Source organism: Pseudomonas sp. A39, assembly GCF_058145955.1.
Map to the genome: position 1 here is coordinate 1 of NZ_JBYVMD010000006.1, position 114,604 is coordinate 114,604.

The 114,604-nt window shown below is 60.6% G+C and carries 102 protein-coding genes, 1 tRNA gene, 1 rRNA gene and 1 pseudogene (1 of these 105 cut by a window edge); 73 read left to right on the forward strand and 32 right to left on the reverse strand.

Annotated features, from left to right (window positions below):
* The first annotated feature begins 177 nt into the window (after positions 1–177).
* From rrf to AC3ZU9_RS06150, 3 genes and pseudogenes are all read left to right on the forward strand, one after another.
* Positions 178–293: ribosomal RNA gene (gene rrf / locus AC3ZU9_RS06140) — 5S ribosomal RNA — on the forward strand.
* A gap of 465 nt (positions 294–758) precedes the next feature.
* Positions 759–1,736: pseudogene (locus AC3ZU9_RS06145) on the forward strand (cache domain-containing protein); the annotation flags it as partial.
* Between the two features lie 117 nt (positions 1,737–1,853).
* On the forward strand, positions 1,854–2,639 hold the full coding sequence (locus AC3ZU9_RS06150; RefSeq protein WP_370636097.1) for a methyl-accepting chemotaxis protein: 786 nt from the start codon (positions 1,854–1,856) through the stop codon (positions 2,637–2,639).
* Between the two features lie 39 nt (positions 2,640–2,678).
* Here the strand turns inward: AC3ZU9_RS06150 and AC3ZU9_RS06155 are convergent, their stop codons facing one another.
* The 5 genes from AC3ZU9_RS06155 to AC3ZU9_RS06175 form a co-directional block, all read right to left on the reverse strand.
* The gene (locus AC3ZU9_RS06155; RefSeq protein ID WP_102059865.1) at positions 2,679–3,137 is read right to left on the reverse strand and encodes an SRPBCC family protein; all 459 of its coding nucleotides are present in this window, start codon (positions 3,135–3,137) and stop codon (positions 2,679–2,681) included.
* Positions 3,138–3,156: 19 nt separating this feature from the next.
* Positions 3,157–6,528 carry an amino acid adenylation domain-containing protein gene (locus tag AC3ZU9_RS06160; protein ID WP_490090423.1) on the reverse strand — a complete coding sequence of 1,124 codons (3,372 nt, stop codon included), beginning with the start codon at positions 6,526–6,528 and terminating at the stop codon, positions 3,157–3,159.
* Complete coding sequence (locus AC3ZU9_RS06165) at positions 6,525–7,472, reverse strand: diiron oxygenase (protein ID WP_490090424.1); 948 nt, start codon at positions 7,470–7,472, stop codon at positions 6,525–6,527. Before AC3ZU9_RS06165 ends, AC3ZU9_RS06160 begins: the two co-directional genes overlap by 4 nt.
* Complete coding sequence (locus AC3ZU9_RS06170; protein ID WP_093546182.1) at positions 7,459–8,226, reverse strand: DUF3050 domain-containing protein; 768 nt, start codon at positions 8,224–8,226, stop codon at positions 7,459–7,461. The genes AC3ZU9_RS06165 and AC3ZU9_RS06170 overlap by 14 nt, the downstream gene beginning before the upstream one ends.
* Before the next feature lie 372 nt (positions 8,227–8,598).
* A complete protein-coding gene (locus tag AC3ZU9_RS06175; protein WP_012721561.1) occupies positions 8,599–9,297 on the reverse strand; it encodes a GntR family transcriptional regulator in 699 nt (232 codons plus the stop codon).
* 311 nt (positions 9,298–9,608) lie between these two features.
* Here AC3ZU9_RS06175 and AC3ZU9_RS06180 point away from each other — a divergent pair, with 311 nt between their 5' ends.
* The 9 genes from AC3ZU9_RS06180 (at position 9,609) to AC3ZU9_RS06220 (ending at position 19,230) form a co-directional block, all read left to right on the forward strand.
* Complete coding sequence (locus tag AC3ZU9_RS06180) at positions 9,609–10,502, forward strand: TauD/TfdA dioxygenase family protein (protein WP_012721562.1); 894 nt, start codon at positions 9,609–9,611, stop codon at positions 10,500–10,502.
* Between the two features lie 14 nt (positions 10,503–10,516).
* Entirely contained in the window at positions 10,517–11,542 is a 1,026-nt protein-coding gene (locus AC3ZU9_RS06185; protein ID WP_122811358.1) for an ABC transporter substrate-binding protein, read from the forward strand.
* A 1-nt stretch (position 11,543) separates the two neighbouring features.
* A complete protein-coding gene (locus AC3ZU9_RS06190) occupies positions 11,544–12,395 on the forward strand; it encodes an ABC transporter ATP-binding protein (protein WP_012721564.1) in 852 nt (283 codons plus the stop codon).
* Positions 12,396–12,406: 11 nt separating this feature from the next.
* Positions 12,407–13,255: an ABC transporter permease gene (locus AC3ZU9_RS06195; protein ID WP_012721565.1), complete on the forward strand. Its 849-nt coding sequence runs from the start codon at positions 12,407–12,409 to the stop codon at positions 13,253–13,255.
* A 132-nt stretch (positions 13,256–13,387) separates the two neighbouring features.
* Positions 13,388–13,981, forward strand: a complete 594-nt coding sequence (locus tag AC3ZU9_RS06200; protein ID WP_490090425.1) for a TonB family protein — start codon at positions 13,388–13,390, stop codon at positions 13,979–13,981.
* Positions 13,982–14,033: 52 nt separating this feature from the next.
* Positions 14,034–14,954, forward strand: a complete 921-nt coding sequence (locus AC3ZU9_RS06205) for a LysR family transcriptional regulator (protein WP_012721567.1) — start codon at positions 14,034–14,036, stop codon at positions 14,952–14,954.
* Between the two features lie 224 nt (positions 14,955–15,178).
* A complete protein-coding gene (locus AC3ZU9_RS06210; RefSeq protein ID WP_046034549.1) occupies positions 15,179–16,714 on the forward strand; it encodes an MFS transporter in 1,536 nt (511 codons plus the stop codon).
* 15 nt (positions 16,715–16,729) lie between these two features.
* Positions 16,730–17,788, forward strand: coding sequence for an HlyD family secretion protein (locus AC3ZU9_RS06215; protein WP_102059872.1), 1,059 nt, complete (start codon positions 16,730–16,732; stop codon positions 17,786–17,788).
* Positions 17,785–19,230, forward strand: coding sequence for an efflux transporter outer membrane subunit (locus AC3ZU9_RS06220; RefSeq protein WP_490090426.1), 1,446 nt, complete (start codon positions 17,785–17,787; stop codon positions 19,228–19,230). The genes AC3ZU9_RS06215 and AC3ZU9_RS06220 overlap by 4 nt, the downstream gene beginning before the upstream one ends.
* 25 nt (positions 19,231–19,255) lie before the next feature.
* On the opposite strand, the gene AC3ZU9_RS06225 is transcribed toward AC3ZU9_RS06220, so the two are convergent.
* Both AC3ZU9_RS06225 and AC3ZU9_RS06230 read right to left on the reverse strand, forming a co-directional pair.
* Positions 19,256–19,960: a DUF3142 domain-containing protein gene (locus AC3ZU9_RS06225; protein WP_490090427.1), complete on the reverse strand. Its 705-nt coding sequence runs from the start codon at positions 19,958–19,960 to the stop codon at positions 19,256–19,258.
* Positions 19,957–22,125 carry a PA5441 family protein gene (locus AC3ZU9_RS06230; protein WP_490090428.1) on the reverse strand — a complete coding sequence of 723 codons (2,169 nt, stop codon included), beginning with the start codon at positions 22,123–22,125 and terminating at the stop codon, positions 19,957–19,959. Before AC3ZU9_RS06230 ends, AC3ZU9_RS06225 begins: the two co-directional genes overlap by 4 nt.
* Positions 22,126–22,304: 179 nt before the next feature.
* Here AC3ZU9_RS06230 and AC3ZU9_RS06235 point away from each other — a divergent pair, with 179 nt between their 5' ends.
* The 27 genes from AC3ZU9_RS06235 (at position 22,305) to AC3ZU9_RS06365 (ending at position 55,967) form a co-directional block, all read left to right on the forward strand.
* Complete coding sequence (locus AC3ZU9_RS06235) at positions 22,305–23,909, forward strand: glycosyltransferase family 39 protein (RefSeq protein WP_490090429.1); 1,605 nt, start codon at positions 22,305–22,307, stop codon at positions 23,907–23,909.
* Between the two features lie 33 nt (positions 23,910–23,942).
* A complete protein-coding gene (locus AC3ZU9_RS06240; protein ID WP_012721574.1) occupies positions 23,943–24,197 on the forward strand; it encodes a DUF2789 domain-containing protein in 255 nt (84 codons plus the stop codon).
* A gap of 378 nt (positions 24,198–24,575) precedes the next feature.
* A complete protein-coding gene (locus tag AC3ZU9_RS06245) occupies positions 24,576–24,986 on the forward strand; it encodes a MarR family winged helix-turn-helix transcriptional regulator (protein WP_043204616.1) in 411 nt (136 codons plus the stop codon).
* Complete coding sequence (locus AC3ZU9_RS06250) at positions 24,983–27,061, forward strand: FUSC family protein (RefSeq protein WP_046034556.1); 2,079 nt, start codon at positions 24,983–24,985, stop codon at positions 27,059–27,061. The genes AC3ZU9_RS06245 and AC3ZU9_RS06250 overlap by 4 nt, the downstream gene beginning before the upstream one ends.
* Positions 27,058–27,267, forward strand: coding sequence for a DUF1656 domain-containing protein (locus AC3ZU9_RS06255; RefSeq protein WP_012721577.1), 210 nt, complete (start codon positions 27,058–27,060; stop codon positions 27,265–27,267). Before AC3ZU9_RS06250 ends, AC3ZU9_RS06255 begins: the two co-directional genes overlap by 4 nt.
* On the forward strand, positions 27,264–28,154 hold the full coding sequence (locus AC3ZU9_RS06260; RefSeq protein ID WP_490090430.1) for an efflux RND transporter periplasmic adaptor subunit: 891 nt from the start codon (positions 27,264–27,266) through the stop codon (positions 28,152–28,154). The genes AC3ZU9_RS06255 and AC3ZU9_RS06260 overlap by 4 nt, the downstream gene beginning before the upstream one ends.
* A complete protein-coding gene (locus AC3ZU9_RS06265; protein WP_490090431.1) occupies positions 28,151–29,593 on the forward strand; it encodes an efflux transporter outer membrane subunit in 1,443 nt (480 codons plus the stop codon). Before AC3ZU9_RS06260 ends, AC3ZU9_RS06265 begins: the two co-directional genes overlap by 4 nt.
* A gap of 81 nt (positions 29,594–29,674) precedes the next feature.
* Complete coding sequence (locus AC3ZU9_RS06270; protein ID WP_028615228.1) at positions 29,675–30,307, forward strand: hypothetical protein; 633 nt, start codon at positions 29,675–29,677, stop codon at positions 30,305–30,307.
* 146 nt (positions 30,308–30,453) lie between these two features.
* A complete protein-coding gene (locus tag AC3ZU9_RS06275; protein WP_102059878.1) occupies positions 30,454–31,950 on the forward strand; it encodes a YdgA family protein in 1,497 nt (498 codons plus the stop codon).
* Between the two features lie 301 nt (positions 31,951–32,251).
* A complete protein-coding gene (gene pgaA / locus AC3ZU9_RS06280; protein ID WP_490090432.1) occupies positions 32,252–34,732 on the forward strand; it encodes a poly-beta-1,6 N-acetyl-D-glucosamine export porin PgaA in 2,481 nt (826 codons plus the stop codon).
* Between the two features lie 12 nt (positions 34,733–34,744).
* Positions 34,745–36,742 (forward strand): poly-beta-1,6-N-acetyl-D-glucosamine N-deacetylase PgaB, encoded by a 1,998-nt coding sequence (gene pgaB, locus AC3ZU9_RS06285; protein WP_490090433.1) that lies wholly within the window; start codon positions 34,745–34,747, stop codon positions 36,740–36,742.
* A 2-nt stretch (positions 36,743–36,744) separates the two neighbouring features.
* Positions 36,745–38,085, forward strand: a complete 1,341-nt coding sequence (gene pgaC / locus AC3ZU9_RS06290; protein ID WP_012721584.1) for a poly-beta-1,6-N-acetyl-D-glucosamine synthase — start codon at positions 36,745–36,747, stop codon at positions 38,083–38,085.
* Positions 38,086–38,087: 2 nt separating this feature from the next.
* Positions 38,088–38,570 carry a poly-beta-1,6-N-acetyl-D-glucosamine biosynthesis protein PgaD gene (pgaD, locus tag AC3ZU9_RS06295; protein WP_043204617.1) on the forward strand — a complete coding sequence of 161 codons (483 nt, stop codon included), beginning with the start codon at positions 38,088–38,090 and terminating at the stop codon, positions 38,568–38,570.
* A gap of 376 nt (positions 38,571–38,946) precedes the next feature.
* Positions 38,947–40,671: a ShlB/FhaC/HecB family hemolysin secretion/activation protein gene (locus AC3ZU9_RS06300; RefSeq protein WP_490090434.1), complete on the forward strand. Its 1,725-nt coding sequence runs from the start codon at positions 38,947–38,949 to the stop codon at positions 40,669–40,671.
* Positions 40,672–40,701: 30 nt separating this feature from the next.
* Positions 40,702–48,891 carry a two-partner secretion domain-containing protein gene (locus tag AC3ZU9_RS06305; protein ID WP_490090435.1) on the forward strand — a complete coding sequence of 2,730 codons (8,190 nt, stop codon included), beginning with the start codon at positions 40,702–40,704 and terminating at the stop codon, positions 48,889–48,891.
* Position 48,892: 1 nt separating this feature from the next.
* Complete coding sequence (locus AC3ZU9_RS06310; RefSeq protein WP_080598116.1) at positions 48,893–49,186, forward strand: hypothetical protein; 294 nt, start codon at positions 48,893–48,895, stop codon at positions 49,184–49,186.
* A 375-nt stretch (positions 49,187–49,561) separates the two neighbouring features.
* A complete protein-coding gene (locus AC3ZU9_RS06315) occupies positions 49,562–50,251 on the forward strand; it encodes a transposase (RefSeq protein WP_490090436.1) in 690 nt (229 codons plus the stop codon).
* Between the two features lie 124 nt (positions 50,252–50,375).
* The gene (locus AC3ZU9_RS06320) at positions 50,376–50,549 is read left to right on the forward strand and encodes a hypothetical protein (RefSeq protein ID WP_156521574.1); all 174 of its coding nucleotides are present in this window, start codon (positions 50,376–50,378) and stop codon (positions 50,547–50,549) included.
* On the forward strand, positions 50,546–50,806 hold the full coding sequence (locus AC3ZU9_RS06325; RefSeq protein WP_490090437.1) for a hypothetical protein: 261 nt from the start codon (positions 50,546–50,548) through the stop codon (positions 50,804–50,806). Before AC3ZU9_RS06320 ends, AC3ZU9_RS06325 begins: the two co-directional genes overlap by 4 nt.
* A gap of 500 nt (positions 50,807–51,306) precedes the next feature.
* Positions 51,307–51,981 carry a hypothetical protein gene (locus AC3ZU9_RS06330; RefSeq protein ID WP_102059885.1) on the forward strand — a complete coding sequence of 225 codons (675 nt, stop codon included), beginning with the start codon at positions 51,307–51,309 and terminating at the stop codon, positions 51,979–51,981.
* A 132-nt stretch (positions 51,982–52,113) separates the two neighbouring features.
* On the forward strand, positions 52,114–52,572 hold the full coding sequence (locus tag AC3ZU9_RS06335) for an SMI1/KNR4 family protein (protein ID WP_490090438.1): 459 nt from the start codon (positions 52,114–52,116) through the stop codon (positions 52,570–52,572).
* Between the two features lie 42 nt (positions 52,573–52,614).
* On the forward strand, positions 52,615–52,884 hold the full coding sequence (locus AC3ZU9_RS06340) for a hypothetical protein (RefSeq protein ID WP_490090439.1): 270 nt from the start codon (positions 52,615–52,617) through the stop codon (positions 52,882–52,884).
* 52 nt (positions 52,885–52,936) lie between these two features.
* A complete protein-coding gene (gene lepB / locus AC3ZU9_RS06345; protein WP_490090440.1) occupies positions 52,937–53,722 on the forward strand; it encodes a signal peptidase I in 786 nt (261 codons plus the stop codon).
* Positions 53,719–54,129, forward strand: a complete 411-nt coding sequence (locus tag AC3ZU9_RS06350) for a hypothetical protein (protein WP_490090441.1) — start codon at positions 53,719–53,721, stop codon at positions 54,127–54,129. Before lepB ends, AC3ZU9_RS06350 begins: the two co-directional genes overlap by 4 nt.
* Positions 54,130–54,198: 69 nt before the next feature.
* Entirely contained in the window at positions 54,199–54,507 is a 309-nt protein-coding gene (locus AC3ZU9_RS06355; RefSeq protein ID WP_102059893.1) for a hypothetical protein, read from the forward strand.
* 17 nt (positions 54,508–54,524) lie between these two features.
* Positions 54,525–54,998: an RDD family protein gene (locus AC3ZU9_RS06360; protein WP_490090442.1), complete on the forward strand. Its 474-nt coding sequence runs from the start codon at positions 54,525–54,527 to the stop codon at positions 54,996–54,998.
* 453 nt (positions 54,999–55,451) lie between these two features.
* Entirely contained in the window at positions 55,452–55,967 is a 516-nt protein-coding gene (locus AC3ZU9_RS06365; RefSeq protein WP_147467504.1) for a hypothetical protein, read from the forward strand.
* A gap of 193 nt (positions 55,968–56,160) precedes the next feature.
* Here the strand turns inward: AC3ZU9_RS06365 and AC3ZU9_RS06370 are convergent, their stop codons facing one another.
* Positions 56,161–56,418 carry a hypothetical protein gene (locus AC3ZU9_RS06370; protein WP_490090443.1) on the reverse strand — a complete coding sequence of 86 codons (258 nt, stop codon included), beginning with the start codon at positions 56,416–56,418 and terminating at the stop codon, positions 56,161–56,163.
* 592 nt (positions 56,419–57,010) lie between these two features.
* Between AC3ZU9_RS06370 and AC3ZU9_RS06375 the strand changes: the two genes are divergently transcribed.
* Complete coding sequence (locus AC3ZU9_RS06375) at positions 57,011–57,631, forward strand: hypothetical protein (RefSeq protein ID WP_490090444.1); 621 nt, start codon at positions 57,011–57,013, stop codon at positions 57,629–57,631.
* A gap of 91 nt (positions 57,632–57,722) precedes the next feature.
* On the opposite strand, the gene AC3ZU9_RS06380 is transcribed toward AC3ZU9_RS06375, so the two are convergent.
* Positions 57,723–58,310, reverse strand: a complete 588-nt coding sequence (locus tag AC3ZU9_RS06380; RefSeq protein ID WP_090401186.1) for a hypothetical protein — start codon at positions 58,308–58,310, stop codon at positions 57,723–57,725.
* Between the two features lie 16 nt (positions 58,311–58,326).
* Positions 58,327–58,938: a hypothetical protein gene (locus AC3ZU9_RS06385; protein ID WP_490090445.1), complete on the reverse strand. Its 612-nt coding sequence runs from the start codon at positions 58,936–58,938 to the stop codon at positions 58,327–58,329.
* Positions 58,939–59,111: 173 nt separating this feature from the next.
* On the opposite strand from AC3ZU9_RS06385, the gene AC3ZU9_RS06390 reads away from it, so the two are divergent.
* From AC3ZU9_RS06390 to AC3ZU9_RS06420, 7 genes are all read left to right on the forward strand, one after another.
* Entirely contained in the window at positions 59,112–59,693 is a 582-nt protein-coding gene (locus AC3ZU9_RS06390) for a hypothetical protein (protein ID WP_102059899.1), read from the forward strand.
* 43 nt (positions 59,694–59,736) lie between these two features.
* On the forward strand, positions 59,737–60,417 hold the full coding sequence (locus tag AC3ZU9_RS06395) for a CsgG/HfaB family protein (RefSeq protein WP_012721602.1): 681 nt from the start codon (positions 59,737–59,739) through the stop codon (positions 60,415–60,417).
* Positions 60,418–60,446: 29 nt separating this feature from the next.
* A complete protein-coding gene (locus AC3ZU9_RS06400; RefSeq protein WP_012721603.1) occupies positions 60,447–60,809 on the forward strand; it encodes a DUF4810 domain-containing protein in 363 nt (120 codons plus the stop codon).
* Positions 60,806–61,456: a DUF799 domain-containing protein gene (locus tag AC3ZU9_RS06405; protein ID WP_012721604.1), complete on the forward strand. Its 651-nt coding sequence runs from the start codon at positions 60,806–60,808 to the stop codon at positions 61,454–61,456. The genes AC3ZU9_RS06400 and AC3ZU9_RS06405 overlap by 4 nt, the downstream gene beginning before the upstream one ends.
* Positions 61,457–61,577: 121 nt before the next feature.
* Entirely contained in the window at positions 61,578–63,200 is a 1,623-nt protein-coding gene (locus AC3ZU9_RS06410) for a vWA domain-containing protein (protein ID WP_490090446.1), read from the forward strand.
* A 77-nt stretch (positions 63,201–63,277) separates the two neighbouring features.
* Positions 63,278–63,850 (forward strand): RNA polymerase sigma factor, encoded by a 573-nt coding sequence (locus AC3ZU9_RS06415; protein WP_012721606.1) that lies wholly within the window; start codon positions 63,278–63,280, stop codon positions 63,848–63,850.
* Positions 63,847–64,440 carry a hypothetical protein gene (locus AC3ZU9_RS06420; RefSeq protein ID WP_490090447.1) on the forward strand — a complete coding sequence of 198 codons (594 nt, stop codon included), beginning with the start codon at positions 63,847–63,849 and terminating at the stop codon, positions 64,438–64,440. Before AC3ZU9_RS06415 ends, AC3ZU9_RS06420 begins: the two co-directional genes overlap by 4 nt.
* 55 nt (positions 64,441–64,495) lie before the next feature.
* On the opposite strand, the gene AC3ZU9_RS06425 is transcribed toward AC3ZU9_RS06420, so the two are convergent.
* Positions 64,496–64,572: transfer RNA gene (locus AC3ZU9_RS06425), tRNA-Arg, on the reverse strand.
* Between the two features lie 370 nt (positions 64,573–64,942).
* Here AC3ZU9_RS06425 and gabD point away from each other — a divergent pair.
* From gabD to AC3ZU9_RS06440, 3 genes are all read left to right on the forward strand, one after another.
* On the forward strand, positions 64,943–66,385 hold the full coding sequence (gene gabD / locus AC3ZU9_RS06430; RefSeq protein WP_490090448.1) for an NADP-dependent succinate-semialdehyde dehydrogenase: 1,443 nt from the start codon (positions 64,943–64,945) through the stop codon (positions 66,383–66,385).
* Between the two features lie 185 nt (positions 66,386–66,570).
* On the forward strand, positions 66,571–67,848 hold the full coding sequence (gene gabT, locus AC3ZU9_RS06435; protein ID WP_012721619.1) for a 4-aminobutyrate--2-oxoglutarate transaminase: 1,278 nt from the start codon (positions 66,571–66,573) through the stop codon (positions 67,846–67,848).
* A gap of 139 nt (positions 67,849–67,987) precedes the next feature.
* Entirely contained in the window at positions 67,988–69,196 is a 1,209-nt protein-coding gene (locus AC3ZU9_RS06440) for an HDOD domain-containing protein (RefSeq protein WP_490090449.1), read from the forward strand.
* 62 nt (positions 69,197–69,258) lie between these two features.
* On the opposite strand, the gene AC3ZU9_RS06445 is transcribed toward AC3ZU9_RS06440, so the two are convergent.
* Both AC3ZU9_RS06445 and desA read right to left on the reverse strand, forming a co-directional pair.
* Positions 69,259–70,260: a sensor domain-containing diguanylate cyclase gene (locus tag AC3ZU9_RS06445; protein WP_043204629.1), complete on the reverse strand. Its 1,002-nt coding sequence runs from the start codon at positions 70,258–70,260 to the stop codon at positions 69,259–69,261.
* Positions 70,261–70,448: 188 nt separating this feature from the next.
* Positions 70,449–71,633 carry a delta-9 fatty acid desaturase DesA gene (desA, locus tag AC3ZU9_RS06450; protein WP_012721622.1) on the reverse strand — a complete coding sequence of 395 codons (1,185 nt, stop codon included), beginning with the start codon at positions 71,631–71,633 and terminating at the stop codon, positions 70,449–70,451.
* Positions 71,634–71,799: 166 nt separating this feature from the next.
* Here desA and dibA point away from each other — a divergent pair, with 166 nt between their 5' ends.
* From dibA to AC3ZU9_RS06480, 6 genes are all read left to right on the forward strand, one after another.
* Positions 71,800–73,713, forward strand: a complete 1,914-nt coding sequence (gene dibA, locus AC3ZU9_RS06455; RefSeq protein ID WP_154845689.1) for a phosphodiesterase DibA — start codon at positions 71,800–71,802, stop codon at positions 73,711–73,713.
* 301 nt (positions 73,714–74,014) lie between these two features.
* Positions 74,015–74,197 (forward strand): sulfur starvation response protein OscA, encoded by a 183-nt coding sequence (gene oscA, locus AC3ZU9_RS06460; RefSeq protein WP_003170956.1) that lies wholly within the window; start codon positions 74,015–74,017, stop codon positions 74,195–74,197.
* A gap of 74 nt (positions 74,198–74,271) precedes the next feature.
* Positions 74,272–75,282: a sulfate ABC transporter substrate-binding protein gene (locus AC3ZU9_RS06465; protein ID WP_012721624.1), complete on the forward strand. Its 1,011-nt coding sequence runs from the start codon at positions 74,272–74,274 to the stop codon at positions 75,280–75,282.
* Between the two features lie 243 nt (positions 75,283–75,525).
* The gene (gene cysT, locus AC3ZU9_RS06470) at positions 75,526–76,344 is read left to right on the forward strand and encodes a sulfate ABC transporter permease subunit CysT (RefSeq protein ID WP_012721625.1); all 819 of its coding nucleotides are present in this window, start codon (positions 75,526–75,528) and stop codon (positions 76,342–76,344) included.
* Between the two features lie 13 nt (positions 76,345–76,357).
* On the forward strand, positions 76,358–77,230 hold the full coding sequence (cysW, locus tag AC3ZU9_RS06475) for a sulfate ABC transporter permease subunit CysW (protein ID WP_490090450.1): 873 nt from the start codon (positions 76,358–76,360) through the stop codon (positions 77,228–77,230).
* 3 nt (positions 77,231–77,233) lie between these two features.
* Complete coding sequence (locus tag AC3ZU9_RS06480) at positions 77,234–78,214, forward strand: sulfate/molybdate ABC transporter ATP-binding protein (RefSeq protein ID WP_046034569.1); 981 nt, start codon at positions 77,234–77,236, stop codon at positions 78,212–78,214.
* A 66-nt stretch (positions 78,215–78,280) separates the two neighbouring features.
* Here AC3ZU9_RS06480 and AC3ZU9_RS06485 read toward each other — a convergent pair whose 3' ends face one another.
* Positions 78,281–78,808: an Mpo1 family 2-hydroxy fatty acid dioxygenase gene (locus tag AC3ZU9_RS06485; RefSeq protein ID WP_012721628.1), complete on the reverse strand. Its 528-nt coding sequence runs from the start codon at positions 78,806–78,808 to the stop codon at positions 78,281–78,283.
* A gap of 83 nt (positions 78,809–78,891) precedes the next feature.
* Between AC3ZU9_RS06485 and AC3ZU9_RS06490 the strand changes: the two genes are divergently transcribed.
* Positions 78,892–79,578 (forward strand): Crp/Fnr family transcriptional regulator, encoded by a 687-nt coding sequence (locus AC3ZU9_RS06490; RefSeq protein ID WP_490090451.1) that lies wholly within the window; start codon positions 78,892–78,894, stop codon positions 79,576–79,578.
* Here the strand turns inward: AC3ZU9_RS06490 and uraH are convergent.
* Together uraH and AC3ZU9_RS06500 are read right to left on the reverse strand one after the other, a co-directional pair.
* A complete protein-coding gene (gene uraH, locus AC3ZU9_RS06495) occupies positions 79,573–79,983 on the reverse strand; it encodes a hydroxyisourate hydrolase (protein ID WP_012721630.1) in 411 nt (136 codons plus the stop codon). The genes AC3ZU9_RS06490 and uraH overlap by 6 nt on opposite strands.
* Positions 79,984–80,009: 26 nt before the next feature.
* Positions 80,010–80,483 carry a GlcG/HbpS family heme-binding protein gene (locus AC3ZU9_RS06500; RefSeq protein WP_093546236.1) on the reverse strand — a complete coding sequence of 158 codons (474 nt, stop codon included), beginning with the start codon at positions 80,481–80,483 and terminating at the stop codon, positions 80,010–80,012.
* A gap of 100 nt (positions 80,484–80,583) precedes the next feature.
* On the opposite strand from AC3ZU9_RS06500, the gene AC3ZU9_RS06505 reads away from it, so the two are divergent.
* Complete coding sequence (locus AC3ZU9_RS06505; RefSeq protein WP_043204631.1) at positions 80,584–80,949, forward strand: response regulator; 366 nt, start codon at positions 80,584–80,586, stop codon at positions 80,947–80,949.
* A gap of 127 nt (positions 80,950–81,076) precedes the next feature.
* On the opposite strand, the gene AC3ZU9_RS06510 is transcribed toward AC3ZU9_RS06505, so the two are convergent.
* Entirely contained in the window at positions 81,077–82,081 is a 1,005-nt protein-coding gene (locus AC3ZU9_RS06510) for an AraC family transcriptional regulator (protein WP_012721632.1), read from the reverse strand.
* Positions 82,082–82,182: 101 nt separating this feature from the next.
* On the opposite strand from AC3ZU9_RS06510, the gene AC3ZU9_RS06515 reads away from it, so the two are divergent.
* The gene (locus tag AC3ZU9_RS06515; protein ID WP_122810939.1) at positions 82,183–83,277 is read left to right on the forward strand and encodes a fatty acid desaturase; all 1,095 of its coding nucleotides are present in this window, start codon (positions 82,183–82,185) and stop codon (positions 83,275–83,277) included.
* On the opposite strand, the gene AC3ZU9_RS06520 is transcribed toward AC3ZU9_RS06515, so the two are convergent.
* The 3 genes from AC3ZU9_RS06520 to AC3ZU9_RS06530 form a co-directional block, all read right to left on the reverse strand.
* Positions 83,168–84,103, reverse strand: coding sequence for a LysR family transcriptional regulator (locus tag AC3ZU9_RS06520; protein WP_122810938.1), 936 nt, complete (start codon positions 84,101–84,103; stop codon positions 83,168–83,170). The two genes, AC3ZU9_RS06515 and AC3ZU9_RS06520, sit on opposite strands and share 110 nt — an antisense overlap.
* 97 nt (positions 84,104–84,200) lie before the next feature.
* The gene (locus AC3ZU9_RS06525; RefSeq protein ID WP_490090452.1) at positions 84,201–85,382 is read right to left on the reverse strand and encodes a CynX/NimT family MFS transporter; all 1,182 of its coding nucleotides are present in this window, start codon (positions 85,380–85,382) and stop codon (positions 84,201–84,203) included.
* A 99-nt stretch (positions 85,383–85,481) separates the two neighbouring features.
* A complete protein-coding gene (locus AC3ZU9_RS06530; protein ID WP_490090453.1) occupies positions 85,482–86,291 on the reverse strand; it encodes a hypothetical protein in 810 nt (269 codons plus the stop codon).
* 431 nt (positions 86,292–86,722) lie between these two features.
* On the opposite strand from AC3ZU9_RS06530, the gene AC3ZU9_RS06535 reads away from it, so the two are divergent.
* The 10 genes from AC3ZU9_RS06535 (at position 86,723) to AC3ZU9_RS06580 (ending at position 94,971) form a co-directional block, all read left to right on the forward strand.
* Positions 86,723–87,541, forward strand: a complete 819-nt coding sequence (locus tag AC3ZU9_RS06535) for an energy transducer TonB (protein ID WP_102059914.1) — start codon at positions 86,723–86,725, stop codon at positions 87,539–87,541.
* Positions 87,542–87,595: 54 nt separating this feature from the next.
* Complete coding sequence (locus tag AC3ZU9_RS06540; protein ID WP_012721646.1) at positions 87,596–88,315, forward strand: MotA/TolQ/ExbB proton channel family protein; 720 nt, start codon at positions 87,596–87,598, stop codon at positions 88,313–88,315.
* A 1-nt stretch (position 88,316) separates the two neighbouring features.
* Complete coding sequence (locus AC3ZU9_RS06545) at positions 88,317–88,718, forward strand: ExbD/TolR family protein (RefSeq protein ID WP_010565408.1); 402 nt, start codon at positions 88,317–88,319, stop codon at positions 88,716–88,718.
* Positions 88,719–89,046: 328 nt separating this feature from the next.
* On the forward strand, positions 89,047–89,628 hold the full coding sequence (locus AC3ZU9_RS06550; RefSeq protein WP_012721647.1) for an alpha/beta hydrolase: 582 nt from the start codon (positions 89,047–89,049) through the stop codon (positions 89,626–89,628).
* Between the two features lie 49 nt (positions 89,629–89,677).
* On the forward strand, positions 89,678–90,598 hold the full coding sequence (locus AC3ZU9_RS06555; protein WP_102059915.1) for a sigma 54-interacting transcriptional regulator: 921 nt from the start codon (positions 89,678–89,680) through the stop codon (positions 90,596–90,598).
* 149 nt (positions 90,599–90,747) lie between these two features.
* Complete coding sequence (locus tag AC3ZU9_RS06560; RefSeq protein WP_012721649.1) at positions 90,748–91,530, forward strand: MetQ/NlpA family ABC transporter substrate-binding protein; 783 nt, start codon at positions 90,748–90,750, stop codon at positions 91,528–91,530.
* Positions 91,531–92,041: 511 nt separating this feature from the next.
* Positions 92,042–92,707, forward strand: coding sequence for an amino acid ABC transporter permease (locus AC3ZU9_RS06565; RefSeq protein ID WP_003187615.1), 666 nt, complete (start codon positions 92,042–92,044; stop codon positions 92,705–92,707).
* Positions 92,688–93,347: an amino acid ABC transporter permease gene (locus tag AC3ZU9_RS06570; protein ID WP_012721653.1), complete on the forward strand. Its 660-nt coding sequence runs from the start codon at positions 92,688–92,690 to the stop codon at positions 93,345–93,347. The genes AC3ZU9_RS06565 and AC3ZU9_RS06570 overlap by 20 nt, the downstream gene beginning before the upstream one ends.
* On the forward strand, positions 93,344–94,120 hold the full coding sequence (locus AC3ZU9_RS06575; protein ID WP_046034574.1) for an amino acid ABC transporter ATP-binding protein: 777 nt from the start codon (positions 93,344–93,346) through the stop codon (positions 94,118–94,120). The genes AC3ZU9_RS06570 and AC3ZU9_RS06575 overlap by 4 nt, the downstream gene beginning before the upstream one ends.
* The gene (locus tag AC3ZU9_RS06580; protein ID WP_012721655.1) at positions 94,117–94,971 is read left to right on the forward strand and encodes a transporter substrate-binding domain-containing protein; all 855 of its coding nucleotides are present in this window, start codon (positions 94,117–94,119) and stop codon (positions 94,969–94,971) included. The genes AC3ZU9_RS06575 and AC3ZU9_RS06580 overlap by 4 nt, the downstream gene beginning before the upstream one ends.
* A 95-nt stretch (positions 94,972–95,066) precedes the next feature.
* Here the strand turns inward: AC3ZU9_RS06580 and AC3ZU9_RS06585 are convergent, their stop codons facing one another.
* On the reverse strand, positions 95,067–96,227 hold the full coding sequence (locus AC3ZU9_RS06585) for an AAA family ATPase (RefSeq protein ID WP_046034576.1): 1,161 nt from the start codon (positions 96,225–96,227) through the stop codon (positions 95,067–95,069).
* Between the two features lie 256 nt (positions 96,228–96,483).
* Here AC3ZU9_RS06585 and AC3ZU9_RS06590 point away from each other — a divergent pair, with 256 nt between their 5' ends.
* The 4 genes from AC3ZU9_RS06590 (at position 96,484) to AC3ZU9_RS06605 (ending at position 104,117) form a co-directional block, all read left to right on the forward strand.
* The gene (locus AC3ZU9_RS06590; protein ID WP_490090454.1) at positions 96,484–97,566 is read left to right on the forward strand and encodes an efflux RND transporter periplasmic adaptor subunit; all 1,083 of its coding nucleotides are present in this window, start codon (positions 96,484–96,486) and stop codon (positions 97,564–97,566) included.
* Positions 97,563–98,633: an efflux RND transporter periplasmic adaptor subunit gene (locus tag AC3ZU9_RS06595; protein WP_064054164.1), complete on the forward strand. Its 1,071-nt coding sequence runs from the start codon at positions 97,563–97,565 to the stop codon at positions 98,631–98,633. Before AC3ZU9_RS06590 ends, AC3ZU9_RS06595 begins: the two co-directional genes overlap by 4 nt.
* Entirely contained in the window at positions 98,630–101,695 is a 3,066-nt protein-coding gene (locus AC3ZU9_RS06600; RefSeq protein WP_012721659.1) for an efflux RND transporter permease subunit, read from the forward strand. The genes AC3ZU9_RS06595 and AC3ZU9_RS06600 overlap by 4 nt, the downstream gene beginning before the upstream one ends.
* 244 nt (positions 101,696–101,939) lie before the next feature.
* Positions 101,940–104,117 carry a glycoside hydrolase gene (locus AC3ZU9_RS06605; protein ID WP_490090455.1) on the forward strand — a complete coding sequence of 726 codons (2,178 nt, stop codon included), beginning with the start codon at positions 101,940–101,942 and terminating at the stop codon, positions 104,115–104,117.
* A gap of 116 nt (positions 104,118–104,233) precedes the next feature.
* Here the strand turns inward: AC3ZU9_RS06605 and AC3ZU9_RS06610 are convergent, their stop codons facing one another.
* The 11 genes from AC3ZU9_RS06610 to tcyJ form a co-directional block, all read right to left on the reverse strand.
* Positions 104,234–104,860: a class I SAM-dependent methyltransferase gene (locus AC3ZU9_RS06610; RefSeq protein WP_012721661.1), complete on the reverse strand. Its 627-nt coding sequence runs from the start codon at positions 104,858–104,860 to the stop codon at positions 104,234–104,236.
* Between the two features lie 40 nt (positions 104,861–104,900).
* Positions 104,901–105,545, reverse strand: a complete 645-nt coding sequence (locus tag AC3ZU9_RS06615; RefSeq protein WP_016974994.1) for a methionine ABC transporter permease — start codon at positions 105,543–105,545, stop codon at positions 104,901–104,903.
* Positions 105,535–106,650, reverse strand: a complete 1,116-nt coding sequence (locus AC3ZU9_RS06620) for a methionine ABC transporter ATP-binding protein (protein ID WP_012721663.1) — start codon at positions 106,648–106,650, stop codon at positions 105,535–105,537. The genes AC3ZU9_RS06615 and AC3ZU9_RS06620 overlap by 11 nt, the downstream gene beginning before the upstream one ends.
* The gene (locus AC3ZU9_RS06625) at positions 106,647–107,462 is read right to left on the reverse strand and encodes a MetQ/NlpA family ABC transporter substrate-binding protein (RefSeq protein WP_012721664.1); all 816 of its coding nucleotides are present in this window, start codon (positions 107,460–107,462) and stop codon (positions 106,647–106,649) included. The genes AC3ZU9_RS06620 and AC3ZU9_RS06625 overlap by 4 nt, the downstream gene beginning before the upstream one ends.
* A gap of 81 nt (positions 107,463–107,543) precedes the next feature.
* A complete protein-coding gene (locus AC3ZU9_RS06630; RefSeq protein WP_102059920.1) occupies positions 107,544–108,896 on the reverse strand; it encodes an LLM class flavin-dependent oxidoreductase in 1,353 nt (450 codons plus the stop codon).
* Positions 108,896–110,089 (reverse strand): SfnB family sulfur acquisition oxidoreductase, encoded by a 1,194-nt coding sequence (locus AC3ZU9_RS06635; RefSeq protein WP_490090456.1) that lies wholly within the window; start codon positions 110,087–110,089, stop codon positions 108,896–108,898. The genes AC3ZU9_RS06630 and AC3ZU9_RS06635 overlap by 1 nt, the downstream gene beginning before the upstream one ends.
* A 24-nt stretch (positions 110,090–110,113) precedes the next feature.
* Positions 110,114–111,355 carry an SfnB family sulfur acquisition oxidoreductase gene (locus AC3ZU9_RS06640; protein ID WP_122810931.1) on the reverse strand — a complete coding sequence of 414 codons (1,242 nt, stop codon included), beginning with the start codon at positions 111,353–111,355 and terminating at the stop codon, positions 110,114–110,116.
* 187 nt (positions 111,356–111,542) lie between these two features.
* On the reverse strand, positions 111,543–112,307 hold the full coding sequence (locus AC3ZU9_RS06645) for a hypothetical protein (protein WP_102059923.1): 765 nt from the start codon (positions 112,305–112,307) through the stop codon (positions 111,543–111,545).
* Between the two features lie 375 nt (positions 112,308–112,682).
* Positions 112,683–113,429, reverse strand: coding sequence for an L-cystine ABC transporter ATP-binding protein TcyN (tcyN, locus tag AC3ZU9_RS06650; protein ID WP_012721669.1), 747 nt, complete (start codon positions 113,427–113,429; stop codon positions 112,683–112,685).
* A gap of 3 nt (positions 113,430–113,432) precedes the next feature.
* Positions 113,433–114,098 carry a cystine ABC transporter permease gene (gene tcyL, locus AC3ZU9_RS06655; protein WP_012721670.1) on the reverse strand — a complete coding sequence of 222 codons (666 nt, stop codon included), beginning with the start codon at positions 114,096–114,098 and terminating at the stop codon, positions 113,433–113,435.
* Positions 114,098–114,604, reverse strand: the 3' portion of a protein-coding gene (gene tcyJ, locus AC3ZU9_RS06660) for a cystine ABC transporter substrate-binding protein (RefSeq protein WP_012721671.1). 288 nt of this gene lie beyond the right edge of the window; 507 of the gene's 795 nt are visible here — the last part of the coding sequence; its start codon lies off the right edge, out of view — the gene reads right to left on this strand; it ends in the stop codon at positions 114,098–114,100. Before tcyJ ends, tcyL begins: the two co-directional genes overlap by 1 nt.

A 114,604-nucleotide genomic window follows, 5' to 3' on the forward strand; every position in this document is an offset into this window, starting at 1 on the left:
GTAGTGAAACGATGCATCGCCGATGGTAGTGTGGGGTTTCCCCATGTGAGAGTAGGTCATCGTCAAGATTAAATTCCAGAACCCCTGTTTGCTAACGCAAACAGGGGTTTTGTTTATGTAGAAGTCCATGAATTTAACCGGCACGTTGCTAACACAACGGTCCGGTGCACAGAATTTCTTGACGACCATAGAGCATTGGAACCACCTGATCCCATCCCGAACTCAGCAGTGAAACGATGCATCGCCGATGGTAGTGTGGGGTTTCCCCATGTGAGAGTAGGTCATCGTCAAGATTGAATTCCGAAACCCCTGTCTGCTAGCGCAGACAGGGGTTTTGTCGTTTAAGAGATGCGGCAGTTGATAGATCCCCGGTAAGCATGTTCGATTTATTCACGTCGTCAGTGATCGATTACCAGGCCATTGCATGACATGCAAAAACCTATGAGGCATCTTGATTCCGGAGCTCCTGCTCTGTTGCAGCAAGTTCACAAAGGCGCCTTGCGCGGACGTATCTGCGGCACGACCCTGGCGACTGAAAGGCTCTGCATCACCGATCCGTTATCGCCTACCACCGGTCGGTTTCTCTCGCGAAAACAGGATATACCTCACAATCCCCTAAGATTTGCCCTGCTTTGGCCGAAAGCCTGATGAGCCATGCGTGCACCGAAATAGAGCGGTCAGAGAGTCCGCCTATACCGTTACATGGAATGTTCCACTCGGCACGCTCACACCCCCATTTGGCAAAAGAAGTCGGTGAAATGAATCTTAAGTTCAGTCATAAAATTCTGTTGGCCGCGTCAGGCGTTGTGGTTCTAGCCTTCGCGTTATTCACGCTTTACAACGACTACCTGCAGCGAAGCACCATCAAGCAAAACCTGGATTCCTCCATCCAGCAATCCGGCGAGCTTACCGCCAGTAGTGTGCAGAACTGGCTCAGTGGGCGAATTCTGGTACTCGAAAGCCTGTCGCAAAATATTGCCCACCAGGGCACTGGCGCAGACCTCCCGGGCTTGGTCGATCAACCTGCCCTCACAGCAAATTTCCAGTTCACCTATGTCGGCCAAACCAACGGTGTGTTCACCCAGCGTCCAGATGCGAAGATGCCTGATGGCTACGACCCCCGTCAGCGTCCTTGGTACAAGCAAGCTGTGGCCACTGATAAAACCATGCTCACCCCGCCTTACATGGCCGCAGTGGGTGGGCAGATCGTAACCATCGCGATGCCGGTGAAAAAGAACGGTGAACTGCTGGGTGTCGTCGGTGGTGACCTGAGCCTGCAAACCCTGGTGAAGATCATCAACTCTGTGGATTTCGGCGGCATCGGCCATGCGTTTCTGGTCAGCGGCGATGGCCAGGTCATCGTCAGTCCTGACCAGGACCAGGTGATGAAGAACCTTAAGGACATCTATCCAGGCTCCCCTGTGCGTATCGAGAAGGTCAGTCAGGATGTCGTCCTCAATGGCCAGGATCGTATTTTGTCGTTCACCCCGATCAGCGGCCTGCCAGATGCGGATTGGTACATTGGTCTGTCGATCGATAAAGACAAGGCCTACGCACCGCTGGGTAAATTCCGTACATCAGCGTTGATTGCCATGTTGATTGCGGTGGTGGCGATCGCAGTGCTCTTGAGCCTGCTGATCCAAGTACTGCTGCGGCCTCTGACCACTATGGGCGTTGCCATGCAGGACATCGCTCAGGGTGAGGGCGACCTGACCCGTCGCCTGGACGTCACCAGCAAGGACGAGTTTGGCGAGGTAGGCAGTGCATTCAATCAATTCGTAGAGCGTATCCACGCCTCCATCTCCGAAGTGTCTTCAGCAACACGCCAGGTGCATGACTTGTCCCAGCGCGTAATGGCATCGTCCAACGCCTCGATCATCGGTTCCGACGAGCAGAGCGCGCGCACTAACAGCGTGGCTGCCGCGATCAACGAGCTGGGCGCAGCCACTCAGGAAATCGCGCGTAATGCTGCCGACGCCTCGCAGCACGCGAGCGGTGCCAGTGAGCAGGCTGACGATGGGCGCAAAGTGGTGGAGCAAACCATTTTGGCGATGTCGGAACTGTCGCAAAAGATCAGCCTGTCCTGCACGCAGATTGAAACCCTGAATGCCAGCACCGACAACATCGGTCACATTCTTGATGTCATCAAAGGCATCTCCCAGCAGACCAACCTGCTTGCGCTCAACGCCGCGATCGAGGCTGCCCGTGCCGGGGAGGCTGGCCGCGGGTTTGCCGTGGTCGCTGATGAAGTGCGTAACCTGGCCCACCGTACGCAGGAGTCGGCTGAAGAAATCCACAAAATGATCACCTCGTTGCAAGTGGGTTCGCGTGAAGCGGTGAGCACGATGAACGCCAGCCAGACCTCCAGCGAAGAAAGTGTCCAGGTGGCCAACCAGGCGGGTGAGCGGCTGATCAGCGTGACGAAGAGGATCGTTGAAATCGATGGCATGAACCAATCGGTCGCTGCCGCCACCGAAGAGCAGACTGCAGTAGTGGAAACACTCAATGTCGACATCAATCAGATCAACCTGCTGAACCAGCAAGGCGTGACCAATCTCAACGAAACATTGAAGGACTGCGATGCGCTATCCCAGCAGGCCAGCCGCTTGAAACAGCTGGTCGACAGTTTCAAGATCTGACGGTGATTGAACAGGAGCGAGCCCTCTCGCTCCTGCTCCTCAACCCAGCATATGGCGCACATTTCCCAAAGCGTTGTCGGCGAATGTTTGTACAAACTGTTCAAACTCCGCCTGCGCCATTTCTGCCGGCTCGCCGATCAGCGTCCAGGTCGCCCTTGAACCGCTTGAACCGAGTGCTTCCACGCGCATCGCCGCCCACAATCGAGCTACGCCCAGCGTGTTATAAATCGTTGTCCAGGTCATGCTCATGGCATCTTCGTCCCGGCTATTGAGTTGCTCCACGACGCGATGACCATCGTGGAAAAACTTGGTGCGCAAAGCGCCCACGCCTTCCCCCGTCATTTCGATGTGCGACAGGGCCGGAATAAAGGCATCAAAGCCTGCAAAGTGACCCACCACCCCCCACAGTCGCATGGCCTCGCAGTTGACCACGACAGAGGCCACCACCGGCATGCCAGTTGGGTTGTGAATCAATGTATCGGGTTGCAGCGGTTTCATGAGGTTGTCCTTAATCCGTTCAAAGAAAGCCGATAGCCTTGAGGTAGTCGCAGCCCCTTTGCAGCAGCGACGCGCTCTTTTCGGGGTAGTGGGTACCCATTGCTTCCACTGCCCGGCGTGCGTTGTTGCAGTGGATCATTGAGGTGTCGCCAATGTCGTCCCCCAGCCCGTCCAGATAAAAGCCCAGTACGCCAAACAGCGCGTTTTCGCGGCTTACCGTGCGCAGCGCCCTTTGCCAGTGCGCGACACTGACGCGCTCGAATTCGTAGCCCGCCCGGCTGAATGCATCCAAATATTGATCCCAGCTCAAAGGCTGTGGGTTATGCAGGTTGAAGACGTTTCGCCTCGCTTCAAAATGGCCGCGGTGGAACGCGAGAAACCGAGCAAAAAAATCCACAGGCATCAGGTCGAAGTTCACTTCCAAACGGGGCACCAAGCCCAATTGCAGCGAGCCTTTTAGCATCAGCATCAGGCGATTTTTCTGCGGCTGACACACACCGCTCCGGCTGTTGAAACTGATGTTTCCCGGGCGGTGAATGTTCACCCAGGAACCTTGCTTGACCGCGCGCCCCAGCCAGCGCTCAGCGACCCACTTGGACAAGTTGTAGCCATTTTTGATGTAGATCGGCAGGGTCTGCGCGGCCGGGGTTTCGAGGACGTGGCCATGTGCGTCGGTGTCGCTGCAGGCGGACAAGGTCGAGATGAAATTGAGCACTTTCTTGCAGTGGGTCTCACACAAGCGCAGGCATTCCAGCAGGGGGGCGACGTTGTCCTTTACCAACGAGGCGTAGTCCATCACGTGATTGACCCGCGCGGCGTTGTGCACGAGCACACCGTAGTCCCGTGCAAGGTGCTCATACGTATCGCAAGCCAAGCCCAGGCGTGGTTGGCTGATATCCGCGGCATAGACCTGCACCCTGCTCAAGTCCAAGTGTTCAAGACGGTGTTCGCGCAACGCCTGAGCGAATCGCGTGTTTGCGGCTTGTCCCGGCAGCTCCCGCACCAGGCACGCCACGTGGGTTGCACCATTGGCCAACAGCGCCTCGACGATATGCACACCGATAAAACTGTTTGCGCCTGTCACGATCACTTTGTTGCGATCACCGACGCGCTCTACAGGCAGTACCTGAACAACGTCTTCCCTCTGTGCATCCTGAAGCGCCTGGCCGGAAGCTGCTTCAGGCAGCGCCCCATCCTCGATCAGCAGCGCAAGCGTGCGAATCGTTGGTGCTTCAAAGAAGCGGTTCAACGGCAGGCTGCGGCCAAACTGCTCGCGGATACGCAGCAACAACATCGACAGCAACATGGAGTGGCCGCCGAGATTGAAGAAGCTGTCATCAATTGACAGCTCGCCCACTGGCAACCGCAACAACTCACGCCATAACGCCACCAGTTGCATGTGAAGGGGCGTTTGCGCAGCCTGCCCGGCGCTATTCAACGTGGGGTGGGCCGGCAACGCCAGCAAGGCCTGGCGGTCGACCTTGCCGTTACTGGAGCAAGGCAGGCTGGGTAGCTCGGCCCACAGGTCGGGCTGCAGGTAATCAGGCAGCCACTGCCGTGCATGCTGTTTCAAGCCGGCTAGCGTGGCGCCAGGCTCCGGTTGGGCGACGACACCACGAATCTTGCGTTCACTATCAATGACCACCGCCACCTGGCGATACAGTCGACTGTCGCGCAGGCACTGTTCGATTTCCTGAGGTGCGACCCGGATTCCGCGAATCTTCACCTGCGCATCGCGCCTGCCGCCCAGCTCGATACCCTCGGCCGTCCACTTCGCAAGGTCGCCACTGCGATAGGCCCGCAGGGGCTTGCCACCCGGCAGGGCCAGCGTCATGAAAGGGTCGTCGGGCAACTGCGTTGCATTTAAATACCCCAGGCCTACCCCAGGGCCGACGATGTACAGCTCGCCCATCACCTGTTCGTCCACCGGTTGCAGGTTATCGTCGAGGATCAGCACTTGGCTGTTGGCGATGGGGCGGCCCAGGTTGCGATTGCCATCCCCGGCTTGCAGGATCCGATGGGTGACCAGTACCGTCGCTTCGGTGGGACCGTAGAGGTTGTGCAGGTGGCATTGGCCTGCCAAGCGTTCGATCACATAAGGCTCGCAGGCATCGCCGCCGGTCAACAGATGCGTCAGGCCCAAGGGTTTATCAAGCGGCAGGAGGCTGAGCAGCGCCGGCGGCAAGAACGCATGGGTGATGCGCTGTTGCCGAATCAGCTCGACCAATTGCTGCGGATCGCGCCGTTGCGTCTCGCTGGGGATGATCAACTCCGCGCCGGCGATCAGGCTGGGGAAAATGTCCATCAGCGATGCATCGAAATTCACCGAGGCGAACTGCAGCACACGACTCCGTTCACTCAGCGCCATTTGGCTGGCAAACCAAGCGCTGAAATGGGCGAGATTGTCCTGGCCGAGCAGTACACCCTTGGGCCGTCCCGTGGTGCCTGAGGTGAAGAGCGCCATGCAAGGTGCTTCAAGGTCGATGCAAGGAGGCCGCAATGGTCGTGCAGTGTCTGGCGCGCCGAGATTGCCAACGTCCAGCGAAACGAAGTGCTCACGCAATGGATGGCTGCCTTCATCCAGCAATACGCGGGCGCCTGCACTTTCCAGCATGGCCTGCTGGCGTTGTGATGGGTGGTCGGGCGCCAACGGCAGGTACACTGCGCCGCAGCCGAGCACTGCGAGAATACTGGCGTACAACGCGATGGATTTTTCCAGGCAAACACCGACTACGGCGGGTGCCTCAATGCCCTCCAGTAGCCGTTCCAGCCGCTGCTGGATGGCGAGCACCTGAATCTGCAGTTGCCGGTAAGTCGTCACATTGCCCGCAATGTTCAGGGCAGGTCGCTCGGCGAAGGTGAGAAGGCTGGCCTGCAATCGCTCGATCACCGGCACCTGGGCTGCCTGCCACACGGCCGGGTCCGCCGTGCGATTAAACCGATGCAGAAACGCCACCGCTTCCAGCCCCTGCATGCCTTGCTCAGGCCAGGCATTGGCGCAGGCCTCTGGGGGCAAATACTCAGGGTCACGTGCAACACGACTGATGTGCAAGGCAACCCATTCCGCCAGCACCCGGGTTGCGTGCAAACGCAGTCGCTGGCCGTTCCCACTGGGCTCTTCGGCAAGGTCCAGCGCGGCAAGCAGGCGCCTGTTGCGGTCATAGCCGCGCAACTGTACGGCGGGCAGCCCGTATTCAGTCAGAGCGCCGATGCCCACGCGCAAGCTGATGCGGGAGGCTTCGGACAAGCGCCGGGGTACTGGCTGGCTCCCGTCTTCGATCACCCAGTCGGCGGCCTCATCACCAGACCGATGGCCGTACTGCTCCAGCAGGTGCTTCACGCTCTTCAGGGCTTGGCTGACACCGACCCATCCAATGGTCAGGCATCTCATGCCGCTCTCCCGGCCAGGGGCAAATAGTCACTCAATGCCTGTGTCACGCTGGGTGTCTGCAGCAAGCCGCTACGCTGCAGAAAACCTGTGATGTTACCGATCAGTGGGTGTTGTCGGGTGATGGGGAAATCCAGCGCGTTTATTTCTCGCGTCAGCGCCTGACGGATGTCGGGGTTCACGTCCAGACGTTCGATCAGTTGCAGGTCGAAGGACTTCTGCAGGTCGTTGGTCAGGTAGTGGCTCAAGAATGTTGGCAGCACGTGGGCGATGCTGTCGCGATCCTCCGGGCTCGCCGCTTGCCAGTAGAGGCGTACCAGGCGTGTCCAGAATTGCGCATGACGCCCTTCGTCAGAGAGATGATCGGCCATCATGCCGCGGACCGACGGCTTGACGCTGTCGTCCTTGGCGAAGGCGGCGACGTCATGGGTCACCGTGTTTTCGGCGATGGCCACGCCAATCAACTCAACCGCGTCACGCAGGTGTGCCGGGGCCTGCGCCTGTGCTGCCGGCAGGGCGCGACTGAGCTCGATTTGTGCCGGCAGTTCGAGCGGTTCTATACCGGTCATTGCCACGGTCTGTTGCAGGAAATCCAGTGCGACCAGGGCATGGTAATCCTCGTCCACCACGATGGTCATTGCGTCGTAGCGACAGGCGAGGGGGAAGGTGATGGCGAAGCGGTTCTTGGCAATGCGGCGGGCGGTCTTGTCGACGATCTCGGTTTCGAAAATAACTACGTCATTGATGAATTTATAGAAGCTTTGCACCAGCACAAAATCGCGCCATTGCGAGCAGTGCTCGAGAAACGTCGCGCCCACTACCAGTGGCTGGCGACACAATGGATAGATCAGATTGCCGTCGTTTTCCAGCACGCGGCGAGGACGTGTGCGAATGGTTGCACGGCACTCCCAATCCTCAGCGATGGAGCGATAGTCAGCGGTATTCATGGATGCCCCCTTGCAACGAGGCACGCACCGAGTCCCAGAAGGTGATGCGGTTTTCCACCGCGTTGAGTGCAGCGCCCGCAGCTTCTTCTTTGCGGCACGCGTCGGCGCCAATCAGGCGTTGCAGTAACTGTTGCGCCGCTGGCTCATGGCCCTGGGTATCCAATTCGATGTGACGGTTCAGGTAGTGGCCCAGGATAGGCGCCTGTTGATTGATGATCCCGTTACCTTGCAACAGACGTTCGAACATGGCCGGGATTACACTCTCACGGCCGTGCAGGAACGCTGCGGCGACACAATGGGTCGGGGCATTTAACGCGATAAGCAACGTGTCCTCGACGAAGCGGGACACGCCTTGCGGTACATCGATCTGTTGCAAGGCTGCGTGGGCCTCGATGCCTCCGCGTTGCAGCGTAATAAAGGCATCGATGGCGGCGGTGCTGGCGCCCACTTCGACCATTGCTTCACGGTACAGCTCGAAGTGGCTGCTATAGCCTCGCTCAGGATGCTCGTCGGACTCCTCACCCAGCACGATCTCGTTGATCAATCGGGCAGCGTGTGGATCGGTCGGGGGAAGCCAGGGTAGCCGCGTGCACGTCAGGTCCTGTTGCAGGCGTTTGGTGAGGGTCATGAAGTCCCATACCGCAAATACGTGGCTCTCCATGAAAAGTTGTAACTTACCCAGTGAAGTTATTTCATCAAATAACAGATGGCTGCATAACAGCTGTTTTTTTTGCTCAAGCAAAGTTTGATACATGGTTGATGCCTATAAGTTGTCGCGACTGCTCGTGAAGCAGTGATGGCTTTTGCAGCCGGAAGTAGACAAGTAGCGTTCAGTCAGGCCACGCGCAAGGCGCGCCATAGGCCTGGATGGATACGGACAGTTGAAAAGTTTAATGTTCAGCGGAAGATAATAAGCTGATTAAACGTTTGGGTGAGCTTATAAGTGCACTGGATGTTTTTTCGAGAAGTTACATGTGGTGTGTAAAGTGCGTTTTAAAGGTGGGAAGTTTCTTGGGTAGAAGCAGGTTTAGTTTAATCAAGTTGTTTTAATCACGTCATCTTGACGCGGCGCTCTCCTTGAGGGGGGAGCCCCGCAACGCAGGGGGTCGAGCGTTGCGGTGGAAACCTACCTATCGGCTTCTTCAAGGCCATTGAGATAGTTCGCGATGACTTCCATGCCGCGCGTCAGGTGATTGCGCAGTGCCAGGATGCTTTCGTCGAGCTTCTTCTGCGCCACCAGGTTCAGCAGTTCACGGTGATCTTCCTGGGATGTCTCGCCCAGCCCCATCGCTTCAAGGTTGAAGCGCAAAAAACGCTCCTCTTCATTCAAACCGTGTTCGACCAGCTTGAGCAGCCGCTGGTTAGGAGCCTTGCCATACAGGACCATGTGAAACAGTCGATTCAGGCGGCCAATCTCGGTGTAGTCTTTCTCCCGTTCCAAGGCATCGATGTAGGTATTCGCCTCGGCAATATCGGCGGCGGTCAGCAACGGGGTCGACAAGCGCAGCGCTTCCGACTCCAGAAGAATGCGCAAGGCATAGGTCTCAGCCGAGTTGTCCTCAATCAGCGGCGCAACCACTGCGCCCTTGTGCGTCACCACATGCAGCAATGACTGTGCCTCCAACTGGCGCAAGGCTTCGCGGACTGGCATGCGGCTGACCCCGAACAGGCTGGCCAGCTCTTGCTGGCGCATGGCGGTACCACACGGCAACCGGCCATCGAGAATGGCGTTACGCAAGGTTTCTTCAATTACGGAGCGGGCAAGGTGGGCGGGAATCGGCCCGCTGATCTTGATGCTGTTCAAAGGGTTCGGCTTCTGCGTCACGGCTACGCTATCCTCCTTACTAGAATGAGTGTGGCTAATTGGATCCAATGCACACTAGAGACTGCCTGCCGGGTTGTCAAACGGGCAAGCTTTTCGGCTTGTAAGCGGCTAAACACGCGGTTCTTGGCGCCCACACAGCGTTTCTACGGCGTCTTACAGCTGAACGTTTCGCTTCGCTGATTTATGCCATCCCGGCCGCCGAAAGCGCCTTTTCGCCGGAACATTCCTGTCTATAGATATTCATTATCGGTATTTAAAATGCCGCTCTTATATCTATAAAGTCACTCTCCTGTCTGACCGGGAGTGAACTCATGTCCGCCGCCTCTACTGTTCCAACAGCGATCCCTACCCACCAAACCTTCGAGATTCGCCCACTTCCCGGCAGTGTCGGTGCCGAGATCATTGGCCTGGACTTGACCCGTGCGATCAACGACAAAGATTTCGCGCGCATCCACCGCGCACATCTGGACCATCATGTCGTGGTCTTCCGTGACCAACGCATCACCCCCGAGCAACAGATCGCCTTCAGCCGTCGCTTTGGCGTGCTGCAGATCCATGTGCTCAAACAGTTCCTGTTGGCCAACCATCCGGAAATCCTGATCGTCTCCAACATCATCGAAAACGGCCAGTCCATCGGCCTGGGGGACGCGGGCAAGTTCTGGCATTCGGACCTGTCCTATAAAGAACTGCCGAGCCTGGGCTCGATGCTGCACGCTCAGGAGCTGCCCTCTGAAGGCGGCGACACCTTGTTCGCCGATATGCACAAAGCCTGGGACCAATTGCCCGAGCACTTGCGCAACGCCGTCGAAGGTCGCAGTGCCGCCCATTCCTACACCGCGCGCTACAGCGAAACCAAATTCGAAGGCAACTGGCGCCCCACGTTGACCCCTGAGCAGCTTGCCCAGGTGGCGGAAGTCGTGCACCCCATCGTGCGCACTCACCCGGAAAACGGCCGCAAAGCGCTGTTTGTCAGTGAAGGTTTCACCACCCGCATCGTCGGCCTGCCGGAGGACGAAAGCCGCGACCTGCTGGCCCAACTCTATGCGCACAGCGTGTTGCCGCAAAACATCTACCGCCACCAGTGGCAGCCCCACGATCTGGTGTTCTGGGACAACCGTTCGCTGATCCACCTGGCCGCCGGTTGCCCGAGCCATCTGCGCCGCAAGCTGTTTCGTACCACCATCCAGGGCGACGCGCCTTTCTGATTCGGAGCATGACCATGTCCAGGAACATTCCATTTGCACGGCTGGCCGCGACCGTCGGCCTGGGTCTCAGCCTGCTGGCCGGCAGCCTGGTCGCGCCAGCGGCCGCGCAGGCCGAAGGCGAGATTCGCATTGCTGAGCAGTTCGGCATCGTCTACCTGTTACTCAACGTGGTACGCGACCAGAACCTGATCGAGAAATACGGTAAGCAGGAAGGCATCGACATCAAGGTGGACTGGACTCAGCTGTCTGGCGGCGCGGCAGTCAACGACGCACTGCTCTCCGGTTCCATCGATATTGCCGGTGCCGGTGTCGGCCCGCTGCTGACCATCTGGGATCGCACCCACGGCAAGCAGAACGTCAAGGCCGTCGCTTCCCTGGGCAACTTCCCGTACTACCTGGTCAGCAACAACCCCAAGGTCAAGACCATCGCCGATTTCACCGAGAAAGATCGCATTGCCGTACCGGCGGTGGGCGTGTCGGTGCAGTCGCGTTTCCTGCAATACGCGGCGGCCAAACAATGGGGTGACAAGGAATTCAATCGCCTCGACAAGTACACCGTTGCCGTCCCGCACCCGGATGCCACCGCCGCGCTGATCGCAGGCGGCACCGAGCTCACCGGGCACTTTTCCAACCCACCGTTCCAGGACCAGGCCCTGGCCAACCCGAACGTGCACGTGGTGCTGAACACCTACGACCTGCTCGGCCCGAACTCGCCGACGGTGCTGTTCGCCACCGAGAAATTTCGCAACGACAACCCGAAAACCTACAAGGCGTTCGTCGAGGCATTGACCGAAGCCGCGCAGTTCGCCCAGAACGACAAAGGCGCAGCGGCGGACACCTACATCCGTGTCACCAACGCCAAGATCGACCGCGCCGAGTTGCTGAAAATCATCGACAACCCGCAGTTCGAATTCAGCGTCACGCCGAAAAACACTTACCCGCTGGCGGAATTCCTCTACCGCGTTGGCGCCATCAAGAACAAGCCTGAATCGTGGAAGGACTATTTCTTCCAGGACGCCAAGCCCCTGCAAGGAAGTTGAGATGAACGCGCCTTTGCAAGGCCACGCGGCCAGCAACCTGCACACCACCGGCCCGCTGCTGGCGGTGGATAACGTGAGCCTGGAATACCGCACCCCCGAGCGCGTGGTGCGGGCCACCCACCAGGTGAGTTTCGAGATCGACCCGGCCGATCGCTACGTGCTGCTCGGCCCTTCGGGCTGCGGTAAGTCCACCTTGCTCAAATCCATCGCCGGGTTTATCAAACCCTGCGAAGGCGAGATCCGCTTGCTGGGCCAGAAGGTCGAGCAACCAGGCCCGGACCGTATCGTGGTGTTCCAGGAATTCGACCAGTTGCCGCCGTGGAAGACCGTCAAACAGAACGTGATGTTTCCGCTGCTGGCCTCGAAAACCTTGAAGCGCGCCGAAGCCGAAGAACGCGCGCTGCACTACCTCGACAAAGTCGGCCTCACCGCCTTTGCCGATGCCTACCCGCACACCCTTTCCGGCGGTATGAAAGCCCGTGTCGCCATCGCCCGTGCCCTGGCCATGCAGCCGAAAATCCTGTTGATGGACGAACCCTTCGCCGCCCTCGACGCGCTGACCCGGCGCAAGATGCAGGAAGAGTTGCTGCTGCTCTGGGAAGAAGTGCGTTTCACCCTGCTGTTCGTCACCCACTCCATTGAGGAAGCGCTGGTGGTGGGTAATCGCATCCTGTTGCTGTCGCCGCACCCGGGGCGCGTGCGCGCGGAAATCCACAGCCATCAATACGACCTGCACAGCCTCGGTGGCGTGGAGTTCCAGGCGTCGGCGCGGCGCATTCATCGCCTGCTGTTCGATGAAGCGCCCGAGGCCGAACGCGAGTTGGGTTTCGCCGATATCCGCATCGCTTACTGAAGGGACAACCCATGCGCCAGGAATACGAAATCACCCTCGAGCCGTTGCTCAGTGTCCCCGTGGAACGCGAGCTGCCGCTGCGTCAACGTTTGTGGCAACAAGGCTGGCTGCGCAAGGGCCTGATCCTGATCGTGCTCGCGATCCTCTGGGAAGCCGTTGCGCGTTATCAGAACAACGACCTGCTGTTGCCGAGCTTCTTGCAGACCTTTCACGCACTGTACGACGGCCTGCTCAGCGGTGAATTGCTCAGCAAAGTCAGCATTTCGCTGGTGGTGCTGATCAAGGGCTACCTGATCGGCATTGTGCTGGCGTTTGCCCTGACCACCTTGGCGGTATCAACCCAACTGGGCCGCGACCTGCTGAGCACCCTGACCTCGATGTTCAACCCGCTGCCGGCCATTGCGTTGCTGCCGCTGGCGCTGCTGTGGTTTGGCCTGGGGCAGAACAGCCTGATCTTCGTGCTGGTGCATTCGGTGCTGTGGGCGTTGGCGCTCAATACCTATTCGGGGTTCCTCGGCGTGTCCGAAACCCTGCGCATGGCTGGCCGTAATTACGGTCTCAAGGGCATGCGTTTTGTGCTGTTCATCCTCATCCCTGCGGCGCTGCCATCGATCCTTGCGGGTCTCAAGATTGGCTGGGCCTTTGCCTGGCGCACATTGATCGCCGCCGAACTGGTGTTCGGTGCTACCAGCGGCAAGGGTGGGCTGGGTTGGTACATTTTCCAGAACCGCAACGAGCTGTACACCGACAAGGTGTTTGCCGGGCTGGCGGTGGTGATCCTGATCGGCCTGCTTGTGGAAAATCTGGTGTTTGACACGTTCGAGCGCCTGACCGTGAAGCGCTGGGGCATGCAGCGCTAAACAGGAATGATTGCTCTTTGTCCGCCGTGAACCCGATAATGCCGGCCAAATCTGACGTCGCCCTGGCGTCAGGTGTGCCCGGTAAAAGGATTTACGACGATGCGGTTTTTTGTGTTGGCGGCGGCTTTGTGTTTGTCGACTTCGGTTCTGGCGGAATTCGTGCCTGAAGTGGTCACCATGCCCAAGCCGCTTTACCCCAGCCACCTGATAGCCACCCAGGGGCACGCACGCATCAGCCTGAACATTCATAACGACGGTACGGTCAGCGACGTCAAAGCGCTCAGCGCCACCAAGCCGGCGTTTGGTGAAGCCGCCGTGGCGGCGGCCACGCTATGGCGTTTCAAGCCCTGGACGGTAGAGGCCGATCGGCCCGCAGTGCTCCAGGCGCAAAACGATATGGTGTTCACACCCGAACCGGTGAGAAAGGAAACCACTCAACTGACCTTTACCCAGACCACCTACCAATCCTGCAGCGCGCTGACCGAAGAAGTCAGCCAGTTCCGTCGCGAACATCCCACGCGCCCCTTGATCGCAATGAAGAGCTTTGCCATTACCCGAGTCGCGGTGATGTTCCCGGCGCTGAGCGGTAAGAGCGACTACAACGAAGGCCTGACTCGCGCCGACGAATTGGAAAATGCCCTGCCGGACATCGTGCGCAAATGCCAGGCCCATCCCAAAGCCGCCTTTGCGGACTACCTGCCCCGCAACGTGAAGCCTTACCTGTAAAGCCTGCTACGATTGCGCTCAATTCACGCCTTGTTGATCACGAGTGCTTGGCATGCAACTACCGGACATGAACCTGCTGGTCGCCCTCGACGCCTTGCTCGACGAGGGCAGTGTGGTTGGCGCCGCGCGCCGCATGAACCTCAGCCCGGCGGCCATGAGCCGCACCCTGACGCGTATTCGCGAAGCGGTGGGCGACCCGATCCTGGTGCGCGCCGGTCGCGGCCTGGTGCCCACGCCTAAGGCGCTGCAGCTGCAAGGTCAGGTGCGCAACGTCGTCGAGCAGGCGGCGTTGCTGTTCCGCTCGGCGGACCAAGTGGATCTCAGCACCTTGCGCCGCCGCTTCAGCGTGCGCGCCAATGACTTCTTTATCGGCGTATACGGCGGGCGGCTGTTCGACACCATGGAGCGCCTGGCGCCCCTGTGCGAGCTGTGCTTCGTGCCCGAAGGCGACACCGATGACGAGGCCCTGCGCGAAGGGCGCCTGGATTTACGCGTGAGCAACACCATGCCGGCCAGCCCCGAAGTGAAGGTGCAGAATCTGTTCTCCACCACCTTCGTCGGCCTGGCGCGGGAAGACCACCCGTTGTTCGACGAAGAAATCACCGCCGCACGTTTCGCCAGTTATTCCCATATCAGCATCTCGCGGCGCGGCATCGCACGGGGGCCGATCGATACCGCGCTGAATGCCCAGGGCCTGGAGCGCCGCGTGGCGATGATCGCCCCAGGCTTTCACGGCGCGATGTTCATGCTGCCCGACTCCGACCTGATCCTGCCGGTGCCTAAGGAGGCGCTGTTGAGTGCCAATCGCCTGAAGCTGCCACTGCGCGCGTTCGCCCTGCCTATCTCGCTGCCGACGCTGGTATTGGCCCAATCCTGGCACCCGCGATTCGACAAAGACCCCGCCCACAAATGGCTGCGCGAAACCCTGCGCGAGAGCTGCCACGCCACGTGGCTCGAAGCCCAGCCGGCCTGAAGTGAACTCGGTGAATGTGGGAGCTGGCTTGCCTGCGATTGCGGTCTGACTGTTCCAAATGGATCACTGACCCACCGCTATCGCCGGCAAGCCAGCTCCCACAGAGGTTGGTGTTTATCGTGATTGTTGCGTCTGGTGCAGTTACACACTGCCAACAAGTAACTTTTTGTCATGTTTGTGCCTGATTAAACTGCTCGGGTATTTATCATTCGAGCTACTTGTTCATGACGTCCCTCGCTGCACCCACCCTTGCGGCCGCAGCCAAGCCCACTGCCATGACCCCGCCCGTGTTCGGCCCGCGCATCATCATCGGGCTGGTCGGCGTGTTGCTGGCGGTGCTGGTCTCCGGTCTCAACGAGATGGTCACCAAAGTAGCCCTCGCCGATATTCGCGGCGCGCTGTACATCGGGTTCGACGAAGGCACCTGGCTGGTCGCGGCCTACACCGCCACCTCGGTATCAGCCATGGCCTTCGCACCCTGGTGTTCGGTGACTTTTTCCCTGCGCCGCTTCACCCTCTGGGCGATCGGAGTGTTTACGGTGCTGGGGATCCTGTGCCCGTTCGCGCCGAACTACGAAAGCCTGCTGGTGCTGCGCACCGTGCAAGGCCTGGCCGGTGGTGCGCTACCGCCGATGCTGATGACCGTGGCGCTGCGTTTCCTGCCGGCCAACGTCAAGCTGTACGGCCTGGCCGGCTACGCCCTCACTGCCACCTTCGGCCCGAGCCTGGGCACGCCGCTGGCGGCGCTGTGGACCGAGTACGTCGGCTGGCAGTGGGCGTTCTGGCAGATCGTTGCGCCGTGTCTGCTGGCCATGGCCGCCGTGGCCTACGGGTTGCCGCAGGACCCGCTGCGCCTGGAGCGCTTCAAGCAGTTCAACTGGCGCGGCCTGCTGTTGGGCTTCCCGGCGATCTGCATGCTGGTGATCGGCATCCTGCAAGGCAATCGCCTTGACTGGTTCGAGTCGGGCCTGATCACCTTCCTGCTGTCGGGTGGCAGCGTGTTGTTGGTGCTGTTCATGGTGAATGAGTGGTCGCACCCGATGCCGTTTTTCAAATTGCAGATGCTCGGGCTGCGCAACCTGTCGTTCGCCCTGATTGTGCTGGCGGGCGTGCTGATGGTGCTGACCTCGGTGATCATCATCCCGTCGAGTTTTCTCGCCCAGGTCCAGGGGTACCGTCCGCTGCAAACCGCGCCGGTGATGCTGTTGATGGCGATCCCGCAATTGATCGCGCTGCCGCTGGTGGCGGCGCTGTGCAACCTGCGCTGGGTCGATTGCCGCTGGGTGCTCGGGATCGGCCTGGGGATGCTGGTGCTGTGCTGCGTGGGCAGTGCGCACCTGACCTCGGCGTGGATTCGCGATGACTTCTACGGCCTGTACCTGCTGCAAATTTTCGGACAACCGATGGCCGTGTTGCCGCTGCTGATGCTCTCCACCGGCAGCATCCAGCCAACGGACGGCCCGTTCGCCTCAGCCTGGTTCAACACCATTAAAGGCCTGGCCGCCGTGATTGCCACCGGCGTGCTCGACACCTTGACCACCCAGCGCCTGCACTTCCATTCGACCCTGCTGGTGGACCGCCTGGGCAACTCACCCCTGGCCGACGGCGACGCGCCGGGCTTGGCGCACCGTCTGCACGAGCAGGCCGTGGTGCTGACCTCTTCGGATCTCTATTACGTCATGGCCGCAGTCGCGGCGGCGTTGATCCTGCTGATTTTCTGGATGCCCACGCGGATTTTCCCGCCTCGTGCACCGACTTGATTGAAAGGACTGCTCATGAAACGCAAAGACAAAATTGCCGTCTCCGTTATCGCGGTATTCGCCGTCGGCGTGCTGGTGTACCTGGTCGCGCCGGGCGTGCTCGGCAGCAAGCGCCAGACCACCAACGACGCCTTCGTCGCCGCTGACTTCACCCTCGTGGCGCCGCGCGTGGCGGGCTTCATCAAAGAGGTGCTGGTGGAGGACAACCAGCGCGTTAAGGCCGGGCAACTGTTGGCGCTGATCGACGACCGCGATTTCCGCGCCGCCGCCCAGGCTGCCGACGCTGATACGTTGGTCGCCCAGGCCCAACTGAAAAATGCCACCGCCACCCTCGAGCGCCAAAGCTCGGTGATCGCCCAGGCCCAGGCCACCGTCGCAGCGGACCGCGCCGAAGTGGCTTTCGCCGAACACGAACTCAATCGCTACAACCACCTCGCCGGTGTAGGCGCCGGCACCGTGCAGAACGCCCAGCAAGCCAAGACCCGCATCGACCAGGCCACCGCGCGCCTGGCGAACGCGACGGCGGTGCTGGCGGCCGAACGCAAGCAAGTGGAGATCCTCACCGCCCAGCGCGATGCCGCCGAAGGTGGGCTCAAGCGTGCCCAGGCCGCGCTGGAATTGGCCAGTTATCAACTGTCCTACACGCGCATCGTCGCGCCGGTGGATGGCATGGTCGGCGAACGTGCGGTGCGCGTTGGCGCGTATGTGACGCCGGGCAGCAAGATCCTCGCGGTGGTGCCGCTGGAAGAGGCGTACGTGGTGGCCAACTTCCAGGAAACCCAGCTTTCCCATATGCACGCCGGCCAGGCCGTGCAGGTGCGCGTCGACAGCCTCGACGGTGAGTTGCTCAACGGCCATCTGGAAAGCCTCGCGCCTGCGACGGGCGTGACGTTCGCCTCGATCAAACCCGACAACGCCACCGGCAACTTCACCAAGGTCGTGCAGCGGATTCCGGTGAAGATCGTCCTCGAACCCAACCAGGCACTCACCGAACGCCTGCGGGTCGGCATGTCGGTGGAAGCCAGCGTCGACACCCAGCCCGTTGCGCAGCAGCGTGAGGTGGCCCAGCAATGAAGCGAATTGCCTGGCTCACCTTGAGCCTTATCAGCCTGAGTGCCTGTACGGTCGGCCCGGACTTCCACAAGCCCCAGAGCCTGCCAGTGTCGCAATGGAACGAGCCCCAGGGTCGTCAGGCGACCAGCCGTGCCGTCAGCGATCCCTTGCAGGAGCGCTGGTGGGATGTGTTTCACGACGCGCAACTCTCGGCCCTCACCCGTCGCGCGCTCACCGATAACCTTGACCTGAAACTGGCCAGCAGTCGCCTGCACCAAAGCCGTGCCGTACGCCAGGTGACCACAGCCGAGCGTTATCCCAACCTCAGCGCCAACGGTGATTACCTGCGCCAACGCAACAGCGGCAAAGGCCTAAGCGACCCGTCCGGCAACAACGGTCGTTCGGCGTTCAACCAGTGGGACATGGGCTTTTCTGCCTCTTGGGAGTTGGACTTCTGGGGCCGTGTGAAACGCGAAACCGAAGCCGCTGACGCCACCCTGCAAGTCGCCGAAGACGACCGCCGCGCTGTGCTGTTGTCGGTACTCGCCGAGACCGCCCAGGACTACATCCAACTGCGCGGTGTACAGAACACCCGCGCCGTCACCGAGCAGAACCTCGACGTCGCCCGCCACAGCCTCAAGCTGTCACAGTTGCGCCTGGCCGACGGCGTGGCGACCGACCTGGACGTCGCCGAAGCCGCCGCCCAGGTCGCGGCCATCGAAGCGCGGCTGCCGGATCTGCAACAGCGTCAGGACCAACTGATCAATGCCCTCAGCCTGTTGATGGGCGAGCCGCCGCAGGCCCTGCACGCGCAGTTGTCCAAGGACGCCGCCGTGCCGCAAACCCAGCGCCAGGTTGCGATTGGCCTGCCGTCGGAACTGGCCGAGCGCCGCCCGGACATCCGCCAGGCTGAAGCCCGCCTGCACGCCGCGACCGCCAGCATCGGCGTTGCCAAAGGCGACTTCTACCCGCGCATCACCTTGTCCGGCAGCCTCGGCTCCCAGGCCATGCAACTCTCGGATCTCGGTTCCTGGGGCTCCCGCGCTTTTGCCTTCGGGCCGCAGTTCAGCTTGCCGCTGTTCAACGGCGGGCGCCTGCAAGGCATGTTGAACCTGCGCGAAGCCCAACAACAGGAAGCGGCGCTCGCGTATCAGCAAACCGTGCTGCGGGCCTGGCATGAGATCGACGACCAATTGACCCGCTACAACGCCAGCCAACTGCGCCGCGACAGCCTCGCCGAAGCCGTGCGGCAGAACCAGATTGCCCTGAGCACCGCGCAGCAGCAGTACGTGGAAGGCGTGGTGGATTTCGTCAACGTGCTCACTGTGCAGAGCGCGCTGCTGGCCACGCAAGAGCAATGGGTGGAAAGCTCGACCGGCGTGTCCCTGGCCATGGTTGGCCTGTACAAAGCGTTGGGCGGAGGCTGGGAATCGGTTTACCCGCTACAAACCGCTGGGCGCTGAGCGGCAAAGCTACAGATTGAACGCATCAGGGGTTTTGCAAAAACACCACATAGCCTCGAAACCACTCGCTGTCCTTCAGATACCCCGGTGCTTGCCACTCTCCGCCCTGAATCAAGCCAATCTTGAACGGCAGCCCCAGCCGATCCATGCGTGGCAAGTACGCCGCGTAATCCGGGATGCTGTGGCGGCCTTGGTACGTCTGCACCACCACTTCATCCACCACGCCCTTGAGCTGGGCGATGGCCGCCGGGTCGGCGTTGCTGCTCCAGTCCATCAAGCCGGTGATGCTCAGGCGCAACTCGGCAGGCAAACGCTGGCGCAGGTCGCGCAGGAACTCGGCGTATTCGTGCAGGTATTGGGTACGCGCATCGAAGTCGATCTGGATACCGACCACCGGGTTGCCCGCATCGCGCCAGCGTTGCACTTGCCCGAGCAGTTGTGTGTAGACGGGTTCCGGCCAGCGCAGGGTGTGGGCGCGGTAGACGATCCAGATGTCGCCCTGGGTGAGGCGTGGCACGCTGATGCCTTGGGCGATCATCTGCACGCCACGGCCCGGCGCGCGGCGGGTGGCGTTGATCTGGCCCTGGAGGATATACACGGTCTTGGCCTGCTTGAGCACCGGTTGCGGGGTGACACCACTCCACAGCCAGAAGGCGTCATAGTCACGGGCGTCAACGGCGCCGAAGGCCGGGCTTGCCAGTAATAGCAAGCCTAGCCACAGGTGCTTCACCAGTAGTACTGCAGGGACTTGCCCCACTGGGTATCGGCGAAGCCGGTTTTCAACTGACGGAACCACGCCTTGCGCACGGCCGGCTCCACATCAACGCCGCCGCAGCTGTTGTAGCCCGATGGCCCATAGCAGTTGATAGCGCGAAACAGCGCATAGGCGCGATCATTCTTAGGCGCCTTGGCGTTGCCGATCACCTGTTTGTAGCCGTCCAGGCGCGAGAAGGTTTCTCCCTTGAAGTCCGACGCAGTGCTGCCCAGGCTGCCGGCGGCGCGTGCCTGTTCCAGTGGCATGCCGTCCAGGCCGTTGCGCAGGATGAACTCACCCAGACAGTTCAGGCCCTGTGGATTTTTGGCATCGCCCTGCAAGGTCGCGGCGGTTTGCGCGATGCTCGGGCAGGCGTAGCCGGATTCGGCCTTGTCGCCATTCCACTGGAACAGCTTCAAGGTTTGGCCGGCGCTGTAGACGTAGCCCAGGCTGGTGCCCAGTTTGTCTTCCGAAGCCTGGGCGGGCAGTTGCTTGAGGTCCTCGGCAAAGGTCGCGAACTGGCCGCGCAGCAGGTCTTTGTAGAGCAGCACGAATTGTGCGGTCTGGCGTTCCAGCGGGTCGCTGGCCTGGGCGATCTGTTGGCGCAGCAACTCCGGACCTGCAACGTTGCGCAGCAGGATGTAGCGTACCTGCTTGGCGCTGATCGGCGAGTCGGCGGCGAATACCTTGGCCAACTGGCCGCTGCGCTCGTAGTTCATGGCCAGGGCCAATTCCAACTGGTCGCGTTGCAGCGGCAGTTTCGCCAGCGGCAGCAGTTGCAGCCAGAGCGCTTCGGCACCTTTCCAGTCTTGCTTGGCTTCCAGGGCGAGGGCGCGCAGGGTCTGCTGGCTGAAGGCGAAGTAATTCAGGCTCGACGGTACGGTTTGGGGCAATAGCTTCAAGGCAGCGTCCGGTTGATGCTCGCTGTACAGCGCATTGACCGCCAGCAGGTAGTCATGCAGTTCCGGCGCATTGGCGAATGCGGCTTTTTGCTTCTCCAGGTCGGCGCGGGAGAGGGCCGGCTGGTTGCCGCCGCGCATTACCATCAGGTCACTGACAAACTGGATCATCGGTGTGGTGACGGTCTCGCTGTTGACCATCAACAGCTTGAGGTCAGCTTCCTCCACCAATTCATCCACCGACACATTGCGCTGCGCGTCAGTGGCCTGGGTCATCGCCCAGGCGTAGGCCTCGGCGAGTTTGGTGTTGTCACCGGCCAACCAATAGACCCGGCGCAATAGGCCACGGGCGGAAGCGACGTAATCGCCCTGTGGATAAGTTTTCAGGTAGTTGAGGAAACCTTCCTCAGCCTCGCTCAGGGCAGACTTATCCACATGCTCGAGGCGCGGCATGCCGTATTCGTCGAAGGCTTCGGCCTGGGCCTGGTTCAGTGAGGTACGCGCGGTCATGTACAGCGCGGTTTCCTTCAGCCACGGCACGTTGCTGCTGCTGGCGGCGGCAAACCCCCGTTCGGCGTCACTGAAGCGACCACTGTAGAAGTCGGCCGCGGCTTGCAGGTAAGTGCGCAACAGTTGGCCTTCGCTGGACTGGATCTGCTGGGCGTCCACCACTTGGCCCTCCCACGAACAGGACGTGAGCAGCTGCAAGCGCGCCTTTACCAGCAGCTCGCGTTCGGCCGCCGGCACGTCGGCCTTGATCACCTGGCGGATAAACGCGGTGGCGCTGTCATCGTCGTTGCTGCGGCAGCGGCTGCCTTCGCCATTGAGGAATGCTTCGCCAGCGGTTTTGTACTCGTCGCGCTTGATGCCCAAGGGCTGCAGCAGTGTGTCGAGTTCGGCGGTGTGTGAGTCGTCCGGGGCGTTGTCGGGTTCTTCGTTTGTGCTGGGAATGGGGGCCAGGCGATAGACCGGGAAGGGCACCGGGCCAAAGCCCTGGGACAGGTCATCTTCGCTCAAGGCGTTGGGCGCCAACGGCGCAGCCTTTTTGTCGGCCAGCAACAGGCGCAGATTGACGCGGCTGTCGTTGCCCGGGCTGAGGAAGGGCAGGTTGCTGCACGCGTCGAGGCTGTCACGTGCCACCCGCCAGTCGGGGTAGCACGAGTCGTCGGAGCTGGCCTGGGCGTGTTGGGAAAGGCCTGCGAGCAGTGCCAGTGCCAGGGGTGACAGAAAACCGATGCGCATGACGTGTCCTTGATCCTGAGTCCGTGGAGGGGGGCAATAATAGCGTGTTCCTACGGTTGCTTCGGAGACGCCCTGCACAATTTGCTGATTTGTCCGATTCCAGCAGCCAGCCTGGATCTTTTGTCCTAGAGTGGCGGTGTTTATGCGTGAGCAATCAAGGCAGTGGTAGGGGAATCGAGGTGCGTCGGTCTGTGGTAGAACAAAACGAAAAGGTCGGGACGTTACCCGCACTCAACCGCCTGACGTGGGATGGCGCCGGTTGGATCAGCCGACTCTGGTGGGTGCCGATCCTGGCGCTGGCTATGATTCTGCGTTTTTACAACCTGACGGCGGCGGCGATCTGGGGCGACGAAGGCTCGAGCCTGCTGCTCAGCGAATACGCCTTGGCCGACCTGTGGTTTCACGCGGCGCACGACGTGCATCCGCCGCTGTATTTTTTCCTGCTGCGCGGCTGGATCGAGCTGTTCGGCGACAGTATCTGGTCGATACGCGGCATGAGCGCCATTCCCGGTGTGGTGGTCGTGGGCCTGGGCGTCTGGCTGACCCGGCAACTGTCCACGCGCCGGGCGGCGGTACTGGCGGGGATCCTGCTGGCGCTGTTGCCGACAGCGGTGCGTTACAGCCAGGAAGTGCGCATGTATTCGCTGCTGGCCGTGTGGTTGCTGGGCGCCACGCTGGCGCTGGTGTACTGGGTGCGCCAACCCGAGCGCACGCGCTATCTGGCGGCCTATGTCGTATTGATGAGTGCCGGTTTCTATACCCATTACTTCACTGCGCTGTGCGTGCTGGTGCATTGGGCTTACCTGGGCGTGCTGGGTGGCACGGCGCCGCGAGGCCAACGCCTGATCACGCGCCCGGCCTGGTGGGTGGCGAACACAACGATTGTGCTGGTGTACCTGCCGTGGCTGCCGAACCTGCTGGACCTGGTACAGCACGTCGACCAGCTCAAGGTGGGGGGCGACATCGGCTGGGAAGAACCGGTCAACCTGTTCTCCCTGCCCTCGATGATCTGGCAATTCGTGCTGCAGGATGAAGGCGTTGGCTTCTGGGCACCGCTGTTCTGGCTGTTTCCGCTGTTGCTGGTGGCTGTCGTCGTCATCACGGCCTGGCGTGATCGCGAGCGTCATCGACCGGCCCGCCTGCTGGCGCTGTTTTTCTTGCTGCCGGTGTTATTGGTCTACGGCGTGTCGTTTATTTCCCCGGTGTTTATCGAACGCTACCTGACGGTGTATGCCCTGGGCTTGCCGATCCTTTGGGCGATGGCCATCGACCGCCTGCCATCACGGTTTGCACTGCTGGGGGCGGCGTTGTTCGTCCTGTTTGTCGGCGTGGAACTGGTGGGGCTTAAGAACAATTTCACCGTGGATGAGCACGACCAGTTCAACGTGCCGGTGGAGTTCGTCAACCGCAATTACCAGGAAGACGACCGCATCGTCCTCAGCGACATGATGTGGTACCTCAGCTACGTGTATTACGACCAGACCGACGCTCAACTGCAGCTCTACACCCCGCCCAAACCCGACGGCACGCCCACCCGGCCGAATGCCTACGGCTTCGGCACCCTGGTGGACCAGGACGGCGGACGCATCTACCTCGACCACCTGTCGGCACTGCCCGCCGAAACCCGCCGCGTGTGGCTGATCAGCAGCAACGAAGCCCCGGACGACTTCGCCCCGCTGCCCGAAGGCTGGCGCGAACTCAGCCGCCAGGATGGCGGCGGTGCGAGGGCGCGGTTGTTCGTGTTGTGCAACGTGCCGTCGGCGCAACCCGAGGGCTGCCGCTAGACTGGGTTAACGCTTTTCTAACAGGAGTCCGTCATGGAATCGCCCGTGCATAGCTTGCCGTCACTGTTCAAACAGTTGGGTCTGCCGGATGACCCGGTGAGTATCGAGCAGTTTGTCACGACTCATTCGCCCCTCAAGCCGGAGCTGAAACTGGCGGATGCGTTCTTCTGGACGCACAGCCAGCAAGCGTTTTTGCGTGAGGAAATTCTGGAGGATGCAGATTGGGCAGAAGTGGTGGATGAGTTGAACTTGATGTTGCGGGGCGGGCGAGGGGTGCAAAAAACTTAGCAGAAAGGGCAAAAGTTGAAAAAACCGGGCTTGATGGCTTGGACCTAGTGGGCGAAATCCAGCGCCGTCTGGATGGCCAGGCCGAACAACAACCCTGAAGCCAGCACTGATCTAAATGTGGGAGGGGGCTTGCTCCCGATAGCGGTCAATCAGTCAACCTTGTATTGACTGAAACTGCGAAATCGGGAGCAAGCCCACTCCCACATTCGGTATGCGGTAAATCCTACCCCCACGCTAAAACCAGCTTTACTGACTCCCACCACCCATCCGCAAAATTGTTTCAAAACTTGACGCATTTGGATCCATCCACCATATTGATAGTTAGCAAACTAACTGTATGCGAACTATCCAGTGCCTCAATCCCTCGAACAACTCCAGATGAACCTCAGCAGCAGCATGGTGGTGGGCGCCCGTAACTGGCGCAAAATCTGCCAGACAACGCTGGTGAGCTATGGCATCTCCGAAGCTTGCGCCGTGCCGCTGTTGATGATCGGCCGCCTGGGTGACGGGGTGCACCAGGTCAAAGTGGCCCAGGCGTCGGGGATGGAAAGCCCGTCGCTGGTGCGCCTGCTCGACCGGCTGTGTTCCGACGGCTACGTGTGCCGTACCGAAGACGTTCACGACCGTCGCGCCAAGTCCCTGAGCCTCACCGAGCGCGGCCGCGAACTGGTGCATGCAGTGGAAGTACAACTGGTGCGCCTGCGTAAGGATGTGCTGGCGGATATCGCCCCCAGCGATCTGGAAGCCGCGCTGCGTGTGCTGCGTGCTTTCGAGGCGGCGTCGCTTTGAACGGATTTTTTACCGGTTTCCCGCCCGCCCGTGATTGGTTCTACGGGGTCCGTACCTTCGCGGCCTCGATGATTGCCCTGTACATCGCCATGCTCATGCAAATGCCGCGTCCGTACTGGGCGATGGCCACGGTGTATATCGTGTCCAGCCCGTTTGTCGGCCCTACCAGTTCCAAAGCGCTCTACCGTGCCATCGGCACGTTCATGGGGGCGGCGGCGGCGGTGATCTTTGTGCCGATGTTCGTGCAGTCGCCCTACCTGCTGGTGGTGGTGATTGCCCTGTGGACGGGCACCTTGCTGTTCCTCTCCATGCACCTGCGCACCGCCAACAATTACGCCCTGATGCTGGCCGGCTACACTTTGCCGCTGATCGCCTTGCCGGTGGTGGATAACCCCCTGGCGGTCTGGGACGTGGCCGAAGCGCGCACTGAAGAAATCTTCCTCGGCATCGCAGTCGCAGCGGTGGTGGGCGCAATGTTCTGGCCGCGCCGGTTGATGCCGGTGTTCGATGGCTCGGTGGCCAAATGGTTTGCCGACGCGCAGGTCTACAGCCAGCGCTTCCTCACGCGCAATGTCGAGCCTGAAGAAATCAGCACACTGCGCGGCGGTATGGTCGCCACTTTCAACACCCTTGAATTGATGATCGGCCAATTGCCGCACGAAGGCGCACGGCCACAGACGGTACGCAATACCAAGGAACTGCGCGGGCGCATGATTCACCTGCTGCCGGTGATCGATGCCCTGGATGATGCGGTGTACGCCATCGAACACCGCGCACCAGAGTTTGTCGATCAGCTCGCGCCGTTGCTGGAAGCCGCCAACGCCTGGCTGGAAAGGACTACCGACACCGCGCCTCTTGAGCGCTGGCGCGTGCTGCGCGATCAGGTCGACGCCGCCCAACCCCAAGGCGAAGCGCTGGACGACCGTCACACGCTGCTGTTTTCCAACGCGCTGTACCGCCTGGGCGAATGGATCGATTTGTGGCAAGACTGCCGCAGCCTGCAAGCCGCCATCCAGTGCGAGAGCCAGGACACTTGGCGCGCCGTCTACCGCCACTGGCGCCTGGGCCGGCTCACGCCGTTCCTCGACCGTGGCCTGATGTTCTACTCGGCGTTTTCCACCGTTACCGCGATCATCGTCGCCTCGGTGCTGTGGATCCTGCTCGGTTGGACCGACGGCGGCAGCGCAGTGATCCTGGCCGCCGTCGCCTGCAGCTTTTTCGCAACGATGGACGACCCGGCGCCGCAGATCTACCGGTTCTTTTTCTGGACCGCCATGTCGGTGCTGTTCGCCAGCCTGTACCTGTTCCTGGTGCTGCCCAATCTGCATGACTTCCCGATGCTGGTGCTGGCGTTTGCCGTGCCGTTTATCTGCATCGGCACGCTCACGGTGCAGCCGCGCTTTTACCTGGGCATGCTGCTGACGCTGGTGAATACCTCGTCGTTCATCAGCATCCAGGGTGCCTACGATGCGGACTTTCTCAACTTCGCCAACGTCAACCTGGCGGGGCCGGTGGGCCTGCTGTTCGCCTTTGTGTGGACGTTGATCGCGCGGCCCTTCGGCGCTGAATTGGCGGCCAAGCGCCTGACCCGTTTCAGCTGGCGCGACATCGTCAGCCTCACCGAGCCGGCGACCCTCGCCGAACACCGGCACATGGCCGTGCAAATGCTCGACCGCCTGATGCAGCACCTGCCGCGCCTGGCCCTGATCAACCAGGACACCGGCACCGCCCTGCGCGATTTGCGCGTGGCGCTGAACCTGCTCGACCTGCTGGCCTACTCGCCGCGCATCCTCGGCGTGCCACGGGTGCTGCTCAACCAAGTGGTGGAAGGCGTGGGGGGTTACTTCAAGGCCTGCCTCAAGGCGGGTGAACGCTTGCCCGCGCCCAGCGGTCTGCTGATGACCCTGGACCGCACGCGCCGCGCCCTCAACGGCCAGGGCCTGCAAGACGAACACGACACGCGCCTGCACCTGCTGCACGCGCTGGCCGGGCTGCGCTTGTCGCTGCTGCCGGGCGTGGAATTTATTGGCGGCACCGAGATGGAAGCGCCGCTGCCTGATGGAGCGCCTTTATGATCGGTGATCTGGATATCAGCGGGGTGTTCCTGCCCACGCTGCTGGTGCTGATGGGCATTACGTATGTGTTGTTCCTGGTGGTGCACGGGTTGTTGACCCGCGTCCACTTCTATCGCCTGGTCTGGCACCGGGCATTGTTCAATGTGGGGCTCTACGCGCTGTTGCTGGGCGCGGTGGACTCACTCAGTCGATACCTGATGACATGAAAAAACCTTTTTTGACCATCGGCCGTGTAGTCCTTACGTTGTTGATCGTGACGTTTGCGGTCGTCGTGGTGTGGCGCATGGTCATGTACTACATGTTTGCCCCCTGGACCCGTGACGGCCACATCCGGGCCGACATCGTGCAGATCGCCCCGGACGTCTCCGGGCTGATCCAGCGCGTGGACGTGCGCGATAACCAGTTGGTGACCAAGGGCCAGGTGCTGTTTGCCGTCGACCAGGACCGCTTCAAGCTGGCCCTGCGCCAAGCCCAGGCCGCCGTGGCCGACCGCCAGGAAACCCTGGCCCAGGCCCAGCGCGAGTACAAGCGTAACCGTGGCCTTGGCAACCTGGTGCCCAGCGAGCAACTGGAAGAAAGCCAGTCGCGTGTCGCCCGCGCCCAGTCAGCCTTGGCCGAGGCCCAGGTGACGGTGGATTCCGCCCAGCTCAACCTCGACCGCTCGGTGATCCGCAGCCCGGTGGACGGCTACGTCAACGACCGTGCGCCGCGCGCGCAGGAGTTCGTCACCGCCGGGCGCCCGGTGCTGTCGGTGGTGGACAGCAATTCCTTCCATATCGACGGTTATTTCGAAGAGACCAAGCTCGACGGCATCCATGTCGGCATGAGCGTGGATATCCGTGTGATCGGCGACAACGCCCGTCTGCGCGGCCATGTGCAGAGCATCGTCGCCGGTATCGAAGACCGCGACCGCAGCAGCGGCGCCAACCTGTTGCCGAACGTCAACCCGGCGTTCAGCTGGGTGCGCCTGGCCCAGCGGATTCCGGTGCGCATTGCCTTTGACGATGTACCGGCGGACTTCCGCATGATCGCCGGGCGCACGGCGACGGTGTCGATCATCGGCGATAAGGTCGACAACGGAGCCAAGCCATGAAGCAGCTGCTGGCAACCGCTGCACTGGGGGTGTTGCTGTCGGCCTGCCAAGTCGTGGGGCCGGATTACACGCTGCCGGAAAAGTCCGCCATTAACCGTGGCGACCTGCAAGGGCAACTCGCGGGCGAGGGCCGCAACGTGGTCTCGGCGCCGGTGCCGGCCGACTGGTGGAAACTCTACAAGGACCCGCGCCTGGATGAGCTGGTGCGCCAGGCCATGGCCTCCAACACCGACCTGCGCGTGGCGGCCGCCAACTTGCAGCGTGCGCGCTATCAAACCCAGCAAGCCGAATCCGCCGGCGGCTGGAGCGTCGGCGCCAAGGCCGAAGCTCAGCGCCTGCAAGAGTCCGGTGAGGCCTTTTTGCTGTCGGAAAAAGTACCGGTGGGCAATATCGGCAGCGTCGGCATCACCACCTCTTACCAGTTCGATTTGTTCGGCACCCTGCAGCGCGGAATCGAAAGCGCCCAGGCCAGTGCGGACGCCGCGCAAGCCGCCGCCGATATCGCGCGCATCACCCTGGTAGCGGACGTAGTGCGCTCCTACACCCAGGTCTGTGCGGCCAATGAAGAGCTGGCGATTGCCAACGAGTCCCTCGACCTGCAGGCCCAGAGCACGAAGCTGACCCAGCGCCTACGCGACGCCGGGCGCGGTGATGAAACCCAGGTGACGCGCTCGCAGACCCAATACAAATCGTTGCGCGCCGACATGCCGCGCTACCAGGCGCTGCGCCAGGCCGGCTTGTTCCGCCTGTCGATGCTGCTCGCCAAGCCGCTGGACCAACTGCCGGCGGGCACCGGCACTTGCGCCGAATTACCGCACATCGCCCAATTGTTGCCGGTGGGCGACGGCGCGACGTTGCTCAAGCGCCGTCCCGATGTGCGTCAGGCCGAACGGCAACTGGCCGCTGCCACTGCGCGTATTGGCGTGGCCACGGGGGCGCTTTACCCGGATATCAGTATTGGTGCCACTGTGGGCACCGTCGGTCTGCTCGATAACCTCGGCACACCGGCCACCAATCGCTGGGGCTTTGGCCCGATGATCAGTTGGACAGTGCCGACCAACGGCGCACGCGCCCGTATCCACGAAGCTGAAGCCGCCACCCAGGGCGCCCTCGCGCACTTTGACGGCGTGGTGCTCAACGCCATCCGCGAAACCCAGACCGGCCTTGCGCAATACACCGCGCAGTTGCAACGCCGCGACGCCCTGGCCGAAGCGGGCGAGTCGGCCAAGGAAGCGGCGGGGCAGACCCATCGCTTTTTCCAGGCGGGTCGCGCGTCTTTCCTGGCCGACCTGCAAGCCACCCGCACCTACACCGATGTGCGCGCGCAACTGGCGGCGGCCAACACCCAGGTCGCCATGAGCCAGATCGATCTGTTCCTGGCCCTGGGCGGTGGCTGGGAAAGCGGACGAACGCAAGCGTCACAGCCCGGCAAACCCTGAGCGAATAGCTATGCTTTGACAGGCGGATCGTCGTGACGATTCGCCTGACACTGCTCGCGTTTGCTCATGGGGATTCCAATAATGAAAAACCCTTATGCTCCCGCTTTCTGGTGCGTGTGTTTCGCACTGGTATTGTTATCGGCGACTTACTTCTACGGCGTCATGCTGGCTCATCAACTCGACAAGGCGATGGTATTTCTCGACAGCGCCTGCCTGGTGATCGGCACCCTGTCCATCGGCGTCGTGGCCTGGGCCTCCTACCAAAATCAACGGGTGAAGAAAAAACTCCTCGAACAAGGCAAGACCCGCGTAGCCATCTGGGATACCAAGGTTGCGCTGCGTCGGGTCGAAACCGTGTTCGACCGCTATTTCTGGGGCAGCTATTGGCAGCCGGGGCGCACGTTCCAGGAAGTCATGGGCGACCTCACCGGCACGCCCCTGGAAAAAAGCCTCGAAGTCCTGAAAAAACAGTGTGTGGCGCTTGATCAGCAGGTTGCTGACGGCAGGCACTGGCTGAATAACGCGCGGGAATTGTCCGACGTGGCCACCCAGATGGCCCGCGAGCGCTACCAGCTCGACTTCTGCGACCCCAAGGCCGACACCCCCGGTAATGCCGTGATACACCGCGAGTTTGAGGTGTTGGTGTACACCTGGACGGCGCGCTTGAAGAGTTTCGACCACCAACTGGATGAAATTGAGCTGGAGTACTCCTGAACTCCTGTTGAACTGATCCCTCTGAAAGGCTGGGCCGTTTGTGGCCGCCAGTGCTAATCTTCCCCCGTTTTCGGCGGGCTTGAGCCAATCCCCTTGGGGTTCAAGGAAGACAGCCCACTTCTCACAGGATTTGATCAGGTCACTTCATGAATAAGCCAGCAGTCGTTCTTTTGGGTTTTGTTGTCGCCGTCGGCGTCGTCAGTGCGGGCGGTGCCTGGTACACCGGTAAGCAACTGGAGCCGGTGTTGCAAACGGCGGTTCAGGACGCCAACAAGGAACTGCAACGTTCCATGGCCGGCATCGACGGCACCGTTGCACTGGAGCTGGTGTCCCTGGACCGTGGCCTGTTCAGCAGTACCGCGCATTACCGCCTCAAAGGCCAGGGCTCGTTCTTCGGCGAGCAGAACCCGAACCCCGAGCTGCTGATTGTCGACCATATCGAACACGGCCCGCTGCCATTCTCGCGCCTGGTGTCGCTGAAATGGCTGCCGGTCATGGCCACCAGTCACTACGAACTGGAAAAGAACGCCACCACCGAGAAATGGTTCGCCGCCGCCAAAGACCTGTCGCCGCTCAAAGGCGTGGCCAATATCGGCTACAGCCGTTCGGTGAACGGCAATCTCGAACTGCTGCCGCTGGAGTTCAAGGACGCGACGGGCTCGGTCAACTTCTCCGGCCTGAACCTGGATTTTGACAGCACCGCCGAAGGCAAGAAGGTCAAGGTTGACGGCTACATGAACAGCCTCAAGCTGGCCGTGATCGACGCCAATGGCGCGCCGTTCGACGCTGAACTCGCTGGCCTGACCGTGGCCAGCAACCTGGAGAAATCCACTTTCGGCTTCTACACCGGGCAGAACACTGTAGAGCTGAGCGACGCCAAGCTCACCTTCGGCCCGCAGAAAGCCGTGCTGACCCTCAAGGGCTTCGAGCAAAAAGACGCCAGTGAAGTCAAAGACAACACCATGTCCGGCCGTGTGGACTACAAGATCGACGAGATCGGCTACCAGGGCAAACCGGTCGGTTCCGCCGCCATGGCCCTGAGCTTGAAAAACATCGATGTCCCCTCGGGCCTGGTGCTGACCAAGCTGTACCAGGACAAGATGCAGCCGGTGCAAGCCGCTGCCGCCGCCGGCCAACCGGTGCCGGAGCTGCAGCTGACCGAAGCCGAGCAAGCGCTGGCCCAAGCCAACGTCAACCAGTTGCTGGCCGCCAAGCCGCACCTGGCGCTGGAAAACCTGTCGCTGAAAACCACCCACGGTGAAAGCAAGTTCAACCTGGTGCTGGACCTGGCCAAGCCGACCACCCTGGAGCTGCCGCCGGTTGAACTGGGCAAGCAAATGGTCTCGCTGCTGGACGCCAACCTGACCCTGTCCAAGCCGATGATCGCTGACGTTGCCGCGCTGCAAGCACAGGTCGGCGGTGTGACCGACCCTAAAGCCATCGAGCAGCAATCCCAGATGGCCAGCGAAATGGTCAGCGGCATGGCTGTCGGCACGCAGCTGGCGACCCTGGTGGGCAGCGACGTGGTCTCCAAGCTGCATTACGCCAACAATGAAGTGACCTTCAATGGCCAGAAGATGACCGTTGAGCAATTCATTGGCTTCGTGATGTCCAAAGTCGGTGCGGTTGGCGGCGCGCAGTAAAGATTTCGCCATCGCCCAGAAATAAATAATGGGGGAGCGGGATTGCCCGCGATAACGGGTCAAACTGTCGGCGCTCCCGCCGGCGTGTGACCCGTTATCGCAGGCAAGTCCGCTCCCCCATTCGTATTTCAGATTTGTCGCGCAATTCTGAACAATTGTGCTGATTTGTGCATTTCGGTACAGGCGTCGGGGATAGTTCATACAGGAAAGCTAGGTCGGGTCACGAGACGCCGACGCCCTGATGCAAATCGCTCAGGACCACCTATCGTTACAGCTTTCCGTGTGTAAGGAAGCTCACGATATGCTGCGAAACATTCCACTCAGTGCCTCAGGCCGGTTACGGCTGCTCATCGGGGTAACCTTGTGCAGCCAGTTGCTGATGCCCACCTTTGCCATGGCCGACCCAGCCTATGACGCCCTGATCATCCAGGCGCGCAACGGCAACTTCACCCCCGCCCTGACTCAATTGCGCCAATTGCCTGCCGAGCGCCAGACGCCAGGCCAGATCAGCGATCACCTGGTGATCGCCGGTTGGGCCGGCCAGGATGCCGAAGTGCTGAAGGTGTACGAGGCGCAGGGTCAGAACCGCAACTTGACTGCCCAGGCGCTGGCCACGGTTGCGCGTACCTATCGCAACCAGAAGCAGTGGGCGCAGGCCGAGGCGGTCTATCGCAAGGCGCTGCTGCGTGAACCGAATAATGTCGACCTGCAATTGGGCCTGGCCCTTACCCAGGCTGACGGTGGTAAGGCCAGCGAAGCGGTGCAGCGCACCCGCGCCTTGGTGGCCGCCAAGCCCGATGACCCCAACCGGCGCATGGCGCTGGGCTACGCGCTGACTCGCGCGGGCTTGCAGTTCGATGCGCTGCATGAGTTCGACCAGGCGTTTATCCGCGCCGGCGACAAACCGGAAGTGGCCCGCGAATACATCGTCGCCCTGCAAAAGGCGCGTTTACCGGAGCCTGCATTGCGCCTGTCGGCCCAGCGTCCGGGGCTTGTTGACCCCGTCACTCAGCGTCGCCTGGAAGGTGACCTGGCGGCCGAGCGCGTGCGCATGGCCGAGTTCGCCACGCGCTCCGAGAAAGAACGCTATGTCATCGCTGATCGTGCCTTGCAGGGCTACGACCAACTCCTCGCCCGCTGGACCCCGGACGCTAAGGCCCATGACGACGTGCTGACCTGGCGCATCGACCGCCTGGGCGCGCTCAAGGCACGGGCACGCACCGCTGACGTGATTCGCGAGTACGAAACCCTCAAGGCCGAGGGTGTGCAATTGCCCACCTACGCTGTGCGTTGGGTGGCGGCATCCTATCTCGACCAGCGTCAGCCGGAAAAAGCCGAACCGTTGTACCGCCAGGCGTTGAGCGCCCCCGACGCCGAGCCCGATGATCGGGTCGAAGACACCACGGCGTTGTTCTACGCTTTGCAGGAAAGCGATAAAGCCGACGACGCCCGCGAAGTCGCCAACAACCTCGCCAAGAACCAAAGCCCTCGGGTCGAACTCAAGGGTTTGCCTGTCGGCAACCCCAGCGATGCGTGGATGGATGCGCAACAACTGTCAGCCCAGGCCGGCGTTTTCGGCGGGGACCTGCCAGGCAGCGAGGCCGGCCTGGAAGCGCTGGTGGCAAAAGCCCCGGGCAATGTCGGCTTGCGCCTGGCCCAGGCCGACATGTACCGCGCCCGTGATTGGCCACGGCGCGCCGAAGGCCTTCTCAAGGAAACCGAAGCCCAGGCCCCGCGCGACATTGGCCTGGAAGTGAGCCAGGCCTACACCGCCATGGACTTGCAGGAGTGGCGCCAACTCGATGTGCTGACCGATGACGTGGTCGCGCGCAACCCGGACAACCGCCAGGTGCAGCGCCTCAGTCGCCTTCGCGATGTGCATGATATGGCCGAGCTACGGGTCGAGGCCTACACCGGTAAAAGCTTCGGCGGTGGCAACGACGGCGATGCGGGTGCCGTTTCCGGCAGCCGTGACTGGGGTATCGAAAGCCGCCTCTACACGCCGCCCATCGACGAAGACTGGCGCCTGTTCGCCGGTGCCGGCTATGCCCGCGCCGATTTCGAAGAGGGCACCGGCCAGCATCGTTGGCAGGTGGTCGGCGTAGAGCGGCGCACCCGCGACATGACCATTGAAGCCGAGGTGTCCAACCACTCCTACGGTGATGGCTCAAAACAAGGCGCTGCCGTGTCGATTGCCCGCGACATCAACGACAACTGGCAATACGGCGGCAGCCTTGGCTACCTCCTGTCCACCACCCCGCTGCGGGCGTTGAATGACGGCGTCACGGCCAACGGCGGCAGCGGTTTCATCCGCTGGCGTGCCAATGAAAGCCGCGAATGGAAACTGACCCTCAGCCCGTCCCATTTCAGCGATGGCAACGACCGTTTCGAAGCCTTGCTCAGCGGCCGGGAAGGCCTCTACAGCTCGTCGAAAGTGCAAGTGGACCTGGGCCTGGAAGTCGGCGCCAGCCGCAACAGCAAGGAAGACACGGTGTACTTCAACCCGAAGTCGGACTTCACCGTGTTGCCTGTCCTCAACATCAACCATGTGCTCTATCACCGCTACGAGACCCAGTGGAGTCAGCAGTTCCAGGTCGGTGCGGGTACGTATAGCCAGCGGGATTATTCCACCGGTGGCATCGGTCTGGTGGGCTACGGCCAACGCTTTCGCTGGAACGATGTCCTGGAAGCCGGCGCCAACCTGAGCCTGATCAGCCGACCTTATGACGGTGATCGCGAACGCGATCTGCGTCTGCTCGTCGACCTCACTTACCGTTTCTAGAAGAGCCTGACCATGACCGTCCTCAGCCGTTGCCTGTTGATCCTGGGCGTAATGCTGGCCAGTGCCTGCGCCCAGCAACCCGCACCCTTTACTCCACCCGCCGAGCGGCCGACCCCGGCCAACGAAGCGCCGTGGCCGAAAAACCATTTCCTGGGCATTGCCTACCACGACGTCGAGGATCGCGACCCCGATCAGGCGGTGGTGGCGGTGCGTACCGAACGTTTGATCGAACAGCTGGCCTGGCTGCGCGAGAACGGCTACCAGGCGGTCAGCGTCGACCAGATCCTGTCAGCCCGCAACGGTGGGCGGCCGCTGCCACCCAAAGCCATCATGCTCAGCTTCGATGACGGTTATTCCAGCTTCTACACACGGGTGATGCCGATCCTGCGCGCCTATCGCTGGCCGGCGTTGTTGGCGCCGGTGGGCTACTGGATCGATACGCCGATGGACAAACCGGTGGACTTTGCCGGCCAACCACGGCCGCGTGGAGAGTTTCTTACCTGGCAGCAGATCCGCGAAGTGTCCCAGTCGGGCCTGGTGGAAATTGCGGCGCACACCGATGCCAGCCACACCGGCATCCTCGCCAACCCCCAGGGCAACTTGGAGCCGGCGGCAACCTCGCTGCGCTTTGATCCGGCCACGGGCCGTTATGAAAGCCAAGCGCAGTTCGATGCGCGCATGCGTGCCGATGTGGTGGCGATCTCCAACAAGATCCAAAAAGTCACGGGCAAGAAACCACGGGTGTGGGTATGGCCCTACGGTGCAGCCAAGGGCACTTCGCTGGCGATCGTTGGCGAGCAGGGCTATCAAATGGCCCTGACCCTGGAAGATGGCCTAGACAGCTCCAGTGACCTGATGAACAGCCCGCGCTTCCTGGTCGCCTCTGACCCGGACGGCGAGCACTTCGCCAACAGCATCGTCGCGGCGCAAGCCAAGGCACCGCTGCGCGTGCTGCATGTGGACCTGGACAACGTCTACGACCCGGACCCGGCCCAGCAAGCGCGCAACCTCGACCAACTGGTGCAGAGGGTCGTCGACATGGGCGCGGGCACCGTGTTCCTGCAAGCCTTCGCCGACCCCAAGGGTGATGGTCTGGTGCATGAACTGTATTTCCCCAACCGTCACTTGCCGGTACGTGCCGACTTGTTCAACCGCGTCTCCTGGCAATTGCACACCCGTGCCCATGCCGCGGTGTATGCCTGGATGCCGGTGCTCAGTTTCGCCCTCGACCCCAAGCTGCCGCGCGTGACGCGCTGGGACCCGAAAACCGGCCAGGTCGGCCTCGACCCCGACCAATACAAACGCCTGTCGCCGTTTGACCCGCAGGTGCGCAAGATCATTGGTGAGATCTATGAAGACCTGGCGCGCAACAACGCCATCGACGGTGTGCTGTACCACGACGATGCGGTGCTCAACGACTTCGAAGACGCCAGCCCGGCCGCGCTCAAGGCGTATGCCGCCAACGGCCTGCCGAATACGATCGAGGCCCTGCGTGCCGACCCGGCCGTGATGCAACGCTGGACGCGCTTCAAGAGCCGCTACCTGATCGACTTCACCAACGAGCTGACCGCCAAGGTCCGCGCCATCGGTGGGCCGCAGGTGCAGACCGCGCGCAATATCTTCGCCGAGCCGATGCTCAATCCCGGCAGCGAAGCCTGGTTCGCGCAGAACCTTGATGACTTCCTCCAGACCTACGACTGGACCGCGCCCATGGCCATGCCGTTGATGGAAGGCCAAGAGTACAAGACCTCCAACGCCTGGCTGGAGAAGCTGGTGGCGACGGTCAAGGCGCGTCCTGGCGCGATGGAGCGCACGGTATTCGAACTGCAAGCCAAAGACTGGCGCACCAAGGCCGCGCCGGATATTGACGCTAAGCAGATGGCTGAATGGATGGGTGTACTCAAGCGCCAGGGTGTCACGAGTTTCGGTTACTACCCGGACAACTTCCTGGAAAACTCCCCGGACCTGAAGACTGTGCGTCCGGCCCTTTCCAACCAATGGAACCCTTGACCATGTTCGACAGACTCCTGGCTTTATTCGTGCTGGCATTGGTATTGGGCGTGCCCCTGGGCCTGATCTTCCTGGTCACCGGGCAGTTCCTGATGGACTTTGTGTTTTTCTACCCGCTGTTCATGTCGGCGTTGTGGATCGCAGGCGGCGTTTACTTCTGGCTGCACTGGGAGCGCCACTGGCCCTGGGAAGAAGACACACCGGCACCCACGCTGGCCGGCAACCCGCTGATCTCGATCATCATCCCGTGCTACAACGAAGGGGATAACGCCGCCGACACCATCCATGCGGCGCTGGGCCAGCTGTACCCGAACATCGAAGTGATCGCGGTGAACGACGGCTCCAAGGACAACACCGCCGCCGTGCTCGACGCACTGGCACTGGAGCACCCGCGCCTGCGCGTGCTGCACCTGGCGCAGAACCAAGGCAAGGCGGTGGCCTTGCGCATGGGGGCCGTGGCCGCACGCAGCGAATACCTGGTGTGCATCGACGGCGATGCGTTGCTGGATAAAAACGCGGCGGCCTACCTGGTTGCGCCGATGCTCGATAACCCGCGCCTGGGCGCCGTGACCGGCAACCCACGGATCCGCACACGCTCGACCTTGATCGGCCGGGTGCAAGTGGGTGAGTTCTCTTCGATCATCGGCTTGATCAAGCGGACACAACGGGTGTTTGGCCGGATCTTCACGGTGTCGGGTGTGGTGGTAGCGTTCCGTAAAAAGGCGCTCGACCGTATCGACTACTGGAGCACCGACATGATCACCGAGGACATCGATGTCAGTTGGAAGCTGCAGCTTGATCACTGGAGCATCTTCTACGAGCCGCGTGCCCTGTGCTGGATCCTGATGCCCGAAACCGTCGGCGGCCTGTGGAAACAGCGCCTGCGTTGGGCCCAGGGCGGTGCCGAAGTGCTGTTCAAGAATATCCGTGGCATCTGGCAATGGCGTCACCGCTACCTGTGGCCGCTGCTGTTCGAATACTGCCTGTCCACCGGTTGGGCGTTCACGTTCCTGCTGTCGGTGATTTTCTGGGGGGTGGGCAAGTTCATTCCGCTGCCCCAGGCCATTGCCGTGGACTCCCTGATGCCGCCGGCGTTTACCGGGCTGGTACTGGCGATGGTGTGCCTGTTGCAGTTTGCGGTGAGCATCCTGATCGACCGCCGCTACGAGAAAGACCTGTGGAAAACCCTGTTCTGGACCGTGTGGTACCCGATGGTGTTCTGGCTGGTCAGTTTGTTCACCACCCTGGTCAGCTTTCCCAAGGTGCTGTTCAACCAGCACCAGAAGCGTGCGCGCTGGGTCAGCCCCGATCGCGGCATCAAACCCACTGAAGAGGAGGCGTGATCATGAAACTGGTCAGAACCCGCCAACGTACCGTGATGTGGATCATCGATGTGCTGTTGACCCTGATGGCCTGGGCCGGGTTGATCTGGCTGCTGGCCCGCGGGATCGGCTCGATGCTCGACAGCCACGGTGGGCCACGGATTGAAGCGCCGATCTTTGCAGCGCTCAATACCCTGCAGATCTACCTGTGGATCGCGCTGTTCAACGCTGTGATCCTGGTCAGCTGGGCCCGCTACCAGCAACGCAAGGGGCGCAAGTTCGCCCAGCGTCGCGCGGAGGCCAAAGCCCTCACCGACAAGAACCTGAGCGAGAGCTTCAGCCTTGCTGAAGGAGACCTTGAGCAGTTGCGTCGACCTGGGGTGTTGGTGATCCATAACGACGAGGACGGCGGTGTCGCGCAAGTGACATCCCATGTCTCCCGCGATGTGGAAAAGCCGGGGCTGACACTGGTGCCTGGCAAGGACCAGACCAAAGACGCCGGTTGAGTATTGTGACGGGCGGGCTTTGTGTCTGCCGCAAGCCCGCTCGTCACAGGCATAAGCTTTAAGCCCATAAATGGGATCCAAATCACAAAAAGGCCGCGAACTTTTCTGCTGTTTTCGGTACTAACTTATCTCGGCAAGAACTTGATGGCTAATTAATAGCAATCTGTTAGTTCTCCGACGAATCGCGATCAATAGTGCTGCCGCTTGTCGGATTAATACTTCCAGTTACAAGCCGTTCGCCTATTTGATTATTTTTACTTGTTATTAATCAATGAGTTGCGTGATTAGCTTGCGCGAATATCCAACTAGCTCCGTTCTTTGAGTTGGCGGAAGTTCGATGTTAGTTTGCCGCCCTTTGATTTTCGACGGATCGAACATGTCTTCGTTATTGCCACGGACTCGGTATCTGCTGTGCACTTTCCTGCTCGCTTATTTGAGCCTGAACAGCGCCTCGGCCGCCCCTACGCCCGGGGATCAGGACCTGATCCGCGACCGGCAGAACCGCTTGCTCGAAGAGCAGCGCCGGCGCCTCGAAGAGCTCCAGGACCTGCCGGGCAAGGGCACCCAGTCCCAGACCCCGGCCGCGCCTGCCGACACCCGTTGCTTCCCTATCAGAGACATCCAACTGCAGGGTGCCGACAGCCTGTCGACGTCGGACCGCGTGCGCCTGCTCAAGCCCTATGTGGGCCAATGCCTGGGTGTCTCGCAGCTCAATGAGCTGCTTAAGGTCATCACTGATTTCTACATCGCCAAAGGCCGTGTCACCAGCCGCGCCTACCTGCCGCAGCAGGACCTTTCCAGCGGCCACCTGCAGGTGCTGGTGGTGGAAGGCAAGCTCGAAGGCGTGAAAGGCGGCCCAGGCAGCACCGTCACCGACCGCGAACTGGCGATGGCCTTTCCCGGCAAGGTGGGTGAGCCGCTCAACCTGCGCGAAGTCGAGCAACTGGTCGACCAACTCAGCCGCTTGCCGTCCAAGCAGGCGCAGATGGAGCTGACGCCCGGCAGCCAAGTGGGCGGCAGCGAAGTGGTGGTCAAGAACACCCCGCAGAAACCCTGGCGCGCCAGCCTGTCGCGTAACAACGACGGTCAGAAAAGCACCGGCGAACAGCAATGGGGTGCTGGTCTTGAGTGGGACAGCCCCCTCGGCCTGGCCGATCAACTGATACTGCGCGGCGGCCACGACGCCATGAGTGACCACCAGAAAACCTCGAAAAACAGCATGCTCTACTACAACGTGCCATGGGGCTGGTGGAACTTCAGTTACACCTACAGCGAAAGCGACTACCGCACCCTCGGCGATGCTGATGGCTTCAAGTTCAAGCAGTCCGGCGACAGCCAGAACCATCAGCTGCGCGCCGAGCGTGTGATCCATCGTGACGATGTGAGCAAGACCTCGGTGAACGTCGGCCTCGCCCATATACGCACCAACAACTACTTGCTCGACACTCGCCTGGGCCCCAGCAGCAACCGCCTCAGTGAGTTCCAGGTCGGCATCAACCACGGGCGGCGTATCGGCAGCGCCTTCGTCAACCTCGACCTGGGTATGCAGAACGGCATCGGCGCCTTCGACGCGCAAAGCAATGACCAGGAACGCGATCGCGAGGGCAACCTCACGCCCACGCCGAACTACCGCAAATACACCGCCACGCTCAGCTACCTGCAGCCCTTCACGCTGTGGGGTGAGTCGTTCAGTTTTTCCAGCCTGGCCACCGGGCAGCGCAGTGAAGACGTGCTGTTCAGCCCCCAGCGTATCAGCCTGGGCGGGTCGGCCTCGGTACGCGGCTACAAGGACCAGCAACTCACCGGCGACAGCGGTGGCTACTGGCGCAACGACATTCGCTGGGCCCGCCCGGTGACGTGGGACTGGATGCGCCCGGCGTTCCTGGAATACGGCGCCAGTGTCGGCTACGACCAGGGTGTGATCCGCAATGACCGCTACAACGAAACGCTCCATGGCCGGGTTTCGAGCAACTCCTTGGAGCTGTTCGCCCGCGGCAAAAACGTCAGCGCCAGCGTGACATTTGCCCATTCCCTGGAACGCCCTGCGGTGATGAGCGAGCGCGAAGCGCCGATCTATTTCCGCATGGATTTTTACCTGTAATTCAACGCCAGCTGCCTTGAGATCTTGAATATGGACGTTCGCCCTGCTTCTGCCCTGAAAAGCCTAACCCAGCGCGGCCTCGCACTGATTTTGGCGAATGCGCTGTTCTGGCAGCCGCTGTTGGCCCAGGCCGACGGCATTGTCGTCAGCGGCCCTGGCACCACGGTCGGCCAGGCAGGCAATGGCGTGCCGGTGGTGAACATCGCCACGCCGAACGGCAGCGGCCTGTCGCACAACCAATTCAAGGACTACAACGTCGGCCCCAACGGCGTGATCCTTAACAACGCCAGCGGGCCGGTGCAAAGCACGCAACTGGGCGGGATCATCGTCGGCAACCCGAACCTCAGGGGCGGCGCGGCGAATGTCATCCTCAACGAAGTCAAAGGCGGCAGCCCCAGCCAATTGCGCGGCTACACCGAAGTGGCGGGCCAGTCGGCCAAGGTCATCGTCGCCAACCCCTACGGCATCAGCTGCAACGGTTGCGGGTTCATCAACACCCCCAACGTCACCCTGACCACCGGTAAACCGATGATCGATCAGGCCGGGCAGCTGAAAAGCTACCAGGTCGATGGCGGCGCCGTGACCATCGACGGCCAGGGCTTGAATGCAAGCAACGTGGACCGCTTCGAAATCATCACCCGTTCGGCCAAGATCAACGCGAAGATCAACGCCCGCCAACTGACCGTGATCGCCGGCCGCAACGACGTCGATGCACAAAGCCTGAAAACCACTGCGCGCGCCGACGACGGCAGCGCCAAGCCCGAACTGGCCATCGACTCGTCGGCCCTGGGTGGCATGTATGCCGGTGCGATCAAACTGGTGGGCACCGAAGCCGGTGTGGGCGTGAAGCTCGACGGCACACTGGCCGCCAGTGGTGGTGATATTCAGCTCGACGCCAACGGCCACCTGAGCATGGCCCAGGCCGCCGCGAGCGGTGCGGTGGACATCAAGGCCGCGAGCCTGGAGACCAAGGGCGCGGTGTACGCGGGCACCACCCTCAAGGCACAGACCAAGGGCGCACTGAAAAACAGCAAAACCCTCGCCGCCCGCGACAGCATCACCCTGGCCAGCAACGGCCAGCTGACCAACAGCGGCATCATCGAAGCCGGCGTCAACCCCGACAACACGCGCAATGCCGGTGGCGACGTCACCCTCGACAGCCAGCACCTCACCAACACCGGCACGGTGATCGCCAATCGCAACCTCACCGCCACCGCGCAAAGCCTGGATAACCAGGGCGCTACCTTGAGCGCCAAGCAGGCGCTGAGCGTCACCGCCGCCAGCGTCGACAACCGCAACAAAGGTCGCCTGCTCAGCGACGGCGCACAGACCCTCAACGTCAGCGGCCTGCTGGACAACAGCCAGGGCGGCATCATCGACAGCACCGGTGCGTTCACCCTCAACGGCAATACCCTGGAAAACAGCGCCGGTAGCTTGACCGCTGGTGGGGCGATCACCCTCGATTTGATCGGCGACCTGATCAACCGCAACGGCAAGCTGGCCAGCGCCGGGCCGCTGCTGATCCAGCGCGCCGCGCACATCGATAACCAGGGCGGCAAGCTCGCCAGCCAGGGCTTGCTGACGGTATTCGCCAACAGCATCGACAACCGTAACACCGGCACCCTGGCCGCCAACGATGGCCTGGCCCTGACCACCAGCGGCCTGTTGCAAAACAGCGGCAACGGCCTGATCCACAGTGAAAACGCTGGCGTGACCATCACCGCCGGTACGCTCGACAACGACGGTGGCCGTATCGCCGCCAAAGCCGGTGATGCGCAGATCGATGCAACGGATTTCAACAACGGCAGCGGCGCGTTGTTTGCTCGGGATCGCGTGCACCTGACCGGTATGAATGTGGATAACGGCGGCGAAATCGCCGGCAACCGGATCGACGTCAGCCTCAATGGCGCACTGACCAACCGTGGCCTGATCGAAAGCGCCACGGCCCTTGATGTCGAGACCGCCAGCCTCAACAACAGCGGGCAAATGCGCGCCTTGGGCACCAGCGGCAAGACCCGCTACGCCATCGGTGGCCTGCTCAACAACAGCGGTAGCCTGGAAACCGCCAACGACCAATTGAGCCTCGCCGCGACCCGCTTCCAGAACACCGGTGGCAAGGTGTTGCACGTGGGCACCGGCGCGCTCGACCTCAGTGGCATCAGCCTCGATGACGTGGGTGGCAGCCTGGTCACCAACGGCGACCTGACCTTCGACAAAGTCAATTGGACCAACAGCACCGCGATCCAGGCCGGGCGCCTGACCGTCAACGTGGATAACCTGCAACAGACCGCCACCGGCAAACTGCTCGGCACCCGCGCCCTGGTCGGCAGCGGCAAGGACTGGACCGTGGGCGGCAGCGTCGCCAGCCAGGGCAGCCTGGATCTTTCGGTGGACAACCTGCTCAACGACCACGGCCTGATCTTCAGTGGCGGCGACCTGAACCTCAAGGTCGAGCGCCTGAAAAACCTCGGCGCCACGATCTACGCCATGGGTAACCTGCGCGTCGACCGCGACGGCCAGGGCGGCTTGGCCACCAGCATCATCAACAGCTCGGGCACCATCGAGAGCGAGCGCAACCTGGTCCTGGCCGCCAGCACGATCCAGAACATCCGCACTGTGCTCAACACCGAGTCTGGTATCTACAGCGCCTCCATCACGCCCACCGCCTGCATCTTTCGCGTGACCGGTGGAGACTGCGACGGCCCCAAGCAGAACCGCCCGTTCCTGATTACCCAGCGTGATCACTTCATCGTCAGCCAGGCCACGGCAGCGTCCAGCATCACCTCGGGCGGCAACATGCTGCTCACCGGCGGCGAGTTGCTCAATAGCAGCAGTAGCATCGGCGCCGGTGGCAACCTCACGGCCGTCGTCAACCAACTCACCAATGTCGGTGTAGTGACCCACGACACTCAGTACGATCGCATCTTCACCTCCGCCCGTGAGCGCAAGCCCGGTGCCTGGTACCGCGAAGCCGCTGCGTTCACCCAGCGCTATTCGGCCGGCCAGGACATGGGCGGCGTCGAAGCGGGCCTGGCCTCGTTCATCGGTAAGATGGAGAGCGAGCAGATCGCCCTGCGCAAGACCACCCAGTTAAGCGCGCCAGACCAAAGTTACGCCGCTGTGATCCAAGCCGGCGGCAGCGTGGATGTGAAGGCCCAGGCCGGCATCGACAACAGCGTCGTGCGAGGTGGCTACACCTACGTCGGCAGCGGCGCCAACACCAATGCGCCGGGCTACTCGACCCTGGTCAGCCTCAACCCGCAACTGCCACCGGACGTGGCCCAGCAACAGGTCAACCCGCTGGGTCTGCCTGGCTTCGACCTGCCCAGCGGCCAGAACGGCCTGTTCCACCTCAACGACAGCGATGGCGCCAAAGGCCTGCCCACCAGCCAGTTCGCGGCCAGCCCGCATAAATACCTGATCGAAACCAACCCGCTGTTCACGGATATGCGTCAGTTCCTGGGCTCGGACTACATGCTGACCAAGCTCGGCTATGACCCCGACACCGCGCAAAAGCGCCTGGGTGATGGTTTCTACGAACAGCGCCTGATCCAGCAAGCCGTACTCGCCCGCACCGGCCAGCGTTTCATCGACGGCCAGACCAGCGACGCCGACCTGTTCAAGCACCTGATGGACAACGCCATCAGCAGCAAAAGCGCCCTGAATTTGTCCGTAGGCGTGAGCCTCACCGCCGAACAAGTCGCCGCCCTGACCCACGATATCGTGTGGCTGGAAAGCACCACCGTCGCCGGCCAGCAAGTGCTGGTGCCGGTGCTGTACCTGGCCCAGGCGAACAACCGCCTGGCACCCAATGGGGCGCTGATTTCCGGCAGCGACGTCAACTTGATCACCGGCAGCAACCTCAATAACGCCGGCACCCTGCGTGCCACCGGCAACCTGCTGGCGAACGTCGGCGGCAACCTCACCAACAGTGGGTTGATGGAAGCCGGTGGTCGCCTCGACCTGCTCAGCGGCAACAACCTGACCAACCGCGCAGGCGGTGTGATCAGCGCGGGCAACGTCAACCTCGCCGCTGGCGCCGACCTGCTCAACGAACGCAGCGTCACCACCCACGAAAGCGCCAGCAGTTACCGCACCGAACGCAGCGACTTCGTCGACAGCGCCGCCCGCATCGAATCGGCCAACGATTTGGCCATGCAGGCGGGCGGCAACGTCAACAACGTCGGCGGTGTGCTCAAGAGCGGTGCCGACACCACGGTCAAGGCCGTGGGCGACGTGAACATCACCGCCTCGAAAACCCTCGACAGCGGCGCCATCGGCAACCGCTCCAGCTTCACCACCATCGCCCAGCAAGGCTCCGTGGTCGACGCTGGCCGCGATCTGCATGTGATTGGCGGGCGCGATATCAGCGCCGTGGCCAGCCAGGTCGAGGCCAAGCGCGACGTCAACCTGATTGCCACCCGCGACCTCAACGCCATTGCGGCGGCCAACGAGCAGCACTCCACGGGCAACACAAAAAAGGTCAAGAGCATCGAAGACCACGTGCAGCAAGTGTCCAGCGTGATCAAGGCCGGCGGCGACGCCACCCTGAGCGCCGGACAGAACCTGCAACTGGTGGCCAGCCAGGTCAATGCCGGCAACGAGGCGTACCTGGTATCCGGCAAAAACCTCGAGCTCAAAGCCGCCGAAAATCAGGACTACAGCTTCTACAGCAAGACCAAGAAAACCTCCCAGGGCAAGAAATTCCGCCTGGATGAAACCGACGTGGTGAACAACGTTGGCAGCCTGGTCAGCGCGGGGACGAACAGCACCGTCGTCGCCGGCACAGACCTGCTGCTGGCCGGCAGTGCCGTTACCGCTGAAAAAGGCGCCACGCAACTGGTCGCCGGCCAAGACGTGAACATCCTTGCCGTCAGTAACGCCGACAGCGCCCGTCATGAACGCAAGGAAAGCAAAAGCAGCTGGGGCGGCCTGAAGTCGAGCAAGGTCCAGGACAAAGTCGACGAAAAACGCACCACCGCCCTGGGCAGCATGGTCTCCGGCGAAACCGTCACAGTCGCCGCGAAACGTGACGCCACGGTCACCGGTTCCAACCTGGTCAGCACCGGCGACCTCGCCGTTCAGGCTGGCCGCGACCTGACCATCGACGCGGCGCAGAACACCTTCGCCCGCACCGACATGCACAAGGAAAAAAATCGCGACCTTACCGGCGTACTGACCGGCAACAAGCTCGGTCTGGACGACATGACCGGCAACCAGAAGCTGTACATCAACAGCTCGAAGCACAACGGCACGGCCAATGAAATGACCTTGACCGGCAGCACGATTGGCTCGAGTGCGGGCAATGTGTCGCTGACGGCGGGGCGTGAGTTGAAGGTGGTGGCCAGCGATCTGGTGAGCACCAAGAACATGGAGTTGAGCGGGGCGAATGTCACCGTTACTTCGGGGATGGAGACGGCCAGTCAGACCAGTAAGGACAGTTCCAAGAGCTTGGCCGTTGGGCGCGTGATCGCGGGCTCGGTGGTGGACACCGCCACCAGCATGCGCGATGCCGTCAAAGCGGCACGTAGTGCTGATGACCCACGACTCAAGGCAGTCAAAATCGCCCAGGCAGCCCTCGCCGCCTACAACCTGAACGGCCAGGCTTCGGACGCCAATGCGCAAAGCTCCGGCTTCAAAAACAAAACCGGCGGCACGCCCGGCAACGGTTCGCTGATCAAGATCGGTACTGAACTGGCCAATAACCGCAGCAAGAACAGCAGCGAATTCAACAGCGTCACCGCCAAGCAGAGCACGCTCAACGCAGGGCAAGACTTGTCGATCGTTGCCACGGGCGCAGCGGCGGGTACTCAGGGTGATATCCAGATCACCGGCAGCAGCTTGAAAGCCGCCAACACCTTGTTGTTAGCCAAAAACGATGTGTTGATGCAAAGCGCACAGAACACCACCGACCGCAAAAACGAAGGGTCGAAAAATAAAACCGCTATTGGCGCCAGCTTCAATATTGGCGAGCAAAACGGCTTCACCCTCGACCTCGGAGCGCAGGGTGCCAAGAACAATGGCAATGGTAACTCCGTCACTCAGGTCAATAGCACCCTCGATACGGGCAGCCTGTTGTTACAAAGCGGTGGCGATACCACCCTCAAAGGCGCCCAGGTTCGTGCGGACCGTATCAAGGCAGATATTGGCGGCAACCTCAATATTATCTCCCTCCAGGACACCGAGTCTTCGCGCAGCAAACAGAGCAGCGCAGGCTTCGGCGCGAGTATCTGCGTCCCGCCGTTCTGCTACGGCTCTACCGTAGCGGGCTCGGCGAACCTTGCCGCCGCCAATATGAACAGCGACTACAAGGGCGTGACCGACCAGAGCGGTTTGTATGCCGGCACGGGCGGCTACGACATCAATGTCGGCAAGAACACCACCCTGCAAGGTGCGGTGATTGCCAGTGAAGCGTCAGCTGATAAGAACCGGCTTAGCACTGACCGCCTGATCGTCAGCGACATCAAGAATGTCAGCGAAATCAAAAGTCAGTCTGCCGGTATTTCGGTGTCTTCCAGCAGTACCAGCGGTGCGTCGATGGGCGGCAGCATCCCGATAGCGCTCAAGGAGAAAGACCATAGCTACACCCGTAGCGCGGTCAGCGAAGGCACGATTGTGGTTCGCAATGCCGAAGGCGCCAATGACCTGGTGGGGCTGAACCGTGACACCGCCAATGCCAATCAGAAACTTGACCGGCCCGATGAAAAGGCCATGCAGGAGCGTATCGACCTGGTCCAAAGCTCGGCGCAGTTGGCCAGTGGGGTGATCAGTGCGGTAGGCAAGGCGAAGGCAGACGAAGCGAAAATGCTTGCCGATGAGGCAAAAAGTCAAGCCAAGGCGGGCTCCCCAGGTGCACTCGCTGCGGCAGAGGCAGCGCATGCGGCCAATGCAGAAGCGTTGCGCTGGCAGATTGGCGGCGACAAAAAATTGATGGCCGACATTGCTACCGGGCTGATTGCTGCAGGACTGGGTGGTGCCCCCGCAGGGACGACCGTGGGTATTGTTGCCAACACCTCGTCCAGTGATATTTTTAACAAGATTGGTAACTTTGCTGACACGCAAAGAGACAAGTCTACCGACGTCACGACCAAGGCTGCCTGGGCTGAAGGCGGTGCTGCCCGAGTTCTTCTGCACGCGCTGGCCGGTGCGGCAATCGGCTTGTCCAGCGGTAGTGTAGAAAGTGGCGCGCTGGGCGCTGGCGCCTCTGCGGTGTTAATGCCCTCTATTGCTAAAGCGCTGGCCAATAGCGATATGTCGTCAGCTGATCAAAAAGCGATTGCCTCGTTGATCGCCGCAGGTGTCGGCACCGCCGTGGGAGCACGTGATGGTGTGAAAGGTAGTTTGGTTGCTGGGGGCGCGGCGTTGGCGGTGGATAAGTTCAACAGGCAACTGCACCCGGAAGAGAAAGAGCTCGCAAAAACGCTGGCTATGAAAAGTAATGGTAAATACACCGCAGAGCAGATTGAAGCGCAGTTGCGGCTGTCTTTCGTCAAAGGGACAGACATAACACCTGGTATCGACATAGTGGCTACAAAAGACGGCATCTATGATTCTGGCGGAAATTGGATGCCCTTGGGCGACGGCAAAACGTTTGTTCAGTTACCCGAAGCTGGTGACCACAAAATCATCGCCTACATCAAGGAAAATACAGGCGCTTATGCGTGGACGATGGAGGCGGAAAGCGGTTTCTCACGTATCCTGACGGCTGATGCATCCGCATACCCGCAGGGCGGGACGGGTAAACGCGATCGCTTGACGGGGTATGCATTAGATGACAAGGGTGGGTACAGGGTCCCTGTGATAATTGAGGGGGTGGTTTATACGCCCAGATATATGTCCTGCGGCAGCGCTGAATGTATTGCATCGGGCGCTAATATTGATCTCAGCGATCCCAATACATTGAAATGGATTAAAGCAGGCAATGCCAAGATGGTTTCTGATGTTGGAACCGCTATGGGTGGCGTAGCCGTATTTACTACAGGGGGGGCAGCAGCTGTGCTGTCGAACGGATCAACAATAGCATCCCTTGTGTCTAGCTATATGACCGACAAAACCCCTGAAGCATTAACCAGTTATGGCTTAAGCGCTGGTTTCGAGCGTTTCGCTGTTAGCAGAGGTATCCCTGCAAGTGAAGCAGCGAGAGTGTCCAATGCACTGGGTGTTGCTAAAGTCTGGGACGAATTGGCGGAAAAAGCTATTGATGTTTTCAAGGGGAATTAGCATGAAGTCGACTTTCTACAAATACAGGTATTTATTGGGAGTATTGCTGCTGATTGCCGCATTACTCAATTGCTTTTTTCGATTTTGGGGCGATGCAAGGCCATTTTTTAGCGCACTGATGCTTCAGTTATGGTTTGGGCAAGCTGTATTTGCCTACCTGAGAGGTGGCTGGGTCTCTATTGGTCCAGGTGGTTTAGGTAAAGATGCAAATCCAGTAGGGCGGGCTGCACTGGCGTTCGTGTGTTTTGTTATTTATTTATTAGGATTTGTATTGGGCTTTGGTAAGGAAGTTTAAGTGACGTACATACACTGAAAAGGGTAAAAAGATAGTTGTGCTCTGCTCAGCAGCAAAAAATCGGGGTCAGACCACGTTTACATTAATGGTGGACTGAGCCCTATTTTTGTGCAAAAGCAACAGGCCAGAGTGTACCTGACGTGATTAGTCCTACTTATCAAGAACTTCAGGGATTAAACAATGGATTCCAGGTGCATCACATCGGGCCTCAATATTTGGGGAAAGTAAAAATAGGGGTCAGACCACGGTTTTGCGCTTTTTAGAGTTCAGCGGAATTGTTCTTTTAAAATATGATTTGTTTTTTGTAATTATTCGATTTTGTTGGCCTGGTGATGGGCGGCTAAGCTGTAAGCTCTTATTCATTTGGGGGTTTATATGGCTCGCCGTCCTAGAGTTATACTGCCGGATATCCCGTTGCACATTATTCAGCGGGGAAATAACCGGTCTGCGTGTTTTTATTCAGACGAAGACTATATTTTTTACGTTGATAAATTAGACCTGCTTGCTGAATTGTATGGCTGTGAAATTCACGCAATGTGCTTGATGACAAATCACGTTCACTTGTTGTTGACTCCCACCTGCTTCGCAGGTGCTGGTCTACTTATGAAAGGGCTGGGGCAGCGCTACGTTCAATACATCAATCGAACCTATCAACGAACGGGCACGTTGTGGGAAGGACGTTTCCGCTCCTGTCTGGTTCAAAAAGACAACTATGTTTTAGCTTGCTATCGATATATCGAAATGAATCCGGTTAGAGCGGGCATGGTTGCTCATCCGGGCGACTATCGCTGGACCAGCTACAGGGCAAATGCACAGGGCGAGCCATCAAGCTTTTTAAGCCCACATGCGGTCTATAGAGAGTTAGGTAGCAGCACCGTGCAACGAGCCGAATCCTACCGGTCTTTATTCAAGGATCGGCTTTCACCTGAGTTGATAGAGCAAATTCGATTTTCTACAAACGGTAATTACGTTTTGGGCGATCAGAAGGTTGCGGTCGAGATTGAGCAGGCATTAGGTAAACGAGTTTCGCAGGGGGTGTCAGGACGCCCAAGGAGTGTGAGCTAAAAGAATAGAAGAATAGTGGTCTGACCCCTATTTCCAGCTTGGTACCGCTAAGACACCCGGTGGTAAGCAAATCAACTATCATGCTGCGGATCGTATGGTAAATCCGCCTAAAGGCAGAGAACCGATGACCATTCTGGAAGTGGAGGATTTCATTGATACCGCAGATAAAATTAGAAAAATAAAAATAGATGATCGTGGTACCTCAGTTACGCTCATGAACTCTAAATATCCTAAAGCTCAAATTGCTGTGGATGGGGATCGTATTATTACAGTTGTTAATCCGGTAAAGAAAAAATGACGATAAATAATTTGATTGAGCATCTTTATAGATTTGTGAGCGATTCTAATATTTCGGTTCAATGGGCAAAAGACGCGGAAACCCTTCTGGATGAAATTGAAGAAAATGAAGGCTTTGGTAAATTTGAAAATCTGTTTGATGAGCTGCAGGAAAAGCTTTCGCTTTATCGGCCTGGTGGCGGAGAGCATCTTATAGATGAGTTTGAAATGAAACTGTTCTGTATAAGGGTTGTTTCAGCACTTTTAGAAGGGAGGTAGGCAATAGGGTCAGTCCGATATTGTCCTCCTGTGAAATAGGGGAATATAGGAGGCAGACCACGATTAGTGCCCTAATGTATATTGGTGGTCTGACCCCTATTTTTCCAAGTTGTAACAGTCAAAGTCGGTGTTCCCGCCCCCAGTAAAACAGGTGTAGCAGAATTTAAGGTGGAACCATGGAACAAGAAGTAATTCAGTGCGAGCGCTCGGGCGTAAACCCGAAATGGCCCTCCTTCAAAAGTGTGCTGGGGCGCATAGCCAAGGGGCCACACGTCTCAGATGAATACGAGTTGAATGGCATCCGTGAATATGTTGAGCGCGGCGATGCATTTGCGAAGCCATCAATGCCTGTACCGAATAGTGACAACGTTACGCGTAGTAGCTCCGAATGGATGGCCGTCACACGAGCCCACAAGGTATTGGCAACCGCACCAGATAACCCGCAATGGCTTCTGGAATTGGCCCATTGGCTGCGCTATTACCAAGTAGGAATTTGGCAGTTGTTCTTCTGGGCGGGTCAGTTCGACATTATTGCCAAAGCGGCAGGCAATGATCGACGCCGCCAAAACTACAGCATCCAAACCGCCACCAATATGATGGCCGCCATGGCGATCCTAGGATGGAAGGATGCCGTCATCCATCAGGGCTATCTCACCCATGCGGCTCTCAACCGTGGGCATCAATTAGTGATTGAGTACGAAGAGCAACACCGCCGCGCCCAAGCCTTTATGCTGCGTGTGTTTGCCGATTGGGTGGGCGATGTCTCGCATCAATGGCCTGCTTATGCTTACGACGAACCCATCTACGAAGCCTTGTTGGCCAAGTGGCGCACTCCCAGCCCCGACGACCTGATGCCCTGTCTGTTGGCCGCGTGTGACCGCCACACTTGGCAAACCGGCAAAGAGAGCCAGAAGAATTCTTACGACTTCAATCAGGACTGGCACTTGGAGCGCGTGCCGGTGGAAATTCTCTATATCCTGCGCCTGCGCCAGTGGGAAGGTTTAGCCAATCCGCAGAAGATTGATCATCCGCTGCTGGCCGTGCCCTTTGATCAATTACCGCCCGAGCAGCCAGTGCCTGAGCTGGACGAGTTGATGCAAGGTGTGCTCAAGCGCGCAAGGGAAGATTGGCCACAGTACGATGAAGTGCTGTCTTTGCCAGCATTGAAGGGTTGAACAGGTGTAAAAGGGAAATAGGAGAAAAGGGGACAGATTTATTTAATAGCTTGCCGGCCAGCGCCAGGCCTCAATAAATCCGTCCCCTTTTTTAGTCGGAAGTTACGGGCTCGGAGCGGGGAGTCATTAGACGTGAATTATTCGAGAATAATTGATCTTATTAAAGAGTCGGATTTCGTTGAGTTTGCTGATTATGGTGACGGGATTGCTGATGAGTGGATTTATAAAGCTGAAACTCGTCTTGGCTTAAAATTTTCGGATAGCTATAAATGGTGGCTGAAGTGTTATTCTGGCGGGGAAATAGCTGGGGAGGAGATTTATAGTATTTACGAAATGGATTTTGACAGTGTCAATGGTGGTGATATCGTTTATATGTCAATAGTTAACGGTCGAAATGGGTTGTGTGGGAAGGAGAGGCTATTTATCTGTGAATCGCCGGGTGCAGAGGAGTCATTTTATTTTGCAACGGGCGATGGTCTTAATGATGGGGAGTATCCTGTTTATAGGCTTAATCTTTATAATCAAGCTTCTAGTTTATATGCGAAAAATTTTATCGATTTCTTAGAAAAAAGAATAATGGCTTACAGTTGATTAATGATTGTGGAGAAAAACGGAGTCTGTAAGGGAGATGGATTGATTTATTTCAATAAATCTGTTCCTTATTCTGAAAGAATAGAGACGGAAATGAGAAAAAATGAACCTTGGTGGCTCGCAGTCTATCTTCCTTGCGCTTGTGCGTTAGGTCTATTGTTCATGTGTGTGTTCTTTCAGGTTGCCGGGTATTGGTTGAGTGGTGGCGAGGACGTTGCCGTGCTTATAAAGGAGAATGTGCCGCTTTATCTCAAGATGGCTGGAGCTGGCTTTATTCTAGGATTTGTTTTGTGGTTGTCTAATGTTCGTTGAACTTCGAATTTTCTTGTTTCATAGATGCTTTTTACCTCTTCAAGGATGATCAATGAAATCCGCAAAATTCTCGCTCCTGGCGTTCCTCATGTCCTGCCTGGTGGCAGGGTGGGGCCTGGTGTATGTCGACCGTATCAAGTGGGATATCTGTGTCGCCGTATTGCTGTACGGCGGCTTCGCATTACTGGGGGCGCTGGGTCTGGTTGCTACCCCCATTGGGCTTTATGGGCTATTCGCCTTCTTGATCATCGTCAAGCTGGGCTCAGCCATCCTGTCCGCCGTGCTGGCGCGTCGCTACAACGGACCGTCCAATGTGCCACGCAAGCGTTTCCACGTTCTTTACGTCGGGGTGATGGTGATTGCGGTACTGATGCTCGATGTATTGCGGGTACCCGTGCTGGGGTTCAAGAATTACTACATCCCTTCCGGGTCGATGGTGCCGACGCTTTCCATTGGCGACTACATCCTGACGGACCTGCGGGCCGGTCCGCCCAAGGTGGGGGATATCGTGGTGTACCGCTGGAATGGCACTGAAGCGGTCAAGCGAGTGGCGGGTGTTGCTGGAGACACGTTAGCCCTGGTGAACGGTGAACTGATCCACAACGGCGAAAACCTCGGGTTGTTTCACGCGCCAGCCGACCGCGTAAAAGGGCCTGAATCCCTTGCAATGGCACCGGTCATGGTCGAGCCAGGGCACCTATTTTTGCTGGGCGACAACCGCTGGAGCAGCAACGACAGCCGCTTCATGGGCCAGGTCGCGGTTGAGGACGTGGTGGGCAAGGTGACGGGCATCTGGTTCTCAAATGAGCGCGCGCGTATCGGGACGACGTTCCCATGAGCCTTTCGAGTGGGGCGTGTCGGATTGTGCAGTGGCTGTGCCTGCTGGTGATGTGCTGCAGCGCCAGCGTATTCATATTGGCCTGGCTTTACCTCGATCGCAGCTCGTCAGTGCTGGGCGTAGCGGCAGGCGCTTTTGTGTGGTGCGGCATTGGCCTGTTGTTTGCGTTTGTGTGTGAACGGTCTCGCACTGCCGCAGCCACGCTCCGGTTTATGTTGACTCGGACAGTGGCGCTGCTGATGCTTGCGGCGGTTGCGGCCTATCTGGTTGGCCTGCTGTGGGTCGAGCCGGAACGCGATTTCATGGAGGCTCAGTTAAAAGGGGCATCGTGTGGCAAGTACACGGGTGTGATTGAAAAAGGGTGGGAGCAAATTTGCGCTGATTCAAAGCAGCCGCAAACGCCTTGAAGCTGGCTGGGCTTGGATAGGCAGTCGGATTGGTCCTTTTGATTGTTCAATGTTCGTTGAGCGTTTTTGATGATGAATCGATATGCAGGAAAGCCCTTTCTCCGTCTTCTTGAATGCTACGTCCTGTCGGCCATTGGTGCGCTGTCCGACCAGCAACGCGCCGATTTGACGGCACTCGAACCCAAGTTGCACGAGCTGTATGGGACGCAGGGCTGTTGGTCTGATGTCGTCGCCTCTCAGATGGAGTTTCCGACCTCCTTGGAGGAAAAAATCCGAGCCGTGTGGCGCACAAATTCGGCAAAATTCACGCAGGCCGGTGTGTCAATTAACGCCGAAGACTTTGCCAGAAACTTTGTCGATACCAATTTTCCTTCTTAAAGCTGGAGCAACACCGCATGGACGCAAGCAACACTGCTAAACGCCCGACCATTTTGGCCAGCATCGGTCGCCGCCTGGCCGCGCGCCTCATCGACTGCGTCATCGCCGTGCTGATTTTTTTCATCCTCAAATTCGCCGCCGGGGCGCTGTCTGCCTACGTTCCTGCGGTGACGCCCAAGGCGGGTTTTCTTTCCGCGTTTTTTGCGGCCTTCGCCTACTTCCTGCTGGCTGATGCGCTCCCCAACGACCAGAGCCTGGGCAAGCGCCTGCTGAGCATTGCCACCGTCGACCGCAAGACCCGTAAAGGCTGCAGCGTTTCCCAGTCGTTCACGCGTAATTCCGGCGCGCTGGTGGTCATCGATTGGGTGTGGATCTTTATGGAATCCAGGACGCGCTTGGGCGACATGTTCGCCAAGACCATCGTGATCCAGACCGGCAACCTGACGAGCGTGCGCGGCCTGGCGGATATTTATGACAATGGCCGGGGATAAGCACGTTATGAACGATTCAGTATCGGCTGCCCAAACCTGGGACCTCGCTTTTTATTTATTACGTAAAGGCTAATGGCCACTGTCGTTTTTGTTTTCCTGACAAAGCCTTAGGAGATTTCGCCAGAGGCTTGCACGCAAGCGCCAGTAAAACGGCGCCGCCGGGGCGTCAAAACAGCCTGAGAACGCCTTTCAACTTCGTAAAATGCCGCGATTGTTTAAAGCACGATACTTTTCAGGGACGAATTCAGACATGAAAAAATAGGGGTCAGACCACGGTTAAATTAATGGTGGTCTGACCCCTATTTCTTAGGTGAGGGTGCTGGCCGATAACTTCTCAAGCTTCATCCTTAATCAATTGATTGAGGTGAAAGGTTACGTCGATTGGCGTGCGGAGCAATAAGGAGCACTCAAGCGGGTAGCTGAAAGCGTTTCCGCAGTAACCCCGAGGTTATCGTGAACATGTACGAAAAATTAGAAGTATTTAATGCGCTGGGATGTGCGCTATTAGAGCGGCTGACGCCTGTTTCTTCAGGTGAAATAAGTGTGATGCGGCAGCAGTGGCCGGCGGCGCCCGATGAGTACTTTGCTTTTATGCAGGAGCGGGGGCACGGTGAAATCAAGGAGGACGACTGCGCGCTACCGCTTTTGACGATTCAACCGATGCTGCTTTCTGCTAAGGCTGACTACTTCGGTGATGATGGAATTTATAAAGACGGGCCCTATGAAGCGTGCGCGAAGGGCGAGGTGTGGCTGTTCGGCTGGGATAGCGTCGGGACTGCTTTCGGTTTCGACAGCGGAGACAACTGGCGATTGTTGGAAATCGACAATATGCGTTGGATAACGCGACTTGACTTGTCCTTTTGTCAGTTCGTCGAAGGGCTGTTGGTTTGTTACCCACAGCGACCAGTGAGCTTTGCGAATGGAGTTTGGCGCGACTCGGGAGATGTTTCTTACAGCGCGCCGGCATAGGCACAACAGCCTGCCGGGCAGAGCACGGTTACATTAATGGTGGTCTGACCACTATTTCCCCGAAGCTGCTGTTCAGTGTGCTGGACGGTCTTTTTGTACTGTTCGGCCTGCGTCGTCGCTTGGGCGATATGTTGGCCAAGACGATTGTCATCAATACCTGAGCAGGGCGGCCTGAACGGCCGCCCGGTCTGAGTCAGAACGGGCTGGCGTTCAGCCTGCGACTGATCGCATCCAACAAATCACAGCCGTCGCGCAGCGGAATCGCCAGCAGATGGGCGAAGTCCTGCAGCACCACGGCATCGCTGCTGAGTTGATCGCGGAAGGCCAGGTTTTCCAGGAGTTGGGTGACGGCTTGGATGCGGTGCACGGCGGCGTCGTGGAGGACGTCGAGGGGGGCTTGGGTGTCGATGAGCAGGGCGGGGACGGTGCAGTCGTGGCCGGTTAGGGGCATGTAGCGGTTCATAGGTAAAACCTCGGTCAGTAGAGTGAGGCTGTCACCTATCGTCGCCAAACGAATGGGTGACAGCTGTACGCAGGTTGGCGAACCGGGACCGAGTTCCGGCAGACCCGAAGGTCTCCCGCGCACAGCTGCCATAAAGCAGCGATGCGGGTACGAAAGCACCTGCAAGCAAGCAGAAAGCTTTCGCATACGGTCAACGGATCGCCAAATCCGATCGCCCTGTTGGGCGACGGCCGGACTATAAGCCCCTCACCCAAAACCGCGCAAGGCATCAAAGTAGTGGCACAATGCCTCATGCTATGCCATCCACTGCCGACACACTGGCGATGCCCAGACGCATCAAAAATCCGAATCGGCCTTCGACGGCGAAAGGTGGGCATCGTGCGGTAAGTACGCAGGGATGATTGAGAAAGGGTGGGAGCAAATCTGCGCCTGTTCACATTCAGAACAGCCACAAACGCCATGAGTTGATGCCAATGGCGCGATGCTCAAAGCCCTGTATGCGTGTTAACCGTTTTATCCCATTACTGCAGAAGCCAATTCGCTCCCACCCACCCATTATTTGGACCCAAGGAAGCTTTCAATGAAACTGCATCGTCTGTTTATCTCGCTCGCTGCGCTGGTGACCTGCACCAGCAGCTTCGCCGCGGCGCCAGCCCTGCAAAATTTTCTTGCCTGCGACCAGAACTCCCTGGCGGTGGTAAGCCAGCCAGGGCTCAAGGACCGTGTCACCCATAAGGTGGAGAACGGCAGGATCACGCTCAGCGGCGGCACAAAATCCGATATGGGCCAGCGCTGGATGTTCAACACGCCACTGACGTTTGACGGTATGACCTTGACCGGCTTTTTCGCCGAAGACCAAGACCTGATGGGCTCGCGCATCATCAACTGGGGTTTCTACACCGAGCAGGCGCCCGACGCGCTTTACGCACAGCTGAGTAAAGTACCGGGTACGGCGTTGGAGAAAGCCAACGGTATCTTCGCGCGTGCGCAGATCTGGTCGCACAAGCAATCAGCCTGGGTACCGGAGGGCGGCGATGACAACGCAGGTAAGCTGGTCACCGATACGGCCGAACGCATCTTGATGGTCGAGCCCGCACCGAGTGACCTGGCCAAGACCAGCAAAGGCATGATCACCTGTTCGGTTCAGGGTGCGGTGAGCGCAGCGATGCTCAAGACCACTCGACCTGACCTGATCAAGTGAGCTGAGGCCGGCAACGATACCGCGGGCATGCTGAATGCCTGCGGTGTTCTCTGGTTTTTCGCGAGCAAGCTCGCTCCTACAGGGGGCGGGGTTACAGCAACTTGCGCTGCACCGCCTCATCCAGCGTACTGCGCGTCAGCGCCTCGACCACTTCCCGCGTATCGCTCTGGAACGGGATGCCCACGATCAGCACCAGGTGCACCCACGTGCGCACCGATTCGCTCTTTTTGACGCGGCCCAGTTCCTTGCCATCCTTGTCCTTGAACACCGTCTCCAGGGTAAAGATGTTCTTTGCCGTGGTCGGGATGACGAAGAACGTGAAGCCGGTGAGGAACGCCGAGACCGGGCTGTACTCTTCATTGTTGTGCAGCGTCGCGTCGACGTAGATGTCCGAGTCGACCTTATCGGTGCTCACCCGCGAAAAACGCTGGGAGTCGCGATAAGAATCGGCCACGGCTTTTTCCCACAGCACCACCGGCGCGCCGACTGCCGCGTTGCCCGGGCCGCCGTTGACGTGGTTCTGCGCCGTGGTGCGCACGTACGCCGTAGGCTTTTGCGCCGGGGCGTTGGCGGTCGGTGGCCAGGTCTGTACGGCGGGCAATTCGTGCTGCGAGTAAGACACGCAGCCGGTCAGCAGGACAGCGGCGAGTACCAGGCTGTGTTTGATCAATCCTTTCATGCATCACTCCTTGAAATTACGGTTTGGCCAGGTTGGCGGTGGCGGTGTCGAGCAGTTGCCCGACCAGTTTGGTCAGCTGTTGGCCGCCCATCGACGGAGCCCAATATTGGCCGCTGTAAAGCCCGACGTTGTGTTCGAATTTGATCGAATCTTTGGCCTTGGCCAGCTCCTTGCCGTTGCGGTCGACGATCACCAGGTCGCCGGCCACCTCGAAGCTGTCTACGTAGATCGGGCCGTTGACCCAGATCCAGAGGGTCAGCGTCAGCAGCGCGCCGGGCACGTACGCCGGGTGCGGAGCGCGATGGCCTTTGAGGGCGGTCATGTTGAATTTGAGCGTCACGTCCTGCTCGCCCAGGCGTACCGGATACTCGGTGACCTGCTTGAAGTAACCCCCGGTGCGCACGTATTGGGTGATCTGTGCAGTCAGGGAGCTGCTGATGGCGGCCTTGTTGGCTTCATTGACGTCGGCGGCGCTCACCGTCACATCGGCGATTTGCGCGCTGCGCGGGCTGCTGACAGCGACCGGGTGGAGCGGGGCGGCAATGGGGCCGGTGACGGTGTAGGAAACGCAGCCGGTCATTGACAGCGCGGCGGCCAGGGCTGTAGCCCGGAGCAGAGTGTTAAGCACGCAATATCCCTATAAGTGAGCAAGCGAAGTTACTGTTTCGACCCGTGTTCGCATAACTTGAGGGAATGTGCGCCACCGCACGGCATCCGACGAAACATCTTGAGAAGCGCTCTCAACCCCGTAAAATGCCGCGATTGTTTAAAGCACGATACTTTTCAGGGATGAATTCAGACATGCGCGCGTTTGCCGTCTTCCTCTGCGTCTGCCTACTGGCGGGCTGCGCCTCCAAGCCGGAGTACTACATCTCGCCGGCGCCGGTCACGATTCCCAAGAACGCCACTTACTGGCTCGACACGTTTGATGTTGAGGTGGTGGGCAAGAACGAGCGTTTCTTGCCGGATGACAAGGTTCGCCAGCAACTGGGCGTCGATCTGGTCGACCGCCTGCTCAGCGCCAAGCGTTATGCGACCAGCAAGGAAAAGGCCGATTACCTGCTGGATGTCAGCATCGTCTATACGCGCCATATCCCCGACTCCAAAGGCGGCCTCTCGACGTTGATCGTGGATGACAACACCATTCTGGCCGCTGTCGATTTCAGCTATCGGGTCAAGGTCAAAAAGGGGGCTGGCGAGGTCCTGCATTTTGCCAAGACGCGAAACAACCTTGTGCCTTCCGGCGTGATGGGTGAAGCGCAAAAATGGAAAACCATGGGCGGGATCATCACCAACTCCGGTAACTCCAGCGTCGAGCGTTTTTATACCGGCGTTTTGAGTCGCGACATTGTCGATGACCTGCGCGCCATTCCTTCTCGTTAACCCTACTCACTCCAACTGCCGATTTATCACCCAGGAGCACCCTGTGAACACACTGTCCAAAATCCTGCTGTCCGGCCTCACCGCCGCAGCGCTGCTGACCGTGGCCGGTTGCGCCACGGAGAGCAACCGCGCCATGCCGGTGGAACAAGTCGCCAGTGCCCACGTCGCCTATTCCGGCGTGCGCGTGCCAATCGCCGTGGGCAAGTTCGATAACCGCTCCAGCTATATGCGCGGCATCTTCTCCGACGGTGTTGACCGCCTCGGTGGCCAGGCCAAGACCATCTTGATCACCCACTTGCAGCAGACCAACCGCTTCAGCGTGCTGGACCGCGACAACATGGGCGAAATCTCCCAGGAAGCCGCGATCAAAGGCACCGTGCAGAAGCTCAAAGGCGCTGACTATGTGGTGACCGGCGATGTGACCGAGTTCGGCCGCAAAGAGACCGGTGACCGCCAGCTGTTCGGCATCCTTGGCCGTGGCAAGACCCAAGTCGCCTATGCCAAAGTCGCACTGAATATCGTCAACATCAGCACCTCCGAAGTGGTGTATTCCACCCAGGGCGCCGGTGAGTACGCGCTGTCCAACCGTGAAGTGGTCGGCTTCGGCGGCACCGCCAGCTATGACTCCACCCTCAATGGCAAGGTCCTGGACCTGGCCATGCGCGAAGCCATCAACCGCCTCGTCGACGGCATCAACGCCGGCGCCTGGAACCCGCGCAACTGATCAGCAACACCTCAAGGAGCAGTACACGGATGAGCAAGGCAGTTAAGTTGGCGCTGATGCTGACAGCAGTCGCAACGGTCGCCGGGTGCCAGACGGCGCCCCAACCCCTGTATCAATGGGAAAGCTACCAGCCGCAGGTTTACGAGTACTTCAAGGGCGAGCCCAAGGAAGCGCAGGTCGAGGCGCTGGAGCGGGATCTGCAGAAGATCAACGCCAGTGGCCGCAAGGCCCCGCCGGGCTACCACGCGCACCTGGGCATGCTCTACCTGAGCATGGGCAAGGATGACCAGATGGTGCAGGAGTTCCGCACCGAGAAGGCACTGTTCCCTGAGTCCGCCGCCTACATGGATTTTCTGCTGAAAAACGCCAAGACCGGAGTCGCCACTAAATGAGCCTGTTGAAACTCACTGGCGCCTTGCTGGCCCTGGCCCTGCTCGGCGGTTGCGCAGCCCCCAAGACCATTGACTACACGGCATACAAACAGGCGCGACCGAAGTCGATCCTGGTACTGCCGCCGATCAATGAGTCGCCGGAAGTGCAGGCCTCCTACAGCATGGTCTCGCAAGTGACCTACCCGTTGGCGGAAGCCGGCTACTACGTGTTGCCGATTGCCCTGGTGGACGAAACCTTCCGCCAGAACGGCCTGACCACCGCCAACGATATCCAGGCGGTGCCACCGGCCAAGCTGCATGACATCTTTGGCGCGGATTCGGCGTTGTACATCACCGTTACCAATTACGGCACCAAGTACATGCTGATCTCCAGCGACACCTCCGTGACGGCCTCGGCCAAACTGGTCGACCTGCGCACCGGCACCACCCTGTGGACCGGCTCGGCGCATGCGTCCAGCGAGGAAGGCAACAACAACGGCGGTGGCCTCGTCGGCATGCTGATCACCGCGGCGGTCAAGCAAGTGATCAACAGCTCCACCGATGCGGCGCATCCGATCGCCGGTATCACCAGTGCGCGCCTGCTGTCGCCGGGGCAGCGTGCGGGGATCCTGTACGGCCCGCGTAACCCGAAGTACGGCACGGACTGATATCCGGATTCTGAGAGCACCACGGTCCAACTGTGGTGTTATTTGAATCAGGGTTAACCCGAACATCCCGCACCTTGCGTCTGACCTTGTGAACGGATCATTCATTCACGAGGTTCAGCCCATGTCCCGTCCTCCGCTCTTCCTGCGTCCTGCCGCCCAAGGCTTTGCCGTCACCATGGTGGTGGCGCTGGCCGGTTGTGGGCTGTCTTCGTCCCCTGAGCTGGCCAAGCCGGCCGAGCCCGTCGCCGAGCTGCAAACCGCGTCACCCCAGGGCGCTTTGGTGAAACGCATGGCAATGCCTGCACCGATGCGTATGCAGGAGTCCGCCGCGATGGACTACCGCAGCGAACCCCGCGAGCAATACGCCAACCTGCCGGACAACCCGGTGCATCGCGTGGCCGAAACGCCGGTTTCAACCTTCAGTGTTGATGTCGACACGGGTAGCTACGCCAACGTCAGACGCTTCCTCAACCAAGGCAGCCTGCCGCCCGAAGGCGCTGTGCGACTCGAGGAAATGGTCAACTATTTCCCCTACCACTACGCGTTGCCCACCGACGGCTCGCCCTTTGGCGTGACCACCGAAGTGGCCGCCACACCGTGGAACCCGCGCACCCAACTGCTGCGCATCGGCATCAAGGCGTCCGACCGCCCCGTGGCGGAGTTGGCGCCGGCCAACCTAGTGTTCCTGGTCGACGTGTCCGGCTCCATGGACCGTCGCGAAGGCTTGCCGCTGGTGAAAAGCACGCTGAAATTGCTGGTGGATCAGTTGCGCGAGCAGGACCGTGTTTCGCTGGTGGTCTATGCCGGTGAGTCCCGGATAGTGCTCAAACCGACTTCCGGTCGAGACAAGGTGAAGATCCGCAACGCCATTGACCAACTCACCGCAGGCGGCTCCACGGCGGGCGCTTCCGGCATCGAACTGGCCTACCAGATGGCCCGCGAAGGCTTTATCGACAACGGCATCAACCGCATCCTGCTGGCGACCGACGGTGATTTCAACGTGGGCATCAGTGATTTCGACAGCCTCAAACAGATGGCGGTAGAGCAGCGCAAAAGCGGTGTGTCCCTCACCACCCTGGGTTTCGGTGTGGATAACTACAACGAACACCTGATGGAACAACTGGCCGACGCCGGCGACGGCAATTACGCCTACATCGACAACCTTCGCGAAGCGCACAAAGTGCTGGTGGACCAACTCAGCTCGACCCTGGCGGTGGTGGCGCGCGATGTGAAGTTGCAGGTGGAATTCAACCCGGCGCAGGTCAGTGAATATCGCCTGCTGGGCTATGAAAACCGCGCCTTGAAACGCGAGGATTTCAATAACGACAAAGTCGACGCCGGTGAAATTGGCGCAGGGCATACGGTCACTGCGTTGTATGAAATTGTGCCCAAGGGCGAGAAGGGCTGGTCGGAGCCTTTGCGCTACGCTGCTGCGCCTGCAGCTGAGGATAAATCGGGTGAGCTGGCGATGCTGCGCGTGCGCTACAAGTCGGCGGCGGGGGGTGACAGTCAGTTGATCGAGCGCCCCATCCGCAATAAATCCACCCAAGCGAGCGACGACCTGCGCTTCGCGGCGGCAGTGGCAGCCTTTGCACAACAGCTCAAGGGCGATGGCCGCTACACTGGCAGCATGAGCCTGCAGGACACTGCCGCACTGGCCCGTTCGGCCCGAGGCAATGACCCGTCCGGCCTGCGTAATGAGTTCGTGCAACTGGTGGAATTGGCCCAAAGCCTGAAACCCTGATCTTGAATGCAACACTGGTCGAAATGTGGGAGGGGGCTTGCCCCCTCCCACATTTACAAAAGGAGTTCGCCCATTACATGGCCGTTCCAGACGATCCACCCAGCGACGAAGCGCTGCTGGCCCGCTACCGAACCGGCGACAGCGCCGCGTTCGAAGCCTTGTACGCGCGCCATCGCCAGGGCCTGTACCGATTCCTCGTGTCCCTGAGCAACAAGGCCGAACTGGCCGAGGAAATCTACCAGGAAACCTGGCTCAGCCTGATCCGCAGCGCCACCCAGCCACAAGGCCGGGCGAGCTTTCGCACATGGCTGTTCCAGATCGCCCGCAACCGCCTGATCGACCACTGGCGCAAGCACGGCATTCACAACCCCCTGCACGACAGCTACGACGAGCAACTGCACGCCCAGGCCGACGATAGCGCCGGCCCCGAGCAGCAACTGAGCCTGAGCCGCGACCAGGCCCGCCTCGACGCCGCGCTGCAAGACCTGCCCGAAGACCAGCGCGAAGTTTTCCTGCTGCGCCTGCACGGTGACCTCGAAGTGCCGCAAATCGCCGCCCTCACCGGCGCCCCGCTGGAAACCGTCAAAAGCCGCCTGCGTTACGCCCAGCAGAAACTGCGTCGCCTGCTGGCCGAGGAGATACCCGCATGACCGACTCCCGACACACCCCGGACCCCGACGACGTGCTGCTCCAGCACATGCGTCAACACAGCACCGGCGAGCCGCCCGCGTCCCTCGACGCCTTCATCCTCGCCACCGCCCGCCGCGAAGCCCCGGCGCCGCAGCCGAGCCTGTGGCAACGCTGGCTGCAAGCCTGCCAACGGCCACGCTGGCAGATGGCGTTTGCCACCGTCGCAGGCTTAGCGCTGATGATCGGCGTGGTCCTACGCGAGCCCGTGCCGCACCCCGACATCTCCACGGCGACCTTCTCCGCCCTTCATGAGGAAGCCGCGCGTCCTGCCCCGACCCCGATGTCCGCCCCTGCGCCCGTGGCCCGATTGGCCATCGCCCCCAACGTCGAGAGCGCGCAAGTCATGGGCTCGATGGCGGATGAGTCGCCCGCCAAACTCAGCAAACGCGCGCCGGTGGCGGTGCCGGGGTTGGAGGAGGGGTTGCAGGAGATTGTGAGGCTTCGTGAGGCTGGGGAAACCAGAGCGGCGGATGAGAAGCTGTTGGCGTTGCACGAGCGCTTTCCTGAGGAAGACTTGCCGGCGCGGTTGGAGGCATTGCAGAAACATTGAATGTCGCCCACAAAAAAGCCCCAGGCCTTTCGACCCGGGGCTTTTTCGTCATATCTGGTGCACCCGGCGGGATTCGAACCCACGACCCCTGCCTTCGGAGGGCAGTACTCTATCCAGCTGAGCTACGGATGCTTGTGCGGGCGACATCATACCCATGTCGACCTTGGGCGTCCATGCTGGTCTTTGGGCCTTCAAGCGTAGGAATCTGTCGCATAAGGCCCTAAGTCGGGAGGCGCCGATCATTGCAGTGAAACCTGGCAGAAATACGCTGATCAGAAAAATCGGATAAATGCGCCGTTTTCGTTCTTTTTTTCGAACAGACTATTGCCCTGTACCCCCATTGATCCTAGGATTCGTTTGAGATTTCAAACGCTCTGTCTCCCGTGCGCTCTTTCACTTCATCCGCGCGCAGAGGCTGATTTCCCTGACGGCAGCCCACAAGGCGCCTTTCAACAACTCTAATTCGCTCCGCGTGCGCGCGGTGCTGTTAAGGAAAGCCGACATGCAGCTCAAAGATTCCCAGTTGTTCCGCCAACAAGCCTTTATCGATGGCGTTTGGGTCGATGCGGACAATGGTCAGACCATCAAGGTCAACAACCCTGCCACCGGTGAGATTCTCGGCACCGTGCCGAAGATGGGGGCCGCTGAAACCCGCCGTGCCATCGAAGCTGCCGATAAGGCGCTGCCGGCCTGGCGGGCACTGACCGCCAAGGAGCGAGCCAATAAGCTGCGCCGTTGGTTTGAGCTGCTGATCGAAAACCAGGAAGACCTCGGTCGCCTGATGACTCTCGAGCAAGGCAAGCCGCTGGCCGAAGCCAAGGGCGAGATCGTCTATGCCGCGTCCTTCATCGAGTGGTTCGCCGAAGAAGCCAAGCGCATCTACGGTGACGTGATTCCTGGCCACCAGCCGGACAAGCGCCTGATCGTGATCAAGCAGCCGATCGGTGTGACCGCTGCGATCACCCCGTGGAACTTCCCGGCCGCGATGATCACCCGTAAAGCCGGCCCGGCGCTGGCCGCCGGGTGCACCATGGTGATCAAGCCTGCTTCTCAAACCCCGTTCTCAGCCTTGGCCCTGGTTGAGCTGGCACACCGTGCTGGCATCCCGAAAGGCGTGCTGAGTGTGGTGACCGGCAGCGCCGGCGACATCGGTGGCGAGCTGACCAGCAACCCGATCGTGCGCAAATTGTCCTTCACGGGCTCGACCGAAATCGGTCGCCAGCTCATGGCCGAATGCGCCAAGGACATCAAGAAAGTCTCCCTGGAACTGGGCGGCAACGCGCCGTTCATCGTGTTCGACGACGCCGACCTGGATAAGGCCGTCGAAGGCGCGATCATCTCCAAGTACCGCAATAACGGCCAGACCTGCGTCTGTGCCAACCGCCTGTACATCCAGGATTCAGTGTACGACGCGTTCGCGGAAAAACTCAAAGTGGCGGTGGCCAAGTTGAAGATCGGCAACGGTCTGGAAGAAGGCACCACCACGGGCCCGCTGATCGACGAAAAGGCTGTGGCCAAGGTCCAGGAACACATCGCCGATGCCCTGAGCAAAGGCGCCAAGCTGTTGGCCGGTGGCAAGGTGATGGAAGGCAACTTCTTCGAGCCGACTATCCTGGTCGACGTGCCGAAAAACGCCGCCGTCGCGAAGGAAGAAACCTTCGGCCCACTGGCGCCGCTGTTCCGTTTCAAAGATGAAGCTGAAGTGATCGCGATGTCCAACGACACCGAGTTCGGCCTGGCTTCCTACTTCTATGCCCGCGACCTGGGCCGTGTGTTCCGCGTGGCTGAAGCCTTGGAATACGGCATGGTTGGCGTCAACACCGGGTTGATCTCCAACGAAGTCGCGCCGTTCGGCGGCATCAAGGCCTCGGGCCTGGGCCGTGAAGGTTCCAAGTACGGGATCGAGGATTACCTGGAAATCAAATACCTCTGCCTGGGCATCTAACCCGCCCGGCAAGGCATTGCCGTAAACGCAGAGGGCACGAGAGCGCTGACCCTTTGCGTGTTTCACACCGTTATTCGTAGTGGCCGGGAAAGCTGTGGCAGTCGATCATCGCATGCTGCCGTAGTTGCCTCCCCGCCACGTATTCCTTGGACCACGCCACCCGATGAGTGGCGAATGAGGACTTTATGAGCAAGACCAACGCATCCCTGATGAAACGCCGCGAAGCCGCTGTACCCCGCGGTGTTGGCCAGATTCACCCGATCTTCGCTGAATCCGCGAAGAACGCCACCGTGACCGACGTTGAAGGTCGCGAGTTCATCGACTTCGCCGGCGGTATCGCCGTGCTGAACACCGGCCACGTGCACCCGAAAATCATTGCCGCCGTGACCGAGCAACTGAACAAGCTGACCCACACCTGCTTCCAGGTACTGGCCTATGAGCCTTATGTGGAATTGTGCGAAAAAATCAACGCCAAGGTCCCAGGTGATTTCGCCAAGAAAACCCTGCTGGTCACCACCGGTTCCGAAGCCGTCGAAAACGCCGTGAAAATCGCCCGTGCCGCTACTGGCCGTGCCGGCGTGATCGCCTTCACCGGTGCCTACCACGGCCGCACCATGATGACACTGGGCCTTACCGGCAAAGTCGTGCCGTACTCGGCTGGCATGGGTCTGATGCCGGGTGGCGTATTCCGCGCGCTGTTCCCGAACGAATTGCACGGTGTCAGCGACGATGACGCCATCGCCAGCATCGAACGCATCTTCAAAAACGATGCCGAGCCGCGTGATATCGCTGCCATCATCATCGAGCCGGTACAGGGCGAAGGCGGCTTCTACGTCGCGCCAAAATCCTTCATGAAGCGCCTGCGCGAGCTGTGCGACAAGCACGGCATCCTGCTGATCGCCGACGAAGTGCAAACCGGTGCCGGCCGTACCGGTACGTTCTTCGCCATGGAACAGATGGGCGTTGCCGCTGACCTGACCACCTTCGCCAAATCCATCGCCGGTGGCTTCCCGCTGGCCGGTGTGTGCGGCAAAGCCGAATACATGGACGCCATTGCACCCGGCGGCCTCGGCGGAACCTATGCCGGTAGCCCGATTGCTTGCGCCGCTGCGCTGGCGGTGATGGAAGTATTCGAAGAAGAGCACCTGCTGGACCGCTGCAAAGCTGTCGGTGAGCGCCTGGTGACTGGCCTTAAAGCTATCCAGGCTAAATACCCGGTGATCGGCGAAGTACGTGCATTGGGCGCGATGATCGCGGTCGAACTGTTTGAAGATGGCGACAGCCACAAGCCGAATGCCGCTGCCGTTGCCTCCGTGGTGGCCAAGGCGCGTGACAAGGGTCTGATCCTGCTGTCCTGCGGCACCTACGGCAACGTGTTGCGCGTACTGGTCCCGCTGACCTCGCCGGACGAGCAGTTGGACAAGGGCCTGGCGATCATCGAAGAATGCTTCTCCGAGCTGTAAGCGGAGGCTGAGCTGATTGACACAAAAAACCCGCTTCGGCGGGTTTTTTTATGCCGATCACTGCGCATTCAGGCCTTGTTCATTGTACGTAGGCGCCTGCATTGTCTAAGGTTCCAGCATTGCCGAGGGAGCGTGCAGGATGATTGCTGTTGATTTACCCGCTGTACCGCGCGTACTGATTGCCGAAGCAGACCCCTGGTCGCGGGACCTGCTCAAGCAAGTGCTGTTGAATGTGCGCTGCGATGCGCGGCTGGATGTGTGTGCCGACGGGCAACAAGCGGCCACGCTGTTGCGCGAAAAGCCCTACGACCTGATCCTGGCGGATTGGGAGCTGCCCGGCATCGATGGGCTGAGTCTGTTGCGCAACGTGCGCCAGAAACGCCGCTCACCCGCGCTGCCGTTCATTCTGCTGAGCAGTCGCAACGACAGCGCAAGCGTCCGCGAAGTCTTGCCTTTGGCGCCCACGGCGTATTTGACCAAACCCCTGAACATGGAAGGCCTGACGCAGCGTCTGCAAGACCTGCTGCTGAATGAAGGCGAAACGGTGTACTGCGAGATTCCGCCGCTGGCGCCCGGCATGACTTTGCCGGTATTCCTCGAGCGTCGCCGCGAGGCGTCCGATGGTGCGCCGTTGCGGGTCGACGTGAGAGCCGCGGTGCAACGCAGCCTCGGGCCGGATGGCCTGGACCTTAAGCAACTCGAAGACCGGGTGCGTATGGACCCACAAATTACCGCCGTGCTGATCGCCGCCGCCAACAGTGCCGGCCATCACGGCACGCCCGTGCAAACCCTGCCCGCAGCCCTGCACACGCTGGCGTCCGGGCACAGCATGAATCTTATCCTCGGCCTGGCGCTCAAGCACAACGTGGTGTTGGGCGATCCGGCCCTGGTCGCCTATGCCGAGCGTCACTGGCAGTTGTCCCAGGACACCGCCGACTATGCCCGGCGTCTGGCACACCTGTTGGCGCTGGACCATGAGCGTTGCTACAGCGCCGGTATCCTCCATCGGCTGGGTGACTTGGCGTTGTTGCGCTGCCTGGAAGACTGGCGCCAGGGCGGTGGTGCATTGGATGACGAAGCGATTGGCGAGTCGCTCCACACGTTTGGCGCTGCCTACGGTTCGGCACTGCGCGCACGTTGGCGTTTGCCGCTTGAGCTGCGTCAGTTGATCGCGGCGATTTATTCGTTGGAGGGCGGGGTCTATGCCCGGGATGCGCTGGTGATGAACCTGGCGGCGCAGATGGCGCGTTTGACCGAGCACGAAGGGCTGGAAGCACTGGCTGCGGGCAAGACAGCGCGACTGCTCAAGGTGGGCTTGCCGGAGCTGACCCGAGTACGCAAATCCTAAAAGGCGCTGCGGTCGAAATGGGGGAGGGGGCAAGCCCCCTTTCACATTTGATCCGTCGACCACTAGCCGGCGATGACGCGGTTTTTGCCGAGGCGCTTGGCCTCGTACATGGCCGCATCGGCGCGGGCGAACAGGCTGTCCAGGGTCGAGTCTGCCTCGCTGAGGTTGGCCAGACCCTGGCTGATGGTCACGCTGAAGGCCTGGCCTTCATAGCTGAAACTCAGCGCCTGAATCTCTTTGCCCAGTCGTTCAGCGACCTGCAGCGCCATCTCCGGTGCGCAGCCGGGGAGGACAGCGGCGAACTCTTCGCCCCCAATGCGCCCGAACAGGTCGCCACGGCGCAGTACCCCGCGACCGCTCTCGGCGATACGCCGCAACACCTGATCGCCTTCCAGGTGACCGTAGGTGTCGTTGACGTCCTTGAAGTCATCGATGTCCAGTAGAAGGAAGGCCAGCGGCGCACCTTGGGCACAGGCAGTGTCGAAGGCCTGGTTGGCGCATTCGAAGAAGTGTCGGCGGTTGCTGCTCTGGGTCAGCACGTCGGTGGTGGCGAGACGGTGCAGTTCCAGCTCAAGTTGTTTCTTTTCGGTGATGTCTTCGGCCATGCCGACCACGATCACCGGTTCGCCGGGCTCAACCTGTTGATTGATATAACACTTGTCGCTCAGCCAGCGGATCTGCCCGTTGGCCGTGATGATGCGGTACTCCCGGTCTTCAACCGCGCCCTGCTCCAGCACGCGGGCCAGGCTGTGTTCGGCGTAGTCGAGGTCCTCGGGGTGAATGCTGTTGCGCCACTCCCGATGGTCGGCCAGCAGCAGGCTGGCGGAGCGACCGAACACCCGCTCGTAAGCCGGGCTCACGTACAGCACGCGACGGGTTTCCCAATCGATGGCCCACAGCACGGCATTCACGCTGACCAGCATCGAGCTCAGCAGCTGCTCACGCTCGCTCAATCGCTCGACTTCACCCTGGGCATGCACCAGCGCCAGCAGGGTCGCCGCCGCAGCTGGGCGGGGATGCTCAGCTGTGGGCGCGTCGACTAAGGAGGACTTTTCGTGAACCATCGGCACAACTCTCTCTGGGCGCGCCGCAAACTGGAGCAGCGGTCACTACAAGGGGCCACCATGATGGCGAAGTGTTCATTGAGAGAGGCGAATTGCAGTGAAGTTCCGTCAATAGGATCGATTGACGGTGTCCGAGAAATGGCGCCAAAAAGCTGATGGGCGGGAGGGAAGGCCCTCCCGCCTTGTTGTCATATGGATGCAGGGCGCAGCGAATAGGTCTTCAATTGGTGGGCAAAATCCCGCAGGGACTGGATGCCGCTGGCCTCGGCCTCGTGTACCCATTCCTTGATGGCGGCGAGCATATCGTGGCCATTGGAGCTGGTCTTGAGCCAGATCTGTTGCAGCGCCAGGCGCTTTTCATAGATCACTTTAAGGGCCTGGCTATGCTCCAGCATGCTCTGGATACGCAGGTGGTGGCGGTCGTCCAGCAAGCTGGTTTCCCGCGACAATAGGCGCTTGGCGCGGTGGAATTGGTGACGAACGGAGTGATCGACCTTTTCCAGTTCCTGCTTGACCAGCGGTCCGATTACCAACTTGCGGTACTGGGCCATGATCTGGAAGCGGTTGTTGAGGATCGCCATGGCGGTGTCCATGTCCAGGTGGCCCTTGCCTTCCACGCGGTGGGCGATGGGCGCAACGCGCTGCACCTTGGCCAGGCGCAGGAAGCTGAATACCTTGATCCACGCCCAACCCAGGTCGAACTCCCATTTCTTCACCGACAGCTTGGCGGAGTTGGGGTAGGTGTGGTGGTTGTTATGCAGCTCTTCGCCCCCGACGATGATGCCCCACGGCACCAGGTTGGTCGCCGCATCACGGCATTCGAAGTTGCGATAGCCCACGGCATGGCCCAGGCCATTGATCACACCGGCGGCCCAGAACGGGATCCACATCATCTGGATCGCCCAGATCGTGATGCCGATGGTGCCGAACAACAGCAGGTCGATCACGCCCATGATCGCCACGCCGAGTAGCGGGTAGGGGGTGTAGAGCTTGCGTTCGATCCAGTCATCCGGGCAGTTCTTGCCGTAGATACGCAGGGTCTCCGGGTTTTCGGCCTCGGCGCGGTAGAGCTCGGCACCTGTGCGCAGCACGGTGGACAGGCCCTTGATGACCGGGCTGTGCGGGTCGTCGACGGTTTCGCACTTGGCGTGGTGCTTGCGGTGGATGGCCGTCCACTCGCGGGTGTTCTGCGCCGTGGTCAGCCACAGCCAGAAGCGGAAGAAGTGTTTCAGGCCTGCATTGAGCTCCAGGGAGCGATGGGCTGAATAGCGGTGCAGATAGACCGTGACCGCAATGATGGTCACGTGGGTCATCAACAGAGTGACTGCCACCAATTGCCAGGCTGACAAGTCAAGAAAACCGTTGTACCACATAGGCTGTATGGCCCTCAGATAAAGAAAAAAACAGCTCACGCATTATCACTAAGCCTACAGAGAAAACCAGCCGCCCTTTCAGATAGGAGTGACTGGATGTTTCTTATTCTATAATCCGCAGCCTTTGTGGGGCGATTATGTTTTTTTGGTAAGGATTACTGACCATATGCTGTTTTCATACCGAGGTGCCCGGTGGGCGGGGCTGGTATATCTGCTGGTTTCGATGACGTGGATAAGCCTGACTGAGCGGTTATTGATCGAGTTTCTCGATAACCCGAGTGCGTTGAATCACTGGCTGCAGGTGCGTGGCTATGTGTGGGTGGCACTCAGTGCCTTGGTGATTTACTTGATCTGCGCCCGGTTTGCCCGTGCCAACCAGCAGCATCAACCCCTGAAGGAAAACCGTGAACGCCTGCGCCAGGCCGCGGCCGTGTTCGATTGCACCCGCGAAGGCGTGTTGGTCACTGACGCTCAGGGGCTGATCGTGCACGTCAATCGGGCCTTTATGGAAATCACCGGTTACAGCCGTGAAGACGTCATGGGCCGTCAGCCCAGCTTGTTCAAGTCCGGTCGCCATTCGTCGAATTTCTACCAGCAGATGTTCCAGAGCCTGGAGCGCTGCGGCGAATGGAGCGGTGAAATCTGGAACCGACGCAAAAGCGGAGAGATTTATCCACAGTGGCAAACCATCCGTGTAATCCACGATGACCTGGGCCAGGTCAGCCACTACGTGGCGGTGTTTTCCGATATCAGCGCGATCAAGGATTCCGAACACGAGTTGGCCCACCTCGCTCACCATGATCCGCTGACCGACCTGCCCAATCGCCTGCTGTTTACCGACCGCGCCCAGCAGGCGCTGGCGTCGGCGCAAGTCCACAAGCGCGGCTGCGCCCTGCTGTTGCTCGATCTGGACCATTTCAAGATCATCAACGACAGCCTGGGCCATAACGTCGGCGACCAGTTGCTCAAGCTGGTGGGTGAACGGCTCAAGGCACTGTTCGGCCCCGGCGTGACGCTGGCGCGCCTGGGTGGGGATGAGTTCGCCGTGCTGGCGGAAAGTTGTCCACAGGTGGCGCAAGCGGCCAGCTTGGCGCAACGCATGCTGGAGGCGATGAAACAACCGTTCCTTTTCGACGGCCATCAGCTGTTTATCAGCGCCAGTATTGGCATCAGCCTGTTCCCCAATGACGCGTTGAGCGCTGAACAACTGCTGCGCAACGCCGATTCCGCGCTGTTCAAGGCCAAGAGCACCGGCCGTGAGGGCTATGCGCTGTACACCGAAGAACTCACCGCCCACGCGCAAAACCGCGTGGAAATCGCCAGCGAGCTGCGCCGTGCCCTTGAGCAGAAAGAGTTGCGCGTCTACTACCAGCCGGTACACGACCTCAATGGTAGCCGCCTGATTGGCGTCGAAGCGCTGGTGCGCTGGCAGCACCCAGCGCGTGGCCTGGTGCCGCCTGGGGAATTTATCCCGATTGCCGAGCGCACCGGGCTGATTGCCGATATCGATGCCTGGGTGATGGACCAGGCTTGCCGGCAGATGTGCGATTGGTTGGCGCAGGGGGCGCCGTTGAGTTTTATCGCGATCAACGTGTCCAGCCGCCTGTTTGCCCGGCGCGAGCTGTATGAACAGGTTGCCCAAGTGCTGCACGACACCGGCCTGGACCCGGCTTTCCTCGAGCTGGAAGTCACCGAAAGCGCCGTGATGGACGACCCTGAAGTGGCCTTGGAGCAACTGCACCGCTTGCGCGAGCTGGGCTTGCGCCTGGCCATCGATGATTTTGGTACCGGTTATTCGTCGCTGTTGCGCCTCAAGCGCCTGCCGGTGCAGAAGCTCAAGATCGACCAGGGCTTCGTCGCCGGCTTGCCGTGGGATGAGGATGACGCGGCGATCGTGCGCGTGGTGATCGCCCTGGCGAAAAGCATGGGCATGCAGGTGCATGCCGAGGGGATCGAGCAGGAGGAACAGGCGCGCTTCCTGCTCAACCAGCAGTGCGACATGGGGCAGGGGTATTGGTTTGGGAAACCGATGCCGGCGCAGGAAATCGATTGGTCACGGGCCCCCGTAATCAGGCCTTGAAATGCAGTCAAAATGTGGGAGGGGGCTTGCTCCCGATAGCGGTGTATCAGGTTAGAAATTCTTGACTGACCTACCGCCATCGGGGGCAAGCCCCCTCCCACATTTGAATCTGCTCAAGACTTTATTTTTGCGTTCTGGCACAGAACCCGCGCGCAACCCCGCGTCCCATCAGAAAATTCTTTCTGGTTATATAAACATTCTTAAATAGTATTTTTAAGAATATCCGCGCTTATCTACTATCGCCCTCACGCCGCAAGCAGTGCCGCCACTGCGAGGCACTATTCATTTCAGGAGCGAGACCATGAGCGCATCTCTACGTAGCGTCGACGGCCAGGACGAAGCAGCCATTTTGCGTGAGATCCAGAGCGCCCTGCGCGATCTGCGGTTTGGCGCGGTGGAAATCACGGTGCACAACGCCCAAGTGGTTCAGATTGAACGCAAAGAGAAATTCCGTTTGCAGAATCCGGGTAACAAACCGAGCTAAGCAAGAACGGCGATTCGCATGCTAGACCCGCAACTATAAGAAAAAGCCAACACCCCAGAATTTCAGGAGCTTCTATGTCGTCGATTCGCCGTTATGCCCTGGCCGCCCTGGCCAGCGCCGTGTTTGCAGGTTCCGCAGTTGCCAAGGACTACGAGTTGCTCAACGTCTCGTACGACCCTACCCGTGAGCTGTACCAGGACTACAACGCTGAGTTCACCAGCTTCTGGAAACAGTCTCACCCGGGCGACAACGTCAAGATCCAGCAATCCCACGGCGGTTCGGGCAAACAAGGCCGTGCCGTGATCGACGGCCTGCGCGCCGACGTGGTCACCCTGGCCCTGGCCGGTGACATCGACGAAATCGCCAAGCTGGGCAAGACCCTGCCGGAAAACTGGCAGACCCGCCTGCCGGATGCGAGCACCCCGTACACCTCCACCATCGTGTTCCTGGTGCGCAAGGGCAACCCTAAAGGCATCAAGGATTGGGGCGACCTGATCAAGAAAGACGTGTCGGTGATCACCCCGAACCCGAAAACCTCCGGTGGCGCCCGCTGGAACTTCCTCGCCGCCTGGGCTTATGGCCTGAAAACCGGTGGCAGCGAAGCCAAGGCCCAGGAATACGTGAAAGAGCTGTTCAAGCATGTTCCTGTGCTGGACACCGGTGCTCGCGGTTCGACCATCACTTTCGTCAACAACGGTCAGGGTGACGTGTTACTGGCTTGGGAGAACGAAGCGTTCCTGGCCCTGAAAGAAGACGGCGGCGCCGACAAGTTCGATATCGTCGTGCCTTCCCTGTCGATCCTCGCCGAGCCTCCGGTGGCCGTGGTCGACAAGAACGCCGAGAAAAAAGGCAACACCGAGATCGCCACCGAATACCTGAAACACTTGTACAGCCCGGCTGGCCAGGAGATTGCGGCGAAGAACTTCTACCGCCCACGCGATGCAAAAGTGGCCGCCAAATACGCCCAGCAGTTCCCGAAACTGGACCTGGTGACTATCGACAAAGACTTCGGCGGCTGGAAAACTGCCCAACCGAAATTCTTTAACGACGGTGGCGTGTTCGACCAGATCTACACCGCGCAGTAAACCAAAGTACCTGTAGGAGCCCACTTTCTGTGGAGAGGCCCTTACTGTGGCGAGGGAGCTTGCTCCCGCTGGACTGCGAAGCAGCCCCAAAATCAGACAACCGAGTTGCACCAGGTGCAACGCGGATACCGGTTTGGGAGCGCTTCTCGCTCCAGCGGGAGCAAGCTCCCTCGCCACAGTAAGTTACCTCTACATTTACGGCGCGCTCCTACAGTGGTTTCTACCCTTTAACCAAGGACTCTTATGTCGCGTCGTATCTCCCCCGTCATACCCGGCTTCGGGCTGACGCTGGGCTACACCGTGGTGTACCTCAGCCTGATCGTACTCATCCCCCTCGCGGCGATGTTTGTACACGCCGCTCAACTTACCTGGGATCAGTTCTGGAACATCATCTCCGCACCGCGCGTGCTGGCGGCGTTGCAACTAAGCTTCAGCACGGCGCTGTACGCCGCGTTGATCAACGGCGTGATTGGCACACTGCTGGCCTGGGTGCTGGTGCGCTACACCTTCCCCGGTCGCAAGATCATCGATGCGATGATCGACCTGCCCTTCGCCCTGCCCACCGCCGTCGCCGGTATCGCCCTGACGGCGCTGTACACGCCTAACGGCCTGGTCGGCCAGTTCGCCGCGGACCTGGGTTTCAAGATCGCCTACACGCCGCTGGGCATCACCCTGGCGCTGACCTTCGTCACCCTGCCGTTCGTGGTACGCACGGTGCAGCCGGTGTTGGCCGATATTCCCCGGGAAGTCGAAGAAGCCGCCGCCTGCCTGGGTGCCAAGCCGTTGCAGGTGTTCCGCTACATCCTGGTGCCTGCGTTGCTGCCAGCCTGGTTGACCGGTTTCGCCCTGGCGTTTGCCCGTGGCGTCGGTGAGTACGGTTCGGTGATCTTCATCGCCGGCAACATGCCGATGAAAACCGAGATCCTGCCGTTGCTGATCATGGTCAAGCTCGACCAATACGACTACCGCGGCGCCACCTCCATCGGCGTGCTGATGTTGGTGGTTTCCTTTGTCCTGCTGCTGCTGATCAACTTGTTGCAGCGGCGCATCGAACGTCCATAAGGAGGCGCGGAACATGTCCCAATCGTCTATTTCCGCCGCGTCCTCGGCCAACGCCGCCCGCCGTGGCAGTGCTGCGTCCCGACGCATCCTGATCGGCCTTGGCTGGCTGGTGTTCGCACTGTTCCTGCTGTTGCCGCTGTTGATCGTGGTGACCCAAGGCCTGAAAAACGGCCTCGGTGCGTTCTTCACCGCGATCCTTGAGCCGGACGCGCTGTCGGCGCTGAAACTCACGGTGATCGCCGTGGTGATTTCGGTGCCGCTCAACCTGGTGTTCGGCGTCAGCGCCGCGTGGTGCGTGAGCAAGTACTCGTTCCGTGGCAAGAGCATCCTGGTGACGCTGATCGACCTGCCGTTCTCGGTGTCGCCGGTCATCGCCGGTTTGGTCTACGTGCTGATGTTCGGCGCCCAGGGCTTCTTTGGCCCTTGGCTGCAGGAGCACGACATCCAGATCGTGTTCGCCTTGCCTGGCATCGTGCTGGCGACCATCTTCGTCACCGTGCCCTTCGTGGCCCGTGAACTGATCCCGCTGATGCAGGAGCAGGGCACCCAGGAAGAAGAGGCCGCGCGCCTGCTCGGTGCCAATGGCTGGCAGATGTTCTGGTATGTCACCGTGCCGAACATCAAATGGGGTCTCATCTACGGCGTGGTGCTGTGTACCGCACGGGCGATGGGTGAGTTCGGCGCGGTGTCGGTGGTGTCCGGCCACATCCGCGGCGTGACCAACACCCTGCCGCTGCACGTCGAGATTCTCTACAACGAATACAACCACGTTGCCGCGTTTGCGGTGGCGAGTCTGCTGCTGATCCTGGCGCTCTTCATCCTGCTGCTCAAGCAGTGGAGCGAGAACCGTATTAACCGCCTGCGCGCCGGTGCGGCTGAGGAATAAGTCATGTCGATCGAAGTCCGTAATGTCAGCAAGAACTTCAACGCCTTCAAGGCCCTGAACAGCATCAATCTGGACATCCAGAGTGGCGAGCTGGTGGCCTTGCTCGGCCCGTCCGGCTGCGGCAAGACCACCTTGCTGCGCATCATCGCCGGTTTGGAAACCCCGGATGACGGCAGCATCGTGTTCCACGGTGAAGACGTGTCGGGCCACGACGTGCGTGATCGCAACGTCGGCTTCGTGTTCCAGCACTATGCGTTGTTCCGCCACATGACGGTGTTCGACAACGTGGCGTTCGGCCTGCGCATGAAACCGAAAAACCAGCGCCCGAATGAAAGCCAGATCGCGGTCAAAGTGCATGAGCTGCTGAACATGGTGCAACTGGACTGGCTGTCCGATCGCTACCCGGAGCAACTCTCCGGTGGCCAGCGCCAGCGTATCGCCCTGGCCCGTGCCCTGGCGGTGGAACCGAAAGTGTTGCTGCTGGACGAGCCCTTCGGTGCCCTCGACGCCAAGGTGCGTAAAGAACTGCGCCGCTGGCTGGCGCGCCTGCACGAAGACATCAACCTGACCTCGGTGTTCGTGACCCACGACCAGGAAGAGGCCATGGAAGTCGCCGACCGCATCGTGGTGATGAACAAGGGCGTGATCGAGCAGATCGGTTCACCGGGCGACGTCTACGAAAACCCGGCCAGCGATTTCGTCTATCACTTCCTGGGTGATTCGAACCGCCTGCACCTGGGTGAAGACCAGCATGTGCTGTTCCGTCCACACGAAGTGTCGCTGTCGCGTCATGAGCTGGAGGATCACCACGCCGCTGAAGTGCGGGATATTCGCCCGCTCGGCGCGACAACCCGTGTGACGTTGAAGGTGGAAGGCCAGAGCGAGCTGATCGAAGCTGAAGTGGTGAAGGACCACGACAGCCTGACCGGTTTGGCCCGTGGCGAGACCCTGTTCTTCAAGCCCAAGGTCTGGCAGAAAGCTTAAAAGCCCACCCAATATCCCATAGGGGAATGGGATCTGAATGTGGGAGGGAGCAAGCCCCCTCCCACATCAGACCTCGCTAGGCTTTAGGTCACGGCGAGTTACCGGCCCCGACCGCTCTTCGATCTGCTGCTTGAGCCCCTGGCGCAACCCCAGCAGAAACGCCAACTCCGCCACCACGAACAACGGCCCCACAATCAGTCCCGACACGTCATCCACAAACGCGGGCTTGCGGCCTTCGTAATAGTGGCCGACAAACTGGATCACCCAGCCCACCACAAACATCCCCACGCCGCTGCTGAGCCACACCAGCGTGCTTTGCGCCGCCAGCACATGCCCGGCCCACACCGACAGGCCCATCAGCACCGTCATAAGCACACCCAGAGCCAGCTCCAGGCGCAGGTAAAACCACGCCGACAACAGCGCGACAATCACGGCGGGGGAAATCCACAGGCTGCCCACGGCCCATTCGGGGCGCGACAGCAGCACGGCAACCGCCACCACAATCAACGGGATGCCGATAAAGTGGCTGGCGATATTGCGCGGGTCGCGATGGTAGGCGGCGTATTGACTGAGATGGTCGACGAGGCTTTTCATTGTTATTCCTCCTGTAGGATGTTTGATCATGCCCTGTCAGCCTGTGGCGAACTGTCAGCTGGGCGACAATCTTCGGAGTTCACATGGACGCAGACAAATGGCACGCCCGGTTGGGCTGTGGCCACTGGTTCCGTCATCTGCCTTCAGATTTGCAGCGTAGCTTGCTGGCAGCGGCCCGGCCACGCTCGCTGACAGCAGGACAGTTGCTGTTCAAGCGCGGTGATCCCCCGTGCGGTGTGTATGCAGTGCTGGAAGGTGGGGTGCGTATCAGTGCAGTGAATGCCCAGGGCAAGGAAGCGGTATTGAGCCTGGTTGAGACGCCTTACTGGTTCGGCGAAATCTGCCTGTTCGATGGCCTGCCGCGTACCCATGATGCCCTTGCCATGGGGCCATGCACATTACTGCAGGTGCCGCAGGCGGCAATGCTCGGCATCCTGGAGCGGCATCCGCAGTATTGGCGCGATGTAGCCCTGCTGATGAGCCACAAACTGCGCCTGTCATTGATCAATATCGAGCAGATGAGCCTGATGCCCGCGTCGGCGCGGCTGGCCCATCGGTTGCTGATGATCGCTGAAGGCTACGGGGAGATAGAACAGGCCCGCCGCGTGTTGCACCTGCCTCAGGAGGATCTTGCGGCGATGCTGGGCCTGTCGCGCCAGACCATTAACAGTCTGCTCAAGACGCTGGAGCAACAGGGTGTCATTGAGCTCAGTTACGGCGCGATTGAGATACTCGATTTCAATGGCCTGCGGGTGTCTGCGGGCCTATGAGCCGCGATACGTAGAGAACCCGTACGGGCTGAGCAGCAGCGGGATGTGGTAATGCTGGTCGGCCTGTTTGACTCGGAAAATGACCGGCACTTCTGGGAAAAAGGTCTCGCGGTTGGCCTTTTTGTAGTAATCGCCCGTCTTGAACACCACACGGTACTCACCCGGCTTTATGCTGCGATTGGCGGGAAACAGTTCGCTGATGCGTCCCTGCTGGTTGGTGACGCCTTGGGACAGCGACTGCCATTGGTCGCCCACGTGCTCTTCCAGGGTGACGCTGACCCCTGCACTCGGCAGGCCATTTTCAAGGTTGAGCACATGCACGCTCAACGGATTGCCGTCGGCCAGTGCCAGGTTGCACAGGCCGCTCAGGCTGAGGGCGGCGAGGGTCATGTTTAGGGTTTTCATCGAGAAGTCCTTTTGACAGGGGAGATTCAAGGGGTGGTTTTTAAGCCCAGTTGCTCGGCGGCTTGCAGGGCACAGGCTTCGTCCTGTGCCGCGCCGCCGGCACCTGCGATGCCCAGCGCGCCGACCAGTTCAGCCTCGGCAAACAGCGGCACGCCGCCGCCGAGCAACAGCAACTCGGGCAAGCTGTTAAGGTTGGCCGCTTCGGGATTGTTGCGAGCGCGCTCGGCAAACACGCGGGTCGGGGTCTTTGTCGATAGCGCGGTGTATGCCTTGCGTTGGCTGGCGAGGCTGTTGTGCGGGCCGACGCTATCGGCTCGCAGGGCCACCAGCAGGTTGCCGCCGCGGTCCAGCACGGTCAGTGCGGCGGTGCAGTGCGTCAGGCTGGCATCGGCCAATTGGCGCGCAGTGCGCAAATCAAGGTCGGCATGACGCGGCAAGAGGGGCGCAGCCTGAGCGGCGGTGCAGGCGGCGAGGCTCAGGAACAAGGCAGTGCGATACATGGTGAAGGCTCCTTAAAACAGGCCATCACGTTAGCCAGCGGGCAGGGTCAGAAGCCGCACAATTTGATGACAATTTTGTAATCAAACTACGAGGTAACGCATGCAGGTGTTGTTAGTGGAAGATCAGCCCCAACTGGCGCAGCGCATGGCTCAAGGTCTGAGCGAGGCTGGCTTCACGGTAGAAGTCGCGGCGAATGGCATGGCGGCATTGCGCTTTGTTGAAAGTACCGAATACGACCTGGTGATCCTGGATGTGATGTTGCCGGGTCTGAATGCTTGGAAGCTGCAACAGGCCATTCGGCAGAAGGGGCAGACGCCGCTGCTGTTCCTGACCACGCCGGGCGGGATTGAAGATCGCCTGCGCGGGCTGGAATTGCATGAGGATGACTATTTGCTCAAGCCGTTTGAGGCCAAGGCGCTGGTGGCGCGGGTGAAGAAGGTGTTGCGGCGCGACCGCGGGCGGTGATTGATCAGGTATTTTTGCTGCCTGAGCCAACGCTATCGCGGGCAAGCCCCCTCCCACAGGGGAATGCATTTCAAATGTGGGAGGGGGCTTGCCCGCGATGAGGCCATCACCATCACCCCAAACCTACCTACCGCAATCCATCCCGAAACTGCCCCGGCGTCATCCCCGTCCAACGCTTGAACGCGCGGTTGAAGCTGCTGGTATCGGCAAACCCGAGTAAATGACTGATCTCGGCCAATGAGCAGTTCGGGTCGCGCAGGTGCAGCAATGCCAGGTTCTCCCGGCATTCATTGAGCAACGTATCAAACCGGCAGCCCTCATCCGCCAAGTGCCGCTGCAAGCTGCGCAGGCTCAGGTGCAAGGCCTGGGCGATGCGTTCGGCACTCGGCTCGCCATCCGGCAATTGCGCCTCGATGGCCGCGCGTACCTTGCGTTCCCAGGTCAACGGTTGCAGTTGGGCGAGGGTGCGCTTGAGCACGGTCTCATTATGTTCGGCCAGTTCCGGGTTGGCATCGTCCAGGTGGCTGTCGAAGTCATGGGCGGCGAATTCCAACGCGTCTTCCTCGGCACCAAAAAACACCGGTGCGCGAAATACCGTGTGCCAGGGGCTGGGGTCGGCAGGTTCAGGGCGCCGCAAGTGAACGGCCAAGGGGGCGTAGTCGCGGCCCAGGCGGTTACGGCAGGTGCGCACATAGATCGCCGCGAAGGCATCGATGGCTTCCAGCGCCGGTGCCGGGCTGCCTGGGGGCTGCAGCAGGCGAAAGCGATAACGCTCGCCTTCGCGACTGAGCTCCAGCGTCAGCGCATCGCTGACCACCTGGTGATACCGCACGATGCGCTCGAACACCTCGCGCAGGCTGCCGCTGGCCACCAACGCATAGCCCAAGGCATGAAAGGTCGTGGGGCTGACAAACCGCGACACCCGCAAACCAATCGCCGGATCCCCGCTGGCCTGCACCGCCAGTTCCCACAAGCGCGTGGTGGCCGACAGCGGGTAGCGTGCATTGGGATCGTCCATCTGTTGTGGGTCGAGCCCGGCTTGCACGCACAACGCGGCGCTGTCGAGGCCCAGGGCGTCGAGCTGCTTGCGCAGGGCGCGGGTCCAGCTGGCGAGGGAAGTGGGTTCAGTCATGGCGATTGGCGCTTGCGGTCAACAGGTTGGCGTGTGGGGCTAGCGTCCTGCAAGAAGCTCTGGTGCAGGATGTAACCATCAATAAATAAGAGGATGGGAGCATGGACGGTACTTCTGCAAGTCCCCAGCAGATGAACGCGCAACAGCGTTCGGCGCATATCCGTGAAGTGGTGCTGGCCGAGGGCGTGCGACTGCGCCGCCGGCACCCCTGGTTGCTGCATCAGGACGCGCTGGGCGCGGGCATCCTGGCGTTTGCGCTGGTCGGCATGGTGGGTTCGGCGGCGCTCTACATCACGGGGCACATGGCTTGGTGGGCGTGCCTGCTGCTCAATGCGTTCCTGGCGTCACTGACCCACGAGCTGGAACACGACCTGATCCACAGCATGTACTTTCGCAAGCAGCGCCTGCCCCATAACCTGATGATGGGCCTGGTGTGGCTGGCGCGGCCGAGCACCATAAACCCGTGGGTGCGCCGGCACCTGCACCTCAACCATCACAAAGTCTCCGGTACCGAAACCGATATGGAAGAGCGCGCCATCACCAACGGCGAGCCGTGGGGTTTTGCGCGCTTGCTGATGGTCGGCGATAACGTCATGTCGGCGTTTATCCGCATCCTGAGGGCCAAAACCTGGAAGCACAAACGAGCGATCATCAAGCGCTCGCTGCTGGTGTACGCACCGCTGGCGCTGCTTCATTGGGGCGCGTGGTACATCTTCCTCGGCTTCCATGCCGCCAATGGTATTGCGGGTCTGATGGACACGCCGATTGAATGGTCGGCCGCTACCGTGCAGATGATGCACGTGATCGATATCGCCGCCGTGGTGATCATCGGGCCCAACGTGCTGCGCACCTTTTGCCTGCACTTCGTCAGCTCCAACATGCACTACTACGGCGATGTGGAACTGGGCAACGTGATCCAGCAGACCCAAGTGTTGAACCCCTGGTGGATGTGGCCGTTGCAGGCGTTCTGCTTCAACTTTGGCAGCACCCATGGCATCCACCATTTTGTGGTGAAGGAGCCATTTTACATCCGCCAGATGACGGCCAAGGTGGCGCACACAGTGATGGCCGAGATGGGCGTGCGCTTCAATGATTTCGGGACGTTCGCGCGGGCGAATCGGCTTGGTTTTCCACCGCCTGCAGGGTTTCGATCAGCGCCTTCGCCGCAGGCGACAAACGCACCCCAGCGCGGCTGATTATCCCACTGCGGTTGTGCAGGCTGTCCAGATTGTGCGGCAGGTTGCGCCAGTGCAGCATGTGCAACTCGCCGCTGGCGAATGCGTCGACAAACGCCTCTTCAGCGCCCAGGCCGATGGCGTCGGAGTGCCGCACGATGCTGGCCAGCGCGGCAAACTGCTCCAGCTCGATCGCGGGGGCAAAGTCGACGCGCCCGCTGAGGTTGGCCAGCAGCTTGCGAATGCCCGGCGCGATCAGCGGCGTGGCTAGCGGGTAGCTGAACAGGTCGTTGGTGGACAGGCTGTCCTTGGCCAGCAGCGGGTGCCCGTCGCGGCAGAAAAACACCATGCGTCTTGGGCTCAAGGCCTGGGTCTGGAAGCTCGGGTCGGCCTCGAAGTGACGCACATCGGCGATAAAGAACTCGATCTCTTCACGGCTTAGGCTACGCCCGAGTTTTTCCCAGTTATCCACCTGCAAAACGCTGCGCACCTTGGGGTAGGTGGAGATAAAGCGCGCCATGGCCTGGGGCACCAGGTTCACCCCTGCCACGGCATCGCTGCCGAAGCGCACCTCACCGGCGTCGAGTTTGGTCATGCGCGTAACTTCATGGCTCAGCAAGGCCGCGCCTTGCACCAGGCTCAAGGCGTGTTGCAGCACCACCTGGCCTTCGGGGGTGGGGCGCAAGTCTTTATTCGCGCGGTCGACCAGCACACAGCCGAATTCCTGTTCGAGGCCCTGGATGCTGCGGCTGAATGCCGGTTGGGTGATGCCCATGGCGTCCGCAGCGCGCACGAAACTGCGGTGCTCGTTGAGGGCGATGAAGTAGCGCAGTTGGCGAAGGTCCATGGTGTGCCCGGCATCCTGTGGGAGAACCGGGATTTTAAGGGGGTTGCTTATTCCGTCAACGAAGTGTGTTTGTTTTATCTAGATCTTAAACGTATATCTATAGAGCGGGCGCCGTGCGATAGGTGGCCGGGCTGAACACCCGCGTCACCACCAGCATCGCGACCGCCGTCACCGTCAGCACCCCCCAGGCGCTGACAAAACTACCGGTGAGTTCACGCAGCCAGCCGGTCAGCCAGGGCGAAATCGCATTGATCAAAAAGCCCACGCCCTGCACGAACGCCGCCAGTTGTCCGGCCTGGCGCGGGTCACGGTGGTGATCGAGGGTCAGCAGCAGGCTCAGTGCAAAACACGCGCCCAGACCGAAGCCGCACAGCGCGACCCACAGATGGGGGAACTGCAACGGCGCGATCAACAGGCCGAGATAGCCGATGGTCTGGGCCAGCAGGCTGATCCACAGCAGCGGGCGACGGTCGACCCCGCGTTGCGCCAACACCGGCATCAGCAACGCGGCGATCACCTGGAAGATTGTCATGAACGCCAGCAACGAACCACTGGGCAACACACCCCAACCCAGTTGCTGATAGTAGGCCGGCAGCCACGCCACCAGGCTCATGTAGCCGCAATTCACCAAGCCGAAATACAGCGCCAGCAGCCACGCGCGACGATTGCGCAGGCCCTGAAAGGCAGGTGCTACCTGTGGGTTTTTCGCTGCGCCCAGCGGCAACCAGGCCCACAGCAGTAGCGCGGCCAATGCCGGCAACAGCCAAACCCCAAGCCCGGCCTGCCAGTGCTGGAAATGACTGGCCACCACCGGACTGAGCAGCGCCGCGAGGCCGCCGCCGGCCATCAACGATGCCGAATACACGCCCATCGCCACCGGCACGCGCTGATGGAATTCACGCTTGATCATCGCCGGCACCAACGTCTGGATCAGCGCCACACCGGCACCGCCAAGCAATGCGGTCACCAGCAACGTCGAACCCTGGCCCATCAGCCAACGGGCCAGGCACGCCAGCAGGATCATCACCAGGCCCAGGGCGATGCCGCGGCGTTCACCCAATCGCGCTTCGACGCGTACGCCTACCAGCGCCACCAAGCCCATGCACACTACCGGCAGGCTGGTGAGCAGGGCGCTGCTCTGGAAACTCAGGCCGGTGGCCTGGCGAATCTCGCCGAGCAACGGGCTGATGGAGCTGAGGATCGGGCGCAGGTTCAGGCCCAAAACCACCAGCAGGCCCCAGCCGGCGAATCTGCCCATGAGTGAAGCGTTAAACGTCATGCAAGACCTGTCGGGGACACAAAAGAGGCGTGAAGTATGGAGAGCCCACGAGGTATTTTGAAATTAAATATAAAGATTCCAACCCGTGGCTCAGTGCGCTTAACGCAATTTCAGGGCTTGCATCCATGGGTCTGGCCGATAGCCTGGGGTGCCGTAGTTGTCCTTTCGACCATTGAGCACGGTGACTACGTGGTTATCTTGGGCCATGACCCCAGGTGCACCATTTATTAAATCTTGTGCATTGGTCTGTTGGACATAGTTGCTCAAGCCCAGACGGTACAGTCCTTCGTGGGTGTGTTCCCAACTGTCCAGGCTATTCAGGGCTGCGGCGAAACTTTGGCGCGCGTAGCCATTGTTGTTTTCTACCTGCGCCCGCTTGGCACTGACGGCATACATGAAGTTGGCTTCATTCAGCATCTTTTGGTTCGTTCCTTTAAACCCTGAGCGTTCAGCGGCGTATTTAAGCTCGGCATAGTTCACATGATAGGTGAGGTTAGGGTTGTCCCTCATTCTGATATTAAACCCATCTCTGGTTTGTTCTACCGACGAGTAAACCTGATTGGGGCCACCAAACCGTTGCATCGCCGCCTTTATTCCCGCGACCGTTACGCAATTCATGGTGCCCCATTTTTGTGAGAACCCGCTGACCAGTTCATTTGGGGTGTAGGCTCTCGCGGTGATGGGCTGGGTGCCCCGTTGGTATGCATTGGAGGAGGGCGTGGCGCGTGTCGCCCACTTCTGGTCGCCGCCATCCGGACGGTTTGTAGGGGCGTCACCGCCGGCGAAGCTAATTGCGCGCCCCCCTCTTTGGGCCTGTGGTGCGCGGGGCGCGGAGCGCTGCGTGTCGGCTCGAGGTGCTTGGGGCAGATAACTTTCTACTGTGGCTCTGAGTTGGGCGTAGATATTCATGAGCTCTCTAATCCTGTGTGATCTGCCAGTGCCAGAGGCACTCAGGCGCGTTATCGAAACCGGACAGTTGCTGACGTGTTGTTAGGCTCGCCGCATTGAACTGTTGGTGGTTCGTGACAGGGCTGGGTTCCAACAAGAAGGTGCCAGGAAATGCCTTTCGCCAAACAAGCCGGGCTTGGTTTGACGTGGCAAACCCATACCTTTTTTGAATATTTTTTATGCCTAAAGAGCATCAACTCTAAGCGCTTTGGCGCCAGGCTAAGCGGGCCGTGGCTTTGACGTATTCGAAGGTTTTTCTTATTCAATTAAGATATATCTATAACTTTAAAGATTACTTTAAGAGATAAGCGTCTGGCACCGATGATTCAGCCCTCGACGGCCTTCCACGCAGGCCAGTCGGTTTTTTGTTTCAAAACCGAGGGAGTGAATTAATGGGCAATGTCCAGACCGCCGCCAGTGCACACGAGGCGCAATGGCGCCAGGCACCGAGTGGCGAGTTGGTCGACCTTGGCCGGCCGCACCGTGCGCCGTTGGGGCAGTTGCGGACGCAGAAAACGCCAAAACGTTTCTCCAGCCGTCGCGAAGCGGTCCTGCTCGGTCTGCTGGTGCTGGCTCTGCACGGTGCGGTGATCTATTGGGTGAGCCAGAAGCCGACCCCGGTGCTGCCAGTTGTGCCGCCGGAAATTCCGCCAATGACCATCGAATTTTCCCAACCGGCGCCGCCCGTGGTGGAACCGCCGCCGCCTGTGCCGCCGCCCCCTCCGCCCCCCGTGGTCGAGCCACCGCCGCCGGTGGTGGATGAGTTGGCCGCCAAGCCGGCGCCGCCCAAACCGATTCCGAAACCCAAGCCCAAGCCGGTTCCCAAGCCTGAGCCCAAGCCCGCACCGAAACCGGTCGACCCGCCGCTCGCGCCGCCAACACCGGCGCCACCCGCGCCTGCACCTGTTGCTCCGCCCGCGCCGGCTCCGGTGACACCCGCTTCGGCCAACGCCGCGTACTTGAAGAACCCGGCGCCGGAGTACCCGTCACTGGCCCAGCGTCGCGGTTGGGAAGGCACGGTGTTGTTACGGGTGCATGTACTGGCCAGCGGTAAGCCGGGCGAAATCCAGATCCAGAAAAGCAGCGGTCGCCAGCAACTCGATGACGCCGCACTGACCGCCGTGAAGCGTTGGAGCTTCGTGCCGGCCAAGCAGGGCGATGTGGCTCAGGACGGCTGGGTCAGCGTACCGATCGATTTCAAGATTCACTAACTATTGCGCTGCGGTGTGTTGCACACGCCGCGACCTGCACAGAGGGAAAACATCATGGCATTAGCATCTCCACTTGAATCCATCGAAAGCGCGGTGATCTGGCTGCTGGTGGTTTTTTCGGTCGCCACTTGGGGCCTGGCCCTGCTCAAGGGCGTGCAGTTCGGTCGCCTCAAGGCCCAGGATCGCAGGTTCCATAAACAGTTCTGGGCGGCGTCGAGTCTCGACTCGGCCGCCGAACTGGCCGAAACCCAGCCAGGCGCTGCTGCCCGTGTCGCCCAGGCCGGTTATGCCGCGATCCAGGTGGGTGAAACCCCGCACGCCGCTGACCTCAGCCAGGCGATCAACCATCAGGACCGTCTCGAACGTGCCCTGCGCCAGCAGATCGTGCGCGAGCGCCGTTCCCTGGAGACCGGCCTGGCCGTGGTCGCCAGTATCGGTAGCACCTCTCCGTTTATCGGCCTGTTCGGCACCGTGTGGGGGATCATGGAAGCGCTCAAGGGCATCAGCGCCGCCGGTTCCGCCAGCCTCGAAACCGTGGCCGGTCCGATCGGTGCAGCACTGGTTGCGACGGGCGTGGGTATCGCTGTCGCGGTGCCGGCGGTGCTGGTCTACAACTATTTCCTGCGTCGCCTGAAACTGACGGCTGCCGACCTGGATGACTTTGCCCACGACTTCTACAGCCTGGCGCAAAAGAATTCGTTCCGCGTGCTGCTGCACCCGGCCCTGACCAAGCATGCGCCCGGCAACCCGCAGAAAGTGAAGGAGGCGTCCTGAGATGGCCTTTTCCACGCAAGACAGTGATGAGGTGCTGAGCGAGATCAACGTCACGCCGCTGGTGGACGTGATGCTGGTACTGCTGGTGGTGTTTATCGTCACCGCGCCGCTGTTGACCAACGCGATCCCGATCAACCTGCCCAAGACCGAGGCCGTGGCCCCGGTGGAGCAGAAAGACCCGCTGGTGGTGAGCATCGACGGCGCCGGCAAACTGTTTATCAACAAGGACGAAATCCAGCCGGACCTGCTGGAATTCAACCTGCAGGCGGCGAAGGCCAAGGACCCCGATGTGCGGGTGCAACTGCAGGCTGACGATGGTGTGAACTACGGCGAAGTGGCGCGAGCCATGGCGTCTATCGAGCGCGCGGGGATTACCAAGCTGTCGGTGATTACCGCACGTTAGTTGCAACGCTTCCACCAATAGCCTCGACAATTTTTTGGCCGTTTCCTTGGCAGGGTGCGGCCTTTTTTTTGCCTGGGATTTACTCAACACCCCCGAGTCCCTATGTGGAACCTGGTCAATGTGGGAGGGGGCTTGCTCCCGATGGCAGTGGGTCAGTTGATACAGGTGGCGGCTGATACACCGCTATCGGGAGCAAGCCCCCTCCCACAGTTTGATATTCATCGGTTTTGATATTTTGGTTATTAATAAATAGCTTCTTATTCCTTAACGAATATAACCCTCGTCCCTATACTGTTAGCAACGTTAAACGCTGCAGGAGGGCACACCCATGCACAGCGAGTCGATTCGTTACCTGATCGTGCCGGGCTGGCAAGGATCGCCAGAAGATCATTGGCAAAGTCATTGGCAGAACAGCCTGCCCAACAGCGCCCGTGTGGAACAGGCCGACTGGCTGACGCCACGGCGCGAAGACTGGGTCGCCGCGCTGGCCGAGGCCATTGCGGCCGACAGCACGCCAGTGATCCTGATCGCCCATAGCCTGGGCTGCATCACCGTGGCGCATTGGGCGGCTACCGCGCCAGTGCAGTTCCTGCGCCAGGTGCGTGGCGCCTTGCTGGTGGCTCCGGCCGATGTCGAACGCCCGGCGTGCTCGCCTGCCCTGCGCAACTTTGCGCCGATTCCGACCGACTTGCTGCCGTTTCCCACCCAGGTGGTCAGCTCCGATAACGACAGCGCCGTCAGCGCTCCCCGGGCCGTGGAACTGGCGCGTAACTGGGGCGCTGAAGCCGGCATTCTGTCCGGTGCCGGCCATATCAATGTGAAGTCCGGCCACCAGCGTTGGGAGCAGGGTTTCGCCTACCTTTATCGCCTGCAAAGCCGCCTTGAGCATCACGCCCGGCGCACTGCCTGACTATCTTTAAACGCCCCGTCCCTGAGTGGATTTGGGGCGGGAGCCTGCCATGAGCCTGCATGAAACCTACGGCCAGCCACTGCTGACCTTCCCCGACGCGGAAAAAAGCCCGCTGAGCATTCGCGCCAAAGCGCTGGTCTTTGTTGATCCACGCTCGCGGCAACTGCGCGAAGACCTGGAAAGCCTCGCGCCGCGCGCCCTGCCGGTGCTGATTCGCGGCGAGACTGGCAGCGGTAAAGAGCTGCTGGCGCGGCACATCCACCGTGGCAGCGACCGCACCGGGCTGTTTGTTTCGGTCAATTGCGGCGCCATCAGCCCGACCTATGCCGATGCCGAGTTGTTCGGTTATGCGGCCGGTGCCCACAGTGGCGCGGCCAGCAGCCGGGCGGGGTGGTTCGGTTCGGCGAATGGCGGCACCTTGTACTTGGATGAGATCGGCGACTTGCCGCTACCGATCCAGGTAAAACTGCTGGCCGCGCTGGAAAACCATGAAGTCACCCGCGTCGGCGCCCATCAGCCCAGCCCGGTGGATGTGCGCCTAGTGGCGGCCACCAGCATCGACTTGGCCCAGGCCGTGGCCGCCGGCAAGTTCCATGAGCGCTTGTTCCATTACCTGAGCGAAGGCCAGCTGGACTTGCCCGCCTTGCGCGAGCGTGTCGGTGACATCCTGTCCCTGGCCGAGTATTTCCTGGGCATCTACAGCCAGCGCCTGGACCTGCCGGTGCCGCTGATCAGCGACGCCGCCCAGCGCGTGCTGGAGCACCACACCTGGCCGGGTAATACGCGTGAGCTGGAAAACGTTATTCACTTTGCATTACTGGTCAGCAGCGGCGACGAGATTTTGCCCGAGCATCTGAATTTGCCTGTGGGGGGCACGCCGTTGGAGCAGGTACAGCGAATTTTCAACACGGCCAGCCCCGCCGAGCAGGAAACCTTGCGCAGCTTTCTACGTGAACAAGCCACTACATGAGCAAAATGGAATATCAACGTGAATAAAAGATATTGTTCGGGAATAAAAAATCTAGGTATTGTCCCTCCCACGCCGCGATAGCACTTCGCTGGCACACCACATAAAAAACGGCCGTCAGAGACGACCCGGAATTTCGATAAGGACACTGCATGAAAAAGGTTCTGTTGTTTACCGCACTGGCGGCTGCCCTGACTGCTGGCTTCGCCCAGGCTAACGAGAAACTGGTGGTGGCCGCGACCCCAGTGCCGCACGCCGAGATCCTCGAATTGGTCAAGCCAACCCTCGCCAAAGAAGGCGTGGACTTGGAAATCAAAGTCTTCACCGACTACGTACAACCTAACGTGCAGGTGGCTGAGAAGCGCCTGGATGCCAACTACTTCCAGACCCTGCCGTACCTGGAAAACTTCAACAAGGGCAAGGGCACCAACCTGGTCACCGTGGTTGGCGTGCACGTTGAACCCTTCGGCGGTTACTCGAAAAAGATCAAGAACATCTCCGAGCTGAAAGATGGCGCCACCGTGGCCATTCCTAACGAAGGCTCCAACAGCGGCCGCGCCCTGTTGCTGCTGCAGAAAGCCGGTGTGATCACCCTGAAAGATCCGACCAACGCCCTGGCCACGCCAAAAGACATCGCCAGCAACCCCAAGAACCTGAAGTTCAAAGAGCTGGAATCGGCCCTGCTGCCACGCGTGCTGGATCAGGTTGATCTGGACTTGATCAACACCAACTACGCCCTGGAAGCTGGCCTCAACCCAGCCAAGGACGCGCTGATCATCGAAAGCGCTGACTCGCCGTACGTGAACTTCCTGGTGGCTCGCCCGGACAACAAGGACAGCGACGCTATCCAGAAACTGTCCAAGGCCCTGACCAGCCCGGAAGTCAAAGCTTTCATCGAGAAGAAGTACAACGGTGCGGTAGTGCCTGCGTTCTGATGTAACTGAAAACCCCCTTCAAGGTTTCAACGCCGATGGCTTATATAGCGTCGGCGTTTTTTATGCCTGAAATTTGGAATGCAATCCAAATGTGGGAGGGGGCTTGCCCCCGATTGCAGTGTGTCAGCCAATCAATCTGTAACTGATACACCGCCATCGGGGGCAAGCCCCCTCCCACATTTGATCTTCATCTCACAGTGGATACTTCGGTGTTTTACAGGGCTCTGCTATTGATCGCCCGGCGCAATGCCACCAGCCACTTCACCAGTTCCTTTGGATCGATTGGTGTTGTTGTGTTCATTATTCAATCCCTCGAAATACAGACCCCCCAACCATAGCTGTCACCTGCCAAACCCGCGAATCCGACGGTTATCTTTTTGGGTGATATGAATATGCTATTTAGGTATTTAAATTTTACTTTTTATACCTTTAAAGTTCGCGCTACCCGGCGTTACCCACGCTGGATCGGACGGCGCTCGCCGCATTACCCCTGCGGCGTCATGGACTAGAAATGACCTTCGATTTCGCTTTTATCCTCAGCACCTTGCCGGCGTTTCTAAAGGCCGTGGGGGTGACGCTGCAAGTGGGCTTGATCGCCATTGCCACCTCCTTGCTGGTGGCACTGATCAACGCGGCGCTGCTGGTGTTTCGCACGCCGTACCTGTCGCGGCTGGTGGCGCTGTATGTGGAGCTGGCGCGCAACACGCCGCTGCTGATCCAACTGTTTTTCGTGTACTTCGCGCTACCGGCCCTGGGCTTCAATATTTCCGGGTTCTGGGCGGCAATCATCACCATGACGTTCCTTGGCGGCGCCTACCTCACCGAAGTGCTGCGCGCCGGTGTGGAAGCGGTGCCGCTGGCGCAGATCGAGTCGGGCAAGTCCATCGGCCTGTCCGACTGGCAGCTGCTGCGCCACGTGATCCTGCCCCAGGCCGGCATTCTCAGCTTGCCGGCGCTGTTCGCCAATTTCATCTTCCTGCTCAAGGAGACCACCGTGGTCTCTGCTGTGGCGGTGCCGGAGATTCTCTACACCACCAAAAGCTACATCGCCCTTTACTACAAGACTTACGAAATGCTTGCCGTGCTGACGCTGATTTGCGTGCTGCTGTTCCTGCCACTGTCGCTGCTGCTCAGCCGCCTGGAAAGGAGGCTCCAGCATGGCCAGTTCGGGTCTTGAGTTGTTGTGGGTGTCGTTGCCGCAACTGGGCAAGGGCGCTGCGCAGACCCTGTCGATTTCGTTTTTGAGCATCGCCTTCAGTACTGTCGGCGGCGTGCTGTATGGCGTGCTGCGCACCTTGAACAACCGGCTGATCAACGCTGTGCTACGGGTGTACCTGGAGTTGTTCCGCGCGATTCCGGTGCTGGTGTGGCTGTACCTGCTGTTTTTCGGCCTGCCGATTTTCTTTGGCCTGAGCATCCCGAGTTTCTGGTGCGCGGTGCTGGTGCTGTCGTTGTGGGGGGCCAGCGAGGTCGGCGAAGTGGTGCGCGGCGCGTTGCATTCGCTGCCCCGTGGCCAGCGTGAAGCGGGGTTGTCGATTGGGCTGTCCGACCCGCAACTGTACGGCTACGTGCTGCTGCCCCAGGCTCTCAAACGCATGACGCCACCGACCATCAACGTCTACACGCGCATCATCAAGACCAGCTCCCTGGCGGTGCTGATCGGCGTGGTGGACGTGATTAAGGTCGGTCAGCAAATCATTGAGCGCACCTATGAGTCCGTGTTGATCTACGGCGTGCTGTTCCTGTTTTTCTTCTTTATCTGCTACCCGTTGTCGGCCGCCTCCAAGGTGCTGGAACGGCGCTGGGCCCAAACATGAGTGCGTTGATCGAGTTCCAGGGTTTCAACAAATTTTTCGGCGACCAGCAGGTGCTCAAGGGCATCGACCTGAGCGTGCAAAGCGGCGAAGTGGTGGTGATCCTCGGCCCCAGCGGCTGCGGCAAAAGCACCTTGCTGCGTTGCCTCAATGGCCTGGAAGTCGCACACAGCGGCAGCCTGCGTTTCGCCGGCAAAGAGCTGTTGGACAACAGCACCGACTGGCGCCAGGTGCGCCAGGACGTGGGCATGGTGTTCCAGAGCTACCACTTGTTCCCGCACATGAGCGTGCTCGATAACATCTTGCTTGGCCCCTTGAAAGTACAAAAACGTGACCCTCGCGAAGCCCGTGAACAGGCAGAAAAACTGCTCGATCGCGTAGGCCTGGCCGATAAGCGCGACGCCTTCCCGCGTCAGCTGTCCGGCGGCCAGCAGCAACGCATCGCCATCGTCCGCTCGTTGTGCATGAACCCCCAGGTCATGCTGTTTGACGAAGTCACCGCCGCCCTCGACCCGGAGATGGTCAAGGAAGTGCTGGAAGTGATCCAGGGCCTGGCCCGCGATGGCATGACCCTGTTGATCGTCACCCACGAAATGGCCTTCGCCCGCGCCGTCGCCGACCGCGTGGTGTTCATGGAGGCCGGTCGCATCCTTGAACACAACACCCCCGAAGCATTCTTTAAGAACCCGCAAACCGCACGCGCGCAGCAGTTCCTGGAGAAGTTCTCCTTTGTTTCAACACTGCCCAAAAAGACCCAGGAACTGGAGCTGATATGAAAAAGTTACTGCTGCCACTGTTGGCCGTCGCCCTGCTGGCCGGCTGCGATAAGAAGGCTGAAGAGCCCACCAAACCCACGGCTGCCGCCGTGAGCTATATCGACAAGATCAAGGCGCGGGACAAGCTGATTGTCGGCGTCTTCACCGATAAGCCACCGTTCGGCTTCGTCAACGAAGCAGGCCGCTATGTCGGCTTCGATACCGACATCGGGCGCCGATTCGCCAAGGACCTGCTCGGCGATGAAAACAAGGTTGAGTTTGTCGCCGTCGAGCCGGCCAGCCGTATTCCGTTCCTGCAAAGCGACAAGGTCGACTTGATCCTCGCCAACATGACGGTGACGCCGGAGCGCAAGGAAGCGGTGGACTTTACCAACCCCAACTTGAAAGTTGCGGTACAGGCCCTGGTGCCTCAGGACAGCTCGGTGAAAAGCCTGGATGACCTGGCTACCCGCACCACCATCGTGACCACCGGCACCACGGCTGATATCTGGCTGACCAAGCACCACCCGGACTGGAAACTGCTCAAGTTCGAGAAGAACTCCGAGTCGTTGCAGGCGCTGTCGGCTGGACGGGGTGATGCCTACGCTCAGGACAATCTGGTGCTGTTCAGCTGGGCCAAGCAGAACCCGGGCTACCGCGTGCTGGAAGAAAAACTCGGTGATGAAGCGCCGATTGCGCCAGCGGTGAAAAAGGGCAACGTCGAACTGCGTGACTGGGTGAATGCCGAGTTGGCGAAGTTGGGTGAGGAAAAGTTTTTGCTCAAGCTGTACGACCAATATGTGCGTAAAGAGCTGAGCGATGACACCCAGCCTGAGAGTGTGATTGTTGAAGGCGGGAAGTGGCAGGGTTGATACCGCTATCGGGGGCAAGCCCCTCCCACATTATTGATCTGTGAATACATTCAAGTGTGGGGGGCTTGCCCCCGATGAGGCCTTCCAGTCACCCCCTATTCCGGCCAATGCCAAGCCGGCGCATCCAAAATCCCCTGGCCCACGATCCGGGTTTCTCCCATCACCTTCTCCAACACAATCGAATTACACGCCTGGTCCTGCTGCAACGCTGCAATCAACCGGCTGGCATGCGACACCACCCACACCTGGCACTGCTGGGAGGCTTGGATGATCAAGCGCGCCAACGCGGGTAGCAGGTCCGGATGCAGGCTGGTCTCCGGTTCGTTCAGCACCATCATGGTGGGTGGCCGAGGCGTGAGCAGCGCTGCGATCAGCAGCAGGTAACGCAAGGTGCCGTCGGACAATTCCGCCGCTGACAGTGGCCGCAGCAAGCCCTCCTGATAGAACTCAATCGCGAAGCGCCCGCCCTGTAACGGTTCGATGTTCAGGCGTGCGCCGGGGAATGCGTCGCTGACTGCCCGTTGCAGCGCCTCGGGGTCGCCGATCTCGCGAATGGTCTGCAGCGCCGCCGCCAGGTCGCGGCCGTCGTGGTGCAGCACCGGCGTGCGGGTGCCCAGTTGTGGCTGGCGTACCGGCGCATCGACATCGCTGCGAAAGTGATCGTAAAAGCGCCAGCCACGAATGCTTTCGCGCAGCAGCAGCACTTCCGGCGAGCCGCGCAGGCTGCCGACCTGGTCGAACAGGCTGTGGTAGTTGGGCGTGTGCTGGGCCAGTACATCCCAGTTGCGACCGTCACGGGCCCGCACCATCGGCCCTGAGCGCTGCACCAGCAGGCTGGCCGGGCGGTAGATCTGGCCCGCCCAGATGCATTCCTTCTTCACCTCAGGGTCCAGGGAGAAAAACGACCGGCTCGGTTCGGGCAACCCCAGTGAGATGGCGTAGCTGAAATCCTCCCCGGCAAACCCCAGGCGCAAGCGCTTTACGCCCTGGTGCACCACGGCCTCGACCGGCACCTCACCGTTGCGCATACGCCGGCTGATGGTTTCCGGGCCGGCCCAGAAGGTGGAGTCCAGCCCGCCCTCACGGGCCAGTGCATTGATCACCCCGCCTTGGGCGGTTTCCGCCAGCAGGCGCAGGGCGCGGTACAAGTTGGACTTGCCGCTGCCGTTGGGGCCGGTGACCAGGTTCAGCCGGTCCAGGGGCACCACCAATTTGTTGATCGAGCGGTAATTGGCCACCGCGAGGGTCTTGAGCATCGGTCACCTACCTGTAGTGAGCGGGCTTGCCCCGCGCGAGGCCCTAACGGCCTGCACAAGGATCATAACCTTTTGGGACTGCTTCGCAGTCCAACGGGAGCAAGCTCCCTCGCCACAGGGGACGTCTTGCCCTTAACCGGATGGCAGTGGGGCAAGCCCGCTTACGACAAGCAGAAAGCATGCATCGGTGGAACCCTGAACTAAGCTCACAGTCGCATAAACACTGGCAAGTCGGCATCACGCAAAAGGAGCCTGCATGGGCGGTCGTATTTCCACCTGTATTGTTGGTCTTGGCCTACTGACGCTGTTGAGCGGCTGTGGCGAGGAAAAGGCTGAACCCAAGGCGCACTCACGGGTGTTTGTGCAGACTGTGCAGCCGGCGGATTTTGCCGCGGCCGTCACCTTGACGGGGGATATCCAGGCCCGGGTGCAAACCGATCTGTCCTTTCGCGTGGGCGGCAAGATCATCCAGCGCACGGTGGATGTGGGCGACCGTGTGACCGCCAAGCAGGTGCTGGCCAAGCTCGACCCCAAGGACCTGCAGACCAACGTCGATTCCGCCCAGGCCCAGGTCGTGGCCGAGCAGGCACGGGTCAAGCAGACCGCCGCCGCCTTCGTGCGCCAGGAAAAACTCTTGCCCAAGGGCTACACCAGCCGCAGCGAATACGATTCCGCCCAGGCCGCGTTGCGCAGCAGCCAAAGCGCACTGGCCGCCGCCCAGGCCCAATTGGCTAACGCACGGGAGCAACTCGGTTATACCTCGCTGGTGGCCGAAGCGCCGGGCGTGATTACCGCGCGCCAGGCCGAAGTCGGCCAGGTTGTGCAGGCCACCGTGCCGATTTTCAGCCTGGCGCGCGATGGCGAGCGCGATGCTGTGTTCAACGTGTATGAATCCCTGCTGGTGGAGCCACCGCCGGATGCAGCGATCACCGTGAGCCTGCTGGATAACCCAAGCATCAAGGTCCAGGGCAAAGTACGCGAAGTCACGCCTGCCGTGGCCGCCAACACCGGCACTGTGCAGGTGAAAATCGCCCTGCAAGCATTACCCAAAGGCATGGAATTGGGCTCGGTGGTGAGCGCGACCGCCAATGGCCCGGCCAAGGCGAGTATCGAATTGCCGTGGGCCGCGCTGACGAAAGACCTCAGCGAGCCCGCCGTTTGGCTGATTGATGGCGACGGCAAGGCGCAACTGCACAAGGTCACCGTGGCGCGTTATCTCACCGGCAAGGTGATCATTGGCGACGGCCTCAAGGGCGGCGAAAAAGTCGTGGTGGCCGGCGGGCAATTGCTGCACCCCGGCATGCTGGTCGAGATCGCCCAGCAAGGAGCCCAACCATGAAGCGCCTGACGCTCATACTCGCCGCCAGCTTGTTACTGGTGGCCTGCTCCAAAGAAGAGCCGCCGCCCGAGCCGGTGCGTCCGGTGTTATCCATGGAAGTGACGTCTGAGGACCAGGAAAACCTTGGCCGCTTCGCCGGCACCATCCAGGCCCGCTACGAAAGTAACCTGGGCTTTCGCGTGCCCGGCCGGATTGCCCGGCGTGCCGTGGACGTGGGTGCCGAGGTGGAGAAGGGCGCCTTGCTTGCCGTCCTCGACCCCACCGACCAACAGAACCAATTGCGTTCGGCCCAGGGCGACCTGGCCCGCGTGCAGGCGCAATACATCAACGCCCAGGCTAACGCCCGCCGTCAGCAGGAACTGTTCAACCGTGGCGTCGGCGCCCAGGCTCAGTTGGATATCGCCCAGACCGACCTGAAGACCACCCAGGCTTCCCTCGACCAGGCCCAGGCTGCGGTCAATCAAGCCAAGGACCAACTCAACTACGCCGAACTGCGCACCGACCACGCCGGCATCGTCACCGCTTGGAATGCCGAGGCCGGCCAGGTGGTCAGCGCCGGCCAGCAAGTGGTGACCCTGGCCCGACCGGACATCAAGGAAGCGGTGATCGACCTGCCGGCCGGCCTCGCCGAGCGTCTGCCGCCAGACGTGGTGTTCCTGGTCGCCGGGCAACTCGACCCCAGCGTGCAGACCACTGCCATCGTGCGCGAGATCGAACCCCAGGCCCAAAGCGCCACGCGCACCCGCCGAGCACGCTTGACCCTGGCCGAAACACCGCCTGCGTTCCGCCTGGGCACAGCGATCAGCGTGACCTTGAGTACCGCCATCGCCCCGCGCATCGAACTGCCCCTGAGCGCCTTGCAGGAAGTCGATGGCAAGACCCGTATCTGGCTGCTCGATACCCAGAACCAGACCGTGCAACCGCGCGACATCACCGTGATCAGCCGTGACGCCGACAGCGCGGTGCTCAGTGGTGGCGTCAAACCCGGCGAGCGTATCGTCACCGCGGGCGTGAACAGCCTGAAACCCGGGCAAAAAGTCAAAATCGACGAGGACAGCCCGCGATGAAAGGAAGCTTCAACTTATCCGACTGGGCCCTCAAGCATCAGTCCTTCGTCTGGTACCTGATGTTCGTCGCGCTGCTGATGGGCGTGTTCTCCTACATGAACCTGGGCCGCGAGGAAGACCCTTCGTTCACCATCAAGACCATGGTGATCCAGACCCGTTGGCCGGGCGCGACCCAGGAGGAGACCCTCAAGCAGGTCACCGACCGCATCGAGAAAAAACTCGAAGAGCTGGACTCCCTCGACTACGTGAAAAGCTACACGCGGCCGGGTGAGTCCACGGTCTTCGTGTTCCTCAAGGACACCACCAGCGCCAAGGCCATCCCTGAGGTCTGGTACCAGGTGCGCAAGAAGATCGACGATATTCGCGGCACCTTCCCCCAAGGTCTGCAAGGGCCGTCGTTCAACGACGAGTTCGGTGATGTGTTTGGCTCGGTGTACGCCTTTACCGGCGACGGCCTGTCGATGCGCCAGCTGCGCGACTACGTGGAGCAGGTGCGCGCCGAGATCCGTTCGGTGCCGGGCCTGGGCAAGGTCGAGATGATCGGCCAGCAGGACGAAGTGATTTACCTGAATTTCTCCACGCGCAAACTGGCCGCCCTGGGCATTGATCAACGCCAAGTGGTGCAGAGCCTGCAATCGCAGAATGCGGTGACCCCCGCCGGGGTGATCGAGGCCGGGCCGGAACGGATTTCGGTGCGCACGTCGGGGCAGTTCGCCTCGGAGAAAGACCTGGCCAACGTCAACCTGCGGCTCAATGACCGTTTCTATCGGCTGGCGGACATTGCCGAGATCAGCCGTGGCTATGTGGACCCGGCGCGGCCGATGTTCCGTTTCAACGGCAAGCCGGCGATTGGCTTGGCGATAGCCATGCAGAAGGGCGGCAATATCCAGTCGTTCGGCAAGGCCCTGCATGAACGCATGGACGAATTGACCGCCGACCTGCCCGTGGGCGTCGGCGTGCACAAAGTGTCCGACCAGGCGGAGGTGGTGGAAGAGGCCGTCGGCGGCTTTACCAGCGCGCTGTTTGAAGCGGTGATCATCGTGCTGGTGGTGAGTTTTATCAGCCTCGGCATGCGCGCCGGGCTGGTGGTGGCGTGCTCGATTCCATTGGTGCTGGCGCTGGTGTTTGTGTTCATGGAATACAGCGGCATCACCATGCAGCGCGTGTCGTTGGGCGCGTTGATTATCGCCCTCGGCCTGTTGGTGGACGACGCGATGATCACCGTCGAGATGATGATCACGCGCCTGGAAAAAGGCGAAACCAAGGAGCAGGCGGCGACCTACGCCTACACGTCCACGGCGTTCCCGATGCTCACCGGTACGCTGGTGACCGTGGCAGGCTTTGTGCCGATTGGCCTCAACGCCAGCTCGGCGGGCGAGTACACCTTCACCCTGTTCGCAGTGATTGCCGTGGCCATGCTGGTGTCGTGGGTGGTGGCGGTGCTGTTTGCGCCGGTGATCGGGGTGCATATCCTCAGCGCCAACGTCAAACCCCACAGCGCTGAGCCCGGGCGTATTGGCCGTGCCTTCAATGGCGGCATGCTCTGGGCCATGCGTAACCGTTGGTGGGCGATCGGCATCACCGTGGCGCTGTTTGTGGCCTCGGTGTTCTCCATGCAGTTCGTGCAGAACCAGTTTTTTCCGTCGTCGGACCGTCCGGAAATCCTCGTCGACCTGAACCTGCCGCAAAACGCCTCGATCAACGAGACGCGCAAGGCCGTCGACCGCCTGGAAGCAATCATCAAGGACGACCCGGACATTGCGCGCTGGAGCACCTATATCGGCCAGGGGGCGATCCGTTTCTACCTGCCCCTCGACCAGCAACTGGAAAACCCCTACTACGCGCAGTTGGTGATCGTGAGCAAGGGCCTGGAAGAGCGTGGTGAGTTGATCGCGCGCCTGCAAAAGCGCCTGCGCGATGACTTCGTGGGGATTGGTAGCTACGTGCAGCCGCTGGAAATGGGGCCGCCGGTGGGTAGGCCGATTCAGTATCGCGTGTCGGGCAAAGACACCGACCAGGTGCGTAAACACGCCATCGAACTGGCGACCTTACTGGACCAGAACACCCACCTGGGCGAGATCATCTACGACTGGAACGAGCCCGGCAAAGTGCTGCGCATCGACATCGCCCAGGACAAGGCGCGGCAACTGGGGCTGTCATCGGAAGACGTGGCTCAGTTGATGAACAGCGTGGTCAGCGGTGCCTCGGTGACCCAGGTACACGATGATATCTACCTGATCAACGTCGTCGGCCGCGCCGAAGACGCCGAACGCGGCACGCCGGAAACCTTGCAGAACCTGCAGATCGTCACGCCCAACGGCACCTCGATCCCGCTGCTGGCCTTCGCCACCGTGCGCTATGAACTGGAGCAGCCGCTGGTGTGGCGTCGCGACCGCAAGCCGACCATTACCATCAAGGCCTCGGTGCGCGACGAGATGCAGCCGACGGACTTGGTCAAGCAACTTAAGCCTGAGATCGACAAATTCAGCGCCGGCCTGCCGGTGGGCTACAAGGTTGCCACCGGCGGCACCGTGGAAGAAAGCGGCAAGGCCCAGGGCCCGATTGCCAGCGTGGTGCCGCTGATGCTGTTCCTGATGGCGACCTTCCTGATGATCCAGCTGCACAGCGTGCAGAAGATGTTCCTGGTGGCGAGTGTCGCGCCGCTGGGGCTGATCGGCGTGGTGCTGGCGTTGATACCCACCGGTACGCCCATGGGCTTCGTGGCGATCCTCGGGATTTTGGCGCTGATCGGCATCATCATCCGTAACTCGGTGATTCTGGTGACGCAGATTCATGAATACGAAGTGGCCGGCTATACGCCGTGGGACGCGGTGGTGGAAGCCACCGAGCACCGGCGCCGGCCGATCCTGCTGACGGCGGCTGCGGCAAGCCTGGGCATGATCCCTATCGCCCGCGAAGTGTTCTGGGGGCCGATGGCGTACGCGATGATCGGCGGGATTATCATTGCGACCTTGTTGACGCTGTTGTTCCTGCCCGCGCTGTATGTGGCCTGGTACAAAATCCGCGAACCCAAGCAGGACCCTCAGGAAAAACGCGTTTAAAAATGTGGAGGCTTGCTGTGGTGAGCAAGCTTGCTTGCGCTGGGGTGCGAAGCGCCCCAAAAAAGCCGGAGACTGCTACGCAGTCAACGGGAGCAAGCTCCCTCGCCACGCCAAGGCCGTTCCCACATTTTGATCTTCACTGACCTTTTGCTCCGTGGGAAACGTCTGGAGGTGATACGCGTTGCCCCCGCCAGTCATTGAGTGGTCTACCCTCCCGACTTTCATTTCGTTCGGGTCCAATCCCATGCGCTACCTGCGTTCTGTTTTGTTGCTCTGCGGTGTATTCCTCTCGCCGCTGACGTTCGCCACCGTTCTGGAAAACACCTTGTGGCGGGTCGAACTCGACCCGGCCACCCTTGCTATCCGCGTTACGCCTAACGGCCAGCCGACGATACAGGCCTCCAGCGGGGTCGCGGCACGTGCCGTCAGCCAACTTGAGCAGCGCGATCAGCAAGCGAGCTGGCAATGGGATGACGGCGCCTTTCGGGTGAGCGCCAGCCTCCAGCAGCGTGACCTGGCGCTATCCATCACGGCGCGGCAAGCGGGTGAGCTGCCGATCCTCGTGCAACCGGCGAATGCCCTGGGCAGGGGGCTGATGTGGCCGTTGGCCGAGGGGCATTACGTGCCCACCGGGAATGCCGTATGGAAGGCTTTCCTGCTGGAGCAAGGTGACTTCAACACGACCCAGGATCTCAGCCTGCCGCTGTGGGGTGTCGATCACGGCGGGTTCACCCTCAGCTGGTTACTGACCAATCCCTACAACAACCGCCTGCGCTGGCAGGAAAACCAGGCCCTGTCAGTGGCCCATGAATTCACCACGCTCAACCCCAGCACCCCCATGACCCTGCTGTTGCACCTGGGTGAGGCCGATCCGTTGGCTGGCGCCAAGCGCTACCGCCAATGGTTGGTGGAGCAGGGCCGGTATGAGCCACTGGCTGACAAACTGCGGCAGACGCCCGAGGCCGAGAAGCTGCTGGGCGCCAGTCATGTCTACCTGTGGGGCAATGACTTGCTGGCCCCCGAGGATGTGCGCGATTGGCCGCTGTTGCTCAAGCGCTTGCGCGGGCATGCGCTCCAAGGCTTATTGGACAAGGAATCCGCCAAGGTCCTCGCGCAGGATTCCCCTTTGAATCGCTATGAGCAGACGGTAGTGCTCCGGGGCCTGAACGCGGCGATCAACAAAAAGGCTCGGCAGCGTTGGCAGGTAGAGGAACCCGACATGACCCAGCTCGCCGCGCGCTATGGCGAGCTGCGTAGCGAGCTGGCCGTGGATTTTGCCGGGGCGCTGAGTGATACGCCCGCACACTGGGGCAGCCAGGTGATCCAGGCATTGCGCAGCTCAGAGCTGCCGCGTTTGCTGCTGACCTTGGGCGAAGGCTGGGAAGGCGGTCTCTGGCACCCCGAGGCGATCCGGGCCGGGGTCGACGCAGGCTTCCTGATGGCCCCCTATGACTCCTATGAAACCGCGTTGTCGGCCACGGAAAATTCGGATTGGACCACCGCGCACCTGGGCGGCAGGGCGTACCGCGAGTGCGCGATTGTGCTGAAGGGCGGCAAGCTGAAAACCGGTTTCCAGCAGTCCGGCCACTACACCGATCCGCGCTGCGTGCGGCCTCTGCTGGAGGCGCGTGTACAGGCTGTCCAGGCAAAGGCCGGTTTCAACGCCTGGTTTCTCGATGCTTACGCCACCAGCATGGTCTTCGACAGCTACCGTGACGGGGCCACAATGACCCAGGCGCAGAACGCCGAAGGCAACATCGACGCTTCGCGCTGGCTCAATACCGTACTCAAGTTGCCCGCCGGCTCCGAAGACGGCAACGCTATCACCGCCCAAGGCATCCTGTTCGCCCATGGTATGCAGACGCCGGTGATTGGCTGGGGGGATCGGGAGATGACCCAAGACAAGCAATCGGCCTATTACGTGGGTAATTGGTATCCGCCGGAGCAGCCGGCCGTGTTCTTCAAGCCCGTGCCGTTAAAAGAGCCGTTTCGTACGGTGTATTTCGAGCCGACCATGCGCCTGCCGCTGTACCAGGCGGTGTTCCACGGCTCGGTGATCACTACCCATCACTGGCTGTTCGACAGCTTGAAGCTGAGCAATGTGCAGGCTGAAAACGAGCTGACGCAGCTGCTCTATAACGTGCCGCCGCTGTATCACTTGAGTGCTTCGACGGTTAAGCGGCGGCTGCCGGCGATACAGCGCCAGGACCGGTTTTTCCGGCCGTTGCACCAGCGGTTGGCGACCCAGGCGATGACGGGTTTTCGTTGGTTGACGGCGGATAGGCAGGTGCAGGAAACCACCTTTGCCGATGGGACGCGGTTGGTGGCTAATTTTTCTGGCGAGGAAAGAGAGGGCTATGCCGGGCGCAGCGTGACTGCACATGGGGTGGGTGAAAAAACGCTGGCGTATCAGGTGGAGTAAGGTTGCCTCAGCAGGCGTCATCGGGGGCAAGCCCCCTCCCACATATTGACTGTATTCACCAATCAAACTGTGGGAGGGGGCTTGCCCCCGATGGCTTCAGACGAGGCAACGAAAATCTACAGCTTGCGCCACACACTGGCCAACCACGGCTGCTGCTCCCTCGGCAATCCCGCTGGTCGATAGTAATGCTCCAGCTCCACGAACCCTGCCTGCGTCAGCAACGCTTGCCACGCCGCCAGGTCGTGATACGACCCGTACCGAGGTCCATTCCAGCCTTCCTGGTTTTCACCCCGAGGGTTGGAACTGAACAGCACGCCACCCGGCTTCAACGCCCCTTGCAACTGCTTGAGCACACGCGGCAGTTCCTGCTTGGGAATATGAAATAGCACGGCATTGGCGAAAATCCCGTCGAAGCGTTCGGCGGGCAGGTCCAGCTTCAGGAAGTCCTGCTGCATCACCTCACAACCACTGTCTTCCCGCGCCATCTGCGCAAACCGCTCGGAGCCGTCCAGTCCTACGGCGATATGCCCCATGCGCGTGAACGTCTGCAAATCGCGCCCCGGCCCGCAGCCGAAATCCAGCACGGTAAAGGGCGCCGTGCCCTGGATATGCCGCAGCAGCGCGTCGATGTTCTGGCTCACGTCGTGGTCGCGGGTGCCTTCGCGGAAGTCTTCGGCCACTGTGTTGTAGTGGCCGAGGGTGGTGGCGGTGATGGTGTTGAGGTCGTCGGGCTTAAGAGTCATGACGGGTAATACCGGGCGTCTTCGATGGCCCGACTATACCTCACCTCTTGTTGAGCACCCGCGCCAACCGATCACCGCCCAACTGAATCACCGCCACGAGGATCACCAGCAGCACAATCACGGTGAGCATGATCTGCGTATCAAAACGCTGGTAGCCGTAGCGGTAGGCGATATCGCCCAGGCCGCCCGCGCCAATCGCGCCGGCCATGGCTGACGAGTTGATCATGGTCACCAGGGTGATGGTGAACCCGCCGACAATCCCCGGCAGCGCTTCCGGCAGCAGCACGTGCCAGATGATGTGCCAGCGGCGGCAGCCCATGGCTTGCGCGGCTTCGATCAGGCCGTGATCGACTTCGCGCAGGCTCACTTCGGCAATGCGCGCAAAAAACGGCGTGGCGGCGATGGTCAGCGGCACCACGGCGGCCCATACGCCGTAGGTAGTGCCGACGATCAGCCGCGTGAACGGGATCAACGCCACCATCAGGATCAGGAACGGAATCGAGCGGAACAGATTGACGAACGCCCCCAGCACGCGGTTCAACGCCGGTGCCTGGTAGATGCCGCCCTTGTCGCTGGTCACCAGGAACACCGCCAGTGGAATCCCCACCAGCAGCGCAATCAATGACGACACGCCGACCATCAACAACGTGTCGATGGCGCCCTGCACTAAACGATCAAACCACATAGCCCAGCACCTCCACCTGTTGTGCCCAATTGCCGGCGCGGTTACGCAGTTCTTCTGCGCTGTGAGGCGAGCCCTTCACCGCCAGCAGCAGTTGCCCCAGGGCATGCCCCTGGATGCGTTCCACGCCGCCTTGCAGCAAGCGCACGCGCCCGCCGAGGGCGCTGAACAGCGCGGCCAGGTCCGGCTCGTCGGTATCACTGCCGGTGAATCGCAGGCGTAGCACCACCGAGGCATCGGCGGTCGCTGGTTTGGCCTGTAAACGGCTTTGCAACTCGTCCGGCAGCCCATGTTGCAGCGGTGCCAGCAGGGTCTTGCTGACCTCATGTTGCGGGTTGCCGAACACTTCCCACACCGGGCCCTGCTCGACGATGCGCCCGTGTTCGAGCACCACCACGCGGTCGCAGATGTCGCGGATCACCGCCATCTCATGGGTGATCAACACGATGGTCAGGCCCAGGCGCTGGTTGATCTCGCGCAGCAGGCCGAGGATCGACTGGGTGGTCTCCGGGTCGAGCGCCGACGTGGCCTCGTCGCACAGCAGGATCTGCGGGTCGTGCACCAGCGAGCGGGCGATGCCCACGCGCTGTTTCTGCCCGCCGGACAGCTGCGCCGGGTAGGACGTGTGCTTGTCCTGCAGACCCACCAGCTCCAGCAGCTCGCGCACCTTTTTCTCACGCTGCGGCTTCGGCACGCCCGCCACTTTCAGCGGTAGCTCGACGTTCTGCCACACCGTCTTGGCCGACATCAGGTTGAAGTGCTGGAAGATCATGCCGATGCGCCGACGCAGCGCCACCAGGCGGTCTTCGTCGAAGTCACCGATGTCCACCTGATCGATCAGCACCCGTCCGCTGCTAGGTTGTTCGAGGCGGTTGATAGTGCGAATCAGCGACGACTTGCCGGCACCGCTGCGGCCAATGATGCCGAACACTTCACCGCGCTGGATCGCCAGGTCGATGCCTTGCAAAGCATGCACGGTGCCGTCGTAGGTCTTGCCCAGGTTGATAAAACGCACGTGGGCGCGGTTCAGGTCCGGATGCAGTTCGGTCTGCTCGGCGTCCCTGGGCGGCAAGCCCAGGTCGCGCAGTTGAGAGTGGGCGGCGGTCATTTTTTATCTTCCCAGCCGACCTGATAGAGCTTACCGAGGGACTTGTCCAACGCAGCACGCACCACGGGCGAATGCTGGTAGATGTCGACGAACTTGATCACCCGCGGGTCGGTCTTGCTCTTGGGCTGGATCACGAACTGGATCACGTACTCCGGATGGTCGAGGCCGTCGAACAACAGCGCCGACTCGGCATCGAAGGTCTTGGACAGGCGGATATACGCCGGGTAACCCTGCACCAGGTCGGCATCGTCATAGGCGCGCACCAATTGCACGGCCTCGACTTGCAGGATCTTGATCTTCTTCGGGTTGGTGACGATGTCTTCTTCGGTGGCCTTGTAGCCTACGCCCGGTTTGAGCGTGATCAAGCCCGCCTTGGCCAGCAATTGCAGGCCACGCCCGCTGTTGATCGGGTCGTTGGCAATCGCCACGCTGGCGCCCTCGGGCAGGTCGCTGATGCGCTTGTACTTCTTCGAATACAGGCCGACGTTGTTGATGATGCCCGGCGCGTACGGCACCAGGTCAAAACCGGCGGCGGCCTTGGCGTTTTCCAGGAACGGGATGTGCTGGAAGTAGTTCACGTCGATATCGCCGGCGGCCAGGCTGACGTTGGGCGCGATCCAGTCGGTGAACTCCACCAGCTCGACCTTCAGGCCTTGTTTACCGGCTTCGGCCACGGCGGCTTCCAATGGAATGGCGAAGGCAGCGGTGGTGCCGATTTTCAACGGTGCATCGGCGGCGAACACCGCCGAGCTGAACAGTCCGAAAGCCAAGGCCAGTGCTTTGACTGGGTGGGAGAGCAGTGTTTTTTTCATGGTCGATTTCCAGTCATAAGGTGTTGGTGAAAGCAATGGAGATCCAATGTGGGAGGGGCAAGCTCCCTCCCACATTTTTGATCAGTGGCGGTAGGTGGATCCGGTGTGTTGTTCGGGCAGGCGAGCCGTGCCGTGGAAGACTTTTTCCCGAAGGGTGCCGGTCTCATAAGCGGTCTTGTACGACCCACGGCGTTGCAACTCCGGCACCACCAGGTCGATAAAGTCCACGTAGCTTTCCGGCGTGACGATGCGCGTGAGGTTGAAGCCATCCAGGCCGGTTTCGCTGATCCAGGATTCCAACTCGTCGGCAACCTGCTCGGGTGAGCCGACCAGGGTGATGTAGCGGCCGCCCAGGGCGTGTTGCTCCAGCAACTTGCGCCGGGTCCAGTCGTTGTTCTGCAGGTTCTTGGTGGCCGACTGGATTGCGTTGCTCTTCACGTACTGGATCGGTTCGTCCAGTGCGTATTGGGCAAAATCGATGGCGGTGGACGCCGAGAAATGTGCCACGCCGGCTTCCGGGCTGGCGTAGCTCAAATATTCAGCGTGCTTGGCCCAGGCCAGCTCCTCGGTGGCGCCCACGATCACGTTGAGGCCCATGAACACCTTGATGTCATCGGGATTACGTCCGGCCTCGACCGCACTGGCGCGCACCTTATCGACTTGGACCTTGGTCGCCGCCTTGTTCTGCCCGCTGATGAATACACATTCGGCATGCCGCCCGGCGAACAGCAAGCCGCGATCCGAGCTGCCGGCCTGGAACAGCACCGGCGTGCGTTGTGGCGACGGCTCGCACAGGTGATAACCCTCCACTTGATAAAACTCGCCGTGGTGCTCGACCTTGTGCACCTTGCCCGGCTGCGCATACACCCGCGCCTGCGGATCATTGAGCACCGCGCCGTCTTCCCAGCTGCCTTCCCAGAGTTTGTAGAGCACTTCCAGGTATTCATCGGCCTGGTCGTAACGGCGGTCATGCTCGACCTGCTCGGTAAGGCCCATGGCCTTGGCGGCGCTGTCCAGGTAGCCGGTGACGATGTTCCAGCCCACGCGGCCACGGCTCAGGTGGTCGAGCGTGGACATGCGCCGGGCGAACAGATACGGCGGCTCGTAGGTGAGGTTGGCGGTAAGGCCGAAGCCGAGGTTCTTCGTGACCGCCGCCATCGCCGAGACCAGCAGCAACGGGTCATTCACCGGCAGCTGGATGGACTCCTTGAGCGGCACATCGATCGAGTTCTGGTACACGTCGTAGACGCCGACGATATCGGCGATGAACAGGCCATCGAACAGCCCGCGCTCCAGGGTTTGCGCCAGGTCGGTCCAGTATTCAATCGTCTTGTACTGGGTGGACGTGTCCCGTGGATGGGTCCACAGGCCGTGGTTGATGTGCCCGATGCAGTTCATGTTGAAGGCATTGAGCAGGATCTTCTTTTTGCTCATCAGAGGGTCCCCCGCAGCGGCGGGTTTTCATCGTTGAGGTAGTAATTGCCCACCGCGTGGTACTTCCAGCGCACCGGGTCGTGCAGGGTGTGCACGCGGGCGTTGCGCCAGTGGCGGTCGAGGCCGTGCTCGGCCAGGGTCGCCTGGCTGCCGGCGAGTTCGAACAAGGTGCTGCCGGCGGCCAGGGAGATTTCGGTGCTCAAGGCGCGCACTTCAGCGACGGCAATCGAGGCGGCCGCAACCGTCTCGGCATTGCTGTCGGCCTGGGCACGGTCGAGGAATTCGCCCGAGCGCTCCAGCAGCGCTTCGGCGGCGTGCAGGCGGATGCTCAGGTGGCCGAAGCTTTTCAGGGTCAATGGGTCTTCGGTGGCTTTGTCGCTGCCGGAGTCGATCCATGGGCGGGTCTTGGTGCGTACGAAGTGCAGCGCGTCTTCAAAGGCCGCACGGGCGATGCCGGTGTCGATGGCGGCGTGGAGGATCTGCGCCAGGGGGCCGACCGTGGTCGGGCGCTCGAAGGCGCTCTGGAACGGAATCACGTCCTGGGCGGCGACCCACACGTTGTCGAACACCACCGAACCGCTGCCGGTGGTGCGCTGGCCGAAGCCGCTCCAGTCGTCGATTACGGTCAAGCCGTCGCTGTCGCGCGGCACAAAGGCGAGTTGCTGCACGCCCTGTTCATCCACCACCGAGGTGGGAATGCGTTGAGCGTAGATCGCACCGGTGGAGTAGAACTTGCGGCCGCTGATGCGCAAACCGTCGCCGTCGCGGGTGATTGAAGTGACGCGGTCATGGGCGGTCTTGGTGCCCAGTTCCGCCAGGGCGTTACCGAAGCGTTGACCGGCCAACACTTCGGCGTACAAGCGCTGTTGTTGTGCGGGGCTGCCGTTCACACGCAGCACTTCCAAGGCATAGAAATGATTTTGCGGGATCTGGCCCAGGGACGCATCCGCCTGGGCGATCAAGGCGATGACCTTGGCCAGGGTGACGTTGGACACGCCCGCGCCGCCGTACTCCTTGGGCACGCTGATGCCCCACAGGCCGGAGCGCGAAAACACGTCCAGCTCGGGCAAGGGCAGGCGGCGCTCGCGGTCACGCTGGGCGCTGTCGCGGCGGAAGTCTTCGGCCAGGTCGCTGGCGACAATAAGGGCTTGTTCGTCGCTGGTAATGACCGCGACGGGGTGAGAGAAAGTCATGATGTTCTCCAGATGTCTGGTCGGTCAGATCCAGGAATGGCGAGCCGGCAAGGTACCGTTCAATCGATAGGCGCCGATGGCGTGATACTTCCAGCGCACCGGGTCGTGCAGGGTGTGCACGCGGGCGTTGCGCCAGTGGCGGTCGAGGTTGAATTCGGCAAGGGTGGCGCGGCTGCCGGCCAGTTCGAAGAGCTTTTCGCTGACCAGCAGCGACACTTCGGTGGTCAGCACCTTGGCCTCGGCCACCGCGATGGATGCACGTGCCGCGGATTGCGCGGTGATCGGCGCGGCGCTGACCTGGTCCAGCACCCGGCCGGCCTTGCGCAGCAGGGCTTCGGCGGCGTGCAGTTCGATCTTCAGCTTGCCGACGTCGGCGATCACATACAGGTCATCGCTGGCGCGTTCGACCTTGGCGTCGATCCACGGGCGCGAGCGCTCACGCACGAACGCCACGGTGTCATCCAGTGCACCCCGGGCGATGCCGGCGTCGATGGCGGCCTGGATCAGTTGCGAGACGGCACCTTGGATATTCGGGGTTTCGCCGATACGCCAGTTTTCAACGACCAACTCGGCGTCCACCGGCACGTGGTCCAACAGCACCGTGCCGCTGGCGGTGGTGCGTTGGCCGAAGCCGGACCAATCGTCAACGATGCGCAGCCCTTCAGTGCCACGGCGCACGAACGCCATGACCTGCTTACCGTCATCGTTCAGGGCTTTTACCGCGACCCAATGGGCAAACAATGCGCCGGTGGAGTAGAACTTCTGGCCGCTGATCACGTAACCGTCACCTACGGTGGTGATGCGCGCCTTGAGTTCCAGGGTGTTTTTGGTGCCGCGCTCCGGGCCGCCGTTGCCGATGCGCCAGCCGTCGAGCACACTCTGGAACAGCTGCTTTTTCTGGCGTTCGGTAGCGGCGCCCTGCAACAGGTGCAGGATGCCGAAATGGTTCTGCGGGATCTGCCCGAGGGCTGGGTCTGCCGCGCTGATGATCGCGAACACGTCGGCCAGGGTTACGAACGACACCTGCGGGCCGCCGTATTCACGGGGAATGGAAATACTGCCCAGCCCACTGCGGGTGAACTGCTCGATCTGCGCCCATGGCAGCTTGCGCTGCTGGTCGCGCTTGGCGGCTTGCAGGCGCGCAGCCTGGGCCAGCTCATGAGCGGCCGTCAGCGCCTCTGCGTCGTTACGCAGCACGGCGGCCGGCAACAGCAAGGGGGCTACGTCCAGATCGCTCTGGGGGGGTGTTAGAGCCAAGTTAGACATCAGCGCCGCTCCTTGGCTGCACGTAATGCCCTGGCGTTATGCACCGGGGTAATTCTGACCATACCGACCTCGCATTCAATGAAATAAAAACAGAAAAATCAGGAATGTCCGGTGGTCCGGTGCATATACCCTAAGCGTGTTAAATATTTAAATAAACTAACTTTTGGGAATATGCATAGAAGGTCTCTCACCCCGGTTCGCAAGGTGACCCCATTGGTCGCGGCTGGTAGATCAGCTCAGCCCCGGCCGTGGGGGTGGGGGCCTCGGCGGCAATGCGCACAGTACGGGCGGGCGCCCAGCGTGAATTGTTGCCGACGCGATCCAGAATGCAGTAGGTCACTTCCAGTCGGCAGTCGTCGCCGGCTTCGATAATCACCGTTGACGGCACCCATACCTGTAACGCCAGGCCGATGTCCTTGGCCTGGACCTGGGGCAGATCCAGGCGCGCATCGCCCCAGCGCAGCGTGATGGCATCGCCGCGGGTCATGTTCAGGTAGGGCTCGATGGTCAGGGGAATGCCGCGTCGCACCTGCCTGGCGTTGACGCCATAGCGGCGGATGGTGTCGGGCAGGCCTACGGGGGCAAGGTTATGGTTTTCGTCGCGGTACAGGGGCGAGGGCTGGCCGCCTGGGTAGAGGGTCTTTACGCGCACTTGCGCCACCGCCGAACGTGCAGCGCAACGGCCGACTTGCATGACCTGGTAATGCACCCGGGCCGGGCCATCCAGCACGAAACTTTCCGGCACCCGAAGGTGGGTGATCGCGCCGATCCTGCAGGCCGTTACCCGGCGTGAAGCGGCAAAACAGTTGTTCCAGAACAGCTCGATCAGGTCGCCTTCATCCATGCCGGGATACGGCGCAATGTCGACTTGCAGGTGGGTGGCGGCCAGGGCATTGATGCCATGAGCGATGGCCTGGGGCAGCGTCGGGGCGGTGAGCAGGGTGTGCGTCATAAGTAATCTCCTTGATGCAGCCAGCAGCAATCGTTCCGGACCTTTTGGCGCGGGTGCGCGGGGGGGCCGAAAAGAACGATTCAGTGAGTAGCCGGGATAGGATCCAATCCTCTGGGCGCTAGATAAGAGGGTTGGCCAAGGAGCGTCAATGGCGGCAAAAGGCTAAACGGCGGGTTTGGAGATATTCAGAAGGGTCTGACTGGGAGGGGGCTTTTATGGCGGCTGCGAAGAGGGCTTTTACCGGGGGGGTACGCGGATTTCCTGTAGGAGCCGCTTGTTGTGGCGAGGACGCTTGCTCCAGCTGGGTTGCGCAGCGGCGCCAAGCTTTTTGGCACTCCAGCGGGAGCAAGCGGCCTCGCCACATTCAAGGGTGTATCAGTGGGCGAGGAATTTACTCAGGAACTGTTTGGTGCGCTCTTCCTTGGGGTTGGCAAACAGCGCCTTGGCTTCACCTTGCTCCACGATCACACCCTTGTCGAAGAAGATCACCCGGTTGGCCACATCACGGGCGAAGCTCATTTCGTGGGTGACGATGACCATGGTGCGGTTTTCTTCGGCGAGGCTGCGGATGGTCGCCAGCACTTCACCCACCAGTTCCGGGTCGAGGGCCGAGGTGGGCTCGTCGAACAGGATCACCTCCGGCTCCATGGCCAGCGCACGGGCAATCGCCACGCGCTGCTGCTGGCCACCGGACAGGCGCCGTGGGTAGGCGTCTTCCTTGCCCGCCAGGCCGACCCTGGCCAACAACTGGCGGCCCAGCGCGACAGCGGCGTCGTGCGGCATCTTCTTGACCACGGTGGGGCCTTCGATGACGTTTTCCAGCGCGGTGCGGTGGGGGAACAGGTTGAAGCTCTGGAACACAAACCCCACGTGCTGGCGCAAGCGCCGCACCAGGCTCTGTTGCTGGTTGATCGGCTTGCTGGTGTCGATCTCGATGTCACCCACCTTGATGCGGCCGCTGGTGGGTTGCTCGAGGAAGTTCAGGCAGCGCAGGAAGGTGGTCTTGCCGGAACCGCTGGGGCCGATGATGGCGATGACTTCGCCTTCCTTGACCTCAAGGTCGATGCCGTTGAGTACCACCTGACCGTTGAATTGTTTGGTCAGTTTTTCAACCACGATCATGCTTCAGGACTCCAGGTCATGCCGGTTGACCCGGTCTTCCAGACGATTTTGCAAATGCGCCAGGATGCTCGCCAGGATCCAGTAGATCAGGGCTGCGGAGAGGTACATGGTGAAAATTTCGAAGGTTCGCGCAGACACCAGTTGCGCCTGGCGGAACAGCTCGGGCACCTGGATGGTGGCGGCCAGCGCCGTGTCCTTGACCAGCGAAATAAAACTGTTGCCCAGCGGCGGCAACGCCGTGCGCATCGCCTGCGGCAGGATGGCCCGGCGCAGGGTCTGCGCACGGGTCATGCCGATACTGGCGGCAGCTTCCCACTGGCCACGCTCGATGGAGGCGATGGCGGCGCGCAGGATTTCACAGGCGTAGGCGGCCATGTTCAGCGAAAAGCCGATCATGGCGGCCGGGATCGGATCCAGCTCGATGCCCACTTGCGGCAAGCCGTAGTAGATCAAAAACAGCTGTACCAGCAAGGGCGTGCCGCGAAAGAACGACACGTAGACACGGGCAATCCAACTGACCAACTTGAAGCGCGACAAACGCATCAAGGCCAGGCCGAAGCCCAGCACCAAACCGAAAAACATCCCGCCCAGGCTAAGAATCACCGTGTAATACGCGCCCTTGAGCAGAAAGGGCGCGGAGTCCAGCGCGAGTTGGAAACCTGCTTCCATTATTGAGTGACGTCAGCGTTGAAGTATTTCTCGGACAGCTTTTTCAAGGTGCCGTCGGCGCGCAGCTTGTCCAGAGCCTGGTTCACAGCGGCCAGCAGCTCAGGCTCGCCTTTGCGCAGGGCAATACCGGCTTCCTGACGGGAGAAGGCATCACCGGCGGCAGCGGTGTCCGGGGCTTTCTTGGCGTATTCCAAAGCCGCGAGGCGGTCGATCAGGATGGCGTCGATGCGGCCGATGCGCAGGTCCTGGAACTTGGTCGGGTCGTCGTTATAGGTCTTGATGATGGCTTTGGGTTGGTTGTCCTTGAGCCATTGTTCGTAGTTGGTGCCCAGGCCCACGCCAACCTTCTTGCCGGCCAGGTCGTCGGCGGTCTTGATGGTGTCGACGTTTTTCTTCAGGACCAGCGCCTGGATACCCGAGACAGTGTAAGGCTTGGAGAAGTCGTATTTCTTCTTGCGCTCTTCGGAGATGGTCACTTGGTTGACCACGGCGTCCAGGCGCTTGGA

Bases quoted from the DNA above. Each gene is read 5' to 3' on its own strand.
- AC3ZU9_RS06150 (WP_370636097.1), top strand. From the start codon at position 1,854: ATGGCATCGTCCAACGCCTCGATCATCGGTTCCGACGAGCAGAGCGCG.
- AC3ZU9_RS06155 (WP_102059865.1), bottom strand. From the start codon at position 3,137: ATGAAACCGCTGCAACCCGATACATTGATTCACAACCCAACTGGCATG.
- AC3ZU9_RS06160 (WP_490090423.1), bottom strand. From the start codon at position 6,528: ATGAGATGCCTGACCATTGGATGGGTCGGTGTCAGCCAAGCCCTGAAG.
- AC3ZU9_RS06165 (WP_490090424.1), bottom strand. From the start codon at position 7,472: ATGAATACCGCTGACTATCGCTCCATCGCTGAGGATTGGGAGTGCCGT.
- AC3ZU9_RS06170 (WP_093546182.1), bottom strand. From the start codon at position 8,226: ATGTATCAAACTTTGCTTGAGCAAAAAAAACAGCTGTTATGCAGCCAT.
- AC3ZU9_RS06180 (WP_012721562.1), top strand. From the start codon at position 9,609: ATGTCCGCCGCCTCTACTGTTCCAACAGCGATCCCTACCCACCAAACC.
- AC3ZU9_RS06185 (WP_122811358.1), top strand. From the start codon at position 10,517: ATGTCCAGGAACATTCCATTTGCACGGCTGGCCGCGACCGTCGGCCTG.
- AC3ZU9_RS06190 (WP_012721564.1), top strand. From the start codon at position 11,544: ATGAACGCGCCTTTGCAAGGCCACGCGGCCAGCAACCTGCACACCACC.
- AC3ZU9_RS06195 (WP_012721565.1), top strand. From the start codon at position 12,407: ATGCGCCAGGAATACGAAATCACCCTCGAGCCGTTGCTCAGTGTCCCC.
- AC3ZU9_RS06205 (WP_012721567.1), top strand. From the start codon at position 14,034: ATGCAACTACCGGACATGAACCTGCTGGTCGCCCTCGACGCCTTGCTC.
- AC3ZU9_RS06210 (WP_046034549.1), top strand. From the start codon at position 15,179: ATGACGTCCCTCGCTGCACCCACCCTTGCGGCCGCAGCCAAGCCCACT.
- AC3ZU9_RS06215 (WP_102059872.1), top strand. From the start codon at position 16,730: ATGAAACGCAAAGACAAAATTGCCGTCTCCGTTATCGCGGTATTCGCC.
- AC3ZU9_RS06220 (WP_490090426.1), top strand. From the start codon at position 17,785: ATGAAGCGAATTGCCTGGCTCACCTTGAGCCTTATCAGCCTGAGTGCC.
- AC3ZU9_RS06230 (WP_490090428.1), bottom strand. From the start codon at position 22,125: ATGCGCATCGGTTTTCTGTCACCCCTGGCACTGGCACTGCTCGCAGGC.
- AC3ZU9_RS06240 (WP_012721574.1), top strand. From the start codon at position 23,943: ATGGAATCGCCCGTGCATAGCTTGCCGTCACTGTTCAAACAGTTGGGT.
- AC3ZU9_RS06245 (WP_043204616.1), top strand. From the start codon at position 24,576: ATGAACCTCAGCAGCAGCATGGTGGTGGGCGCCCGTAACTGGCGCAAA.
- AC3ZU9_RS06255 (WP_012721577.1), top strand. From the start codon at position 27,058: ATGATCGGTGATCTGGATATCAGCGGGGTGTTCCTGCCCACGCTGCTG.
- AC3ZU9_RS06260 (WP_490090430.1), top strand. From the start codon at position 27,264: ATGAAAAAACCTTTTTTGACCATCGGCCGTGTAGTCCTTACGTTGTTG.
- AC3ZU9_RS06265 (WP_490090431.1), top strand. From the start codon at position 28,151: ATGAAGCAGCTGCTGGCAACCGCTGCACTGGGGGTGTTGCTGTCGGCC.
- AC3ZU9_RS06270 (WP_028615228.1), top strand. From the start codon at position 29,675: ATGAAAAACCCTTATGCTCCCGCTTTCTGGTGCGTGTGTTTCGCACTG.
- AC3ZU9_RS06275 (WP_102059878.1), top strand. From the start codon at position 30,454: ATGAATAAGCCAGCAGTCGTTCTTTTGGGTTTTGTTGTCGCCGTCGGC.
- pgaA (WP_490090432.1), top strand. From the start codon at position 32,252: ATGCTGCGAAACATTCCACTCAGTGCCTCAGGCCGGTTACGGCTGCTC.
- pgaB (WP_490090433.1), top strand. From the start codon at position 34,745: ATGACCGTCCTCAGCCGTTGCCTGTTGATCCTGGGCGTAATGCTGGCC.
- pgaC (WP_012721584.1), top strand. From the start codon at position 36,745: ATGTTCGACAGACTCCTGGCTTTATTCGTGCTGGCATTGGTATTGGGC.
- pgaD (WP_043204617.1), top strand. From the start codon at position 38,088: ATGAAACTGGTCAGAACCCGCCAACGTACCGTGATGTGGATCATCGAT.
- AC3ZU9_RS06300 (WP_490090434.1), top strand. From the start codon at position 38,947: ATGTCTTCGTTATTGCCACGGACTCGGTATCTGCTGTGCACTTTCCTG.
- AC3ZU9_RS06305 (WP_490090435.1), top strand. From the start codon at position 40,702: ATGGACGTTCGCCCTGCTTCTGCCCTGAAAAGCCTAACCCAGCGCGGC.
- AC3ZU9_RS06310 (WP_080598116.1), top strand. From the start codon at position 48,893: ATGAAGTCGACTTTCTACAAATACAGGTATTTATTGGGAGTATTGCTG.
- AC3ZU9_RS06315 (WP_490090436.1), top strand. From the start codon at position 49,562: ATGGCTCGCCGTCCTAGAGTTATACTGCCGGATATCCCGTTGCACATT.
- AC3ZU9_RS06320 (WP_156521574.1), top strand. From the start codon at position 50,376: ATGACCATTCTGGAAGTGGAGGATTTCATTGATACCGCAGATAAAATT.
- AC3ZU9_RS06325 (WP_490090437.1), top strand. From the start codon at position 50,546: ATGACGATAAATAATTTGATTGAGCATCTTTATAGATTTGTGAGCGAT.
- lepB (WP_490090440.1), top strand. From the start codon at position 52,937: ATGAAATCCGCAAAATTCTCGCTCCTGGCGTTCCTCATGTCCTGCCTG.
- AC3ZU9_RS06350 (WP_490090441.1), top strand. From the start codon at position 53,719: ATGAGCCTTTCGAGTGGGGCGTGTCGGATTGTGCAGTGGCTGTGCCTG.
- AC3ZU9_RS06355 (WP_102059893.1), top strand. From the start codon at position 54,199: ATGATGAATCGATATGCAGGAAAGCCCTTTCTCCGTCTTCTTGAATGC.
- AC3ZU9_RS06360 (WP_490090442.1), top strand. From the start codon at position 54,525: ATGGACGCAAGCAACACTGCTAAACGCCCGACCATTTTGGCCAGCATC.
- AC3ZU9_RS06370 (WP_490090443.1), bottom strand. From the start codon at position 56,418: ATGCCCCTAACCGGCCACGACTGCACCGTCCCCGCCCTGCTCATCGAC.
- AC3ZU9_RS06375 (WP_490090444.1), top strand. From the start codon at position 57,011: ATGAAACTGCATCGTCTGTTTATCTCGCTCGCTGCGCTGGTGACCTGC.
- AC3ZU9_RS06380 (WP_090401186.1), bottom strand. From the start codon at position 58,310: ATGAAAGGATTGATCAAACACAGCCTGGTACTCGCCGCTGTCCTGCTG.
- AC3ZU9_RS06390 (WP_102059899.1), top strand. From the start codon at position 59,112: ATGCGCGCGTTTGCCGTCTTCCTCTGCGTCTGCCTACTGGCGGGCTGC.
- AC3ZU9_RS06400 (WP_012721603.1), top strand. From the start codon at position 60,447: ATGAGCAAGGCAGTTAAGTTGGCGCTGATGCTGACAGCAGTCGCAACG.
- AC3ZU9_RS06405 (WP_012721604.1), top strand. From the start codon at position 60,806: ATGAGCCTGTTGAAACTCACTGGCGCCTTGCTGGCCCTGGCCCTGCTC.
- AC3ZU9_RS06410 (WP_490090446.1), top strand. From the start codon at position 61,578: ATGTCCCGTCCTCCGCTCTTCCTGCGTCCTGCCGCCCAAGGCTTTGCC.
- AC3ZU9_RS06415 (WP_012721606.1), top strand. From the start codon at position 63,278: ATGGCCGTTCCAGACGATCCACCCAGCGACGAAGCGCTGCTGGCCCGC.
- AC3ZU9_RS06420 (WP_490090447.1), top strand. From the start codon at position 63,847: ATGACCGACTCCCGACACACCCCGGACCCCGACGACGTGCTGCTCCAG.
- gabD (WP_490090448.1), top strand. From the start codon at position 64,943: ATGCAGCTCAAAGATTCCCAGTTGTTCCGCCAACAAGCCTTTATCGAT.
- gabT (WP_012721619.1), top strand. From the start codon at position 66,571: ATGAGCAAGACCAACGCATCCCTGATGAAACGCCGCGAAGCCGCTGTA.
- AC3ZU9_RS06440 (WP_490090449.1), top strand. From the start codon at position 67,988: ATGATTGCTGTTGATTTACCCGCTGTACCGCGCGTACTGATTGCCGAA.
- AC3ZU9_RS06445 (WP_043204629.1), bottom strand. From the start codon at position 70,260: ATGGTTCACGAAAAGTCCTCCTTAGTCGACGCGCCCACAGCTGAGCAT.
- desA (WP_012721622.1), bottom strand. From the start codon at position 71,633: ATGTGGTACAACGGTTTTCTTGACTTGTCAGCCTGGCAATTGGTGGCA.
- dibA (WP_154845689.1), top strand. From the start codon at position 71,800: ATGCTGTTTTCATACCGAGGTGCCCGGTGGGCGGGGCTGGTATATCTG.
- oscA (WP_003170956.1), top strand. From the start codon at position 74,015: ATGAGCGCATCTCTACGTAGCGTCGACGGCCAGGACGAAGCAGCCATT.
- AC3ZU9_RS06465 (WP_012721624.1), top strand. From the start codon at position 74,272: ATGTCGTCGATTCGCCGTTATGCCCTGGCCGCCCTGGCCAGCGCCGTG.
- cysT (WP_012721625.1), top strand. From the start codon at position 75,526: ATGTCGCGTCGTATCTCCCCCGTCATACCCGGCTTCGGGCTGACGCTG.
- cysW (WP_490090450.1), top strand. From the start codon at position 76,358: ATGTCCCAATCGTCTATTTCCGCCGCGTCCTCGGCCAACGCCGCCCGC.
- AC3ZU9_RS06480 (WP_046034569.1), top strand. From the start codon at position 77,234: ATGTCGATCGAAGTCCGTAATGTCAGCAAGAACTTCAACGCCTTCAAG.
- AC3ZU9_RS06485 (WP_012721628.1), bottom strand. From the start codon at position 78,808: ATGAAAAGCCTCGTCGACCATCTCAGTCAATACGCCGCCTACCATCGC.
- AC3ZU9_RS06490 (WP_490090451.1), top strand. From the start codon at position 78,892: ATGGACGCAGACAAATGGCACGCCCGGTTGGGCTGTGGCCACTGGTTC.
- uraH (WP_012721630.1), bottom strand. From the start codon at position 79,983: ATGAAAACCCTAAACATGACCCTCGCCGCCCTCAGCCTGAGCGGCCTG.
- AC3ZU9_RS06500 (WP_093546236.1), bottom strand. From the start codon at position 80,483: ATGTATCGCACTGCCTTGTTCCTGAGCCTCGCCGCCTGCACCGCCGCT.
- AC3ZU9_RS06505 (WP_043204631.1), top strand. From the start codon at position 80,584: ATGCAGGTGTTGTTAGTGGAAGATCAGCCCCAACTGGCGCAGCGCATG.
- AC3ZU9_RS06510 (WP_012721632.1), bottom strand. From the start codon at position 82,081: ATGACTGAACCCACTTCCCTCGCCAGCTGGACCCGCGCCCTGCGCAAG.
- AC3ZU9_RS06515 (WP_122810939.1), top strand. From the start codon at position 82,183: ATGGACGGTACTTCTGCAAGTCCCCAGCAGATGAACGCGCAACAGCGT.
- AC3ZU9_RS06520 (WP_122810938.1), bottom strand. From the start codon at position 84,103: ATGGACCTTCGCCAACTGCGCTACTTCATCGCCCTCAACGAGCACCGC.
- AC3ZU9_RS06525 (WP_490090452.1), bottom strand. From the start codon at position 85,382: ATGACGTTTAACGCTTCACTCATGGGCAGATTCGCCGGCTGGGGCCTG.
- AC3ZU9_RS06530 (WP_490090453.1), bottom strand. From the start codon at position 86,291: ATGAATATCTACGCCCAACTCAGAGCCACAGTAGAAAGTTATCTGCCC.
- AC3ZU9_RS06535 (WP_102059914.1), top strand. From the start codon at position 86,723: ATGGGCAATGTCCAGACCGCCGCCAGTGCACACGAGGCGCAATGGCGC.
- AC3ZU9_RS06540 (WP_012721646.1), top strand. From the start codon at position 87,596: ATGGCATTAGCATCTCCACTTGAATCCATCGAAAGCGCGGTGATCTGG.
- AC3ZU9_RS06545 (WP_010565408.1), top strand. From the start codon at position 88,317: ATGGCCTTTTCCACGCAAGACAGTGATGAGGTGCTGAGCGAGATCAAC.
- AC3ZU9_RS06550 (WP_012721647.1), top strand. From the start codon at position 89,047: ATGCACAGCGAGTCGATTCGTTACCTGATCGTGCCGGGCTGGCAAGGA.
- AC3ZU9_RS06555 (WP_102059915.1), top strand. From the start codon at position 89,678: ATGAGCCTGCATGAAACCTACGGCCAGCCACTGCTGACCTTCCCCGAC.
- AC3ZU9_RS06560 (WP_012721649.1), top strand. From the start codon at position 90,748: ATGAAAAAGGTTCTGTTGTTTACCGCACTGGCGGCTGCCCTGACTGCT.
- AC3ZU9_RS06565 (WP_003187615.1), top strand. From the start codon at position 92,042: ATGACCTTCGATTTCGCTTTTATCCTCAGCACCTTGCCGGCGTTTCTA.
- AC3ZU9_RS06570 (WP_012721653.1), top strand. From the start codon at position 92,688: ATGGCCAGTTCGGGTCTTGAGTTGTTGTGGGTGTCGTTGCCGCAACTG.
- AC3ZU9_RS06575 (WP_046034574.1), top strand. From the start codon at position 93,344: ATGAGTGCGTTGATCGAGTTCCAGGGTTTCAACAAATTTTTCGGCGAC.
- AC3ZU9_RS06580 (WP_012721655.1), top strand. From the start codon at position 94,117: ATGAAAAAGTTACTGCTGCCACTGTTGGCCGTCGCCCTGCTGGCCGGC.
- AC3ZU9_RS06585 (WP_046034576.1), bottom strand. From the start codon at position 96,227: ATGCTCAAGACCCTCGCGGTGGCCAATTACCGCTCGATCAACAAATTG.
- AC3ZU9_RS06590 (WP_490090454.1), top strand. From the start codon at position 96,484: ATGGGCGGTCGTATTTCCACCTGTATTGTTGGTCTTGGCCTACTGACG.
- AC3ZU9_RS06595 (WP_064054164.1), top strand. From the start codon at position 97,563: ATGAAGCGCCTGACGCTCATACTCGCCGCCAGCTTGTTACTGGTGGCC.
- AC3ZU9_RS06600 (WP_012721659.1), top strand. From the start codon at position 98,630: ATGAAAGGAAGCTTCAACTTATCCGACTGGGCCCTCAAGCATCAGTCC.
- AC3ZU9_RS06605 (WP_490090455.1), top strand. From the start codon at position 101,940: ATGCGCTACCTGCGTTCTGTTTTGTTGCTCTGCGGTGTATTCCTCTCG.
- AC3ZU9_RS06610 (WP_012721661.1), bottom strand. From the start codon at position 104,860: ATGACTCTTAAGCCCGACGACCTCAACACCATCACCGCCACCACCCTC.
- AC3ZU9_RS06615 (WP_016974994.1), bottom strand. From the start codon at position 105,545: ATGTGGTTTGATCGTTTAGTGCAGGGCGCCATCGACACGTTGTTGATG.
- AC3ZU9_RS06620 (WP_012721663.1), bottom strand. From the start codon at position 106,650: ATGACCGCCGCCCACTCTCAACTGCGCGACCTGGGCTTGCCGCCCAGG.
- AC3ZU9_RS06625 (WP_012721664.1), bottom strand. From the start codon at position 107,462: ATGAAAAAAACACTGCTCTCCCACCCAGTCAAAGCACTGGCCTTGGCT.
- AC3ZU9_RS06630 (WP_102059920.1), bottom strand. From the start codon at position 108,896: ATGAGCAAAAAGAAGATCCTGCTCAATGCCTTCAACATGAACTGCATC.
- AC3ZU9_RS06635 (WP_490090456.1), bottom strand. From the start codon at position 110,089: ATGACTTTCTCTCACCCCGTCGCGGTCATTACCAGCGACGAACAAGCC.
- AC3ZU9_RS06640 (WP_122810931.1), bottom strand. From the start codon at position 111,355: ATGTCTAACTTGGCTCTAACACCCCCCCAGAGCGATCTGGACGTAGCC.
- AC3ZU9_RS06645 (WP_102059923.1), bottom strand. From the start codon at position 112,307: ATGACGCACACCCTGCTCACCGCCCCGACGCTGCCCCAGGCCATCGCT.
- tcyN (WP_012721669.1), bottom strand. From the start codon at position 113,429: ATGATCGTGGTTGAAAAACTGACCAAACAATTCAACGGTCAGGTGGTA.
- tcyL (WP_012721670.1), bottom strand. From the start codon at position 114,098: ATGGAAGCAGGTTTCCAACTCGCGCTGGACTCCGCGCCCTTTCTGCTC.